Origin of the sequence: Vibrio sp. B7 (genome assembly GCF_963888765.1) — a bacterium.
In the GTDB taxonomy this organism is placed as follows: domain Bacteria; phylum Pseudomonadota; class Gammaproteobacteria; order Enterobacterales; family Vibrionaceae; genus Vibrio; species Vibrio anguillarum.
This window is the reverse complement of sequence record NZ_CAWPKR010000035.1, coordinates 1-115,343: the sequence shown is the minus strand read 5'-3', so window position 1 is coordinate 115,343 and position 115,343 is coordinate 1. Positions and strand designations below refer to the sequence as shown.

Below are 115,343 nucleotides of genomic sequence, written 5' to 3'. Positions count from 1 at the left end.
GAAGCCTTATCAAGGTTCGTCCGCTTTTTATTCAAACCGAGGCGATGATCTGAAAAATAGCATGTCTCGTAAGCTTTCTATCCCTACAGGTGAACAAGCTACGCTGAATTTTAAAGCATGGTATCAGATTGAAAAAGACTACGACTTTGCACGCGTACTGATCAATGGTAAAGCGATTGCTGGTAACATCACCACCATGGATGACCCGTACAATACAGGGCTTGTACCTGCTATTGCTGGTCAGTCGGATGGCTGGGTTGATGCGATATTTGACGTCTCCCAGTGGGCAGGCCAAGAAGTGACACTCAGCTTTGACTATGTCACTGATGGCGGCTTAGCCATGGAAGGTCTTTACCTTGATAACCTACAGTTAGAGGTCGACGGGCAGCAAACCCTTATTGATGATGCCGAAGGAACATCCACCTTCGCCTTTAAAGGTTACACCACCAACAATGGCTTCCATGAAGCGCCACATTATTATTTACTGCAATGGCGCAGCCACAATGACGTCGACCAAGGCTTAGCCAATATCAAACGCATGGGCCAGTTGATGACTTTCGAACCCGGCCTACTAGTTTGGTATGTGGATGAATCTTACACGGATAACTGGGTAGGTAACCACCCAGGTGAAGGTTGGTTAGGTGTCGTCGATGCGGATCAAAACGCATTGGTTTGGTCAAAAACTGGTGAGGCCGCACAAACGCGCTTCCAAGTTCGAGATGCAACCTTCTCATTGCAAGATCAAACACCTCTACGTTTAGTCGCTGCCGATGGTGATGTGCTCGAAGACACAAGCTTAATCGGTAATGGTAATTTCTCTGATGGCGCGGATTACAGCTCACCATTAGTACCAGATGCTGGGCGTAAGTTAACGGAATTTGGCTTGATGATCGACATCCTCAACCAAGGCCAAGACAATGAGTACGGCGTAATTCGCTTATCAAAAGTCAGCGAACAAAACCAAGCTCCTGTCGCCAACTTTGAGCTTAAAACCGACGGTTTATCTGTCAGTGCTCTCAACTACAGCCATGATGAAGATGGCGAGCTAGTCAGTTACGCATGGGATTTTGGTAACGGCCAAATGAGCAGCGAAATGGCGCCAAGCTGGAGCTACACCAAAGCAGGGCAATATACCGTAAGCCTAACCGTAACGGATGATAAAGGCGCAACCAACACCACTACGCGCACAATACAGGTTGAAGTGCCTAACGCATTACCGCAAGCCAGTGCTAAGTACATCCACCTTGGACGCTGGGTAACAATGTGGTCAACCAGCAGCGATAGCGATGGGCGAATTGTCGATACGGAATGGACCCTGCCGAATGGAAAAATAAAACGTGGCAAACTCTTCACCGCCATTTTCCCAAGCTCTGGAAAACATGAAGTGAAAATTAAAGTGATGGATGACAAAGGTGCAACAGTGACTAACACCATTGTGGTGAATTTGTAACCACCTATTCTATTTTCTCTTAGAGAACTTGAGCGCGGCTTCGGTCGCGCTCTTCTTTATTGGATAAACAGAATTAAAGCGATTGATCACTTAACCTTTCCAACGCCTCGACGCGTTTGAGTTGTTTGACCTCAAACGTTTGGGTACGCAGTTGCGTAATTTGCTGATTTTTTTCATCTTGGCTCAAGCGCGTATTTTCAAGCACCGCCGAACGCTGTTGTAGATAGTTTTCGAGATGCTGAGAAAACTGCTCTCGTTGTTCACTAAGCTGCGTTAACCGCTGTGCTCCTTGTTCGCCAACCAACTCGTTCCAAGCTAAGTATTGCTCTTGCGTGGACAAATGGCGACTCGCGTTGAGTGCTGGCAGTAGTTGTACATTGCGTTCACTGCGCTGAATGTATTCTGGCTGCTGCGCTAATAACGTTTGCCACTGCAACTGCTCATCATATGAATCGACTGCTTGAGCTTTAATGCGCAGCTTTTCTAATGCTAAATTTCGCAACGCATTCTCTTCACCAAACAGCATACTTTGCTGATCAACGTTAAAAAATTGACTTTGTATTTTCAGTAACTGCTGATTGATCTCAGCTAAGGTAGCAAGATCGAGATTGGCGATGGAAGCATTAGCCTCTAACTCAGCTAATGCTTGTTTGTATTGGATAAACTGTTCAAAAAGCATTGGATCGATCACCACGCCCTCATCCTGCTCAGCATGCTGGGCAATGCGCAGCTCAACCTCAGGTAATGAACTCTCTCCTAATGTAGAGATAAAATAGTGAATTAAATCAAGACTCGATGCGCTGTCTATTTCCGTATCTTGTTGAGATGACGTTTGTAACGCGCTCTGTGGTGATACTGGCTTTTGCAGAAAAAGCACCGCACCGATGCTCCCCAAGATGATCACGATAAAACCAAATAGTGCGGGCTTTTTCATAGCCAATCCTTATAAAGTTTGATGTTACAAAACTTGAAGTTATAAACCTCGAAACTATAGACCTCGAAGTTATAAACCTTGAAGCTTCAATCGATTAGCGTGCTGGCGATACAAGGTAACGGGGTCAGTTTCAAAAAGGTGGTGTATCCCAAGCAAGCCGTTGATTTCATCTAAGTGGTTCATTTGGTAATCATCGCGGATCACCTTACCCAAGTGAGTACTGCATACGCCGACTAAACCATCATTAGGGCCATTAAAGACAAGCCCAGTCAACATCATCGCAGCATCAGTTGGGTCAAGGAGGTTGGTAAAGGTCGAAGATCCTGTCCACGAATAGTAATAAACACCATTGTCAGCCAGTAATTCACCATCACCACATTCACTGCTTGGAACGCCTTCTGGGTAGTGTTGATTAAACGCTAGCGAACCTTGGGTAGTTAAAGCTTCTAAGGAGGCTAAAGGATCTTGCTCTAGGTTACTTCCCCCAGAAAGAAGGCCAACCAAACCCGCCAATCCTTGCGCCATTTTGACGGCAATCGCTTCAGAAATGGAGCCCTCTTTGATGTGCCCACGCACTAAATCTGCCACGATTGAGCCTTTATTCACGCCACCAATGCTAGTCACAGACGCCACAAGATCGGGCCGAACTGATGCAACATAGCGAGCCGTTGGTCCGCCATGACTATGGCCAATCAAGTTAACTTTTTGAGCGCCCGTGGCAGCTAAAAGCGACTCCACTTGTTGCAATAGTTGTTCACCTCTTAGCTCAGAGCTGTTGGTTGCAGAGACTTGAGCCACGTAGACCTCTGCACCATCTTTCGTCAGTGATTGCGGAATGCCGTAGAAATAATCGACTCCGGCCAGCGTATCAAAACCAAATAAGCCATGAACTAACACAATAGGGTACTGGGTTTGGGTATAGCCTGTCTTACTTAACGCCACCGTGCTGGTTGCCGCCAGCGCCGTGGTACTCAGCAGACAAAAAACAGCAATAATAATCGTTCTTTTCAAAGTAAATTCCTTTTTATTGTAGTGTCTGGTTTAGGCACGGCATACATCTAGCCTACCGTTACCACACCAGAGATTAGACCTCTGAGGAGCACCCTAACTTTAGAAGAAAAGCACTTTATTTCATGTCGGCTTACCAGCTTCGTGAATGAACTAAAAAAAACAACAGATAAAATTAACATCGCATTAACAAAAAGAGCACTCACGTTTTAGCTAATTAAGCCAAAAGCATGAGCGCTCTTTACTACTCAATCATGAACTGATTGCGCTATTTTATAATAAATTGAATACCATCGGCTAACCAACCTTCAGACCAAACCTTGACTTGCCGAATTGCCGATCCGGCTGGCAGCTCAAACACTTCATCGTGGGTACTGATTGCGTAGTCTTTTGACCCCACTACTTTGGTTGAACCATCATCAAGCTTAAAAGTCATACGGAGTAAATGGCTGCCACCGTACTTGAACTCACCGGAAGTAACGGTTATTTGCGTAACGCGTTTCAGATCAATTTCAGTCAAACTACCACTTTCACCGCCTTGCATCGCATTGGCTTGCGTACCAATTGCATCAATCGCAGCACCATGGCGAATATACAGTGTCCCCGATTGACCAACATCTTGTAAGGCCAATGAACCCGATGTAAACCCAAATACGGCCGATTCACTATCTGAATGAAATACGTTGGTGTAAGCGGTAATGGTGCGCACACTTACCTGATCATTGCCATCAGCATACAAACCTAACTCACCGCTGGTTTTATCATGACCAAGTAACTCATGAGAGAAAACATTACTCAGCTTATCGCTGTTTTCTATCCATTCCCAACGCTGACTTAAACTCGAACTACAGGTTTGTAATTGACCCAGTGATTGTCCATCCAAACATTGATGGATGTCGTTTGCACTCACATAGCGACCTAACTGATCATAAATAAAAGATTGTGAGTTTTTGGTTTCATCACAGCTTGAGGCAGAGAGCGCGCCATTATCAGCCACATCAACGCAACGATTATTAAAGCTGCCCAATTGCAAATTCACTGGACGACCGCCCGTGAATACTGGGTGCTCCCAATCGACAGTAAAGCTAGCACTTTTGCTCACTCTGCGGCGCGTCGTATTTTCAAAACCATGGTAGGACTGATGCGCACCTACAACATAATAATGCTTATAAGCACCGTTATAAATGGGACGAATATTGACCGAAGAATCAATGGTAAATTCCGTTGTCCCTGTTGCATTAGGAGCGGCTTTATAGATCACATCCATTTTGGGTACGAAGCTCGCGTAACCAATCGGGTTAATACGGTTGGTATCCACAGGATAAGTATTGACCCACAGCGCATCCGTAGAGCGATTCATCATCGATTCGGCAGTCGCGTATTGGCTACGATTCCATTTAAAGCTGACGTTTTGTGCATTATTGGTGCTACGTTCAACACGATAATCGTGCGTTTTAAAGGTTAACCAACGGCTTTGGTTGTAGCTGGCATTGGCTTCTAGCTTGCCTTTAGGTCCATCAGCACTAACCTCTACACCACCACTCACTCCTAGCTGGAAGCCGGATACCTCTTTGACTTCATACTCCGCATTGAGGTTTTCTCTCGGGAACGTTTTTAAGATCTGCGCTTTGTTGTTCGAAGAGTTAAATACAAATTGGTAGTCTTGAGCGATGGCATCAGTCGACCAGTCTCGGAAATAAGCATCTAATGTCACGTAATCAGCACCTGATTGACGATAATCAAGACGGTCATTGAGATGGATCCCCGCACCCGTTGTATCATCATCTAAGCTGATGCGAACAATTTTCGCGTCCGGTGTCGCAGAGCCAATGGTGCCATATTGTAATGAACGCTCTAAATTAACTCTATAGATCAAAGAGATATTCGGGTTATCGCAAAACACTCGCGTACCTCGATCCCAAAGATGTGAGTTATTAAACGTACATTCATTATCAGTAATAGGCCGATTGACATTCAAATAAAACGCGACGTGTGGCAAAGAGTTCGTTTCCGAACCACTATTTGACACCATACTGGCCGTACTACGGCGCTGACGAGAATAGGCAATTGGGGCGGCTTCCAGTAGACGAATGTTGGCATCATTCTCGTCATCTAACGGTGTGAACAACAATTCTCCTTTGTGTTCACTGATGATCAAAAAGTCACTGGCAAACGCTAAGCCCAGTTTTTTCCTGAGCAATGCTTTCGCCTCTGTCTTTTGCGACTCACCTTCAATCGTACTGAAATCGACAAAATAGCGCATATGTTGGTTCAGTACATCGTCACGCATCTGCATTAGTGTCGGGGGCTCAACCTCTCCTTGTAACCAATAGCTCGCATTGAAGTAATTGATTTGGCTGTCATCCTGAAGCTCACTGAACATTTCAATGGCCAAACCTTGCGGCTGATTCACGTCAGCTTGAGCGGTGTTCCATACCAAACCTGACATAATGGCAATAGCGCTAAGTGCTTTTCTTCTGTTTATTAACATATAAACCTCGTAAGCATTTTATTGTTATCACGGTATTTAAAAGAAAATAAATACCCATTTTTATTTTTTCAGGCCACAAAATAAAAGGGTATTGGTTTTTTGGAACCTTTGTGGCGAATTATTAATAGATCTTAAAATAACAAACACAAAGAGAAATGATTTTTAATGTGGCTTAAAATCACAATAAAACTGTTTGATTTTTACACACATTGACTGGCTCTAATTTTATTGATATTTTTATTAAGTCACTAAGATTTAACATTAGGATAAATTAATAAAGCAAAACCTTATTGTTATTTATCTAAATTAGGATTTATAAAAACCCCTTCGTATTTTCTTCACTGACAGTTCATTGTTTGATCTTAATACCAAATAATGTTCAACATAGTCGTTTATTGATTGACGCTTAACACCATAAATCCAAAATAGGTCTGACCAGTTTGTTAATTTCACTTTTGCACTTATTCTTTATTAGATACGTGCCTAAACCAATAAGAAAAAAATATGAAACTAATGACGTTATTGATGACCGCAATATTGCCACTCTCCATGGCGATTGCAGAAAATACGGATACCACCTCAGAACCAGTTACCGCTTATGGCGTAATGAATACGCAAAATAAGCAAACCTACACTTATGTACGCTGTTGGTATCGGCCCGCTGGCAATCATGATGACCCAGCAACAGATTGGGAGTGGGCATTGGATGAACAAGGAAATGACTACACCATTAGTGGTTACTGGTGGTCGTCTGTGCGCTTTAAAAATATGTTTTATACCGACACCTCACAATATGAAATAAAACAGCGTTGTGAAGAGACGCTCGGCGTCAGTCACGATTCTGCAGATATTACTTATTTCGCAGCAGACAATAGGTTCTCATACAATCATTCGATCTGGACTAACGATAAAAAAAATGCCAAACCCGTCATTAATAAAATGGTGACCATAGGTGACAGCCTTTCGGATACAGGAAATATATTCAATGCGTCACAATGGAAATTTCCCAATCCTAACTCTTGGTTTTTAGGACACTTTTCCAATGGTTTGGTGTGGACAGAGTATTTAGCAAAAATGCACAATTTGCCTGTATATAACTGGGCGATTGGCGGTGCCGCAGGGCGTAATCAATATATCGCGCTGACGGGTGTGAATGATCAAGTCCGCTCTTATCTAAATTACATGACAATGGCCAAAAACTACCAGCCAGAAAATACGCTCTTTACCCTTGAATTTGGCTTGAATGACTTTATGAATTACAACCGTGAAGTATATGAAGTCAAAGCAGATTTTAGCAGCGCGATGATTCGTCTTGTGGATTCAGGGGCCAAAAATATTATTCTACTCACCCTACCCGATGCAACCAAAGCCCCGCAATTTAAATATTCAACAGCAGAAGAGATAGCGAAAGTCAGCGCTAAGATCACCACCTTCAATGCGTTTATTCAGCAACAAGCACTGTATTATCAGATGCAAGGGGTAAATATCATCCTGTTTGATGCCCATAGCTTGTTTGAAAACCTCACAGCCAATCCACAGCAATACGGCTTTGAAAATGCGACCGATGCATGCCTCAACATCAATCGCAATTCAGCTTTAGATTACTTATACCGTCATAGCTTAACCAATGATTGCGCTTACCATAGCTCTGACAAATACGTATTTTGGGGCGTCACGCACCCTACCACGGCCATCCATCAATTGATTGCCAACGAAATCAGTAAAAACTCTCTCGCGTCATTTCAATTTGAATAAGCACGTCTGACCCTGAAGACAGCACGCAAGTGCTGTCTCTAAACCCAAATAGGCATCGCGGTAGCGGCTTTCACTTGACGCATGGCGAGGTGGGTATGCATATCTTTTACATTGTTGAGCCGCTGTAACTGACGCGTAAATGCTTCGTACCCTGATAAATTGGCACTAACGACTTCCAGCAAGTAATCATACGCACCTGAAACCACATGGCAGCTGATCACCTCCTCCATCTCTTTGATTGCCTCTTCAAAACTATCAATGGAAGCGGCTTGATGATTATTCAGGCTAACTTCAACAAAAACCGTCATACCAACTCCGACAGCTTGCCGGCTTAAGCGAGCTTGATAGCCATCAATGATCCCGCTCTCCTCTAATCGTTTCAAGCGTCTTGCGCAGGGAGAAGGTGATAATCCAACCTTTTCTGCAAGCTCTGCGGTGCTTAAGCGTCCCTCTGTTTGTAATAAGGTCAACATGCGGCGGTCTATTCTATCCATTACTCGATCCTTGATGAAATCCACTAACATTTTGCTAATTTATAGCGGATAAGTGCTAAACCATCTAGCAATAAGGGTGAACTTGCCGGATAAAAGTAAGCCGAACCATAGATAATGGTGAGAAACCATCCATTGATGTGAATGAAATTATGATTTATGGCTACCTCGCGATAGGCACCACACTGTTATTATGGTCCGGCTTTTTCCTCTCTTTAAAGGCAGGGGCGAGCGGCCTATTAACCCCTGCGGATATTGCATTAACGCGCTTTTTACTGCCCGCTTTGTTGCTCTCTCCATTGGTTTGGAGAACTCGACATCAATTGCAAAATGTACCTATACGTTACTTAATTGGTCTATTTATTGGCTGTGGATTGCCCTATTTACTAATGACAAGCCATGCGATGCACTACGTTCCGGTTTCTGATGGTAGCGCGCTTGTTCCGGGCGTGCTGCCGCTGTTTGTCTCGGGTATCGCGGTGTTGCTGTTTAAACAGCCGTTAAGTCGCCATCGAATAGCTGGGCTGACTTTAGTGGTGGCAGGGGTTGGTATTTTCCTCTATTCAAGTGCCACTGATTTTGAGTCAAACCGTTTGACCGGGCATTTGATGTTTTTAACCGGCAGCCTGATGTGGGCGATGTTTACAATTTGTGCGCGGGTAGCAAATTTGCATGCGCTCGTCAGCGCGGGATGGGTTGCTTTACTTTCTACTATTTTATTGGCCGTTCTAATCGCTTTAGGCATCGTCGATAGCTACTTAGCCACACACTCTTTTGCACACTGGCCGTGGAAAGAACTGGCGGGACACACACTGCTGCAAGGTGTCGGGGCGGGGCTCATTGCAGCATTTACCTATTTATATGCAGTTTCAACACTCGGCGCAGAACGCTCCGCGGCCTTTGGCTCTGCAACACCAGTCGTGGCAACCTTGTTGGCGATTCCCGTTTTTGGTGAGATGCCAACGCCTTTGACTTGGATCGGATTAGGGTTGATAAGCTTAGGTAGCTTGGTTGCCAGTAATGTTTTAATGAAACACGATCATTCGCAATATTACCGGCCCCCTACGCATCAAAAACGAAGCGCTAAGCGCTCATATCAGCGATAGCAAATCTCTGCCCAACGAGCCAAACCAGCAGTCACTGAACCAAAGTAGTTACCGCTGACAACGGGTACGTGGGGAAGTTGCTGCTCTACCGCTTGGCGTAATATTGGAGAACGAGCAGATCCGCCCGTCATAAAGATAACATCCGGCTTTACGCCACCTTGTTCAACCGCTTCTTTGACCAATTCCACCATTTTCGCTTTAGGGGATTCAATGGCGTCGATCATTTGCTCACGCTCAATTTGCACTTCGATCTGCTCAGAAAGAAGATCGAGCACCACCTGACATTGCGTAAGATCAGATAGAGCAATTTTTGCCTCTTCTGCACGGCGTACAATTTGATAGCCGAGCGTTTCAAAATAGACTTTCAGCAAACGCGCCAACTTTTCTGGTTGCTGCGCCTCTTTGTGTAGCAATTTCAATGCTGCCAAGTTTTGCTGAGCATAGAAGTCACGTTGCGCTTCCACGTTGTTAATTGCAATCGGGTTCCAAAACTGCGTGATCGGCATATCAATGCCAGAAATGGCTTTACTTCCTAATCCAAAAGAAGACATCAACTGTTTGAAAGCAATATAGATATCAAGATCATTGCCTCCGACCCGTTGGCCACTATGCGCAAGCAAACTCGCGGTGCGGTCGTCACGCCCTCGCCAACTCGGCCCCATTTTTAGCAATGAACAGTCGGTGGTTCCACCACCGATATCAACCACCAGTACGGTTTGATCTTGCACCAGAGTCGCTTCATATTCTAAACCCGCCGCAACGGGTTCAAACTGAAAACTGATGTGCTGAAAACCGGCGCGTTTCGCCGCACGTTGTAAAATAGATTCCGCTTGTCGATTGGCCTCTTCACCACCTCGGCCATGAAAGTTAATAGGACGACCAATCACAGTATCTTGGATGGTGCGCTGAAGGTGCTGCTCTGCATTATGCTTAATATTGACCATCATGGCGCACACCAAGTCTTCGAAAAAACTGACCTGCACATCACGTAAACCTGCCGCGCCTAGAAATGATTTAGGGGATTTAACGTAATAAATATCGCGCGGATCCTGCAGATAGAGATCGAGCGCCGCTTGGCCAAAGGCAATGTCTTGCGCGGCAAGTTCAATACTCTCTTCTCTATTCACATTGATCGCGCGGCGAAGTACTTGCTCACCAATTTTATCGCTTGGCGTAATATTGTGATGACGGAACAGATGCTCAGAAATGGACTCTCGCGTCGGGGCGCATATTGTCGAAGGAATGTAGTGGCTTTTACCTTCTATGGGTAACAATGTTGGCTGCCCATCTTGCATCATCGCGACAGAACAGTTCGCCGTTCCATAGTCAAAACCAATAAACATCGCTACCTCCTAGCATCAGAAAAAGGCCGCCGATCCTACCTTATGATTTTCACAAATACTATCCCCAAACTACTTGGAATGTCTGGCGAGAAAAGACATGGATTGGTTTACACAAGCCAAGAGACGAAAAAAGACAGCAGCAGGCAGCCCACATAAGCCATTTTAATCACCTTGATATGTCGATAGTGGATAAGACAAGGTGACAAGATAAACAACGGGATCAGGACAAAAATGGGGTTCATACTGAATAGCCAGCTTAACAATACAACAGAAAGTGCATAGTAGAAGAGCCACGAATTTGGAACCGACAACTTTTTGCCAAGTCCCACTATAAATAATAATGCAGCAAGTAAAGGTAACATCATTAATTACACCTTTTATGATATTAATTCTCATTTGCATTAAATATTAGTCACTGTTCAGCACAAAAGCAATAGAAAAACTAGGTACATTATCAGACACCAAGAGCCATACTCAACACAGGCATTGGAACCGTCTTTCATTTCTCTTTAACCACCCGAATAATGATTAGTTTTTCTAATTCAAATCATAGATTTTTATCTTGCTCAACTTCACACTTTTAGATTGATAAAAGCGCCTAGCCTCACTAATATCTCGCGCCGAAAGAGCGATACTTTTAACGCTGGCCATTAGTTTCATTATTCATATTAATTATATTTCGTAGTTGCACTATTGTGCAGGAGATAGACCATGTCCGCATCGTTTCCGTTAGTGAAACTCACATTTTTAATTGCGATTTTGACCGCTGTCGGCCAAATGACACAAACGATGTACGTCCCGTCCATTGGCCATATGGCGGGAGAATTTTTAGTTTCTCCTGCATCACTGCAGGCGGTCATGGCATGTTATTTAATCCCTTATGGACTATCACAATTTGTCTATGGTCCATTGTCAGACCGTCTAGGACGCAAACCGATTATTATCGCTGGGTTGCTGATTTATATTGCAGGATCACTACTCGCATTATTTGCTCACCAATACGATTGGTTTTTGGTTGGTAGTTTTATTCAAGGGCTTGGCATTGGGTGTGGTGGCGCAATGTCTCGAACCCTTACCCGAGACTGTTTTTCAGGAGCAGAATTGCATAAGGCCAATAGCCTTATCAGCATGTGCGTTATTTTTTCGCCACTCATTGCTCCTGTTCTTGGTGGGTACTTAACAGAAAGTTTTGGCTGGCGCTCTAGTTACTTATTTTTATCCCTATTCGCGATTGCCGTGGTGATCACTATGATGACGAGTATGGTAGAAACATTGCCTAAAGCGGCTCGCAGACACGAATCGGTTGCAAACAGCTATCGCTATGTGCTGAGTGACAAACGTTTCCAAGGGTATTTAATTTGTCTCGTGGCGACTTTCTCTGGCATCGCGGTGTTTGAAGCCGCTGCAGGTGTATTACTTGGTGGCGTTTTGCAACTGCCTGCCACCACCGTCAGCTTATTGTTTGTCTTACCGATCCCTGGTTATTTAGTTGGTGCGGCGCTATCGAGTGTTATTGCGTTGAACTTCAACGAAAAAAGCGCCTTGTATGTGGGCTTGGTAGCGATAGCATTAGGTTCATTGGTGGTGTTTGTTCCTGGAGTGTTGGGGCAAACCAGCGCATTGACCCTAATTGGTGGTGCCACTGTCTATTTTCTCGGTGCAGGCATTCTCTTTCCCGCAGCGACCACTGGAGCGTTAACACCACTGCCTTACCATGCAGGAACAGGAGGTGCTGTGTTAGGCGGTATGCAAAACCTTGGGGCTGGTTTAGCCACCCTTTTAGCGTCGGCTATTCCAGCTCATGACCAGATGCCACTTGGCGCATTGATGCTGTTGATGTCTGTGTTCGCTGTGGTTGGTTTGATTCGTGTTTACAGTAAACATGATCCATCAAATGAAATGCCATTGGCTGTTTAATAAACTGTAATGAAGAAAAAGCAGACAGGTCACCGCCTCTCTGCTTTTTTTATTTTAGACGTAATGCTGAATTCGACAATTCAATACAGTCCCATCAAAGTCAGTCAATCTTCATCCATCCTTCCGGTGCGCTTAACCCCCAACGGGACATTTCTCCCTGATGGTAAATAGCACGCCCTTGTTGGCCGATTTGGATAGGAATGCGGCTTGCGTCTTCATTATTATTTAAAATGCGTAACACCGTTTTGCCCGCCATTTCGCCTTGATCACGACCCGCTAACACAACACCCCCAGCCGCTTTGCCCGCACCGATCGAAAAATCCCAAAAACCAAATAAGGGAACCTCTGTATGTTGGTTTGTCCACGTTAATACAGTATCCGCTGGCACATTATTTTCGCTCTCATCGACCAAGGTTTGGTAAAGCCCCACGACTATGGCGCCAAATCCTTGCTCTTTAGCTGTGCTTATTCTTGTCTGCCATTCTTTCTCTGTCGCCACTGAAGCTATCTCTGTCGCAATGCCTAAATTCTTTTCAATCATACTCGCTTGGGTTTGCATAAATTCCAACGCAATACTCGCCGTACTACCCGAGTCAAATAACACCAGTACTTTACGCTTATCTTTATCGAGCATCCGGCCAATTTCTCCCATGGTTTTCACATAGAGAGGGCGCTCTAAAATACCGGTCACTTTGGCTTGCCCTTGGTATTGAGCCATGAATTTTCGTGGGTTTGAATTAATCCCCAGAAACACGATTGAGATTGGCTCGTTGTAGAGTTTCGGCAGCATATAAACCAACGCATTGTCGTCACCTAAAACCACCACCTGTGGTTTCAGTTGCTGATATTGGCTAAAGGCTTGTTCGGCGATTTGTGAATAACGGCTCGCTGGTACACGTTTGGTGTCCATCTCAAAGGTATGCAGTTCATGCGCAGGCATTAACGACTGCTTAAGGGCGGATACATAGCTAGCGTCCCATTCATAACCTTGCTCGTAGCTCTCTATTAAAAGTACGTTTCCCGCCATCACGGGCGCACTTATCACACACAATATCCATATCCAACGCATGAACTGCCTCCAATGTTTTGGCTATTTTTTTATAGTGTAGTCAATAAGATGTTATCCACACTTCCCATGTGACATCTATACTCAAATTATCACTCAAAAAAATGAGAAGCAGGATGAACAAAAGCCGAACATTTAATGAAAGCATTGATAACCCACTATCGAGTCGTATTGGTCGCAGGATCATTTTTTTCCTTGTCATTTTAAGTGGTGCTGTCACCCTGATGACAACGTTAGCACAAACATATTTCGACTATGACAGAGAGTTCGATGATGTGGCTCAGCGTCATCACGAAATAGAATTCGTTCATGCCGAACTGCTTGCCGCTTCTTTATGGAATTATGATCTCGTGACGCTTCAACAGCGCTTAGATGGCTTAGTGAACTTGCCTAAAATTGATTATTTGGAAATCACGTCTGGCGGTTATCAATTCAGTGCCGGAGAAAAAGTGATGGAGCAATTAGTCGCACACCGTTATCCCATGCTTTATATCAACCCAAAAACAGAAGCCAAAGAGCAGATTGGTGAGATCTACGTTGAGTCTAATGCTCAAGAAATCTACAACTACTTAATCAAGCAGTTTCTACTGATATTGGTCGTGAACGCGATTAAGACTGCCTTTATTTGTTACGCTATTTTGATGATTTTCCATGAGAGTGTAAACCGACGTGTCTTCGCTATTGCTCAATACTTACGCAAATACAACCCTCGCCATCCCCCAAAACCACTAAGACTTCCTCATAAGAAATGGATTATGGGGCATAACGATGAACTCACTTGGCTGGCCGATGAGACCAATAAAATTACCGGAAATGTAACTACGTTGTACAGTAATATAAAACTTGAACAAGAACGATTAGCCGATTTTACGGACGTCTCATCCGACTGGTTATGGGAGACGGATAGTACTGACAGGTTGATTTACACTTCCGAACCCATGCGTCAAGCTTTAGAGATCAGTGAAAATAGCAAGCCACTACTTTCAGAGATTGACTCACTGCGAGATATGAAAAAATTACTCCAATCCATTACTAAACACTGCTCGTTTTCAATGTGTGAAGAGACAATTATCATCAATGATTGTAAGCACTATTTGATGTTTCAAGCAGTAGCACGATATGAGAAGGATATGTTTCTCGGGTTACGGGGCACAGCCATTAATATTACCGAGCTAAAACTGGCGCAGCTTGAACTACAAAAACTCAACCAAAACTTAGAGCGTCAAGTCGCCAAGCGAACCTGCGATCTGGAAAACAGTATTGAGCAACTAAAAGCCACGCAAACACAGTTGATTGAATCTGAGAAATTAGCGGCTTTAGGTGGTTTAGTTGCAGGGGTGGCGCATGAAGTCAACACGCCATTAGGTATCGCGGTGACCGCAAGTTCGGTAATCATTGAGGTAACACAAGAGCTAAATAGCGCCTTCGCCAACCAAACGCTCACAAGTCAGCAGTTTTCTGAATTGATGCAGAGAATGAATGAAACCAATACGATGCTTGAAAGCAACTTAAATCGTGCTGCCAAACTGATCCGAGACTTTAAACAAACAGCGGTCGATCAGGTATCTGAGAGTCGTAGTCAATTCTCAATCCACCAAGTATTAAGCGCGCTTATCGCTAGTCTTCATCCCGAGACCAGGAAAATCCCTGTTATACCCGTACTAGAGGGCGATGAAGGACTAACCATGAACAGCTTACCTGGAGTATTGACTCAAATAGTCTCTAATCTAGTGATGAATAGCGTCAACCACGCTTTTAGTGATGAGCAAAACCCCATCATAACCATTGCGTTCAAACAGGAAGGAGAAAATATCCTCTTAGAATATAAAGATAATGGCTGTGGCGTCGAACCAAAACTGCACCATAAAATCTTTGAACCCTTTTTTACCAGCAAAAGAGGCCGTGGCGGATCAGGGCTTGGCTTGAATCTTGTCTTTAATCTAGCGACTCAAAAATTACAAGGAAAACTAGATTTTAGTTCTAATGTTGGCCAAGGTGTTCATTACGTTTTTACTCTCCCTAAGGCCCTTGAACTTGTTAATGATGATGCTGCAATAAATGATGCAGTAATAATAAACAGAAAGTAATAATAGATAGAAAGTAAGAGGGTCAAGGTTGCCAATCATCGTAAGGACGGTGAATAGCATCATAGAGTATTTTCAACTCTCCACTTTCCTCTAGTTGAGAGAGTATTCGCGTTAAGTATTGATCAACCTCATCGCCTTTAGAGCCGTGAGCAATGACAAATACATCCTTGAAATCGGCAAAGTGTTGGCGTGAAACATTCTCTAAACCTAAACTTTTCAGCGCAATATCCGCTTCTTCTTGTGCCCAGACAAATCCATCAATACGTCCAGCGGCTACTTTAAGTAGTGAAGCATTGATGCTATTTGAGCGCGCAACTTCAAAAGGTATATAGCTAGGAACGGCCTCAACGTAGTATTTATCAGGCTGGCTCCAAAGCTGTTCTGACGTGATTCGATTGGCTTTATTTGTATAAAGAACATGTGCCACTAAACCGAACGACTTCGTACTAAAACGAAATGGTAACTTTCCTTCAGGATCATCAACATAAATCGCGGGTAAGGCAAAGTCAGCTTGCTTATTAACGACCCCATGTACAGCTCGATGCAAAGGGAAAACTTCAATATGGATCTCTGTATCAGGGTCGACCTTATCCATGTACCTCACTAATTCGACAAATGGCCCCGAACCATCCGCATTAATCAGTCCAGGGAGTTCACCAAGGTGTGCGACCATTTGTTTAGGTTCATTAAGTTTGGGATTTGAAGGATCAATTTGTGCTTGTACAAAAGGAATCTGAACGATGGCTAAGCTAGACGTACACAAGCCAACAATCGTCTTTAATTGGTTGCTTTTCACTCTATCCTACTCCCTGAAAACGGATTTATTTTTCGGTTCCAAAAAAGATTCTAGTCTGGAAACTGTTCACGAATAGTGATGAAATCATCCCAATGCGCCAGCATCAGATCGACCAACATCGGATCAAAATGTTTTCCTTTTTGCGCGACAATTTCTTGTTTGATTGTCTCTTCCGGCCAAGCATCTTTATAACTGCGTTTAGAACCAAGAGCATCAAACACATCAGCTAATGCTGTGATTCTGCCACTGATAGGAATGCCTTCACCGGCTAATTGGTTTGGGTAACCGCTTCCATCCCATTTTTCATGGTGAGAACCGGCAATCTCTTTCGCTTTGATAATTAAACTGCGTTTTGAACGACTTAAGATATCAACACCGTATTCAACGTGTTTTTGCATGATCGCCCATTCTTGAGCGTCCAATTTCCCTGGTTTATGAAGAATACTGTCAGGGATCGCCACTTTACCTACATCGTGCAGGGGTGACGCATTTTTAATCATATAAATATCCTGCTCAGGTAGGGTCATTAATGTGGCTAATTTTTCACAGATCAGAGAAACACGCTGTACGTGAGCCCCTGTTTCTTTGCTTCTGGCTTCGACGGCATTGGCTAAGTTATAAACAAGCTCCCTCGATGTTTCGCGTAAATCAAGCTGTAAATTTAAGTTTTCAAAAGTTAACCCTATGTTATACATATAGATTTCAAGCAAACGTTCGTCATTTTCAGATAAGCGCTCAAGCAAATTAATATAGAGTAAATTTTCTACACCACGACTGTCTGTCATATAAAGTACAGAGGCATCATCGTAGCTATGAGACATTTTGCTTTGCAGTGCAAGCTGGCAGCGCTTAGCCACTTCCGAAGGTAAGCGCGAGAAATCACAGTCAGAATAAAAATCGACAAATCCTCCAATAGCCGCCAACGTTAAAGCACACGAACCTTCGCCTTCAGATTTAGGCTGAACGATACAATAAAATGCCGATGCATGGAGTTTAAGTAAAGAAGTGAGCTGGCTCAGTACCGATTCAGCATAGGTTTGTAAGGTTGTGGTATTTTGTACCTTCGCTGAGGCTTCAATCACGCGTTTAAGCCCCTCTTTTTGCTCTTCTATCAAACAAAGATCCCGATAAGATCGCAACATCGAATAGAGCAGGGTTCTGAGTTTTTGTGTGGTAAGTTCTGTTTTCTCTTTATAGTCATCAATTTCATACTCTTGGATGACCGTATCTTCGGGGGCTTGCCCTGCTTGCCCGGTACGTAATACCAAACGAATGATTCTATTCTTACACTCTTCACGGATATGCCTAACTAAATCTAACCCCGCGTGTTCCGTCTCCATAACTACATCAACGAGCGCTAAAGCTATATCGGGCTGAGTATTCAGCACTTCTCTGGCTTCAAGACCAGACATAGCAGACAGTAGCTCTAGTGGCCGTCCTTGAAATGAAAACCCTCTTAGCGCTAAACGAGTGATCTGGTGCATCTGCTCATCATCATCGACTAGCAGTACTCGCCATGGTTTATTTTCAACACTAAGTTCATGACTCTCCTGGCTCTTTGGTTGAGCCTCTTGTCGAAAATCCGCAAACAGATCCATCGCTTATCTCTCTATATTGACAATATTCCTACTCTTATAGGTTTAGCACATAACCGTTTTGTTGGTGGTTAGAATCTAATTAATGTGATGAATAAATTGATTTTTACAAGCCATATACTCAATGATATTGATATTTCAATCACCTTCATAAGCCGTGCTCGAGGTGCAATAATTTCATCGCGTTTAGTAGATAAAAAAGTTTATGAATGAAGAGTGCCATTTACCAATGCCGTGGAATTAATCATTTCGTTTTTTACGAAATTCTCGTGGTGTGCAATGGCTCCATACCTTAAAACGAGTACTAAAGTTTGCTGGGTTAGGATAGCCGACAATGTCACCGACATGTTGGATTGACCAGTCGGTAGAAACAAGCAAACGAGCGGCTGGCATTTTGATTTACAACGTTATTGTCGGTCAGTTGGGCGTTTCTGAACTTGCGATTATCTCACTGCTTTCCCCCATTGAAAGTGTACTCATTTCCGCCTTTCTTGGATTTGCCGTGGCCGCCTCTATCTTGCTTGGACATGAAATTGGTGCACAGCGTTACGCCTTATATTTGAACTGAGCAATCTCACTATTTAGTGTCTCTGCTTGCCCAGAAAGGTCGGTAAGCACTCCATCAACATCATTCACTTGTCCAGAAACCGACAGTGAAGCATCGGCAATCGAAGTAATGCTACTGCTGATTTCATCCGTTACTGATTTTTGTTCTTCTGTCGCGGCAGCAATTTGCACATTCATGTCATTCAATTCGGTTAACATCGACATGATTTGAGCAAGCATATCCGTATTCAAATGGCAGGTTTCAACCCCTTTCACCACGGTTTTATTGGCCTTTTCAATTCCTTGCGACACACTGTTTATTTCATGTTGTAGCGAATCGATTTTTTTACGGATCTCTTCAGTAGAAGTCTGCGTGCGCCCTGCTAATGATCGCACTTCATCGGCAACGACCGCAAAACCACGCCCCTGCTCGCCAGCACGCGCTGCTTCAATCGCCGCATTAAGGGCCAGTAAGTTGGTCTGCTCGGCGATAGCTTGGATAACATCAAGCACTTCAGCAATAGAATTACTTTCACTATGGAGCCGCTCAATAGCTTCCACCGCCATCCTCATCTCATCGCTCAACAAACTGATTTCATTTCCCAACGCTTCCCCGACGTCGACACTTTGTGACCCTGTATCATTAGCTGATTTCACATAATCGGCAGCTCGGCTAGCAAACTGCGCTACCTCGCCAATTGAAGCACTCATTTGATTTACCGCCGCCGCGACCGATTCTGTTCTCATACTCTGCTCGGCAACGGCGCCTCGCGTACTCTCCATATTGGAAGACATACGATGAGTGCTGCCGTTGAGTGACTCCGTCGCCCGCGCAAACTGCTCAATGGTTTTCTGTAAGCTGCTAAATAGCTGGTTAAAGGCGACCGCAACTTCCGCCATTTCATCCTTACCCTTTTCACTTAAACGCGAGGTTAAATCATTCTCCTGATTAATCCGATGTAGCTCTAACGACGCACTGCGGATAGGTTTGGATATACCACTTCCTACGATGTAAGAAATAAAGAGTGAAAGCACCACAAGAACAGCAATACTAATAAACACCGTCTGCAATACTGAACGCTCTAAAGTCGAGACATCTCGTAACGCCTCAGATTGATCGATTTCAGTTAATATGGCCCATTTTTGTCCCAAAACATCCAGAGGTGCGTAGGCCGAAAGTACTTCAACATTGCGATAGTCTTTGATGGTTTCTAGGCCTTGTCCACCCGCCAATGCCTGTCGTACCGCGTCGGTCTTGATGCGTTGACGTCCAATGGCCGAACCCTTGGTTTTGATTTGATCAATGGTGGCTGGCTCAACACCAATATCAGTTAAGGTTTGAAAGTATTGCTCAGGATCTTCTAATAAAAACCGTGATTGACTGCGCAATAAACCATCTTGCCCCACGAGGTAAGTTGCTCCACTTTTACCGAGCCCCGCATCAGCCCAGCTACCGCCAAATGTCATGATGTTGTTGATCACATCGATCGGCATCTGAAAGATCAGCGTGCCTACCCGCTGCTGTTCTTTGAAAATTGGGGCCGAAATAAACGAAGCCGCTGCCTCATAGGAAGGATAATAAGGTGCAAAGTCTTCGAGGTAGGATTGCCCCTCTTGCAAGTTTTTTGCCTTAGCAAATGCATGGCCTAGCCCCGAATTTTGATATGCGCCAGTTGATAAATTGGTCGCAAAATCCAGTTCTTTAAATACGGTATAAACCACGTTGCCTGACAAATCGACAAGGAAAATATCGTAATAGCCAAACGCTTCTAAAAATCGCCTAAATGAGGCGTGATAACGCCGGTGAGCTTCATCATAGCTGCTGCCCAATGAATCAAAATCCAAGTGATGTTTGGATCCAAGCTCGTTAGAGTTTACGCCGATGTAGCGAGCCTGCAGTGCTTTTCCCTGCTCTGAAAGCTGTGCAAATGCACCAAGTTCATTTGGCTGACTGCCATTGTTTTCCTGACGGTAAGTACGACCAAACTGATCACGATAATACCGTTCTAGCGCATCCGTATCTTGGGGCGTTATACGGTGGGCAGGATAACGAGAGAACGAACGAGTAAAAGAATCCATTGCTTCTTGAGTCGATACCTCGGAAGACAAGGTCTCAATTTGCAGACGGATCTGTTTGAAATAGTTAGTTATTTCACTCTTTTTGATTTCGCGTACGGAGGTAAGTTGATTTGCGGCTCGGTCATAAAGTGCTTGGCTTGAGAGCTCTGATGCTCGCCACCCAACAAAACCACCGCTGATTACCACGCCAACTGAACACAAGATAGTACATGCCGCAATGATTTTCGTTGATATTTTCATAGTCAAACCCTACGCATAGAAATGAACAACTTTTTGTAAAGCCATCGTCGCCCCCAGCCACTGGGTTTATATGAAATTTGTATTATGAGCTTTTCAAAGTGTAGGTCACGGTTTGGCTTTTGCGTAGAAAAACGACCGGATACATCCAAACAGCTTGAAGTTGCGGGTAGGCGGTAAGTGAGCTCATCCCCATGAGCACAAATAAACTCTATGCTTGGGGTGAGCAAACGTAGCCAGCACTGCTACAGCTTCAAGTGCACAACGAAGGGAAAATAACCATTAGGTCGAGATCTAAACCTAAAACATTGATAGTATTAATTTTAATCGATTAATCCATCACATTTTGCGGCGCAGATAAAATCGTTTTTGTGCAGTCCTTTGATGGAATGGCTCCACCAAGTCACGGTCACTTTGCCCCACTCTAATAACAAACTGGGGTGGTGGAATTCCGCTTCAGCTAATTGAGCAACTTGGTTAGAAAATGCCCACGCCAACTTGAAGTTTTTGAACACATACACTTTTTCCAACTGGGGAATGCCATCACGTACAACAATAGACCACCCCTCAAGTTCAGTGAGTAGCTGCTGCTGCTCGGTGATCGATAATGCTAACGCATCAAGGCTACAAGCTTCACAACGTAATTCTTCAAGCATGGGTCTCTTCCTTGGGTTGAAATAAGGGGGCCAACAAGCCTGCCTGCATGGCACTTTCTACCTGCTGTACAAGATTTTCTTGGCTCAAATGGTACAGATCTCGTAGATCATCCAACACATAATAAATGGGTTGCATGATATCAATACGATATGGCGTTCTCAGCACTTGTTGGATGTCAAATTTTTCACGTATGGCCGTTTGATTATCAAGGCTATACACGGTTTCAGCAGGGGAGGATAAAATACCTCCGCCATAGATTTTTACACCGTCACTTTCTTGCACTAAACCAAATTCGACCGTAAACCAATAGAGCCGCGCCAAATAAGCTCTCTGTTTTGGGCTCGCGTTAGCCCCAAGCTTGCCGTAAACCTGAGTAAATGATGCAAAATCAGGATGAGTAAGCATCGCGCAATGACCAAAAATCTCATGAAAAAAATCCGGTTCTTGCAAATAGTCAAACTCTTCACGGCTACGCAAAAACGTGGCAACTGGAAATTTCTTCTCTGCCAACAAGGCGAAAAATCGATCAAAATTGATTAAAGCGGGCACTGGCTCGACTTGCCATCCGGTTTCACGTTGCAAAATACGGTTGATATCGGGCAACTGAGGAACCTGATCTTTAGAGAGTTGCAGCATCGCTAACCCATCCAAATAGGCTTGGCATGCTCGCTGCTCAACGACGGTCTCTTGACGTGCGATCAGATCATACCAAATCCGATCCTCTTCGTTACTCCAGTCAATGAAACCTTTGCTATTTAATGGCTTAGAATGATACTGCGTCATACCACAACCTTTTAACAAACCGATTGCATTAAGCCTATCGCCTCGTGAAAAGTCTGCCAATCTTAGGCTCGACATCTGACGATGCTCACGCGTAACAAATATTTTACATTTATGGTTTTTTTACTTAGATATCATGGATATGATTATGGCCAACCCGTTTGACTTTACGGCGTTCGCCGACAACACTAAACAGTGCCAACAGATCAGAAAATAAACGGATATATACCCACTTGTTAGAGTTGTAGGGAACGCGATTATGTTTGAAGAAAATTTGACGCCGCACACACCGCTTTGGGTCCCTAGCCAAGACCGCATCAAAGCGTCCAATTTAAACCAGTTTATTGAGCACATTAATATGCAAGGTGAGGCGATAGAAAGCTACTCACAACTGCATCTCTGGTCCGTTGCCGAGAGAAAACAATTTTGGTTAGAAGTGTGGCAATTTTGCGATGTGATCGGCTTTCGTGGTAACTGCATTTACGGTGAGGGGATTGCGAGATGGGACGACTTCACCGCCGCCAGAGACACGATTTGGTTTCCCCAAGCACAATTGAACTACGCGGAAAATCTGCTCTCTTATGCGTTTCAACAACCGGAAGGCATTGCCGTTTGGTTTAAAAATGAAAATGGGCAAAACAAGAAGCTAACATGGCAGCAACTCAGTGATCAGGTTTCTATTATCCAGCAGTGGTTAAAACAAAATGGAGTTGAAAAAGGTGATGTTGTCGCCGGTTACTTACCCTATATGACCGAAACTTTAGTGGCTATGTTAGCGACTACTAGCTTAGGAGCCGTTTGGACATCAACCTCTCCTGATTTCGGTGTCGACAGCGTAGTAGAACGTTTCGGCCAAGTACAACCCAAAATTTTATTCTGCTGCAATGGGTATACGTTTAATGGCAAAACCCATCTCATGGAAGAAAAAAATGGTCAGATTGCCGATGCTATTTCGAGCCTACACAACATTTGTCAGATCGAATATTTACAGCAACGCTCACTCACGGCTGATTTTAACGACGCTTTTTCTGATTGGAATGCGATTCTCGCAAGTTACCTTCCACGTGGGCTACGCTATGAACGCATTGGCTTCAATGACCCACTGTTTATCTTGTACTCATCAGGTACGACAGGTAAACCCAAATGCATCGCCCATTCGGTTGGCGGTACGATTTTAAATCATCTCAAAGAGCATCAATTACACTGTGATATTCAACCGGGCGATCGTGTGTTTTATTACACCACTTGTGGGTGGATGATGTGGAACTGGCATGTTTCGGCGCTTGCTAGCGGTGCTACGTTGGTTATTTATGATGGTAGCCCAATGTATCCGCAACCGGGTGTATTGTGGGATTTGGCAGAAGAAGCCAACATCACTTTGTTCGGTACATCGGCCAAATATTTAGAGGCACTGCAAAAAACCGCGTATTCACCGAGCGATTACTACCCTCTCTCCTCACTGAAAACATTATGTTCAACAGGTTCGGTTTTGTACCCAAAACAGTTTGATTATGTATACGCCAACATAAAAGCGGACTTACACCTCGCCTCTATCTCGGGTGGAACCGATATTTGTGGCTGCTTCGTGCTTGGCAACCCCATATCGCCGGTGTATCGAGGAGAATGCCAAGGCGCAGGCTTAGGACTTGATGTCGCCGTATTTAACGACCTTGGTCAACCCGTGATACAACAACGGGGAGAGTTAGTCTGCTGCAACAGTTTCCCTAATCAACCCATCGGGTTTTGGCATGACGATGGCCAACGTTATCACGATGCGTATTGGAGCAAGTTCTCTGGTGTATGGCATCACGGTGATGAAGTTGAGTGGACCGACAATGGTGGAATACGTTTTTACGGGCGCAGTGACACCACCTTAAACCCTGGAGGCGTGCGTATCGGCACGGCGGAAATTTATCAGCAAGTGAATAGCTTTCCTGAAATACAAGATTCGGTCGCAGTGGGTCAGAAAATCGATAATGATGAGCAGATCATCCTTTTTGTACAACTGGCTCCACAGTGCGAACTCAACACCCTACTGGTGAACACCATCAAACAGCGCCTAAGAGAAAACTGCTCCCCTCGTCATGTACCTGCGCAGATCCATTCCATCAGTGATGTGCCTCGTACCAAATCCGGAAAACTGGTAGAACTCGCGGTGAAGCAAGTACTGCATGGCGAGACAGTCAAAAACTTAGGTGCCATTGCCAATCCTCATGTATTAGAAGAAATCCACGCGCTGTTTACATAAACACGATTCTCGAAATAAAAGGCGATGGAAGTTGATGTAGGTACATAGCGGTAAATATTTCGGCAGCTTGTCAAATAACCCGCATCTTTTCGTGTAATTTGTCAGTATGTCAGTGATATGCTTTTGAAAAAGTTTGGAGGAACCGCCTTTATTTATGGATTATATTCACCTTTCAAGAATCAGTTTAAAACACTTAACAGCGCTACACGTCATGCTCAGTACCCGCAGCGTCACGCAGACAGCAGCCCAGCTCTGCATTAGCCCTTCAAGCATCAGTAAAAACTTGTCGCAATTGCGCATTCTCTTGGAAGATGAACTATTTTATCGTGACGGTACACATTTGATACCTACCCCTTTCGCGCTACAAATGGGCCCCACTGTCCATTCAATCCTCTCTAGCATGAATGGATTGCTGCATCACTCAAATTTCGAACCTCAACATTATCAGGGGAAATACCGCCTTGCGATGCGAGAAAGTGCCTTTGAGTTGTTTGCTCCTATTTTGACAAACGTAATAAAAAATCATGCACCGCAAGCTTCCTTTACTATCTACTCGAAAGATCACTATGGCTTCGACGCCCTGCAAAGCGGGCTGATTGATTTCGTCATTTTACCACACGATATCAGCCAGCCCCCAACGCGAGATAAAGAACTCGTGTGGGAAGTGATTGCTCACGATGAAATGGTCTGCTTAATGCGTAGTGATCATGCTTTAGCCAATGAAGTACTCACTATCGATCACTACCTTGCTCAATCGCATATCGGCATTATGGATAAAGAGCTGGCTGAACCTTTTTTTGAACAGAGTTTGGCTCAATCTCATCGAGCTCGTCATGTTCCGGTTGTTGTTGCTGACTTTGGTGCGGCCGCCATCTTATGCAAGCATACTGACTCACTCTTTACTTGCTCCAAACGCTGGGCGGAACAAGCGATGCAAGCTAGGGAGTTGCTCATCAAACCGTTACCTTTCAATTATGGGAAAGTGGCTTACAGCTTAGTGTGGAACAAGCCCAGTATGAACGACCAAGCTTTGAAATGGTTGTGTGATCAACTCAAAAAACCACACAGATGTTTGTGAATCAACATTGAAAATTTAGCTCAATGCTTAAAATAAAGAAGGCCAGCACTATTTTGCGCTGGCCTTCTTTATTTATCTTCTGATGTGCTTTTATTTTTGCTTAACCCTAGCCATGAGTTATCAGTCAACAAACAGAATTATTCGTGATCAATGCCTTATAGTCTTCTAGGGAGTGACTATCATGACACTTATCAACAAGCTAGAGCTTACGCAAGTTGGTCATTATGGAACAGTGAAATAATGTAAATAAGCCATTCTCAATCTGGAAAACCATCGACTTTATGATGTTATTTCCTACCAATGCCCATCACTACTGGCGCTAGACCTTTTGAATTTTTAATCTCAAACGCAACTGCGGTTTCCACTTGGCTAAAACCTGCGCTTTTCAGTTGTGTCTCAATTTGGTTTTGGCTAAGACCATAGTCAGGATCATCTTCTTCAACCAACCAGTCCCAATGAATAAAAACGCCATGCTCATCTAATAGAGAATGAATGATGGTAAATACTTCATTAAGATTCGGCACAAACGCGCACACAGATGACGCCACAACAAGATCGAATTGTTTGCGAAAGGCCGGATGTTGCGCGACTAGACCACGGGTCAGAAAATCCACCACGGGTTCAACGTTGGCCAACTCTTTTTTATCCAACTCTTCAATCATGGCTTCAGAGCCATCGAGCGCGACAATATCTCTGGCATGGCGAGACATCATTTGGCTCAGCAAACCCGTACCACACCCGAAATCAAGAACATGTTTACCTTCGAGAGTGACCCGTTTCTGCAATTGCTGAAACACATTTTGAGCAAAAAGCGTTGTGGATTCGTCCTGCTCCCACTGAGCCGCACACTCATCCCATTCGTTCGCCATCATGGCCTCCGTGTTACTTCTTGTATTGGGGAAATTTTCCCAAGAATAAACCAAAACTGTGTTACGTTCATAGAGTTACAGCTCAATCTTGACTAAGAAATGATGAACTGGCTTTGATTGGCGAGAAAACCGTCAGTTGGTAGAAGAACATCAGATAGGCAGTGGTACTAAAATTGTTTATGATCAACCCATTATTGTGCCTTAGAGAACGTTATGAACCTTTCTCAAATTGAAGCATTTTTCTCTGTCGCGGACACTGGCTCAGTCTCCGAAGCGGCGCGACAATTAGAATGTAACCGAACCAAACTCAGCATGGCGATTAAAGCGTTGGAGAAAGAGCTCGATACCGCTCTTTTTGTGCGCACCGGCAACAACCTGACTTTATCTGAAGCGGGGAAAGCAATTTATAAAGATTGTGAAAGTGTTTTGGTGACCATTGCGCGAATAAAACACACCTGTACGCAAATATCACGGGGCTTCAACGCCGAGATGTGGATTGCCCGTGATGATTCTCTTCCTGATGCCTTGTGGCAAGATTTTGCACACCAGCTGAATAACCGTTTTCCCGCGACCTCGTTCAACCTTGTATTGGCTTCAAGCGGCGACTTAGCCAACTTGATTGCCACCCATCAAGTCGATTTTGCTTTTGGCGTCGATTACGAAAGAATCAACGACCCGCGGATCACTTATCAACCTTTGGGTAAAATCCGGATGATGTCGGTGTGCAAAAGTGACCACCCGCTAACTAAAATTTCGCGAGTCACCGACGAAGAACTGCGCAGAGCAATGCAAGCCGTGATGGTCTATTTAAACGAAAAAGATAACCCCGAATTACAACCTTTCTCTCGTCGCTACATTGGCTTCTCCAGTTTCGATTACATGCTCAATACCATCTTGACTGAGAATGCATGGGGCGTATTGCCAGAACCTTTAATTCGCCACTTCCTACGTGAACAAAAACTAACGGTGATTAAACACACCTACGGTCTCACTCAAGAAGATTACTGCATGTTTACGGCCACGGGCATGGCCGAACACCCTGGCATGAACTGGTTAGCCGATAAGTTGCGTGACTATTTGTTTGATTTTTAATTTTCGTTGTTTAGTTTCCAAGATGCCCACATTTCAAACAATCTAAAGCGAAGACAGTCAGCGTCAATTATCCTGACAGGCAAATAAACTCATAACTAATTGTTTTAATTAAAAATAAACTTACTTCCCAATATTCAAGCCAACGACCAATGCACTTAGAGATTGTCAAAACCGTGCTTTAAGCCAAAATAACAGCATGTTTTCAACAGGTAGTCTTTTATGTGTGCTCGAACAAGAAATAATGAAAATCGCATTTTGACGATTTCGGCCCTTTTAGCTTCTGGCTTTGCTGGTGGCGGACTTGTGGTTGGTATGCTTGTCGGTTCACTGGTTATCGTGTTTGACGGTGTGTATTCACTGGTTAGTTTGCTGTTAACATTATTGTCGCTGGTGGCGTCACGCTACATTCGTAAACCTTCTGACTCAACTTTTCCCTTTGGACGCGCGGTGCTAGAACCTGCGGTTATTGCTATCAAAGCCAGCGTTATTTTGTTAGTCGTGAGTTATTCGTTGTACTCGGCTGTCATGGCATTGTTTAGCGGTGGTCGAGAAGTGGATGCTTCTATCGCAACTGTTTTTGGCACAGTGAACGTGATTGGTTGTGCGATTGCGTGGTGGTTCATGGTCAACAAGAGTAAACGTTACTCTTCTGGTTTGATTGACGCTGAAGTAAAACAGTGGCAAATGGACACGCTATTAAGCGTCGCGGTAACGGTCGGTTTCATTGCCGCTTGGTTGATGACCTTGTCTCCTTGGGCAAAATATGCCGTCTATGCAGACCCAATCATGATGCTATTAATGTCGTTTTACTTTATCAAAGTGCCTTATGACATGCTTAAATCGGCAACGCGTGAATTGTTGATGATGTCACCAAGCAAAGAGATTTGTAAAACCGTGGATCAAGGTGTCATTGCCGTAGGTGAAGAATCAGAGCAAGATATCGAGTTGACTGCGGTGACTAAAGTCGGTCATGAGCTGTGGGTCAATGTCGATATTCGCCCTGATGAGAATGAAATGATTGCACTCGAAGATATCGAAAGTACTCGTCGCTCGCTACATAAGCGTTTATCAAAGCTGCCATTCGTACTGCAATTAACCATGAACGTGGCTCGCTAATCAGTCTCAATTAAACGGAAAAAGCCCTCTCGTTCCCGAGAGGGCTTTTTTTATACATAGCAAAGCTGTTGCGATGTCAGGCTATTGGCATTTTCTCTTGCACCGTCGATTGACGTTCTCTGGTCGCCCACCAACAAATTAAAGAACCCATCGTCACCATAATCACACCTTGCCAAAAGCTTAGCCCAAGCGCTACACCTAAGATTAGCGATGAAAGCAAGGTTGAAATCACTGGCGTGAAATAAGAAAGAGTCGCCAGTAGAACCATGTTGCCGCGCAAGATTGCCACATTCCAAAGTGCATAACCGCTGCCCATCACCACACCCGTTAACGCTAAATTCAAGGTTGCTGGAACGGTAAACACTAAAGTGCTTTCGCTGCTAAGAAAATACTTAATCCAGAGGGCGATAGCAGTAGCCATAAAGAACAGGATAATGGCATTTTGTCCATTGGCTAATTGTTTGGTGATATTGCAATAAACAGCCCAAATAATCGCACCGCCAAACGCCATGCTATAGGTTAAGGGATTAGTAGCAATATTGGCTGATATTTGTATCACCGAAAACCCACTATCACCAGTAATAGTCCAAGCAACCCCAACAAATGCAAGCGCAACGCTTGGATACACCAGAATATGGACGGGTTTACGGCTGAGAAATACCGCAAACAACACCGTCAAGGCTGGCCACAAATAGTTAATCACCGCCATCTCGAGCGCTTGATGGCGATCATTGGCCATACCTAACGCTAATGCTAAGCAGATTTCGTAGCTCACAAAAAGCGCGCCACCGATCAGAACATAACGCAGAGAAAAGTGTTTGAATTTAGGCACACCCATGACAAGCATCAGAAATACTGAGCTCACAGTGTAAATCAGCGCCGCCCCACCAATTGGGCTAAATTGCTCGGTGACTGTTCTGATTAGCCCCATGAGACAGCTCCACAGCAAGATAGCCGCAACACCAAATAGTGTATGTTTATGCTGCTTCAATGATGCCCTTCCTTAACTGAACTATGCAGGTCAGATGTTCCATTCATTTCTTTTAATGAACGGAGCACTCTCGCTGGTGTGCCTCCGACTAGGCTATCAGCTGGCACATCCTGATTGACCACTGAATTTGCCGCGACAACCGAACGCGCACCAATCGTGACTCCTTGATTAATCACAACGTTGCCACCAATCCATACGTCATCTTCAACCGTAATCGGCTTACAAAATGTTTCCCACAAGCGGCGGCTGCGATAATCCAAAGCATGCGCTGGTGTATAAAACTGGGTGTTAGGGCCAATCAAAACATGATTACCAATCGTGATTTTAGCGCCATCAAGCATAGTGACATTCATGTTGATAAAGGTTTCATCACCAATGGAAATTGTTTCACCGAACTCACAATAGAAAGGAGGCTGCACCACACTTTGTTGGCCAATTTGACGATATAGCTGAGTTTGCAATTGATGGCGGGCTGTAGCATCGGCGCATTGGTTGATCTGCAACAGTAAATGTCCTGCTTTGCTACGAATGGCTTCCATTTCTGGGTCTGCACCGTCAAACACCATACCATTCATCATTTTTTCCATTTCGGTCATGAGCCGTTCCTCCTTATGCATCTAGTTTATTTAGACTACTTGGATAAACAAAAGAAAAAAGAGAAAAGCTCACTGTTTCACTTTCCTCTTTAATTTCAACCAACCTGTAACGCACAGGAAAAGGCAAGATCAGAGTATATTGCTTTTTCCTAGTTTTATTGATTGACTGGCTTAAACAATCGCCCAACTGTGAGTCATTGTGACACCTTTGCCTAACATTAAGCAGACAGAACAGTACTTTTCTAATGAATCGGCCGTCACTTTTTCAACGACATTAGGGTCAAGATCAACGCCTGATACGTCGAAATGGATATTGACTAGCGTAAAAATCCGCGGTGCGGTTTCACGGCGCTCAGCCGTCAATTTGGCGTTACATGCAGTGACCTGTTGATTGGCCGATTTTAAGCCATCAACCACATCCACAGAGCTACAACCTCCCGCGGCCATCAGAACCATCTCCATCGGGCTAGGCGCGGTTGCACCACCACTGCCATCCATCACTACCGAATGACCAGATTGGGATTGGCCCAAGAACTTGAAATTTTCGACCCACTTTACTTCAGCTTGCATTATTTTTGCTCTCTTCTCTGTGCGATTAAACTACAGGTTATCGGTTGGAAAAATCACGCCCGTTTGGCGGCGTATTTCTGTCAATAATTTGGAAACGGTGAGTGAGCGTAATTTGCATTGCTCATCTATTGTCTTGTTCTGTATCTGATCTGCAAATTTTTGTGCTTCATAAAACATGCGATTGGCGTGTTGCTCAATACTCAGATCTTGGGTTTGACCACCACGGTTAATTTTCGTGATGCGGTTGCAGGTAGAGATCATCTCAACGTGCAGTGCGGCCTCTTCACCTTGAATTTCGCTCGGCAAATAGGAGTCACTGGTTTTTGAATGCATTAATAGCACATCAAAACCGTCATATCCTAAGATCACACTGCCGTTACCATCAACCCCCGTCTCCAGTAAATGCGCTTGGGCTTGTACCGATTTAGGCTCACCAAACAGTTCAATGGCTGAGCCCAAACAGTAATAACCAATATCCATGATCGAACCATTGGAGAACTCGGGCAAAAAGGTATTGGGCATCTCACCCTTGAGATATTTAGGGTAACGAGAGGAATACTGGCAGTAGCTGAGCACCGCTTTACGGATAGCGCCAATCTGCGATAGCTCTTGTTTTAGAACGGAAAAATTGGGCAAATGTGGGGTTATAAAAGCCTCAAATAATACTACGCCATGCTGTTTGGCAACTTGATACATCTGCTGTGCTAATGAGAAATCAGAAGCCAGCGGCTTCTCACAGATAACATGTTTGCCCGCTTGCATCATTTGAATCGACTGTGGACCATGCAGTACATTCGGGCTGGCGATGTACACGGCATCCACATTGTCACTCTCACCTAGGCTCTTAAGGTCAGTAAACAAAGCAGGAGTATCGTATTTTTCGGCAAATTGTTTCGCCCTGTCCAGCGAACGGGAATAAACCGCTACTAGCTGAAATTCCCCCGTTTTTAATGCCCCTTCGATAAATTGGTCAGTAATCCAGTTGGTTCCAATAACGGCTAAGCGAATCATCATCATATCCTTTCATTATTTTCACCTATTATCTGGAGTTACTCCGCAGGAAGCAATGTTAACCTCACCACTTATTATTTTCAGGTGGCCATTATTTTCAGGTAACCAAAATAAAGAAAACCCCACTAAGCTCTCGCTTAGTGGGGTTCCAGTTCTTACTCGCAGCAATCCAGCTACTGATAAGTGCTCCCTGCATCAATTCCTTGATAGTCTGCTGATTCTCTCAGCGCATTCCCTTTCATCGCCTTCCTAGCGGTGTCCTTAACTCCGTCGTCCCGACAGATTTGTGCACTTTTCCTTTGCACCGTCCATTAACTTTCCTTGATAACCATCCTAGTTATTCAGCATCCAGCTAATGTCCTTCGCTATCCTTGCCGATCATTCTTCCTGAATTATCGAATCTTCGTCCTGAAGATGACCTATCCTTGGGTCTTTCCTGTTCCGTGTCCGCTTCCTGCTGACAACTTCAGATTACGGATTTCACTTTTTTCAGCAATCCCCCACCTGTTGTTTTTTCTCTACCAGAAAGACAAAAAATTAAAATTATCATTTAAATTCAAATTATTAAAAAAATTTAATCTCTTTTTATTGCATAGCAAAACGTTAAAGTCTCACGATACGTGTAAGAGATCTCTCACAAACTTAATCCTATAATTGCCTATCACCGCAGCTAAGATGCCCGCACGAAATGAGATAGAGCTCTCACTCTAATACTGATTGGCACGGCTGAATTCTGTTTAGAAATGAGAATTGCTCTAGACTAAGTGTGAGAAAACTAGGATATTAATGTCGATCTTAATCACACATCTCCCTCGCTACTGAGGAAATGCAAGAAAATCGTCAGAGGAACAACACATGATTTCGAAATGGGCACAGCGCTTTTACCAAATGGCAGAACTTGTTGGCTCTTGGAGTAAAGATCCCTCCACGCAAGTCGGCGCAGTGATCACGAAGCAAAATCGCATCGTTTCGGTTGGATTTAACGGTTACCCGCATGGTATTTCAGACAGTGCAGGCACCGATGATCGTGATATGAAATACCTCAAAACATTGCATGCTGAGGAAAATGCCATCCTGTTTGCCAAGCGTGATTTGGATGGTTGCGAAATTTATGTGACACATTTTCCTTGCCCGAACTGTGCAGCAAAAATCATTCAAACTGGGATTTCCGCAGTACACTGCCCAGAGCAAACAGAAGACTTCTTATCCCGTTGGGGTGATAAGATCAAAGTCAGCCAAGATATGTTTTTACAAGCGGGTGTTAAAGTAAACTGGCTACCGCTCAGTGATTTGAAATAATTAATCAATGGTCAAAAAAACCGCCCTGCGAAATTGGCAGGGCGGTTTTTGTTTGGGAGTGTTAACGAACAATCAGGCCGAGTAAAATACCAACTGCGCCAAAATCAGCATCACTAAACGTTGTGTTAGCAAAACCTAGGTTTCCAAGCACTGGCATTAAAAATACAGGTAAGAACGTGATCAATAAACCTTGCGCAAATGCGCCCAAAATAGCACCACGACGCCCACCTGTGGCATTACCAAATACCCCTGCGGCAGCACCAACAAAGAAGTGTGGAACAACCCCAGGAATAATCACTGTCAAACCCATAATGTAGAGTAAGAACATACCTAATAAGCCAGCAAGAAAACTAGATAGAAAGCCGACCAAGACAGCATTTGGGGCATAGGGGAATACCACAGGACAATCTAATGCTGGTTTAGCATTAGGAACTAGTTTGTCTGAAATACCTTTAAACGCAGGAACAATTTCAGCAATAACCATACGTACACCTTGTAAGATGACATACACACCCCCCGCAAACGTAATAGATTGCATCAGCGCAAACATAAACCAATGTTTTCCACCGCTCACTTCACGCACAAATTCCCCACCAGCAAATAGACAGGTCACCATAAAGATGATGCCCATAGTAAATGAGATCGCAACGGGTGTATCACGTAAAAATAGTAAACTTTTAGGAACATTCATATCTTCCGTAGAATGTTCTTTATTACCAAATTTACTACCAATAAAACCAGCTAATACATAAGAAAGTGTAGAGAAGTGACCAATAGCAACATCGTCAGAACCTGTAACTTGACGCATATATCGATGTGCAATTGCTGGGAAAAAAACCATAACACTACCAACGACAATGGAACCTAGGGCAATCAATGGAATACCGGACATACCGCTTGATGACAAAATTGCAGCCACCATCATCGACATAAATAAAGTGTGGTGCCCTGTTAAGAATATAAATTTCCATGGTGTAAGGCGTGCAATCAATATATTTACCAGCATCGCGAAAAACATGATCATCGCCATTTCTTTACCAAATGACTTTTGAGCAATAGACACGATGGCTTCATTATTTGGAACGACACCAGTAATGCCAAAAGCATGCTGAAATATGGTCGCAAAATCTCCTAGCGAACCAACAACTAGCCCCGCACCAGCTCCAAGAATAATGAAGCCCAAAATAGTTTTCACGGTACCTTTAATGCATTCCGTCAATGGTTTTTTCTGTGCGATCAAACCTATTAATGCGATCAAGCCAACTAACACTGCTGGCTCAGAAAGCACGTCATTCATTAAAAAATTAAAGAATTCCATAGTGCCTCCTACAACACACCAAGTTCTTGAAGAGCCGCTGACAAACGTTCTTTCATTGCTTTTTTATCGACCATATTATCCAAACTCACAATCTTAGGCTCAACACCCAATGATTTTAGTTGGTCTGTTATATCATTTGTACCAATAAAGATGTCGCAAACGGTCCCCTTTGCGGAACCTAAATCTATGTGGTCGATTTCAGCGTCAACATTTAGATCTTTCACTATATTTTTTATGCTTATTTCCATCATCAAACTTGTACCTAGGCCGTGGCCGCAAACTACCATAATTTTCATTATATTCACCCTCTGCTTTATTGTATTTTTACTATTATTTATCGTGTTTTTACTATTAATAGTCTTGGATAACACGCAAAATATCTTCAACAGATTTGGCTGAGCAGATATATTCTACGTCTTCTTCATTCATAAATAATTCGGCTAATTTAGATATTGAATCTACGTGACTATTGCTATCTGTCGCGGCCAAAGTAACCAGCATTTTTACAGGATCATTGCCATCCGAATTAAAGTTAACTCCATCTTGAATTACCGTTAGGCCAAATGCTAAACGATTAACCCCATCTTCAGGTCGAGCATGAGGCATCGCCATTCCAGGTCCAACAACATAATAAGGACCGAGCTCCCTATGTGACCGAAATATAGCCTCAACATAACTTGGATTAATGGCCTTATTTTCAATCAATGGTTGACATGCTTTGCGAATTGCATCTTGCCAGTCGTCAGCCGATTTATGCACTCGAATAACGTCTTCGGTTAATAGTTCACGTAACATTTTTTAGGTTCTTGATATGAATAGGTAGCATCAATTTATCTGTCTATCCAAATAGAAAACCAGATCGAAATCACAAATGGTAGCGCTATCTTTATGTGTTGGCTTGATTTGTGATAGCGCTATCATTTATTGAAATCATAGTATTTCATGTATCGGTGCAACAATAGTTATACGGTAATATCAACACGCCCGAGTGTGTGTGTTAAAATCACATCGCTAACTTATTAATAACATGAAGATAAATATGAGCGAATCGCGAAAACGTAGAAGCACGGGAAAGGTTACCATTGCCGATGTCGCAGCTAAGGCGGGTGTTGGCACAATGACGGTATCAAGAGCATTAAGAACACCTGAGCTTGTTTCTAGCAAACTAAGAGAAAAAATAGAATTTGTTGTTGAAGAACTAGGTTATATCCCAAATAAAGCAGCTGGCGCTTTAGCATCTGGCGAAAACTATTCAATAGCATTAATCATCCCATCGCTAATTGAAAAATCTTGCGCTGTGTTTTTACCCAATTTCCAACATTCGCTTAACCGTCAGGGATACCAGTTACTGCTCGGTTATAGTGATTATTCCATTGATAATGAAGAGAAACTATTAGCCACTTTCTTGGAAAGTCAACCAGCAGCTGTTGTGCTATTCGGGAGTGAGCACAGTTCAAAAAGTCATCAACTTCTTCAACGCGCTAACATTCCCGTCATTGAAATTGCTGAGTTGAATGAGTCATCAACGTATCTAAATGTCGGCGTTGATTACTACAAAGTTGGCAAACAATGTACTCAACATCTCATTGAAAATAGATATCAAAATATAGGGTTTATTGGAGCACGTAGCCACCACTCCGTTCTAAGAAATGAACTGCGGGGTTGGCAAAGCGCATTAATTGATAACTACCAAGCACCTGATCACTTTCTAACAACTCATGAAGCTCCCTCTGCACACTTAGGTAAGGAAGGAATTTCTAAATTGTTATTAAGGGACTCAACGCTTGATGCTGTGGTATGTAGCCACGAAGAAATAGCTCTGGGAGTATTATTCGAGTGTCAGCGTAGGCTGATTAAAGTTCCTACGGAAATGGCCATCATCTGTTTGGATGGATCATCTCTTTGTCAGTATGCTTTTCCAGCCATTAGTGCCGCTCATGTCAATTATGAACAGCTTGGTCTTTTGGCCGCTGAGCGCTTATTAAAACAAATCAAAGAACAAACTCTTGAACTGGAATCAACAAACGTTGGCTTCCAGTTACAAAAACGAGCTAGTACCGTTCGTCCGTGATCACCTTGTCGCAATCAACAAGGTGGCTTACAGCTGAATTTTCTTAATCATCCCAGCTTCAGCATGGCCGGGTATATTGCAGGAAAACTCAACATTATTATCACCATGGAAGTGCCATAACAGTTGTTTCGCTTTACCCGGTGCCACGGTGACGGCACTGCCGCCATCGTGTTTATGATTGCCCATTTGGCGCATCATTTCTCGGTGTTTTAGCTGCTCGGCGGCTGAACCAATCGAAAATTCGTGGTCAATTTTGCCCGTGTTCATGACAACAAATTGCACCACGTCATTCGGTTCGATGTTGACCTCTTTTTTGAAGGTGATTTTCATGTCATCCGAGAGTAAAACATGCACCACTTTATCGGCTTTTGCTCCTTTAGCAGGCATGCCGACTTCTGACATGTCATCCATCGCCATGTTCATCGTGTCTGTTTGCTTCATCACCATGCTGCCATGATCCATTTTGCTATGGTCCATTTCAGCCATGACAGAAGAGGTGAATAACGCTAGTGAAAGTGTGATTAGTGTTTTTTTCATTTTGATTTTCCTTAAATTCATCCAGTTACTATTTATTTTCCGATTGGTGCTTAGCTTTTACTTTGCCAGCTGCACGCTATTTGAGTGTTGCGATTTCACGGTTTTTCCATAACTTGAATACCGCAGGTAGAACCAATAATGTGAGCAATAGTGCTGAAGCCATGCCTCCAATCATGGGGGCGGCAATGCGCTGCATTACCTCCGAACCAGTTCCCGTGCCATACATAATCGGGATCAGGCCAATAATAACTGTCAGTACCGTCATCATGACTGGGCGCACGCGCTGTCCTGCTCCTTCGCCAATAGCATTGATGAGATCTTGGCTGTCAATGACCGCACCATTTTCTTGCGCATCAATTTTTTGTAGTGCCAAGCTTGGTTTAAATAAACGAGCATGATCACGCCAATTTCTACCGCAACACCTGAAAGTGCAATAAAGCCCACCCCCACGGCGATTGAAAAGTTGTAGCCAAGGTAGTGCATCAACCACACGCCACCCACCATCGCCAGCGGCAATGTCGCCATAATGATCAACACTTCTCCGATTCGACGGAAACTGAAATAGAGTAGCAACATGATGATTGCGATCGTGATCGGTGCGACAACACTTAAGCGCGCTTTGGCTCGCTCTATGTATTCATATTGACCAGACCACACGAGAGAATATCCCGCTGGCAGCTGTAATTGCTCCGCTACCGCTTGTTGCGCCTCTGCCACATATGAACCGAGATCGCGTCCATCAATATCGACAAAGACCCAGCCGTTTGGCCGTGCGTTTTCGGTTTTGATCATTGGCGGGCCGTCTTCGTAGCGAATATCAGCCACATCGGCCAAGGCCAAACGTGCACCGTTTTGAGTCACCAAAGGTAAGTTTTGCAGCTTCACTACCGAATCACGGTAATCTTGCGGGTAACGTACATTGATCGGGTAACGCTCTAACCCCTCAATGGTTTCCCCTACATTCATGCCCCCCACTGCGGTTGAAACCACTTGTTGCACATCTTTAATGCTTAGCCCATAGCGCGCCGCTTGTAACCGATTGATGTCTATCGTTACATAACGTCCACCAGCCACACGTTCAGCATAAACCGATGCCGTGCCTTGAACGCGGTTAAGGATAGGTTCAAGTTGTGCACCGATGGTTTCAATCTGTTTGAGATCGGGACCTGCTATCTTGATACCAATCGGCGTTTTGATCCCTGTAGCTAACATATCGATGCGTGTTTTGATTGGCATCACCCACGCGTTGGTTAACCCCGGAAATTGCACTAAGCTGTCAAATTCCTTACGTAGCGATTCTGTGGTTACGCCTTCACGCCATTGATCGCGAGGTTTAAGTTGGATCACCGTTTCAATCATGGTTAAGGGCGCGGGATCGGTTGCGGTTTCTGCACGCCCCATTTTGCCCCACACGGTTTTGACCTCTGGTATGGTTTTGATGAGTTTATTGGTTTGCTGCAATAGCTCACGCGCCTTACCAATCGAGATCCCCGGATAGGTTGTCGGCATGTACATGAGATCGCCTTCATCTAATGGCGGAATAAACTCACTGCCTAATTTGCTCATTGGGTAATAAGCGGAAGCCATTAATGCCAAAGCCAATACAATCATGCTTTTGGGATAACGCAAACTCAGGTTGAATAGTGGACGATAAAGTGCCACAAGCCCTTTATTGATAGGATTTTTGTGCTCGGAAATAATATTGCCACGCACAAAATAGCCCATAAGAACAGGGACGAGCGTGATCGCTAAACCTGCGGCGGCGGCCATGGCATAGGTTTTAGTAAACGCCAATGGCGAGAACATCTTGCCTTCTTGGCCTTCGAGTGCAAAAACGGGCACAAAACTTAACGTAATGATAAGTAGTGAGAAAAATAGTGGCGCACCGACTTCTTCAGCGGCTTTGCCAATCACCTGCCAGCGATTTTTGTCGGTCAGTGGGGTGCGTTCAATATGTTTATGCACATTTTCGATCATCACAATCGCCCCGTCGACCATAGCACCGATAGCAATGGCGATCCCCCCAAGTGACATGATGTTGGCATTGATACCTTGCCAGTGCATCACAATAAACGCCGATAGAATGCCCACGGGCAAACTCAAAGCAATCACTAATGATGAGCGGATATGGAATAAAAACAGCGCACACACGACCGCAACGACAATGAACTCTTCTGCTAGCTTATGCCAAAGGTTTTCAACGGCTTGATTGATCAAGGTTGAACGATCATAAGTGGCAACAATTTCGACACCTTCCGGTAAGCTGCGTTGGAGATCAGTCAATTTCGCTTTGACGTCATCAATCACTTGGCTAGCATTTTCACCAAGACGCATCACGATCACACCTCCAACCGCTTCTCCTTCACCGTTAAACTCAGAAATACCACGACGCATTTGTGGGCCAAGGTTAATATCCGCCACATCACCTAACAATAATGGCGTTCCTTTGTCGGTCACTTTCAGTGGTAGCGCTTTAATGTCATCAATACTGGTCAGATAGCCACTGGTGCGTACCATGTGTTCGGCTTCCGCAACCTCAATCACTGACGCTCCCGACTCTTGGTTACCATTTTGGATCGCCGCATTGATTTGTTGCAAAGTCAGGTTATAAGCGCGTAGCTTTGCCGGATCAATTTGCACTTGATACTGCTTAACCATGCCTCCAACGGTAGCCACTTCGGAGACACCATTCACCGTTTGTAGCTCGTACTTCAAAAACCAATCTTGCAAACTGCGTAGCTGCGCAAGATCGTGTTGGCCGGTTTTATCTTGCAGTACATAACTGTAGATCCAGCCAACCCCTGTCGCATCCGGCCCCAAGGTTGGTTTGGCATTGGGTGGCAGTTTTGGCGTCACTTGACTTAGATATTCCAATACCCGCGAGCGAGCCCAATACATATCGGTTTTATCATCAAAGATGATGTAGACGTAGGAATCACCGAAGAATGAATAGCCACGGACCGTTTCTGCCCCCGGAACGGCAAGCATCGCCGTTGTGAGCGGGTAAGTGACCTGATCTTCCACTACCTGCGGCGCTTGGCCGGGATAGCTGGTTTTGATGATCACTTGCACATCTGAGAGATCCGGTAAAGCATCAACAGGTGTGTTCTTTACACTGTAAAGTCCGCCCAAAGTGAGAAACAGAGCCGCCACCAACACCAAAAAACGGTTATTGATCGACCAACGAATAATCGCACCAATCATTGTTGACCTCCTAACGTTTCTGCGGCGGTAATGTTCGTCTCACTACTTGCCTGCTCACTCGCTTCCAGTGCTTTTAGTACATATTCGTCACCCTGCTTTGCCACTAGAAATCGAACCCTTTGCCCTTCAGCAAATAAGCTGAGATCAAACTCCTCCTCAACCGTGAAGTTCATCTGCCCCGCTTGCCAGCCCCATTTGCTTACCGGTTTATAGTTAAGTGTGAGCATCCCAAAATCAGCCATAAGCGTACTGATGTCTCCCGTTAACCAAGCTTCATTGGCAGCTTCCACCCCATTAATACGTGATAAATCAGCGCTTTGGCTCGACTCTGAATCCAACAGAAAATGTGCCGACGTGACGACCGTGTCTTGCTCCGTTAACCCTTGTAAAACTTCAAGGCGCTCGCCTGCTTCGCGGCCAACTTCAACCCTTGCTGAACGGTATTTGCCATTTCCTTCAGCAAGTACGACGCGCGTCATGCCGCCCGAATGAATAACTGCTGATTTAGGAATGGTGAGCACCGCTTGTTGCGATACGGGCTGCAAAGCGATATTGGCGAACATGTTAGGCTTCAACTCGCCCTTCGGATTGAGAAATTTCAAACGCATACGCAGCGTTCGGGTTTTCGGATCCAAAATGGGATAGACGTAATCTATCTTCCCTTGCCACTCCTTGCCGGGAATAGCATCCAGTGTCATTAACGCTAAACTACCCGACGTAATCCAATGTGCTTGGCGCTCGAATACCTCAGCATCGACCCACACTTCGTTTAAAGGACCTGCGCTTATCACCGCTTGCGCTGGCGATAAGTATCCCCCTTCGCGAATATTCAAACTCGCAATCACCCCATCAGCAATGGCTTTGACCTCTATCGATTGAGTGGCTTTGCCTCGAGCGATAATCTGTCTGATCTGTGCACGATCAACCCCTAGTGAAACCAAACGCTCGGTTGCGCCTTTCAGTAAACTTTCACGGCTGGCTCGATGAGCATTTAACAGCTCCTCCTGCGCTTTAACCAGCTCCGGTGAGTAGAGCGTAAACAAGACATCGCCTTTACGAACCTGCTCTCCAACCGCATTAATGTTCAGTTTTTCAACCCAACCGGCAACGCGAACGTTCGTTTGCCACAATAAACTGTCATCAAATGCAATGTAGCCCACTGTCTCAATGCGTGGAGATAACTGCGCAAACACCACGGGTTCCGTTTTCACACCCAAGTTATTTTCGACCGCAGCACTGATGGTCACCGTGCCACTCTTCTCTTGTGCTTGCGTCGGCGATTCGGTGTACACAGGGATGAGATCCATCCCCATCGGGGACTTACCCGGTTTATCACGTTTATAGTTTGGGTCCATCGGTGCAACCCAGTACAGCGGTTCAGACATCGCATTGGTTGAGTTCATTGCCTCCATACCATGACCAGACAGGTATTGATTGATGCTAAACCCCAGTAATCCACCTATCGCTAAGGAAAGTACGGCTATGTTTAATAATTTCATTGAATTCTCCTACTTTTCTACAGGCGTAAGTGTTTCTAAAGAGGTAAGTGTTTCTACAGACGTAAGTGAAGGGGCAATAACTTGAAAATCGAACCCATTTAATAGATAAGCGAGGTTACTTTTAGTTAGGTTTAAATCGGTCATTAGGCGTACTTGCTCTAATTGCAGCGCTAGTTCATCGCTGGCAGCACTGACGACATCATTAAACTGGGAGGTATTGTTTTCATAGCCTCTCTCAACCGCTTGAGTGCGGGCTTTCGCTTGCGTTAATAAGGTGGTTTGATAGCGCGATAAACGCTGTTCGAGGTTCATTTTATCAACCAATAAGGCATTCACTTTGGCGTTCATCTGCGCCAATAGAACATCGCGCTGTGATTTAGCCGCGCCCACTTGATATTGCGCCGCAGCGTGGTTTCTATCTTGGCGGCTCCCCGTAAACAGCGGGATATCCATGGTGAGATAAGCACTGACCATATCGGCTGCGGGTCCGCCTTGCATACTGCTTGCTTGGCGATAGGCGTACATCACTTCCACACCAAACTGAGGTTGATAGGCCGTTTGTGCTATTTCGACTTGCGTTTGGTTGGTGTGAATTGCCGCTTCTGCCATGCCGACCATCGGGTGAGTGACCAACAAAGCGTAGTGAGTGGTGCTGTCGTTAACCGTAGCCAATTGCGCATCTAAACGGGACCAGTTCACTGACTCTTCAGCGGTTAACATAGGCTGTTCAACCAACCAAGCGCTACCTAACCATTCGGATAATTGCGACACAATGCGTTGCTGCATTTGTTGATTGGCTTGTAATTTTTCGTCCAACTTGGAAACTTGTAACTGCGCTTGCAGCAGATCTTGCGCTTCGCTTTTACCTAATGAATAGTTCGTTTCAATAAAACTAGCCAGCTCACGCATTAAGGTTTGGTTTGCCCGCACAATACGTTCAGCGCGTTGTTGGTAGCCTAACTCTAACCATAATTGAGTCATGCTGTTTGCCACTTCCAACTCACGTAAATCAACCTGAAGCGCAACGCCACTGGCTTGTTGCTTTGCTTTTTTCGCTTGTAATGCCAAGCTTGAACCTCGTTCAAACTGCTGCATTAAGCCCACAGAAATGTTAGTCATAGGATCTTCATCAAACTTAAAACTATCAATGGGCAAACCACCAAAGCCAACTTTGATCTTAGGATCCATTAGGGTTGAACTGGCCATTCCAGTTTCTTGTATTGCTTGAGATTGAGCAAAATATTGCTTGCGGACGGCATCATTCGATAATGCAGCGTCAATCAGCTGAGTTAATTGTTTTGCATGCGAATCTGGCTGAGCCATCGCGGCTTGTGGGGCTGCATTCACCATCAAGGGGAATGACAAAACGCCCACTATACTGATCGACCAAGCGATCACAGAGAGTTTAAGGTTCACAATAAAATTCCATCTTTCATGCATCGCAAAAGGTTGAGATGCAACAGAGAGTCACGAACCTAGTTAAAGGCCGCACAAACACGCCATAGGCGTAATGAAAGGGAAATTAAACGATAGGGGGACGGTAAAGTGAGCGGGCGACCATCACAATGCCACGCGTTGCTTCTGCATTGATCAACAATAAAACCGCGTGAGGTGTGAAGGGTTGGTGTTCAATGATAAAGAAAGCTAACGTGGTCATGCACATGACGCTACAACAGGAATCAACACCTTGGTAGCTGTGATCGATACAATCGTTACTCATCGCTGATGAAGTCATGTCACTTGCATCGGAATCATGGTGAGCGGCGCTCATATTTGAGCAGTGTTGCGGCGGGTTTGCATCGTCAGTCACTGAATGGGATACAACCGAAGTCGGTGACATTGTGATCGCCATTAAAGGTGCACTAGACACTAAGCTTGAAGCAAGCAGCGTCATCATCACCAACATGGAAACCCAAATTGTATGCAGCGAAAGTTGCATATCCAATATCACTATCTGACTGAAAACTCTCACAGACTAAAGCTTGCCCTAGGGGTAAGGTCAATTAATTTAAATTTCGAAAATCGATAAAAATAGCGATTAGGCTATCTTCTCAAGAGTTCGCCACTTGCAGATCGCTAAAAATATCAAAAAGTTGCTTGGATTTATAAGGTTTGGGCAAATACGCATCCATGCCCGCGTCAAAGCAGCTTTTAATATCCTCCTCCAAAACGCTGGCGGTTAAGGCGATAATAGGCAATTTTTCAACGCCTTGCTCTTTTTCCCATTCGCGGATTTTCTTCGTCGCGGTTAAGCCATCCATCACTGGCATCATGCAGTCCATTAACACCGCAGCAAAATGTCCCCCTTGGGTGATGGCATCTACCGCTTCTTGCCCGTTGTTGGCCACCACATAACCAATCCCTGCTTTTTCAAGGAAGAAGCTGGCGATTTTTTGGTTCATCAAATTGTCTTCAACGATCAAAATACGCTTATGATTGCACTCTAAGTAGTCTAACTGACTCTCCTCGACTGGCGTTAAATCCGTCTCTGTATCGGCCACTAATGCTTTGAGGGCACGTTCAAAACGCGTCCCTAAAAAAGGCAACGTGATACTTGCCTGCGCAAGATGAATTGCGTCTTTGTTGACGAACAAGTGATGCTGCAGAACCACTATTTTTGCACTTGAAAAATGCTCACGCAGCGCAATGAGATCCGATTGCACGCTGTGGCTTAAGCTTTGGCAATATAAAATACATACGGCGCTAAGCCCACTCTTGACTGCTTGTTCAACATCACGCGCTTCATTGAGTTGAATTCCCCATTGAACGCATTCACGCCGAATAGCGGATGAGTAGTTAGACATATTGGTAATTAACAACGCCTGCATGGCAAGAGGCTCAACTTGCGGCTGATCTTCGGCAACCTCAATGGGAACGACAAATTCAAAGCAGCTACCTAAGCCTTTAGTGGACTGTACATGAATGTCACCCTGCATCAGATCGACTAATTGACGGCAGATAGCCAACCCTAACCCAGTCCCACCAAAACGACGGGTAATACTGCTATCTTCTTGAATAAATGGATCAAAAATCGTGTTCAACATCTCTTTATCGATACCACTTCCCGTATCGGATACAGCAAAACGTATCGAGGTTATATCGCCCGTTTCTAAGGTTAAACCCGTGTTGACATAACCATCTTTGGTAAATTTCACCGCATTGGACAACAAATTCATCAAGACCTGCTTCAGACGATATTCATCCGCGATGATAAAACGAGGTAATGTAGGGTCGAGATAAATATTAAGCTCGATATGCTGGCTCAATGCTTTCGCGTTCACCAAGTTCACCGTGTCGTATACCAATTCAGCGAGTTCAAAGCGATGCGGAGCAAGCTCCAAGTTGCCTGATTCAATTTTAGATAAATCGAGAATATCGTTAATCAAGATCAGCAACGCTTGCGAAGAGGTATCAATATCGGCCAGGATTTCACGCTCATTCCCCGTAAACTCGCTGCGTGACAATATTTCAGTCATACCGATAATGCCATTAAGAGGCGTTCGGATCTCATGCGACATATTGGCTAAGAACGCGCTTTTGGCTCGATTAGCGGCAATTGCCGCTTCCTTTGTTTCCACCAAAGCACTCTCGTACTGTTGCTGTTTCTCAATAATATGGTTGAGATTGATTGTAAAACGGGAAAACTCATCTTTGCCATCAATCGGGATCTGTTCAATGCCGTTCTGCTTTTCACGCAATCGACTCATGGTATTGATGATCCGCTTGAGCTTTGACGAGATGCGAGATGAGGTACTTGCTCCTAGCACAAACAGCAGCGCCAACACGGCTAACAGCGATGCCGATATACTTAACATACCCATTTTTTCTTGCTGGAGACGCACATTCAGTTGAGCCGATAAGTGTTGGTTGACACTTTGCACCAGTTTATCTATCGCCAAGTAACGCTCTTCCACATTTTTGACATAAGAAGCTAGTGCTTGAGGATCGGCTTCATTACTAACGATTTTTTCGCGAATCAAAGCGGCTTGGATAAATTCAGGTTGCGTAAACGACAGCATCAGTTGTTCAAGTTGAGCACCGTTATCAATGATACGTTCGAAGTATTGTTGCTGGCGCTCAACAGCTTGAAAGTATTCTGTTTGTCGAGATTGAAACACCTCTTGATCCATGGTTAATTCTTTGATTAACCACGCCTCTTTTTGCACCCAAAATGCAAACCAATGCAGGTCGCTATACACCAGATCCAAGGTATGGATATCAACAGGCGCAAGAAAACTGTTGGTTTTTTGCAGATCGGCCATCACTTCATACAAAAGATTAAATACTTGGCGGCCTAATTCTAGGGTCTCGCTTTGTGAGGCCGACGGCAACTCATCCAACAAATGGTGAAGGTCAAGCACACGGTTTTCTATCAATGTACGGTTACTTTTACTCCCAAAATGACTATTTGTAGAACCTGTATCCAGCACAATTTTATCCAGCGATTCAGCTAGATCCTGCTTGAGCTGCGGCCGAGAGTCCTCGCTATTTTCGCTGCGCAGCTGCGCACTGAGCAAGGTATAAAAAAGGGCTGAACTGGTGGTGGCCTGATTGATTGCTCCAATCTTTTGGTTCAACACATGGTATGTGTCTAAACGGCTTTCAAATGGGAGGAATAGACGCCATGCCACAGCCAGAATAACCAGTGTTGGTATGAGGCAGAGTAAGAACAAGCGTGCCTTAATTGAGAAGTGGGTAAGTATTACCATTGTTATCATCCTTGGAAGTAATACATCCTAGCCAATGGTTAAATAGTAGACGTTATTTTATGCGTCTGCGCTCTTATTAAGATAAAACCAGCGCAGTAACGAAAGCATTGCGTGTCACGATTCATCCAATAAGCGTGATGGTGAATTAACCGAAAACTCACCACATTTTAAGATAACAATTTGAATCTAATCTCATTTTTATGAAAAAGAAAAACCATTCCACATCAAATATTTGAAGCAGACCATTATCATCACAAAATAAGTCGCGACTTTAGAATTTGTCAATATCTCTAACCACCGCCAAAAACCACTCAATACGCTGATTTTTACCTAGTTTTCAGTAAAAAATGTCGTCATTATTTTTGCTAGCAGAATAACCATTCCACATTTACAATCCGGCCACATAAAAACAACAATAAACATCGACTTGTATCTCAGCACAGATGACCGTGCAAGATACGCGTTCACCAGCCCTACACTGTGAACATTACTGCTTAACATAACGTGAAAGGTCCCAAGTCAATATGAGCCCAGAGAAACATCTCTCAGACTGGCAAGCCAGCCAAACGATTGCTGAATCTATGTCTCCCCTCATCGGTCAGCTTTATCGCCAACAAGGTGTTGAAGTGGTTTTATTTGGAAAAACACTCATCAACGCCACCACCATTGATATCATCAAAGCACATCGCGTTGTCCGTCGCTACACGGGCGAGGCGCTTTCAACCCAGCAAACGATGTCGATTTTACAAAAGTTGACCACGCTTGCTCTGTCGCCATGTCGTGTCGACATTGGCCAACTTGCTCATCAATTTTGGCAACAACATGATGATGAACATGGCCTTGAGGATTACCTGCTAACGGCGCTTAATGGTGCGTTGAATGGTGAAACACTCAGTGAACCTAAGGATGTGGTGCTGTACGGTTTTGGTCGTATTGGTCGCTTGCTGACTCGTCTTTTGATAGAAAAAAGTGGCCCGGGCTATCCACTGCGCTTGCGAGCGATTGTCGTTCGTGGGGGTAAAGCAGGAGATTTAGAAAAACGGGCAAGCTTGCTACGCCGTGACTCAGTTCATGGCCAGTTTAACGGCAGCATCATCATCGATGAGGCTCGCAAGGCCATTATTGCCAACGGCAATTATATCCAAATCATCTACGCCAATAAGCCACAAGAGGTTGATTATTCACACTATGGTATTCATAACGCGTTAGTGGTCGACAATACCGGTGTCTGGCGTGATAGCGAAGGGCTTAGTCAACACTTGAACTGTCAAGGGGCAAGCAAGGTGCTGCTGACAGCACCCGGCAAAGGTGAGATTAAAAATATCGTGTTCGGCGTAAACCACGCTGATATTCAGCCCGAAGACACCATTATCTCAGCCGCCAGTTGCACCACCAACGCTATCACACCGGTATTGAAAGCAATTCATGATCAATATGGTGTACTTTCTGGCCATATCGAAACGGTGCACTCTTTTACTAATGATCAAAACCTTATCGACAATTTCCATTCAGGTGAACGACGTGGCCGCAGCGCATCGCTCAACATGGTGTTAACCTCAACGGGTGCCGCCAAAGCGGTTGCAAAAGCGTTACCTGAACTCGCGGGTAAGTTAACCGGTAATGCAATTCGTGTCCCTACGCCAAACGTGTCGATGGCCGTAGCTAACCTCAACTTAGCCAAGGCAGTGGATAAGCAAGATCTCAACGCATATCTACGTGAAATGGCGCTTAGCTCGCCGCTTTCAGCACAAATTGATTACACCGACTCAACAGAAATTGTCTCAAGTGATTTGGTTGGCTCTCGCCATGCTGGCGTGGTTGATGGTGCAGCGACGATCGCTCAAGACAACCGCTGCGTGCTCTACATTTGGTATGACAATGAATTTGGCTACAGCGGCCAAGTTGTACATTGTATGGAGCAGATGATGGGCGTTCGTTACCGAACTTTCCCAACTACCGCCCAGTAAACGGATTAATATTGTTTTTATCTCCACAACATAATAATAGTGAGTGTTTATCTCACCCCCCCTGCTTGCCGCCTTTTGATATAAGGCGGCTTTTTTATGAAGTGATCAGTTCAATGAGATTTCAACGTCCGAAACTAATGTGCTTGAACACGCTAAGGCATAGCCTTGTTCAATCTCTTGTGCGCTTAATGTTTCGGTGCTCAAACGCTCGACTATACCCACCTTCACTTTGCATTTGCACGATCCGCATATCCCACTTCGGCAAGCCGCAATCACTGGTACATTACCTTTCTCTAACGCATCGAGCAGTAAACTGCCCTTTTTCACGGTCACGGATGATGCAAACGCTGGCGTGCTGACTGTCACCTCCTGAGGCTCAATCTCGTCTTGATCTGAGCTCTCTTGTTTGTGGTGGCTCACTTCGCTTTCATACACTGATGGCGTAAAACTCTCTTCAAAGAAGTGTGCCATATCAAAATTCAGCCGTTGTAGGTAGCTTTTAACATCTTGCATAAAACCAACGGGACCGCACAGATACACACTGCGCTCGGCAATATCAGGGCACAATCGGACTAACCAAGCCTGAGTCAACCGCCCTTGTTGATGCGAGCTGCCCGTCGCCTCTTTGAGCAGAAGTTTTAAATGAAACTGCGGATAACATTGTGCCAGTTGTTGCAGCTCTGCGTAATAAATGGTGTCGGAAACACTTTTGGCGACATGAATAAAATCGATCTCAATGTCGCCTTGTCGCAGCCATTGTTGCGCCATAGCCATCACAGGGGTAACACCACAACCCGCACTGATCAGTGTCACTTTTCGTTTCGGCGCGCAATCTACACTGTTAAATGCACCCTGCGGTTGTAGCACCGAGACTGTATCGCCAACACTCAATGCATCGACAATATGGTTTGAAACCTTTCCGCCGACTACTCGTTTAACCGTAAAGCGCAGAAAGTTTTGCTGTGGCATTGAACTGATGGAGTAAGCACGAAACGCCACGCCTTCTGGTAATTCAAAGCCTAAAGTTGCAAATTGACCCGGTTTAAAATGAAAGGCGCTCTCTTCTTTCGAGGCCAGTTCAAAACTGACGCTTTCCTCGGTTTCTGTCCATTTTTGGCGGCAAGTTAATTCAAGCACATCTTGGTAAGCCCAAGCTGCCATACTCATCCCTCATACAATACTTTTTTCAAATCATGCTTTATTCAAACATCTTAAGCGGCATTAGGCTCTGAACACGCAGAGACTAATGCTGACGATTACGCAGCCAAAATTGTTTTTAAATCATTCTCAGCAGTAGTAATTCCTCGTAGATCGAACTCTTGTTGCAAAATCTTCATCAAGTTTTCGGTGAGGAATGCTGGTGCGGTTGGGCCGGTATAAATTCCTTTCACACCTAACGCGAGTAGCGTCAGTAGAATAACAATCGCCTTTTGTTCAAACCAAGAAAGAACCAATGTCAGTGAGAGATCATTCACACCACAATCAAACTCACTGGCCAGTGCGAGTGCCAGTTGAATCGCTGAATACGCATCGTTACATTGGCCAACATCTAATAGACGCGGTATGCCATTGATGTCACCAAACTGATTTTTATTGAAGCGGAATTTGCCACACGCCAACGTTAAAATGAGGCTATCTTCCGGCGCTTGCGTCGTGAAATCAGTGTAGTAACTGCGTTCAGATTTATCACCATCACAACCTCCTACAAGGAAGAAGTGTTTGATGTGGCCCTGTTTGACTTGTTCAATCACGGCTGGCGCGGCCGCCATCAATGCATTACGACCAAAACCAACCGTAATATGTTGCTCTATTTCATCGTGTTTAAAACCGGGCTGGGCTAACGCGCACTCGATCACTTCACTGAAATCGTCACCTTCAACGTGTGCCACACCCGGCCAGCCGACAATACTGCGGGTAAATAGGCGGTCGGCATACTGCCCTACATTCGGGTTGAGCAAGCAGTTTGATGTCATCACGATTGCACCGGGGAAGTTAGCAAACTCTTTTTGCTGATTTTGCCAAGCACTACCATAGTTGCTCACAAGATGCGGATATTTCTTTAGCTGCGGGTAAGCGTGAGCAGGCAACATCTCACCATTGGTATAGACATTAATGCCTTTACCCTGAGTCTGTTGCAGAATTTTTTCCAGATCATGCAAGTCATGGCCTGAAACCAAGATGCACTTACCCGCCACCGTTTTCACATTGACGCTCGTAGGTTCAGGGTGGCCAAAGGTTTCGGTTTCACCCGTATCTAACATCTCCATAATGCGGTAATTGACCATACCAATTTGCATTGCCGTATCGAGTAACGCTTGCAGGTCAGTTGGATCAGTGCCAAGCCAAGCCATAATTTGGTGGTATTCAGCGTACACGGCTTGATCACTTTGGCCTAAAACGCGAGCATGTTCTAAGTAAGCCGCCGCACCCTTTAACCCATATAAACAAAGCAAACGCAAGCCAATCACATCTTCATGTAGGCTTTCACGCCCACGGTTAACGGCTGCTATCGGTGCGAATGCTAACAACGCTTCTTTGGTTTGTGGTAACTCAAATTTCGCAGCGGCCGACAACTCTGGCAATTCAAATCCGATAAGTACCGCAGCCGCTCTCACGTTTTCTTCCAAACGTTGACGGTACTGCGTGGAGTCTTGAACGAGTTCAAGGATACGTTCAGGATCGAAATTGACATTGGTTAACGTGGCAAAGAAGGCTCTGGGAGCCCATTGATCAATTTCTTGATCGATCACATCACACGCTCGACCTAAATTGGCCCAAAAAGAGACGCCCTGTAATGAATACACTAATACATCTTGTAAGTCTGAAACTTCAGCCGTTTTACCGCACATGCCTTGAGAGTAGGCACAACCTTTTGCCACAGGGGTTTGAATGGTTTGTTCACATTGAATACAGAACATTATTTTAGCTCCAGTTATTTGAGGCGTGTCGATCACGCTTATTATCCGAAGCCTTTAGGGCATAATACATGCCAACATATAACCATTTGTTTTTAAAAAAATAAATAAAAAACCATACAACAACAATGTCAATTTGACTGCCAAAAAATAACGAATAAAGACACTAAGGTGTCAAAATGACTCGAAATTTGAACTATCTGTCAGAGTCCCAATATTATTGGGGGAATGAACGTCGTCCATACAACTCCAAAAATTAGAGACACAACATTCATGTTGGATTCATCTTGGCTGCGTTAACCTAGCTTCAATTCAGAAAGAGGTACAGGTTATGAATAGATTTATTGTGACTACATTTGCGCTGGTTGTAGGGTTTTTCGCGTTGATGCTGAGTTTGCTGCTCGCCATTCCTCTCGCTATTGCGGCGATCATCACTGGCAAACGTATAGAAAAGCAGCTCAAGCGCCACACCTTTACGTCAAAAAGCGGCTACATTATTGAAGGTGAATATGAAGAAAAAACTCAAGCACACTATCGATGAAAACCCTATTCGCACTCTTTCATTGGCACGGCGAAACTCATTAGAAGTGGGAGGCATTTCCTCCCGCTTTTTTGGTATTAGCTAAAGAGTCATGACGACACGGATGGCAAGCGCAATCAGTACTACGCCCGACAAACGGTCAATCAATACGGCACGCGCGCGCAGTTTATCGAGTAATATTGGGCTAGAAAGAATTAAGGTGATGAACGTATACCAAAGCCCATCCACTAAAAATGGTGTTAACACAATAATAGCTTTGCTACTCAGTTCGTTGCCGATGGCGACAAATTGACTGAATAACGCGATGAAAAATAGCGCGATTTTAGGACTAAGCAGAGAAATCAATAATCCCTCTTTAGCCGACTGCCACACACTGACCGTCTCACCCGATTCTAATTTAGCCGCCACGCCCCCTTTGGAACGTAATGCATTGATACCCAAATAGGCCAAATACAACGCGCCTGCATAGCCTACTGTCTTAAACAGTAAGGGGGATTGATGCAGTACAACCGCTAAGCCAATTAAGGTAATGAAGGCATAGACACCAATACCAAATGCGTGCGCCCACGCCGTTGCAAACCCATTTTTACGCCCACCAGCGAGGCTGTGTTTGGCCACCATAGCTAGGCTTGGCCCTGGCGACATCGCGCCTAAAATACAAATGGTAAATAGTGATAACCAAACGGTGAATGTCATGGATTTCTCGCTGTTGTTTCGGTGATTTAAGGTAATGACGATAACGAAATGACTCGCATAACGCTACCTGAATGTGGCGCTGCCCAAACGGCCTGATCTTGCAGGTTAGCCGTTGCACCCAATGGGCATAGGCAAACTGAGATAGATGCATATTATTTCGCTTCAGCGTATGCTAACCGCCAGAACGATATTTGGGAACGGAAGCCGTGAATAAGTTAAAACAAGAGATCACCTTGCTGTCTGGTATTGGACAACTTTCCACCACTTTAATGGGAACAGGGTTATTTATGATCCCAGCGATTGCCGCTGGTATTGCAGGTGAGCTCTCACTGTGGGCATGGCTACTGCTGTTTGTGGCGATTTGCCCGATTGCACTGACGTTTGCCGCTCTGGGTAAGCGTTACCCTAACGCCGGCGGAACCGCCTACTTTGTCCGCCAAGCTTTTAACGCTAAGTTGGAACACTCGGTTGCTTGGCTTTTTGTCAGCGTGATCCCTGTCGGCGTTCCGGCCGCTGTCGCATTGGCGGCAGGCTTTGCTCAACAACTCCTCCCTGCGCCACTGAACTCGGCGATGATGGCGCAAGTATTAACCGTACTGTTGCTGATTGCGGTCAATTTGGCGGGCACCAAATCTTCCGGGCAGTTACAAACCGTTATTGCGCTGAGCATTTTCGTATTAGTTGGTGCTTTTTTCTGGATAGGCAATGTTGGTGCTGCAGATTTAACCATGCCCGCACTCAGCACGGACAGTATTTGGCCGATTGGCGCCGCACTCGGAGTGATGTTCTGGTGTTTCGTCGGGATTGAAGCGTTCGCTCATATGGGAGAAGAGTTTAAAAACCCACAGCGCGATTTTCCAATCGCGATCATTGTCGGCTGCTTTGTGGCTGGAATCACCTATTGGGCATGCTCGGTGGTCATCCTTAAATTTGGTGCGTATGGCAGCGCAGAATTTGATAGCACCTCCATTCCTTGGCTTAGCGAACAAATTTTTGGTAGCAGTTTGGCAACGGTGATAAGCCTTATCGGCTTTTTTGCATGCTTTGCCAGCATCAATTTATACACGCAAAGCTTATCTCGCATGGTGTGGGCACAAGCAAGGCAATATCGACCAGAAAGCGCAATCGCCAGAATTTCAATCCGCGGCGTCCCAGCCAACGCAACCATTGCTGTTGGAGTTGTATTAATGGCTTCTTGCCTGCTTGGTGAATGGTCTGGTCTTAATCTGGAATTTTTCCTAAAACTTGCGAATGGAATCTTTGTCTTAGTTTATCTGTTAGCGATGTTCGCCGCTTATAAATTGCTCAGTGGCATCAACAAACTGTTGGCGGCAATTTCGTTGATCCTCTGCACTGCGGTATTTATCTGCTTAGGCTGGTCAATGCTGTATGCTCTGACTATCTTCATTTTGCTCTCTTTACCTTGGCAACGTTTGGCAAGAAAAAGTCAGCCGAAGCAAGAGCTTTAACGTATCGCTTACCTTGCGGTATTACCGTGGCCACTTAAGTGGGCATCATTCTGCAAATAAAAAATTTTGCCGAAATAAAAGGCTCTCAATATAGAGAGCCTAAAAAATAGCAAGGAGAGGATATTAAATTTAAGTGCGGATGTGCTTAATCGCGCTGTTTAACTCATCGACATTACGTTGCAAATCAACAACGACAGGCCCGAGTTGATTGATGGCAACGTTCATATCACCCGAAAGGGCTTTAATGTTACTAAGATTGCTGGAAATTTCGTCGCTCACAGCCAATTGCTCTTCTGTCGCAGCCGATATCGACGTATTCAATTTATGGATCTCAATCGCCGATCCTTGGATGGTACCAAGCGCTTCGTTCGCCACCGACATATTAGAGCGCGTTGACTGCATTTTATCAGCACTCACCCGGATCGTTTTGGTCGATTGTTCTGCTTTCTCTTGCAGCATCGAAATCATGCTTTCGATCTCACCCGTCGATTGTTGAGTTCGTTGGGCAAGTGAGCGTACTTCATCCGCTACCACCGCAAAACCGCGACCTTGCTCACCCGCACGAGCAGCCTCTATCGCCGCGTTCAATGCCAGTAGGTTGGTTTGTTCAGCAATCGCTTTAATCACATCAAGCACATTACCAACGTTATTAGACTCATTCGCAAGTTGCTGGATGATCTCGGATGTTTTGGTAAATTCACCCTCTAATTCACCGAATTCATGGGTCGTTTTATCAAAGACCTGTTTACTGGTACTGGCTTCTTTTTCCGCGCTACCCGCATACTCTTCTGCCATGGTGGTGCTTTCCGCCACACTAGAGAGCGCCGATGTCATCTCTTCCATCGCCGTCGCCGCCATTTCAAGCTGTTGATTTTGCTGATTCGCCACTTTGACGTTTTGTTTGGTGACATCGCTTATCGTTTCAGAGATGGCCGAAATGGTATGGTTTACTTGGTTTATTTTGCTAATGGTGGTGGCATAACTACCAAGCACCTTATTAATGGTGCCGCCGATTATACCCAGTTCGTTGTGACTGTTATCGTCAACTCGCAAAGTCAAATCAGAATTTTTGTCCACTTGTTGTAGCAATTTAGCCATGGTATCAATCGGCTTCACTACTTTTCGGTTAACAATGGCATACCCAATAATGGCAATAATAAAAACACTAATTAAGGAGATATTACCAACCAATACCGTACTTTTTACTTTCTGCGCCGCATCCATGAATTGTTTATTGGTTCGATTTTCTAATTCAATAAAGAACTTATCGATCGGAGCCATGATTTTGGCTTTCTCTTGATGGTATTCATTACTGTGTAAGAGAGAAATCGCCATATTACGGTCTGGCTCTTTTCTAACGGTGTAGTTGCCATTGCTATCAGGGTAAAGCCCCTTAACAGCATTCATCGCTTTGACTTCCATGTTCACTAAGCCATCGGAATTAGCTTGAGCTTCTTTGAGCAAACTAAACTCTTGCGGAGTAAAACCAAGATCCGTCATCATTTGGTTGAGAGAGATATTCTTACCGTCTGCTTTAGGCTTTTGTCCATATTGCAGCACAAGGTCCCAATATATCGTGTGGTAGTTCTGCGGGCGAGGTTTCTTACCATTACGAATATCAAGAATATCCATGTACATTTTTTCGTATTTTTCATCGCCACTGACCACATAAGTCCGGCCTAACCGAGTTAAGTCATCAGAGCTTTGACGAAGCTCATCGGCCGCTTGGTAAGATTGATAACGAACTTGAGCCATATTATCAACTTGTTGCATCAGCCCATTGAGCTGCAATACCGTCACAACACTAATGACAATACCAATACCGATGACAGCAAACACGAGCTTCATGGTGTTGTTGATATTCATAAAAGTATCCTTCTTCATTTATCAACGAAATTATTTCTGTTTATTCATTATTATTATTGCTTTTAGCATAGGATGAGAATGGCCAAAATGTCGAATTTTACGCCACAATTATTGCATCAATTTTAAGCACCATCATACTTCAACTTATTTTTTCAGTCGGTACTGGCAACTGAGCCAATACCTCTTTAGCCGCTTCAAAATCAAAATCTTCAATCGCATGCATCAAACTTTTCTTTTGCTCGTCAGACCATAAATTGCATTGTTTAATTTGGTGGATCATATGAATCGCATCAGCATCGTAGTTTTCAACACATTGCACTAATTGTTGGTAGAGCAACGCAATATCACGGTGCTCTTGCTGCGGATGTAATTGTGTCTGCTCCCAATCTCTTAGCTCATCCAACAAAGTAGACATCAACTTTGATACCGTGTTGAGATCTTGAATGGCGGGTTTCGTATGTCGCTGCACAACCCCTTCCATCTCGTTGGCTAGCTGCGCAATAGGCTCAATCCCTAGATTAGCCGCTGAACCTTTTAGGGTGTGCATCACTCGCTCTGCCTCTTCCCACAGCCCCTTATCAATCAATTTAGGGAATGCGGCTATTTCTTGCTGCTGGCTGGCAAGGAAGTGATCCAATATTTCAAAGTATCGCTGCGCATTGCCACCAATTCGGAAAATCGCTTGCTCCACATCAATACCGGTCAATTCTGGATAGCCAGTGCTCGGTTTCACTTGATTCGGTAATACCGTAGAGGGTACTGGAGTGGTTTCATCCGCCTTTAAATATTTGCGTAGTACGTGGTACAAGCGCTGTACATCAATTGGTTTCGCCACATGATCATTCATACCTGCATTTAAGCAGTGCTCGACATCTGAAGACATCGCATTGGCGGTCATTGCAACAATCGGTAGCGTTTTCCACTCCTCATGCTGGCGGATCTCTTTCGTCGCACTGATACCATCCATAATGGGCATCTGCATATCCATCAGCACTAAATCAAAAGCTTCTTGCTGCAATTTCGTCAAAGCTTCTTGTCCATTATTAGCAAGAACAATGCTCAATTGAGTACTTTCTAACAGGCCGAAAGCCACCTCTTGGTTCACTTCGTTATCTTCTACCAAAAGCACTTTTTGCCCAATAAATGTTGGCCTTGTATCATGATCAAGATACTCATGGCTCTGCCTTAATTGCTCGATGCCGTAGCTGTCCATAATGGCATCAAGGAGATTTGATGGGTTCACAGGTTTCACAATCAAGGCATCGACTAATTTACTGTTTTCTCCCACCAAGGAAATTTCTCGGCCGTAAGCCGTAACGAGGAATCGTTTAGTATTATCAAAAACACCCAATGGTTTCATTCTCTGCAGCAACTCTATGCCATTCATACCCGGCATATTCCAATCAATAAACAGCATATCAAAATGCGTATTGCGGATTTCATCGAGCGCCTCAAAACCGTTACTGACTGACTTCGCTTCAAAATGCATCGCATTGAGCAACGTCATTAAAATATTGCGTGCCGAGTCATTATCATCGACTACCAACGCACGTTTGCCTGCTAGAGCGCTGAGTGGCTTAGCGATATCGCGCATTTTGGCTTCTTGCAGGCCACACTCAACCGTGAATTCAAAGGTGGATCCTGACCCTTCTTCACTGCGAACTTGAATGTCGCCACCCATCAATCCGACTAGCTGTTTACTGATGCTAAGCCCCAAGCCCGTGCCTCCATATTGGCGAGTAATGCTATTATCAGCTTGAGAAAATGCAGAGAATAGAGTGGTTACGTTAGATTCAGCAATGCCAATACCTGTATCAGAAACGGTAAACTTCAAGGTCACGTTGGCGTCGTTTTGCCCCACGACTCGCGCCGAAACGATGATCTCCCCTTGTTCAGTAAATTTCACCGCATTGCCACATAAGTTAACGAGAACTTGCCCCAAACGCAGCGGGTCGCCCACCAAGCCCACAGGAATATGTGGGTCGATGTCTAATAAAAACTCGATGTTTTTCTCTTGGGCTTTTAGCGAAATCAAGGTGGTGAGGTTATCCAATACCTCATCAAGGCTAAAATCAATGTGCTCAACATTCAGCTTGCCCGCCTCTATTTTGGAAAAATCCAAAATGTCGTTAATGATGCCAAGTAAGTTTTTCGCCGATTCATTAATCCGTGAAATGTATTTTTGTTGCGTAGGATTGAGCTCGGTATTGAGCGCTAGATGGGCCATGCCCAAAATGGCATTCATTGGTGTACGGATCTCGTGGCTCATGTTCGCGAGGAAATCGCCTTTGGCTTGGCTCATGGCATCCGCGGTCTCTTTAGCTTCTCTTAATTGCTCTTCCATCTGCTTGCGATCGGTTAAATCAAGCAAAATTCCGACAATTCCAGAAACTTCACCACGATTATTTTGGAAAGAAGCTTCGTATACCAACATCTCTCTTTTGTGGTGCGAAGCGTCATAGAGAGACAATTCGTAATCTTGCGAAGACTGCTCCTCTCCAAGCCTTTTATGTACTTGGGCAAAAATGGTCGCCGTTTCATTTTGAAAGATATCTTGCGGCGATTTACCGATAATTTGCTCGGCCGACAGGCCAACTAAATCCATAAACTTAGCGTTAATGGTGAGATACGTACCCGAGGCCGACAAGCAATACATGGGGTTCGGCGTCGCATCGAGGATCTCTTGATTCAGTTGAGATTGTTCGAGTACTTTCTGCTCGGCTCGTCGCTGAATTTCAATGTTTTGGCTCAATTGAATACTGACCGATAAGTCATCCAACATTTGCGATAACCACTGAAATTGCAAACTCGACAACGACCCGATAGTACCCAGCTCTAGTAAAGCGACAGGATGCTGATTGACGTGCAGCGGCAAATAATACACTTCGTTAATGACTAACTTGCCACCGTTAAATTCAATGTGACAGTTGCCATCGAGTGCTTTCATCGCATAGGGCTGACCGCTGAGCAACACACTGAGCTGCGTCGATGATGGATCGGTGTATTCTCTGGCCGAATGCTCACCATAACCCACCCCAGCCACTCGTTTTAATACGCCCTCTTGATAGATGTACATGCCAACCATTTCCAAAGGAAATTGATGCAGTAAGAATTGCGTAACTTCATTACACAAACGGTCCGTAGAATCGTTTTTGCGCAGGATGATATTGAAATCTTTAAGTAAAGTATTTTGGCTAAGCTGCTCAGCGATATGATGAAACACCACATTCAAACTGTCGATAAAATGTTGCAGCTCTGCATAGGCGGTTTGAGTGATGGTAAACGCGTAATCTTCCCGTTTGACTTGAGTCACAACCGTTTTGAGTAGCTGACTTAACGGATTGATGTAAAGACGCCACAGCAGAACAAAGGAGGCGATGATCACGCTGAGTAAGGTTAATACTAACGCCAAGTTTATCCATTCATAACGCAGCGCTTCGCTATCGGCACGTTGAATGTTTTGCTCCATGCGTTGCATGATCGATTGATGCGCAGAACCAATCGCCTGCATAATTTTCGCCTTTTCCGCGAAGTATTGGTCACCATAGAGAATAGCCCGAGCCAATTCCAGATCCGGCTCACCTGTGTCGACAAATTCGCCTTGGCTACTTTTTTTCCACCCTTTGATGGCCATGAAGGCTTCTCTTTCGAGTGACACCAGTGAATCAGACAACGTAAGCGCATTTTTGAGCTCTAAAAACTCCACCGATTCAATGCCCGAAAGACGCATTCTATCGAGTAACGAAGGGTTGTCTGGTGTGCCACCCAGTGAGCGGGCAAGTAGTTTGTTTTGTGCAACGACATCCCAAAATTCGTACTCATTCCCTTTCGGTAAAGGCACAGAACCATTTCTGACGCTCAGCACATAATTAAAAAGGTTGAGCCACTTTTCATCGCCAGTCGAAGCGTAGGCTCGGGCAAATTTGGTTAAGTGATCTGAGCTCTGCTTCAACTCTTGTGACAGACGATAGAAACGGTAAAGTTCGTCGTTCAGTTGTCGGCTCTCAGTTCTCAGAGCGGCTACTTTGTCTGTGATACTAAACATCGCAATGGAACATAATCCCATAGCAATAAATAAGACGGTGAATAAAGTTCGAATGGATCGCATGTGAAGCGCCTTCTTAATAATTTTCTCACTCTACTAACGCTGAGATTAGCTATAGTTATTGATAAGTTTAGACTTAAACCCAACCTTCGCCGCTCAATTGCTATTTTTTATTAGGAAAGACTCATGCCCATCGAAAACTTGGACAATTGTACCGTGTTAATCGTCGATGATTCGCCAGATAACCTTGCATTTATGTCACAGGGGTTGGCTAACCGATATCATGTCAAGGCCGCTAAATCAGGCCCGATGGCGCTCAGTATCTTAGACAAGTTTTCTATTGACCTAGTGTTGCTCGATATTGTTATGCCGGAAATGTCAGGTTTTGAAGTCATACAAAAGATCATGGCAAACCCTAACACCCAAGACATCCCTGTGATTTTTCTGACCGCAAAAGATAACCCTGAAGATCAAAAACTGGGGTTTGAGTTAGGTGCGGTTGACTATGTATACAAACCCGTAAGCGTACCGTTGCTAAGAGCCAGAGTAGATACTCACCTGCAAAACAAAATTTCAAAAGACATACTGAAGAACCAAAATGGCTACTTGGAAAAAGAGGTGATCAAACGTTCAAATGAATTGGATAAAATGCAAGACGCGGTCGTGTATGCTCTCGCCAGCCTCGCTGAAACCAGAGACCCGGATACGGGTAACCATATCCTGCGAACACAACATTACGTCAAAGCGTTAGCCGAACAACTAGCTAAGTTGCCAAAATATCAACAAAAGCTAACGCCGAATGTTATTAATACCTACTTTAAAGCCGCCCCTTTACACGATATTGGTAAAGTGGGCATCGCCGACAACATACTATTAAAACCAGGAAAACTGGACAGTGATGAGTTTGAGATCATGAAAGGCCATGCCAGCTTAGGGCTACGTGCGCTAGAAAAAGCGGAAAAGATGTCAGGCGCGAAAAATGACCTTATCGATATGGCGAAAGAGATCGCTTATGGGCACCATGAAAAATGGGATGGTTCTGGCTACCCTCAGGGCTTACGAGGTGACGCGATACCGCTCAGCGCACGCTTAATGGCTGTCGCTGATGTATATGATGCACTGATTTGCCGTCGTATCTATAAAGAAGCAATGCCTCATGACAATGCAAAAACCATTCTTTTAGAAGGAAAAGGACGCCACTTTGACCCAGAAGTCATTGATGCCTTTCTGGCGATAGAAGAGCGCTTTATTTCGATTGCCCATGAATACGCCGACGATTAATATCTTGGTAAGCAACGTATTATTAAACAAAAAGATAAACGTATGAAGGTAACCTTTCGCCCCGCAAGTGACAGCGATTATCAATTTGCTTTTGATCTAAAAAAAGTCGCAGAAATGGATGGTATTACGGCGATATTTGGTTGGGATGAAGAGTTGCAGCAAGTGCTGCATCGCCAAGAATGGCATTCTGGTCTACCAACGATCATCTGCGCTGATGGCCAACCGATTGGCACTTATTTACTGCAGAGCAAGCATGAAACGCTCTACTTCTCGCGCTTTTTTATTCTGCCAGATTTTCAAAATAGAGGGGTGGGTAGCCAAGTGTTACAACTGGTCGTCAACCAAGCCAATCTGACGCAATACCCATGTAAGCTCTGTTATTTGCGAGGTAGCCCCGTCGGTGCTTTGTATCAGCGATTTGGGTTTACGCACTACCAAATGGACGATGAGTTTTCTCATATGCATTTCATTCCAACGCCCAAAGGCCAATAGCTCAGTACCCTTTGTGCTATCTTAAATTAAGGTTGGCGATAGGCAAACAGCCTACGCGGCGAGAAAATAAGCTTCATCATTAACGCCAACCCACCTGTAGCACAACAAAATGGTTACATTTGTTTATTCATATTCATTACTTATTGAATAAAATGCGTGAGCAATCTCTGATTAATGTCGTTTCATTTATAGGGTAAATGGTTGTGTGAACAAGGTTTCATCTTTTTTTAACGTTACGTTAGACAATATTTTCATTAACACCTTTGGATAGGAAACAGATATGTTGTATTTGGAATTTTTATTCCTGCTATTAATGCTCTATATAGGCTCACGCTACGGTGGTATTGGCCTTGGTGTGGTTTCTGGTATTGGCTTGGTCATTGAAGTTTTTGTCTTCAAAATGCCACCCACATCACCACCGATCACCGTCATGTTGATCATTCTTGCCGTTGTCACCTGTGCTTCAATACTCGAAGCGGCTGGCGGATTGAAATACATGCTGCAAGTGGCAGAACGTTTACTGCGTAAGAACCCGAAAAATGTCACTTTGATTGCACCGTTCGTCACTTACGCAATGACGTTTATGCTGGGTACTGGCCATGCGGTGTATTCCATCATGCCGATCATTGGTGATGTGGCATTGAAAAATGGGATCCGTCCTGAACGTCCAATGGCTGCGTCTTCTGTTGCTTCGCAAATCGCGATTACCGCTTCCCCAATCTCAGCGGCCGTTGTCTACTACCTTGCTCAATTGTCGAATATTCAACACGAGATCACCTTGCTCTCTATTTTGCTGGTCACTGTACCTGCGACCTTATTCGGTACGCTGTTGATGTCTTTGTACAGCTTGCGCCGCGGGAAAGAACTAGATGATGATCCTGAGTATCAAGAACGTCTGCAAGATCCAGTGTGGAAAGAGAAAATCCTAAACACAACCGCGACAACGCTGAATGAAACGTTACCCGCGGCAGCGCGTAATTCTGTGTTGATTTTCATTGGTGCGATATTAACCATAGTCGTGCTAGCGATGGTGCCAGAAACACGCACTATTGTTGAAGGCAGTAAACCGATCAGTATGGCGGTGGTTATCCAGATGATGATGCTCTGCTTTGGCGGTATCATTTTACTGGCAACCAAAACCGACCCACGAGATGTACCAAACGGTGTGGTATTCAAATCAGGTATGGTAGCGGCAATTGCCATCTTCGGTATCGCTTGGATGTCGGATACCTATTTCCAATACGCGATGCCGCAGTTTAAATCAGGCATTGTTGAGATGGTTACCGACCATCACTGGACCTTCGCGCTTGCACTATTCATTGTTTCTGTTGTGGTGAACTCACAAGCCGCAGTAGCGGTAATGATGTTACCTGTAGGCCTCGGGCTAGGTTTAGAACCTGCGCTACTGGTGGGATTAATGCCCGCACTGTACGGATACTTCTTCATTCCAAACTATCCGTCAGATATTGCAACGGTCAACTTTGATACCACAGGAACCACCAAAATCGGTAAGTACTACTTCAACCACTCGTTCATGTCCGTCGGTTTAATTGGCGTCGTGAGTGCGTGCTGTTTAGGTTATGTGCTGAGCCAAATCATCATTGGTTAACCCACTGTAAATGCCCCAGACTGATACAGCGCTGGGGTGTGTTTACTGCTAAATAAAAAAGTGCACCCAACTGAGCCTGAAGCCGTTGGGTGCACTTTTTCTTTATTTAACTGCTCTTTTCTTTATTTAAACGTCATGCTTGATAATGTTGTTGTCCAATAAGAAGCCAACAATGTCAATCGACGCCATGCCATCAAAATTGAATTGGCTGGCAAGATCTTGCACCACAATGGTTTGATGTACGTTATTGTCCGTCAGAATTTCCAATTCCACATCCGTCGTGTTGGTCATCACTTTCGCTTCTATCTGATGAGAAGTGTGTAGCGAAACGAGCAGTTGATCCATGGGCAAATGTAAATCGGCCACAACATCAGTGAGATCTATCACATCACCTTCACCAGCGTTGAAATCAGTGATAGTGTCGATTTGCTCATCAACAGTATCGAGCGTCCATTTAAATATGTCAGCGCCACTTCCCCCGGTTAAGATGTCGGCACCAAGCCCGCCAATCAAGGTATCATTTCCGCCACCACCCACTAAGGAGTCATCACCATCGCCACCTTCAAGGTGATCATGACCACTGCCACCTAGCAACTGCGCTCCAACATTACCGGCGAGCAATTGCGCATCATCCCCGTTCGTTGATTGATCAATCGTGCTACCGTCAGGCAATACTTCAATCGCAATATCAATTGATGCAGAAGCTGCACGGCTACCATCCGTTTCTGTTGAGATAGCCGCTACCGACAGAGTGTGTTGCCCTAAATCGAGCCCGCTAACCTGTAATCCGTCGATAGCATCAGCGGAAACACTCCACACTCCGTTTTGCTCAGTCACACTGCCCGAGCTACTAGAAAGGGTAGCGCCACTTGGCAGACTGTCGATCTCCAATGACAACACTTCATGGCTATCCGTTAATGCCGCGATTAACCCCAGCAATGCAATACCTTGAGCGCTGATACTTTGGCTAACATACGTCTGCTTCATATAATTAAAGCTCGGATCAAGGGTTAATATCGGCGTATTGGCTTTGGGCGTCACCGCAATACTGACGGTTTCTGTCTCTTCTAACGCCATACCAGAAACATTGTCGGCATAAACACCACCATCATTGGCCTTAATTGTCAGATCAATATGGTCACTACCAATCGCGGTGGCATCAACAAAAACACCACTGGCGGGATCGCTGCTATTGAGTAGCGCATTAATATCCGATAACGTGCCTTGTAGGACGAGTTCTCCAGCCAAATTGGTGCTCTGCGTGACAGAACTTAACGCGGGGATCACGGCACTGAGCAAACCTTCGCTCACGCTCAAAATCACTGTCATGATGTCGTTGGCATGTGAGCCTGCATAATCGATATCACTCACACTCAAGCCGGTAACTTTTTGCCCCGCCTCTTCATCAATCGTTGTGGTGACCGTAGCACTATCAATGGTGGGCGCATCATTGACCGCCTGAACATCAACTGAAACAGTAAACTCACGCGCAGGCCCCAAATGTTCAGTACCGTCCAGCCCTGTATCGACCGACTGTACTTTAATCGTCAGATCTCCCGCCCAAGTGTCCTTATGCCAATCACCAGAATTAAAAATCAGTTTATCTAAGCTTTGCGCATCGGCATTCAACAGCCATACTCCACCACCGATGTAAGTCCCCAGCGTGCCATCAGGCAATGCAATACTTGCTCCATCTGGCACCCCGAAAACTTCAATTCTCAACGTTTCTGGTGAGTTTTCACTATGGTTCGTACCAGCTGCAATGGAATCGGCTTTATCGATAATTTGCGCGTTGATATCAATTTCAATGTCAACGCCTTCATCGCCAGCGCCGTTAGTCACTGGTTCAACATCCACCACATCCCCAACGGGCGTAATATCCAATCTAAAGCTGCCGTTATGCTCTACAGGCACACCAAGCAAGGATTCTTGGGTAAAGACCTTGATGCCGATTTCCACTTCGCCACTAAAGTTCTTCGCAGGTTTCATCGCAATATCGGATAAATTGATCGAGGTTTGTGCTGGGTTGTTAATCTGAATGCTCCACTCACCACCACCATTATTTTTCACGGTATAGTCAGAAGAGAGAGAACTCACGACAAAATCCGTCGGCACCCCAGTAAGCTTGATCGACACAAATACCTCAGAGCCATCTGTATCGGTCAGATCAACGGTAAATTCAGAACCCGGTTTAGAAAGGACAATCCACTCATCTTCCAATCCATGCACTTCAATATCACTGCTACCACCACTGGAAATAATGACGTCGTCTACCACTGGCGTCACATCAAAACTTACTTGTGTGGTAAATGGTTTATCAGCATCGGTATTGACTACTCCCAACGCATTGGCATTGGTATCATCAAATTGCGTGATATCAGTCACTTTCCCCGCCACGGTAATGTTGACGGTATTATCATCATCGCCAGTCGGATAATTGGGTGCGGGTTTGAAATAAACATTGTCTAATGCCGCAGGTAGCTGAGGCTGACTAAAAGTGATACTGGTACCGAGATCATTGCCTTGCGCATCAACAAAGGTTCCGATATTGGTTCCTTGTAGGGTTAAGGTGACTTCGCTCAGCACCTCTCGTCCTTCCGTAGCGCTATTGCGAATATCAGCAAGATCAATATCGAGCGAAAGATGAATAATACCATCTTCATAACCTATGCCGTCATTGGTCGGAACGTCGGACGAGCTTGAAGTCGGCTGATGATTTGCATCTAACCCAAGCGTGCCTTCTATGGTCAATGTCGCTTTGGGTGTAGTGTCATCATCTTGCGGTTGATGCGTTCCGGGAACATCGGCCACCGGAGAAACTGCCACTGGGATTTGCGTACTGAAGGTTTTTTCATCACCAGAAGCCGTGTCTGTCGTCACAAAAGTAATCGGCAAATTAAAGTCGCCCGCGTAATCTTCAGGTAGATGCAGATGCAGATTTTCTAACCCTGAAATCGAGCCATCGGTATTCACGGTACCTTTGTATACATACAAGCCATCAACGAAATCAAAATGACCACCAGATAAACTTGCGCCAACTGGCAGCACACTTTGCGCGATGACAATACTGAGCTCATCTTCTACACCATCAAAACCTGAAGCGCTCACCATCAATTTATCTTGAATTTGCTGACCTAAGTTAATGGCGTTATCTTCGACGCCTAATACAATATCATCCGCATTGCCAACTAAAGTAATGTCAGCCGCTACCGTGTTGTTGCCCGTAGCAGTGAGCGGAAATTGTAAGGTGAGCTCTGATTGCACTTGTTGAACCACTTTGGCTTCAGAGCTATCTTCCCCTTGGTCATACACTTGGGCAAAAATGGTCACAGTGATGTCGTTATAACCATCACCATCAGGATCGTTACCACTACTCAATGTCAGGCCATTCGGCGCTTTTACACTGAAATTCTGCTCATCAACAATGGTCCATGAACCATCCCCATTATTAATTGCACCAGTAATCAGTAGTTGATCAAGTACCTGTGGCGTAATATTGCTAAAACGCACCACCAGTTGGTCGACCACTTCTAATGATTGGTAACCTTCTGTCGATTGAGTGTCTGCATTATCAAAGCGTATAACGTTTGCATTAGGCTCGCCGCCGGCCGCATCATTAATAGTAAAGTAGATAGCACCAGAGGCATCTGCGACAGCTTTGTTTGTGACTACGCCGTTGTCTTCAACACGCAGTTGTCCATCAGCTTCAACTATCGGCCTTACCGTGACATCAACAGAACCATGAATGACTTTCGAAGCAATACCTTCGCCAGAATTGATTGCATCGACGTATTCGTTGTCTTGCTCTTTAACCACAATCTCAGTGCTCAAGGTAAAATCAGTACTGGAGTGCTCTGGTAGCCGAACTTGAACGTAACCCGTTGTCAGCACTTGCGCTGAGAAATCTTGATCGCTCTGTCCCAGTGCGGGGGTCAAAATGAGCTTGCCGTCACTGTCTAAGGTCGTGACAACACCATCGACGTAAATAGTACTACCTGCTGGGAAGCCAGAAAGTGTAACAGAGGCAAAATATTCATCAGCATCAAGATGTTGTTCCTCTTCTGGCTGCCAATGGATATTAATGCGGCTGTCCTCGTTACCAAGCGAGTGTGATTGATAGTTGTCAACAACATCAATCACTGGTGCCACTTTAATGCGAATTTCCGACTCAATTTGACGCGTATGTCCATCATTTTCAGTAACGATGGTGGTCATTTTGATGTTGATGTTTTCGGTCGATGAATGAGATGGCTCAACTCGAATACCTGAATCAACCTGCGCTGAAGTTAGATTCGCCTGATAAATAGGTTGTTGCGCAGTATCGTAACCAACAAATACCAAGTTAATCACGCTACCAACACTGTCATACAATTTGACACCATCTGGAATGTTCGACAGCAAAACGGTGATCGACTCAGAGCTGTCAGTTGGATTATCCGCAAGCTCACCGGATAACACACTAAAGCCAAAGCCAACGGATTGATTTTCATCAATCGTCGTTTCAATCACTTGCAGACCATTTTCACTAAATTCATTCCAAGTGTTAGTACTGTTTGAGTGAAAATCAATGGTTGGAATATCTGCTACGCCCTTAACTGAAACGTTAACCGTCTTAGCACCTAACGATATTTCATCTGCCACCGCACCCGTAGAAAGATTGACCATATCTTTAATAATCCCTTCAACAGAGAAGGTAAAATCAGCGTTGCTATGCAATGGGGGTAGCACTTCAACTTGGTCAAGATATTGTTCAGGAACTTCATAATAAGTATGACCATTGGCATCGGTTATTTGGGATATTTCGCTGGCTCCGGCTCCCAACCAAATCAGTGTGACACCTGTTTCTGAAAAATCAGAGAGACGCACATATAGTGTTTCTGAACCATCAGAATCAACGGATCCGGCCATCGTAATGACTTCACTTAATAACAAGGGATCGTGATCTGTGGTGGGGTCAACGGTATTTTGCGTAGCGGCATTATCTTCAAAAACATTGATTCGATTGACAGAGAAGCTACCCATATCGGCAACAGGGCTAACATCTATCACGATTTCTTTCGTTTCTGATCGGGCGCTCTCTTTACCAACGTGAGCGTTATTTTGCTCGGTCGTGATCGCTGTAATATCAAGTTTGATCTGACCACTGAAATTATCATTGGGGTCAACTTGTATTTGGTTAATGTTACTCGCACTAACAAGATAATAGTGACCTGAAGCATCCGAGCTCATTCCAACCGGCGTACCATCTGCGTAGACTAGTTGCGCCTCACCTTCACCTTGAGTAAAGCGGATCTCATACAGGATTATTTCGGGGGTACTGTTATCTTGTGTCTGCGCTAAAACATCGAGAGTAATATTGTCACTATCTTCTACTGCATCATAATGAAATTGGCTGCTTGAGGTCCAAGTCGCAATATCGGCCACACTTTCCACCTCAATGCGCAATTTCCCGTTCACATTATGATCATGCTGGCCATTATTCAAAACCTGCACAGTAATATTGAGTTGGAAGCCACCGTTAGCGCTGGCATAGTGACGGTCAGGCACAAAATACAAGTTTTCAATCTTAGCAACACTGCCTGTTAAGCTTTGCTCCACCGCGTCTGCGGGCAAAACAAATCGTCCACTGACTAGCTCTAATTTGACATAAACATCCGAACTATTGAGATAGTAAAAATCGCCATGCGCGTTGCTGGCCGTGATTTTTACATCACCAATCGATTCATTGCGATCCAAATCATAAAGATTGATCTGCAAATCCACTTTAAGCGGTGAAGTATTTAAGCCGGATTGGTTATCTTGGCTATTAGTGATTTGATTGGGGTCGTTAAACAAAATAGTGACACCATCGCGTCCAGCGTCTTCAGCGCCAATAACATTAGCAACTGTGATAGTGGCATTTCTATCAAGAATATTGATGTTCAACTGTTCGGTTGAGGCATCGCCATCAAAGTCTTGCGCAGTGACATCGACAGTAAATGAAATGGTCGGATCATCACCATGTTCAAGGCTAGCAACTGGTTTAAATGTCGCGTTACCGTTAGGCGTAATCGTCAGTGTGCCTAAATCACGCTCAACACCATTTTTTATTTCGACAACCGTGACCGTTTTTGTGATGCCGTTAAGTTCAATTTCATTAGCTAAGCTTGCGCCATTGCCATCCCTAAATTGAATATCACGACCCGCTTCATCAATGGCCACAAATTTAGTGATCGCACCATGATCTGCACCTTGAGTATCCGGTGAGGTATTGTTGTCTTGGCTAAATAAATTGACTGTTTTTATCGCCGTATTTTCAACACTAGTGATGCTTTTATCATGCAAAGTTGGAATATCATCAACAATCGATATTGGCAAACTCGCTGACGCTGAAACATCGCCATCTCTATCAGTTGCGGTAATCGGAAGATCTAAAATATAACTATTTTCACCATTACCCGTCGGGTGGTCGATGGCTTTAAGCAGTTCAAATTGGTAACTATCGGCCGAGCCATTTAACGTGAGACGAAAAACCACGTCCGTCGTATTCTTAATCACCGCCTCATAAACAGTGACACCATTACTGCTTGAAATTTGGATGATCTCTATCTCTTGACCACCAGACGTTAAATTCTCGACAGGCGTGGTGAGATCAGACACTTGATAACTGACAATACCATCGGCCCCGTCAATCACATCAAAGTGCCCAGCAATAACGGTGCTGTCTGAACGATCAGAACCGATCGTGGCTAAGTCATCTTCATCCACGCTCTGTTCGCTACCGGCGCGAATGCCGACAATCGTTGGCTTGTCATCCACAATAGTGACAGGCAGTAGAATGTCAGAGGCGTCGCCATCATGGTCCGTCGCCACCACTTTGAAATTCACCAGTCGCTCATCGCTGCCTGCGGCGTGATCAATCGGACCTTGCAAAGTAAAACGGTAACTGCCGTCCGCATTGAGCACTAAGCTAAACACCGCATTGCCACTAGGTGTGGTGCTGGCTTGGTAGTGGTAGTTACCATTGGCATCGATTGTCGCCGCGCCCAAGATCACCGCTTCGCCTTGCGAGGTTAAGCCTGCAAGCGGGTTACTGCTGGTATCCAACTGATAGCTCACCACCTTATCGGCGCTTTGAGTGGTAAACACTCCCTCAGCGAACAGCGGCTCTTTGCTGCTGTCTGAGCCTGACGTTAAATCGTCTTCGCCAACGCTGAGCGCTTGCACGCCGGTGATGATTGGCTGATCATCATGGATGGTAACGGGCAGCAGAATGTTGGCGCTGTCGCCATCATAATCAGTTGTCACTACCTTGAAATTTACCAGCAGCTCATCGCTCCCCTGCGAATGGTCAATCGGACCTTGCAGGGTAAAACGATAGCTACCATCCGCATTGAGCACCAAACTAAACACTGCATTGCCGCTCGGTGCAGCGCTAGCTTGATAGTGGTAGTTGCCGTCGGCATCGATTGTCGCCGCGCCCAAACTCACCGCTTCACCTTGCGAAGTTAGACCTGCAAGCGGGTTACTGCTGGTATCCAACTGATAGCTCACCACCTTATCCGCGCTTTGAGTAGTAAAAACTCCCTCGGCAAACAACGGCTCTTTGCTGCTGTCTGAGCCTGACGCTAAATCGTCTTCGTCAACGCTGAGCGCTTGCACGCTCGCGATGATTGGCTGATCATCATGAATGGTGACAGGCAGCAGAATGTTGGCGCTGTCGCCATCATAGTCAGTTGCAACCACCTTGAAATTCACCAGTAGCTCATCGCTCCCCTGCGCATGGTCAATTGGCCCTTGTAAGGTAAAACGATAACTGCCATCTGCGTTAAGCACTAAGCTAAATACCGTCTGACCGCTTGGGGTAGTACTTGCTTGATAGAGGTAGTTACCGTTGGCATCAACTGTCGCTGCGCCCAATACCACACTTTCACCTTGCGAGGTTAACCCAGCGATGGGGTTGATGCTGGTATCAAGCTGATAACTCGCTACCGTATCGGCCCCTTGGGTAGTGGTGAAATAGCCTTCGGCGAACAACGGCTCTTTGCTGCTGTCTGAGCCTGACGCTAAATCGTCTTCGTCAACGCTGAGCGCATCCACACCAATGATTTCAGGTTTATCGTCAATAATGTTGATTGGTAAACGCACACTTTCAGAGCTATCACCATCATAATCGGTTGCCAATACCGAAAGGTTGAGTAATAACTCATCACTATTGACTGGATGATCCAGCGCGCCTTGTAACGTAAACTGGTAACGACCGTCTGGATTTAATATCAACTCAAAAATAGGCTGACCATTGGCGCTCGCCTGATAGGTATAAACCCCGTTCAATGACGAGGAAGAGGCCAATTGCACCGCGACACCAGCCGAGGTTAACCCCGCCAACGGATTAGCACTTAAATCCAACTGATAACTTTCAATTTGATCAGAACCCAATTGAGTATCAAACTGTCCTGAAACGGTAATCGTCTGTGAAGCACTGGCATCCGAACCGATATTTGCCAAATTATCCTCATAAACGGACGTCGACGGTTCATCGGATATAACAGGGTTATTACCATCACCAATACTGATTGCGATAGAAATCGGCGAGCGAATAGGATTTCCACCCGCATCAGAACCGGTTACATCGAATTGAATCGCAATTTGATCATTAGCAAAAGAAACTAAGCCACCTCCCACGGAGGGAACATGGTCAATCGGTTGACTAATGGTCGTCACTATCTCTAAGTTGATGTCTTTACCGACAGACGTCGCCACTAAATCAATCCGTAGCACTTCACTGCCGTCAAGTTCACCGACAATATGGTTAGCCGTAGCATCGTAACGAAAGCTTACTGATCGCCCAGCCGAAGTAATATCGCTCTTCAGCTCTGACAATAGCGCAGCTAATGAAAGGGATTCAGGGACAAAAGAGGCGGCATCCAGTGGCAGATCTCCCGCCGCGATTAAAACATTTGCCGTCACTGATTGTGGGTACGAATTTAGTGAGAGCGAACCTTCAGCTAATGCCGCTGATAATGATTCACCCCCAGCGGTAAAACGCAACGGACTCAAATTCGTTTCGGTCAATGATTGCTGAGCATCACGCCCTGTAGTTTCGAAAAACGTACTCGCCAATACTTCTGCAAAGTTGTAATCAATGGTGATGAAGCCAGCATTTGCAGAGCCTTCACCACCGGCTCCGGCGGCGGTTGCTTCAAGTATTTGGGTCGGGTCTTGGCCATCTAAAATGGCTTGTTGGATGGCAGCAATATTATCTGCGTCAAAACTCACCTCGTCTAATAAGCTCAGATCAGCGTTGATCTCGCCTTCAATCGGAAATTGAACTAAGTCAACTGAGCTCTCAGAATCTGGTGACGCATTGCTAAAACAAGTAATACAATTCTGATCGACTACGGTAGCTTGGCCATTAAACAGTATCGTCACCGACGAATGATTCACTGTGATTAAGATTTCATCTTTATTTAATTGATCACCCGCGCTTACTTTACGCGCATTACCTTTGGCATCTGCTGCGATAACATCACCAACCACTTCTTGTACTAACGCAGGTTGAACAACCACATGTAAATCCATAGAGCCCCCAGATACTTCTTTAGCAAATCGATTCAGAAAACGAGCAATAGACAACTGTTATTTTAGTCGCAATTGATTATGCAAATTTATATTTATGTAAATTACATCACTGAGCATAATTGTGCGTTAAAGCATCACTAGCGTCAAAACAGAGTCTGGCTAGCGAAACGCCACATAAGAAAACCTATCGGCTTGTATATTAAGAAAAATATGAAATTAGAGACGTTTAGCAAAGAGATTGACAAGCAGATTACTGCACATCATCTCATTTTTGAGACAGTTACTTAGGTTACGTTTAGGGATTAATTACTTATAGTAATCAACATCAAAGCAATACTGATTTTTACTGGTAATAACCTATGAGCACTGTCTGTAATGCACAATAATGACAGTTCACCGAGCACATTTAGCATAGCAAAAGGAATACTGTCGACAAAGGTAAGCACATTCGCACCTATTTTGGGTATTTTCTTTTTTGTGTTCGCTTTGGCGATAATTAAAAACTTTTACGACACTAATCGGCTGGCAACCCGTTTCGGTGAACAAGCCATTACACAACTGGAACATCACATCAATCAAACGTCGGATGAACTGAACCAGTTAAGTAAAAACATTTCAAAGCACTGCCAAAGAGAAGACATCATTGCTCTGAGGAGCTATGTATTTCGCTCGAAAATGGTCAAAGAAGTGGGCATGTACAACGCTCACGGGACTATTTTTTGCACCAGTAATGAAGGCCATACCACCATTCATTTGTACAAACATATTCTTGACAGGCTTAAACAATCTCCAACGAATACGACCATTTCATTAACCAAATCTCGCAGTAAAGAGCAAACATTTTTTGTCTATTCTTCACAGCCAGATATGAGCGGCCTCAATGCACTGATGCCTCCAGAACAGTTTATGAACCTAGTCGCTCCTAAACTTGCCAAATGGCACTACGGCTATCAGGTCAATGTGTTAAGCCAAAGTATTCGCAGTGATCAGGAAGAGATCGATTCTGCTCATACTAGCTTTCTCTTTAAATCCGAGCATTACCCACTCTCAATTCAGATCTACTTAAATAACGGATCTTATGCTTACCATTTTCTCGATAACTTATGGCTTGCCTTGCTTACAGCAAGTATTATCTCTTTGATTTATCTTGCTTATTACAACTATCACCTCAGCCGAAATACCTTAGAAGTCTCTTTGAGAGAGGCAATATCAAACCATCAGTTGGAACTCTATTTACAACCGATCGTCGACATTACCGAGAATAGAATTGTTGGTAGCGAAGCGCTACTGCGCTGGAATGAACCCTCTCAAGGCTATATTTCACCCACCATTTTTATCCCGTTGTCAGAGCGTATTGGCGTGATTCACCAAATCACCTACCGTGTGTTGAAATTGGTGACAGAATGTGTGGAGCAGCACAAACATGCGTTGCACGATCAATACATCAGCATCAACGTCAGCCGGTTATTGATCATTGATAATTACTTTATGGATTACATGAAACGCTACGCGGCAAAACACCCAGCCATTGTTCCACGACTTCTGTTGGAGATCACCGAGGACAACCATTTCAACGTGGACGAGTTGAAGTTAGCCATGGAAAACTTACAGCGACTGAAACAGCTAGGCTTTAAAATCGCCATTGACGATTTTGGTACCGGCTACTCAGGCTTAAATTTTATCCACCAACATGACTTCCATACTCTCAAAATTGATCAAGTGTTTATTAAAAGCTTGCATCAAAATTCAGCCATTACTTCGGTGTTAGTGTCGATGATTAAACTAGCAAAGCAATTGAACATGCGGCTGATTGCTGAGGGCGTTGAGAACCAAGATCAGGTGAGAGAATTAGAGCTGTTGGGTGTACGTTACATCCAAGGTTTTTATTATTCTGAACCTATGTCTGTGGATGCTTTCTTCCGATTCACCCTGTCCGCCAAGCAGATCGCACACCGCTAATCACGCGATCAATCGAACGGCGGTTTAAATTCAGTTACGACTTAAATTGAGCTTGCAGCGCACGGCTGACGGGTAACTTATCATGACCAATCAAGACGTACATTTTACCCGTGAACTCTTTTTTCACTTTATCTATCTTAGCAACATTCACTGCCGTTGAACGGTGGATTTGCCAAAACTGATTCGGGTCAAGCTGTTGCAGCAACTCTTTCAATGAACTGCGCAGTAAGAACTCCTGCACTCCAGAATCACTCTTTACGTATATGGATAAATATTTGTCTTCGGCTTTAGCGTACAACATATCCGCCACCGAAATCAGGTGAATATCTTCACCTTTTTGAACTTTTAACCAGCTTAAAAACGACGGCGATGCCTGTTGGCTTATATGCTGTATCTGCTGTAAAAGGGTTTGCAAATCAGGTAATTGTCGCTCAGAAGAATGCTCGGCTAATCTTAGCTGCAACTTAGTACAGCACTGCACTAAACGCGCTTCAGAAAGCGGTTTCAATAAATAATCCACCGCATTGGCTTCAAAAGCTTGAATGGCATACTCATCATAGGCGGTGATAAATACAATCAGTGGTGGCTTTGCCAAACCAGCCAATTGCCTAGCGAGCGACATACCATCCATTTCTGGCATTCGAATATCAATAAAGGCCACCTCAGGCTGATGCTGCTCAATCATGGACAATGCCACACGTCCATTTTCGGCTTGCGCGACAATATCGAGCTCTGGCCACACTTCTCCTAATGCACGGTTTAAATGATGCCGCAATAACGGTTCATCATCAGCAATAATAGCGGTCGCAGAGACAGTACTCATGTGGCACTTCCTTGTAGTTGGTCCAACAATAGCCGCTTTATTCTAATCGTTGCCGTCACGCCAGCATCATGATTTTGGGCGATAGTGAGACACGCATCATCAGCGAATAGGCCGCTTAAGCGCTGGCGAATATTATCCAACGCAATACCATGTCCTGCTGAAAGAGCACTCGGCTGTAATCCAATGCCACTGTCACAGACACTGACTTCAAACCACTCGTCATAAATTTCACTTTTGATGGTCACTTTTCCCCCCGCGGCTTTAGGCTCAATACCATGGCTAACAGCATTCTCAACCAAAGGTTGTAACAGCATCGGCGGCAAAGGAATGTCATCCGCTGCGCCAGGCATTGCAATCTCATAATCCAGCCGATCACCTAAACGAATTTTTTGAATACCCAAATACGCATCGACTAAATGTAACTCTTCACGTAGCGTTGTGGTGCGATTGCGGTTACTACGCAGCGACCCACGCAATAAGTCGGTTAGTTTTTCGAGCATCATTTGCGCTTTATAAGGCTCAGAGCCAATCAACACGCTGATATTGGCAAGCGTATTAAATAAGAAATGGGGTTCAATTTGACTTTGTAACTGCTGCAACTGGCTCAAAATCAAGGCTTTCTCTTGTTCAGATTGACGCCGTTTGGAGGCTTCTAGCGCTTTTTCAGCAATCAGCTTTTGTTCATGCGCGTAGAAGTAGAAAAAGCAAACGCCAGTAAAAACGAAACCGAGAAAAATCACCGGTTTCATTGCTGAAAAATGACTAAAGTGCGCGTATTTACTAAGCCATAAATAAGCGTGTAACGTACCGAAAATCATCGACCCCGTGAGCGAAAAAACGTTCACTAAGCGAGCGGACAACTGCGGTGCGAAGCGACTCAATAAGTGAGTAATAGCCACAGCGCTGTAACCGTAGCCAAAGCTTATTGCTAAGTGCAACGTGATGTCACTGGGCCAAATGGCCTGAGTGGTAAAGGCGATCACCACACAAAACAGCGAAGTAAATAACAAGCTTTTGGCAAGATTTCGAATCTCAACTTTCTCGCACATTAGAATTTCCCTTTCATATTTAATAGAATCATATGCTTATCTGGTAAGTTTGCATATGTAGAGTCAGCAGGCCCAGTCATAAAACGTGCGGCCAGTTCGATTTCGATAGAGGCTGTACCCGAATCGTACACTGAGTAATTGAGCCATTGGGTAGCGATCACGCCGCCATCTTGCGGTGCAATCAGCACATCAAGTGTCGGCACTAAGCCTTGCAACCATTCAATACTCTGGCTCCACGGCCAATGACGCCAAGCTTGGCTATCTAACGAAGCATGCAACATCACATTATGCTGCACGAGATTCACTTGGTTATAGCCTTGTGCGTAAGACCAACCTAACGCTTGATTATGCTGATAACGAACCGAATCCGCGTTGGTCTGCGCTTGTTGCCACTGCTCTTTTCCCCAACTGCGACTGTCGAACCAATATTCTGCAATGACGCTTTGCCCATCACTTCCCGACCAGTTGAACCCTACCAGTGCCTGATAGCCTTGCGTTCGTGATTCAAGAGCCATGAGCGATTCAATCTCTTGTTGTTGAGAGTAAACTGCTTGAGCCAACGCGCTGGGCTGTTGGTACGCCAAATAGTGACGCTGATAGAGCGCTGATGCATGCACTTCCCATGCGTCAGTGAGCACAGTAACAAACGAGCTACCTAGCACGCCGCGTCGAACGTCATCATAATAAGCAATCGCCTGCCATTCGGCATTACCTATCAACTGATAACGCCTTACGCCCGCCCCTTGTTGTTCGGTCATTTGTTGTAATTCGCTACCCTGCTGCTCTGTCCAAGAAGAATCCGTATAAAAAAGCGTCCATTCACCTTGCTGATCATAATAAGAAGCAGAGAGCGTTCCGGCCCCCTCTTCTACCTGAATACCAACCGGATTGCGGCGATAAGGCTGAAAGAGATCAAGCGGACGATAACCGTAGCCCACTCCCCAATCCAAGCGCACTTTTCCTAGTGTCAGCTCAAACGGCACATCAGCCAGCACTAGGCTGCCTTGCCAAAACAGTTCTTGTAGAATGAACTCGCTGTCGGCGTGCTGCTGTGCATCGCTACTCCACAAGGCGTTTTGTTTGATAGCCACTAGACCCAACCAGCCATGCCACCTCATTTCTACATCCAATAACGCCTCAATCTGCTGCGTATCGCGCGCTTGATTCCTAGGAAAAAAAAGGCTGTCGCGATGCGCCGTGGTAGATGCGCTCATTACCCAATCCCAATCAAAACTGGGGGCTTCTGCCCGCGCAGCTAAGCTCAACACGCTAGTTAAAAAAGCGAACGCAACACGCTTCATCTCATAACTCCGATAAACTGTTACGAGTCAGATAAGCGGGGTTGTAATATTTTTCATCTAGCTCCATGGGCTCGATGTGTTGATACTCAACCACCGTTTTTTTGGTCGGTTGAATTTGATCAAGCAGCGTCATACTGGTTACGCGCATTCGTCCCTCTTTTTCACCAGCGCGAAACCAAGCCTGCTTGGCCAGTTTCCCAGAACGTAAATACAAAGAAGCTTTGATTGGGAAATCGTTCTCTTTATCCAACCATAAGATAATTTGCTGGTAGTTCGCCCCTTCTGTGACAGCCAGTAATGACAACTTATGCGTCAAGTAAGGTTGACCATTGGGTGTTTCTATCTGCTCTTCACCCATCAATTGACTTTGGTAATCCTCGCTCCACGTCAGTGTTGAAATATCGCCCACCGAAGCCTCACCAAGCAGTTTTTGCATTGGCGTAATACGAATAGGGCGGCGGCTTTTTGGCATCAACAACCAGTAGTTTTCATCGAGCATCAGCATTTTTTGCCCCGCTTCAACGGAGGATTTGAACACCACTAACGAGTCGCGATTGGCTTTGGTATACACGTGATATTGACGCGTTTTATCGAGCTCACCACGTTCATAAAGCGACACCAAAGAGACGACTTTAGCCGCGCTGTAACCAAGGCGATATTGGTCGGCGTTTTTGGTCATTTGCCCAGCATCCAGCGCCGCCCAGCCAGCGGCCGAGTAGCCACCGCTAAGCATGATCAGTAATAACATTATCCATTTATACATAAGCCAGTGCCTCCGTGATTGGCTTGTTGACCCCTTTGCGTGCCGACAACCAAGCCGCTGCAATACAAATGCTCAGTACGCCAAACGCACTCAGCAGAACCAATTCCCATGAAAAATAAATATGCAAAGGATACCCTTCCGTGCGTCCCGGTGGCGGTGGCATTTGCACATCGACTACCATCAATAACACGCTTGTTAGGGCATTGAACGCCGCACCCACCAGCGTACCTAAAATGGCTAGCAATACGGCTTCGCGTATGAAGCTGGCGACGATTTCATTTGGGTAAGTTCCAAGCGCCGACAGCGTTCCGATTTCCCGGGTTCTCTCCGTGACCGACATGGTTAAGGTGTTAAATAGCGCGACGAAAACCACCAACCCCATCACCAAGCCCATGATGCCGAAGATGCGATCGTAAAGATCTTTTACTTTTTGATAAAAAAACGCGCGCTGCTGCCAAGGCGTCACTTGAATCGCTTGGCGAAGGCTCATTAATGACAGTTTGTTTTCAACCCAATGCCGCATGCTTTCTGTCTGTTCGGTGCGAAACAAAAACAGCGATAAGGTGCTCACTTTATTCGAAGCTAACAGCTCAGAGGCCGATTGAATGTGCAGATACAATTGGCGTTTATCCAATTCAGGCACTCCCGTGGAATAGATGCCGTGCACTTTGAAATCAACCGCGTTGAGCGCGCCATCAGCGGTACTGGTCAGTAAAGTAACCCAGTCACCAATCGACACGTTTAAGTTTTTGGCGAGATCCACCGCCAGCATCACTTCCGGCTCACTCGCATCAAATCGAGGGGAGTCAATATTGGACAAGGTTTTGCCTTGGCGAACGTCCAAAAATGGCCCTTTCATATCAAACTCTTTATGGTTAACGCCGGAACCGACAAAAATGGTCGATTTGCTACCGTTAGAGACCAACCCGCTAAACTCAATGCGTGGCTGAATGCCTCGTATCCGCTTATCGTCGATTAATCGCTCAACAATCAACGCACTGTCGGCAATCCCATTAGCCAGTGGCGACTCTTCATCTTGCTCAAAAAAGCCCGGTTGGCTGAGCGTTAAATGCCCGGTGTCGCGCGCAGTGGATTCGCGCAGTGCTTGGTAAGTATAAAGGCCAAATCCTCCGGCGCTAGTCAATGCGAAAACCGCAATGGTAATGATCAATACCGAAAGCAGGCTGCGGCGGCGATTACGCAGTAAATTCAGCGCCGCCATACGCCATTCCATAGAAATCAGCTTGCCCATTTCATCGCCTCCTGAATCACTTTGCCATCCACAAGCTGCAAGGTTCGGTCACAGCGGTTGGCCATGCGCGCGTCGTGCGTAGCCACAATAAAAGTGGTGCCCATTTCGTGTCCAAGGCTTTTCATGATGTCGATCACCACATTGGCGGTATGGCTGTCTAAACTGGCGGTCGGTTCGTCGGCAATCACCATTTCAGGGTTATGGATCAGCGCGCGCGCAATGGCTACGCGCTGTTGCTGACCGCCTGAAAGGTGATCCGGCCGGTGGTGAGCCAGCGTTTCTAACCCCACTTTGGCCAGCATAGTGCGCGTTAAAGTACGCTGATCGCGCAGGCTGTAGCCATTTAGCATCAATGGGTAAGCAATATTTTCCGCCGCTGTCATCACCGGAACTAAGTTGAATTTTTGGAAAACGAAGCCTAATTTTTTGCGCCGCAGCGCCGCCGCCTCTCTTGGCTCGGTTGGGTAAGGGTAACCCGCCAGTTCAATGTCACCCTGGTAATCTTGATCAAGCAGACCCAAGATATTGAGCAAAGTGCTTTTTCCCGAACCTGACGGGCCGCACAGCGCTAGCATTTCACCTTGTTTGACTTCGCCATTCACCGCGCTCAACGCCAGCAGCGGCTGCATGCCTAATTGATAGGTTTTACTGATCTGTTCAAATCGTAGCATTTTGTTGCCCTCCCTCATTCGCTTTTCAATTCATGCGTTTTTTCAGTCAATCCGTTTTCAATCAACGCATTTGTAATCAAAGCCTTGGCTTGGATTATTTGCGGATGCTCCGCTGGCTGGTTGTCAACTTGATTACCTTGCTTCTGATGAGTTTGCATCTGAGCAAGCCATTGCTCTGCTTGAGGAATGTCGTTGGCACGAAGGGCGGCTTGAATGGCGTATCGATAAACCCATGCGGTGGCGGCAAAAGGTTGTGCAGTTAATTCGGGTTCAACAAGAAGGTCGAGATACAAATCATAACCACGCTCAAAATGGTTGAACATATCGGGCAGTGAGGTGTAAGTCGCGGCCGAAACCGCGCGCGTTAAATAGCTATCCGGCAGCCCCATGACGCGCTCTTGTTCAGCAAGCGGCTGCGGGTGATTGCTGAGTAAAGTCAGGCCTTTGTCTATGGTGGCCAAGCCCTCTTCGACGTATCTCATCTTATTCCAAGGCATGAATGCATCACGCCCTTGCAGGGTTTGTGCACTGCCCAGATAAGCTAAGCTGAGCGGTTTGGCCCCTTGCTGTTTAATCAACTGCTCTAGTTGGTGAAGCACAAGTTCCACTTTGTCACTGTCGCCTTCGGCCGCTTGGTTGTACTGCATAATTAAAGCGTCGCTTGGATTAGCTTGAACAGCCGTGATACCCAGCAGCAACCCGACACTGAGTAGCAGGTTGCGAAGTGAGCGTGAATAAGAAAATGTCGTCATCATGATGGTCCCTTTCATTCGTTGGTGATGAAACTTGCTTGATGACGACAGATTACGCAGCAAATAGGCCAGATGCGCCACTTTGCGATAAAGGGGGATTATGCAGCGTTAATGGCTGGCTGGATGACGTGAATGGGAAGTAGACAAAAAAACCAGCCACTGAGGGCTGGTTGGGAGAGTGAGATTAAAACCTAATCGTAATACTGAAATAATAGCAATACGAAAAGCGTATCGCGGGGCAAAAACATCTGTTCCAAAAAGCACCTGTTCCAAAAAACATCCGCTCTATGGCACGCCATGCCCTTTGGCGGCGACCCAAACCCGATACCACTGCTCGCGGGTCAGTTCTAAATCAAGCGCAGCAATTGCCGCTTTGACGCGGTTAATCTTACCAGAGCCAATAATCGGCAGCGGCTTAGAAGGCAGACGCAGTACCCAAGCGTAAATAACCTGATCAATACTGTCTGCGCCGATCTCTTGGGCGATCGCTTCTAGCTCACTGCGCACACGTTGGGCTTGTTCAGTCTGACCGTTAAAAATCTCGCCGCCAGCTAAACAAGACCAAGCCATTGGGCGAATGCGCTGCGTTTGCAAATGATCCAAAGTGCCATCGTGCACCACATCGAAGTTGAGCGGGTTCATCTCCACTTGGTTGGTCACTAACGGTTTACCTAGGCGAGATTGCAGCAGTTCAAACTGGCGCGGGCTGAAGTTCGACACACCAAAGTGCTTCACTTTGCCCACTTTGCGCAGTTCAGAAAACGCTTCGGCGACTTCATCGGCATCCATCAAGGCATCTGGGCGGTGGATCAACAGCAGATCGATTTCGCTCACACCAAGTCGTTCCAGCGAATTATTGACCGACTGATAGATATGCGCAGAACTGGTATCGTAGTGGTTTATCTTACGCTGCGGCGTTTTTTCGCCACACAAATTGATGTCGCACTTAGTGACGATTTGGATCTGCTCGCGCAGCGCGGGCTCCAGCGCTAAGGCTTCACCAAACAGTTTCTCGCACTGGTAGTTACCGTAAATATCCGCATGGTCAACCGTGCTAATGCCCAATTCAATGTGCTGTTTTAAAAACGTTAAACGCTGTTGTGGCGTCATGCCCCAATCTGCCAAACGCCAGTAACCTTGTACTAGCTCTGAAAAATCTGGCCCTTGCGGCGCGATTGTTACTTTAGCAACCATTGGTTGTCTCCTTTGACTTAATTGCCGTCATCCTAAGCAGGTTTCGATGACGGCTCAATGAATCTACCGAATAAGTTCAGATTACGCGCCGAAGTTGTGAGATTCACTACACGTTGACAATTTATATCGCTGGAAAATTCATCGCTTCTACGCCCCCAAGCCATGCTTTGTGATCAACGCCAAATTCTTAAGGCTTAGGCACAAGAATGATGTCAACTTCTCTCTCTGCTTTTATTGTTAGCGATGAAGCACCTCGCCCTACAGCGACTGACGATAACGCAAAAACGAATCACCCTAACCCATGAAGGCCAAGGATAGAGCATGAAATTCTCCACGTTAACACTCGCACTTTGCGCTGCCGCGCCTGTTGTGTTTGCCGCGCCCAATCTGACCATTTCGACCACCACGACTAGCCGCGACTTTCCGCTGGATGCGAAAACGCCTTTAGTCATTCCCTTGACCAAAGAAAGCTACACAATAAAAGTGTCAGGGATTGAGGGCCAGTGCAGCGCGCCAGCTCAGCAGAGCATCAAATTCAACGCGCCCATTGCTCTCAATTGTGGGCAAGAAACCGAACTGCCGCTGACGATACGTTTCACTGGCGATTACGCCTTCGCTTATGATGACGAGCAGCAGACCTTAACCTTTGTCCGCCAAGCCAAAAAATCCACTACTAGCAAATTTAAACGGCCGATACCGAGTGTTTCGTGCGAGCAGTACCAAGGCGGCGAAGTGACCTTACAACTGGGCAATACGTTCCCCGATGGCACACGACTAAAAGAGACATTTACCGGCCAAATCCTCAGCGTGAAAAATAGCCAAGTCACCTTAATGCCGTCACCAACCAGTGGTGGATTGGTGCTGCTTGCCCCAGTAACGGATGCCGCCAGCGAACCCTTTACCTACCGCAATGCCACTATTTACTTTGTGATGGTGGACAGATTCAACAATGGTGACCCAAGTAACGACAATAGCTATGGCCGTAAAAAAGATGGCAAAGAAGAAGTGGGTACCTTCCACGGTGGCGACCTAAAAGGTGTGATTGCCAAACTCGATTACATCAAAAGCTTAGGCACCGACGCGATTTGGCTTTCGCCGATTGTGGAACAGGTGCACGGTTTTGTCGGCGGTGGTGACAGTGGCTCGTTCCCTTTTTATGCCTATCACGGTTACTGGACGCGTGATTTTACCAAGATCGATCAAAATTTTGGTGATGAGGAGGATCTCAAAACGCTGGTCACTGAAGCGCATAAACGAGGCATAAAAATCTTGCTCGATGCGGTGCTCAACCATTCCGGCTACGCCACCTTGGCTGACCTGCAATTTGATCAGATTGAGGTGGTTAATCCCCAAAATTTACCGCAAAAATGGGTTGATTGGATGCCGAAAGCTGAAGAAAACTGGCACAGCTACAATCAATCCATTGATTATCAAAGCGCCAACTGGTCGCAGTGGTGGGGCAAGGATTGGGTTCGCGCTGGGTTGCCCGGCTACCAGAAACCCGGATCTAGCGATATCACGATGACGCTGGCCGGCTTACCGGATTTTCGCACTGAATCAACACAAGCGGTGACGCCGCCGCAGTGGCTACTTAATAACCCCGGCACTCGCGTGGTAGCGCGCGAACAGTATAGCGTTGCCGATTACTTAATTGAGTGGCAAACCGATTGGGTAAAACGCTTTGGTATTGATGGTTACCGCGTCGACACCGTAAAACATGTGGAAGGCGAGGTATGGCGACGCTTAAAAAGCGAGGCATCACGCAGTTTAGAAGCTTGGCGCGAGCAAAACGGGCAGCAAGGGCAACCCTTTTGGATGATGGGCGAAGTATGGGGCCATTCAGCTTACCGCAGCCCCTATTTTGATGATGGCTTTGATGCACTGATCAACTTTGATATGCAAAAAAGAGTCGATAAAGGCGCAGCCTGCTTAAGCCAAATGGCGATGGTGTACCGCGACTACGCGCAAACGCTAGCGAAATACCCAGATTTTACCCCCGTGAGCTACCTCTCTTCTCACGATACCGAGCTGTTTTTTAGCCGTTTTAACTCCTTTGAAATGCAGCGTAATGCCGCCAATGCATTGCTTCTCGCACCGGGTGCGGTGCAAATTTACTACGGTGATGAAGTCGCACGTCAAGTTGGCCCTTACGCCGATGATTTTCACCAAGGCACGCGTTCTGACATGGTGTGGTCACTGGATGAAGAGCGACAAGCGCTACTGAAGCATTGGCAAACGCTAGGCCAATTTCGTCAATCGCACCCTGCCATTGGCGCAGGTATTCATCATGAGATTGAACAGCAAAATGCCTATCTGTTCTCTAGAACGTTAAATAATGACCGTGTCGTTATTGCTTTTGTTGGCCGTTAAACCCACCACAGAGGTAGTTGCACACACCATAGTGACTGCCTCTGTTTCTTCACCATTTTTTTGGTCAAATAATTTAAACTCACCCACCAAAACATCAATATTATGAACGTGTTGAAGCATAAAAATTAACTTTAGCACAAGCTAAACCAATTACTCTGCCAAATAAGCACAACTCTACTGGTCATACCAAAACTGTCAACTTTTCATTTGATTTACAAATACTTACACACTATCATTCGCCGCCAATTGAAATGAAGACATCATTTTCTTTGACATATAAGAAACACAAAATTAACATCTCGCATTGCAATGCCATTACCATAACAAGGCCTTAGGAGGTCGAGAATGATCATCAAACCCCGCACGCTACTCGCGCTATCAATATTGACAGCGTTTAATGTTCACTCTGCAGGCTTCCAAGTGGCAGAGCATTCAGCCTCAGGGCTAGGACGTGCTTTCTCTGGTGAAGGAGCGGTGGCCGATAACGCGAGTGTGATTGCACACAACCCCGCAGCCATGACACGGTTTGATACAACACAGTTTTCTGGTGCACTGTCCATCGTTGACCCAGAAGTTGATGTATATGATGTGAAAAACCAACAGAAAATGAACGATGTTGCACCACTGCAAGTAGTTCCCGCGGCTTACTACGTCAGTCCAATCAATGAACAATGGGCTTGGGGGATGGGAATATTCACTACTTACGGCGTCGCTACAGACTACCCTAATGATATTTATGCAGGCGATCTTGCAGGCGATACTTCTCTTCTTTCTGTCAATTTAAACCCGAATATTGCCTACCGTGTTAACGAACAGCTTAGTCTCGCTGCGGGTATTAACCTCGTCTATGCCGAAGCAAAACTGACACGACATAAAGGTGCTTTAGCCGTATTTACTGGCGGCTCTGCCTCTGACAACCTAGTCGGAATGACTGGCGAAACCATGGCTTTGGGCTGGAACATAGGTAGCTTATATGAGTTCAACCAAAACCACCGTGTCGGTTTTGCTTACCGCTCTGCTGTTGATCTGGATTTTGATGATGGTGAGTTTTCAAGCTATAGCTCAGGTGTTGCAACAAACGCTGTTGTTGAAGGACGTTTAAAAATCACGCTACCTGCGATGTGGGAAGTTTCCGCATTTCACCAACTCACTGATAGCGTGGCGTTGCATTACGGGTACCAACGTACCGACTGGAGTTCATTCAAAGAGTTAAAGGCAACGTCATCACAATGTACCAACGGAGAGTGTTTTTATAAGTCTGAAAAGTATGAAGACAGTGGCCGTTGGTCATTGGGTTCAACTTATCAATTAAACTCGACTTGGACACTACGCGCCGGTTTTGCTTTTGATGAACAAGCTGGCGAAGCCACATTGAGTATTCCAGATAGCGACCGTTATTGGTATTCAGCGGGCGTGAGCTACGTGATCAGCGACTCGCTATCCATTGATGCGGGTTTTGCACTGGTGAAAAGTAAGAGCGGCACGTTTACCGAAACCAACAAACTCAATGAAACATTGACGTTTGAATCGCAAGGGACTGCTTACCTTAGCGCTATTCAACTTAACTACACATTCAACTAAACTCAGGGATAAGTCATGCTTAAAACAACATTCAAAATATCGCTGCTCTGCTCTGCGTTATGGTTAGTCGGTTGTGGTGATGAAACGAGCAGTTCGGGAGCAAGCACAACACCCACTTACGAATCCTACATTCAAGACGCGTTAACACGCGACACCAGCATAAAATTCACGCTCAGTGGCGCAAACGCAAACGTACCACTACCCTCTTTTGCACTCATGAATGCCAAAGACGGCACGTTAGAAATTCCAACCAAGGGTGATGACGCCTTAACCAATCCAGTCGCCGCTATGGGTACCATGGATGGTTGGTCAACATCAATGCCACTGTTTTTAGACTTTGAAGGCGTAGGATTGGCTGACGGTCTTATCTCTAACGGTATTTATTTAATTGAACTGACCGACAGTATGATTGGCAGCCCAACGGTTAAAAATGTGCTGACATTGAACACCAACTTTACTGCCATCGCCAGTGCCAGCAGCGATAAAATTGCAATCGTACCAAACAAAGCGCTCAACCCTGCCAGTGAATATATTTTAGCCGTGACAGATGAGATTACCGATGTGAATGGCAATATTGCAGGCACATCCAGCAGCTACGCCGCGTTGAAGTCCAAAGTGAAAATCTATACCGATGATAAACTAGGGGCACTACAAAAAGTGACCCAAGGCGTGGAAAGCATTTTCGCTTTGGCAGGGGTGGATCAAACCAAGATTATTTATTCAACTTGGTTTAGTACTCAATCTGTTGGTCAAACACTTTACAGTGTGAAAGGCGCCACCGCCGCAGGCCTTGCAACGACAGATATTGGCAACATTTGGAAGCAAGGTGCGAACCCAAACAACCTTAATTTGAGCGCCGCTTACACCATGAGCTTTGGTGCTACAACCGATTTTGTAACCGCACTTAATAACGATGCAAATTTTCAAACTTACATTGGCGCAGCAAAAACAACCGCTAAAGCGTTTATTGAAAATGAATACACAACCAGCAGTTATAACGTTAATGTCACGACTGGAACGGTTAAGCTCCCTTATTATTTAGAGAAAGGAAGCAACTGGAACTCACAGCCGTTTGAATCAGCAATGCCAAGTTTGGCCTTGATTAAAAATGCTTTGGCAGATGACAATGAAAAAGCCACCATCGCCAATCAGCTCATTGCTAACAATATCGACGTGACTCAACTAGCAACCAGCCCAAGTGAACAGCTTAAGCTGGTGGGTTTGACCCTCACAAAGTCTGATGGCAGCCCACTCGATCCTCAGCGCATCATTACACGCTATAGCCCTGTACCTAAGGTGAAATCGTTAGAAGACGTTGATTTCTTACTGTTTACTCCTAACGCGGGAACAAACTGGCCGATCGTGATTTACCAACACGGTATAACTTCTGTTAAAGAAGATGCGTACTTCACAGCAGCACATTTAGCCAATGCTGGTATCGCCGTGATTGCCATTGATCAACCACTGCATGGTGCTCGCAGTTTAGATGCACAGCGCTCAGCTAATGCCGATATTCTAGCGTACCTCAATTTGAACAACTTGGCCGTCGCTCGTGACAACACGCGTCAGAGTATCTTAGATATCATGGGGCTGCGTGCGGCCATTACTTACTCACAAAGTGCAGGGTTGTTTGTTGGTTCCCAATTAGCAAACGCAGACAATACCGCGACGACACCACCAAAATTCCTTGGCCACTCATTGGGAGGAATCGTCGGCTTAAGCGCTGTCGCGAATGCGAACCGCACTATCGGTGATGCTAATGGTGATGCGCTGTATAAATTCTCTGGAATGGCCATTGCAAACTCAGGTGGTCAAATCGGTAACTTGTTAATGGGTTCAGCAAACTATGGCCCACTCATTAAACATAATCTCGCCTTAAGTGCGAGCCCCAAATACAAAGCATTCGCCGAGCAATACTGTCCAGGGTTAACAGAGAAAGTTTGCTACACCACGTTTGAAAACACAGCCTCTGCCTCAGACAAAGCGGCACTGCAAAGTCAGTTGGATCAATTTACCTACGCGACTCAAACCTTGCTCGATACTATGGATCCATACACAAACGCAAGTTACCTAATCAGTGGTGGAACCGCGACAATCCCTACTTATTTATTGCAAGTGGCGGGAGACGAGAGTGTGCCTAACAATGTCACAAATACACGTGCAGGCACCGAACCCCTAGCAATACTATTGGGATTAGCCAACGCAGTACCCTCTGATGTAATCACTAATACGTCTAAAGTCTTCGTAAAAATGGACAGTGGTACACACACAACCTTTCTCGCACCACAAGATACGGCCGATGGTGTGCTTCGCGCTGGAGCGCTATCACAACTGGCTATTTTCTTGAACTAACCGAGTAAACAGCCTGTTTACTTATTCAAACAGCTTCCTTATTTGGAAGCTGTTTGAATTCTCCATCTGCCCTATCTCAACAACTATGGATCAAATCTTAGGTGCTGCTGAAGTGAAACAAAACACCGATCATTCATGTCAACATGACATGAATGATCGTTTCCCTGACAGCGTAAGTGGCGTCATTTCATAACACTTATTCTTCAGCCACCAGCAAAACACCAAATTCAAAATTCGGTGCGTTGTGGTAAATTTCGCCATTGACGGAATCAAAATACCACACCTGACCACTCGCTAAATGGGGTGATTGGCTCCATAAATACGACAAGATATTGCCTGTCTCATACTTAAAGCCTTGGGCAAATGCTCTGCTATTCATCGCTGGGCCAAAACACGCCATTTCAGTCAATGACACTAACTCTTTAATATTCGGCAATCGCCATTCGGCTTGGCTGGCAAATTGGTGCAATGCATGTCGGCTTTGAGGATGGTTGATAGCCGCCACTTCTTGCAAAGCACTTTGCCAACGAAACCCGATCGCTTCGCCATCACACTGCTCCGTAGCGGCGTTCCATGTTTTACCAACTTGGCAACGCATCCACGTTAAGCCAGTGAGCTTATCTTTGATCGTCCCCTGCTCGCTGTAGACATAGCGCGTGTTGGGTGCGCTTTTCGTCATATCAGGAGAACACTCTTGGGCGACGCCGACAGCAGAAAAGATCAAGCAAGAAGCCGCGATTAAATGAGATTTCATTGGTTGTTCTCCTTGGTTGCAACAACTCGAATCGGAAGGACATAAGACGGGTCATTGTCCGCCGCCGTGCTGCTGGAGTAGAGTTCAATCGGGCTACGTTCCCCTTTGGTTGCGCCAGACAGCGCCGTGTAAAGATATTGCATCGAACCATCGCTTTGAAATTGAGAGGTATTGAGATAAGCAATGCCAGAAGTCCACGTATGCCCATCAAAAAATTCGGTGTTCTGCGGCTGATGTGGGAAATAGTGCTGGTTGAAACCAACCGCATCGTCACCCACTTCGCCTAAATCGAGCATCATGTATTGCTCGCTGTTGGTCGGTAAACGCCACGTTTGTAACCCACACAATTTATCTTGATTGATACGATTGATGTAATCTTGCGTAGTGCAAATAGCATCACCTGCCGCCTGACAGGAAGCAGCCGTCACATCTTTTGCAAAAGGGATAAACTTGTCGGCAATTTCTAATGCAAACAACCGTTCTTTATAGTTCAAAGACGCCGCATCTTCTGACTTCACTTCCCAAATAAGTCCACTGTAAACATCTTTAACGCATGACCAATCGCTCGCTTCTGCCTCAAGTTCATTGCCAGCCGCATCTAATTTGATGAACGCAAAGCTCTTACCCGTCACGTCATTTTTGGCGGTAATATCTAGGCCATATTCAGCATCTTGACCGGGATAATCAGCATCAGCCTGCGCTTGTGCGCCTTGATCGGAATAGAACTGAATAATGCCCGTGTCTTGCAGAGGTCGCTCTTCCGATACTTGCGCCATCAATGTATTAGCATATTCGGTCATCTTTTCGCCAGAAACGATCTCAGAGGCAATCAGTGGTGTATTTTTTGCCATGGTTTGCCCAAGCGTTGCCAGCAAATCAATTCGTTCACTTGCTTTCGCTTTTTGGAGCAACACGACAGCATTGGCATCCAATATTGACAATGCTGTGTGGTTAAAGTTTTGTGAAATATCACCATTCACTTCAACGCCTAATTGCAAAAGCTGCTCGGCAAGCAAGCGATTCGCTTCTTTCTCCGTATTTCCATCCAGCATAATGCCGGCAAAAATAGAACTCACACCGTTGAGGATGTTGCCACTGCTTTTGCCCAGCGCCGGCGCAATCAGGATCGATGATTGGCTGGTTTGGCGACTTCTCGTCATGACACTAATGCCAGTAGAAACGTCAGCCACAATAGGAAAACGGTAGATTTGAGTGCTGTCACTCGTGAGGGTGTAGCGCCCTTGGCTATCGGCTTGCGTGCTGATTTCGCCCACATCACAGGCAAAGTTTTGGTTAGAATCAATGCAGACAGTGGCATCAAGTGCGACGTTTTGCGCTTGAATTTGCCCGCTAATTTTATGGCTGGGTAAAGATGTATTGGCTACATCTCCACTTCCACCGCCACCACAACCAGCCAGTAAAAGTGCCAGCGAAAGTGTTGAAAGTCTTAAGTGCATAGTTATGTGTTCTTCAGTTTAAGTGAAAAAATAGCCAACAAATTACGTCGTCTTATAGCGAATGCTGCGAGAGGAAGTAATAAGAGCAGTGAAGTCGAACCGCCACCTGTTTCAGGTGAAAGTGCGTTGGTCACAGGTTGAGGGCATTGATAGCCCGCTAGGCGACCTACCCCCCATTCGATCAAGGTGCCAGAATTTCCCGGGTTGTAGTCAACCACTTCCAAACGCCAGTAGCCGCTTAGGGCTTCGCCTTGTAAAGAGCCCAATATGGCATCATGTGCCAACACCCAATAGTCATCAAAACCATTGATGGCCGATGGTGCTTGGTTGAGTAATTCGACGCGTGTCCCTGCGGGTGAAATTAAGGTAACGCGCAGCTCTTGTAGTTCTGGGTGGGATAACTGCAGGCGAACCACAAAATCTTCATCAATCAATACATTGCCAACATCGAGCGTCAATCCATAGCTCTTAAATCCGGACGTAACCGTGTCTGTACTGTCAATACTGGCGTCTTTCAATACTGAATGTATCGCTACTGGCGGCGTTGCAAGCTGTGGCTTACCCACGATAAACGATAAAGTTTGCTTGTCAGATTGCATCGCAAGGTACGGTTGATATTGATAACTCGATTCAAATAGTAGAGTCTGTTTGACTCCGCAGGTGTAGGTGGTTGGCAGCGCGATGCTCCATTGCTGCTGCTGGAATTTTTCGCTAGCGAAAGTAACGGTTTCACCTTGCAAAGTGGCTACCGTTTGTAAACTTGCTTGGCGATTCGTGGCCTGAATGTGCACGTTCAGCGGATCCGTTGGCATCACAAATCGACGTTCCAACAGGAATTTGAAGGGTTCTTGGACTAAGTTATGTTGCTTAAATTGCTGTAATAGCATCGCATCATAAGCGCGATGCGGGTACAGCTGTTTGGCGGTATACAGCATGCTTTCACTCAAATCATGCATTTTTAGACCACGACCTAAGCCGTACATTGATTCAAGAACAATACGGTCAAATTCAGCAAACGCTTCTTGACCGTACTCATTCACGGCCTGTTTCAGCGCTTGAAATAAAGGGGTAGACCACAATTCGTCACCCAACTCACCTGCAACACTTTCATGCGCTCGATACTCTGCGGATGCAAAATATTTTGCCCGCTGATTCCACAAACTGCGTGTCGAAATACGAGAACCAAAATAGCCATCCCAATTAAACACGGTGTCAATTTCGAACGCTTTTCCTTGTGTATACTGGCGGCGAAAACTGTGCGAACCCGCCCAATAGTCACCAAAGCCTTCACCAATCGCGCCCGAATGTCCATAAGCCCAATCGGGAACGATTTGATAATGAATTCCATGCCCAAGCTCATGGGTAACCACGTCGGCATCTAATGCATCGGGCGAGCCCCCAACACCAAACAACACCGCTTTCGGGCCAACATAATAAGAAGAGTTGTTGCTAGATAAACCTCTCGCATCAAACCTCACGGGCTCACTAAACAGGGAAAAACCGAGCTGTTTGGTATAATCAATCGATTGATCAAGATGGTAAAAAGCCATCAGCTGTACAAAGCGATCATCAAGCATCTCCATGGAGAGAATTTCAGCATCTGAGTTCCATTGCGCCACGTCTTCAGCGCTAAGTAAGCCAACACCGCTATCAACCCACTGCTTGGCATCATCTTGTTGCTGTATGGCGGTAGCATCAACTTGTCGTACTCGTTCATTGGCTAAGTAATATTTACCTGCACTTTGCAACATCTCGACATTCGCACTTTGGTAGTGCGGCTGGTTTGGGTAATCAGCAAGGTCATTCCACGCCGAATCTGGCGCAGGCAGTTGATCCATGGTTCTTAAATCGGGATCAAAAAGTTGCACATTGATGCTCTGCACATCTCCCGATGAGAGCGCAGGCGGTTCATTCGCCACCAATCGGCGGGGCGATTCGAGCTCTGCCGCTACCAATGCAACGCCATCTCGCTCGACTGTGTTGTGCAAACTTTTGAACACGCGCGTCACTACGTCGGACTGATCGGTCGAGAGCACTAACGCTTTTTGCGGTTGGTATTGGCCGTTCTGCCATACATCAAAGTTGTAATGATTTCCCAGTAAACTCTCGGTTTGATAACGAAACTTCAGTGTCCCAACATCAGGATAAAGCGAGCTCAAATACAGCTCAGCCGACTCTTTCGTTGCAATGGTCGTTTTCGCCAGTGGATAGTCCCACTCCCCCGCAAAGGCGGAATGGCTCAAGCATAGCAAGGTGCTCAGAACGATAATTTTTTTCATCTCTAGCTCCTAAAACACGTATTTAGCCGTAGCGGTAAAGTAACGCCCGGGCTCAGTGGAATAGAGAGTTTGACTTTGACTTACACCCGCGACGTCTTGATAACGAACGTATTCACGGTCGAATAGGTTCATGATGTTGAGACTCACATCAAGGTCACGCATCACTTGATAACTCACGCCAAGATCGACCGTAGACCATGCCGACGTTTGCGCGCATTGCGCTTTACGGCCTATATCATCAGAGCATGCTGGTGCTCGGTCCATCGAACTCGCCCAGTTCCAACGTGCGTAGGCATCCCAATCTTGCTGCTGGTAATTTAGTTGTCCATTTCCTTCCCACGGCGTGATGGTACGAACGTATTCATCTTGATCATCTTTGCCATCCACATAACCCGCTTTGAACGTGGTTGACCAATGTTGATTCAGTTGATGGGCGAAGGTGAACTCCACACCATACGTTTCGACGCCATTAATATTTTGGTACTGCTTGATCCAAGCGCCTCTATCGCTATCAAATCCCACGTCTTTAGTGTCCATGAAATTGTCAAAGAGAGAGTAAAAAACCGCGACATAAGCTTGAGATTGGCCATTATCGTATTTTGAACCCAACTCAAAACTATCACTGGTTTCAGCCTGTAAATTCATGTTCGGCGCGATAAAAAACGGCGTCAGTGGAACAAAGCTGTGGTCTGCCGCACCGTAGGCTTTGTCATAGGTCGGAGCGCGGTAGCCGTGGTTGTAACTGAGGTAACTGTTGAATGATGGCGTCCACTGGTAAGCTACGGATGCGCTCGGTGACCATTCACTGGTTTGAATTTCACTAACAGCAAAACCAGCAATAGGTTGCTCTGACTGAGGAGTAAGGTTATTCAAATCAAAACGTAAACCAGTGCTAAATGTCCACTGGTTGAGGCTGAATCTATCTTGCAAATAGACGCCAAAACCATAGGCCTTCGCCGGTGCAAACGGAATAATATTTTCGTAGGTTTCCCCATTGGAATCCTTGGTATCCACGTGACGAGGGCGTTCATAACGATTGGTATTAAGCACTGCACCGTAAATAAATTGGTGCTCGATGTTGTGGACTCGTGCTGCTTTTTCTAAATCAACCGATAGCCCTATCAACTGATCAGAAAAACTTTCATCGCGTCGCTCACGACGAAATTCAAGGGTGTCGAAAAAGGCATGTTCTTTGGTCAATAAGCGATTGGTTTGAGTATCACTTTGACTATCACGCCAGTAAAGCTTGGCGTCCACATGGTCTGCCCAGAAAGAAAGGGTATCTAATTGCACCCCCAATGATGCCGATAAGGTTTGGTGCTGTTCCTGTTCAAAAAATTCTTTGCTTTCCCATTTGTCATCGCGCTGAATGGAAGCAATGCCTTCTTTGCGGATGTTTTCATCTTTATAGGCGTTAAATTTTGCACTGAGTAACAGCGAATCATTGACCATGTGATCGTGGGCTAACGATGCACTGAATCCTTCAATATCTCGGTTATAGAGATCTTGGTTAAAGTTGCGAGTCTCTTCGCCTTGCCAATATGAAATGGTCACCAAGCTTTCACCATTTCCATTGCGCACCGCTAGCGTGCTACTGCTCTTATATTGATTGCTGATCCCTGTGTAGGAGCCAGAGGCATCAATATAGAAATCACGTCCTTGCAAATAATCCGCCGGTGATTTTGTGGTGACAACCACAACGCCGCCGATCGCGCCCGAACCATGAATGGTAGACCCTGCCCCTTTCACAACCTCAATGCTTTTTATGTTGTCTAAGGCGAAAGTATTGCGGCCTACCTTATCGTTAATGTCATTGGCACCATAGCCGTCCGATGCGGCGACGCCATCTTGAATGATCGCAATGCGGTTGCCCGTCATCCCTCGAATCGTGATGTTTTGTGGCCGACCAGCGCCACCCGTAACACTGATTCCGGGTTCATGACTCAATACATCATACAGTTCTGTCGCGCCTTGTTTTTCAATGGTTTCACCGTCAATCGCTGATATTGAGCCGGCGACTTTTGACAGCGGCTGTTCTACTTTATTGGCACTCACCACCACTTCTTCAAGCTTGGTTAGGCTGAATTCGGCATGCACTGACCCTACCGCAAGCACGCTAAGCACCGCTGCGGTGATTGGAGAAAGCTTCATTTACTGCTCCGCTTTTTTGTTTTTATCTATGGTAAGAAGAAAGGCGTATTCCACGGCCTGTTGCTGTAGTGCCTTACGTGAATCGCTACTGTGCCCGCTATTGAAGTCCGTCCATAACAAGTAAGGCCCGCTACCCGTGCTCATCAGCGACATTTTTTCTATGTATTTCGCGCCTTCCCAATAAGGGACACGGTTATCAAACCACCCGACACGGACGAGGGTTGGCGGATAAGGTTTGGCTTGAATATTGAGTAGTGGGTCATAAGCTTCAATTGCTGAGCGTTGCAATGGCTGGCTAGGATCTCCCCACTCTTCTCGCTGCTGAACCGAGAGTGAAGAGGAGTCTTCTGTGGACATGCTTCTAAGCACATCCACAAAAGGCACTTGCAGCACCACTCCAGCAAAAAGTGCTGGGTTTTGATTAACCGCGGCCGCAACTAAGGTTCCACCAGCGCTGCCGCCAATCGCATAAATAGCGCGTTGGCCGTTATTAAAATGCTGCAATGAAGAGGCGACGTTCAGGAAATCTGAGATGCCTATTTTTTTCAGAATGCCAGACCCAGCGCGGTGCCATGATTCACCGTGATAACCACCACCGCGCACATGAGCAATCGCATAAATTACGCCTTGATCCAATAAACTGATCACTTGTGGCATAAAGTACGGACGCATAGTGACGCCATACGCGCCGTAGCCATAAAGAAAGACGCTGGACTGTGCGCTCAAGGTGTCTTTTCGGTACGCCAAAGTGACAGGAATAGCCACGCCATCAACATCCACCACAATCTGTTGTGACTCATACTGTTCCGGTAAATAAGCAGGATAGTGGTCTTGACCCAGTCGCTTCCATTGTAAGCTTGCCACATCAAACTCACGCCAAACTCCTGCAGAAACCATCGACATTGAACGCACGCGCAGTTTATTGCTTTGCCAATCACCGTTACGAGAGACCCAAGCGACCTCACTTTCTGTTGCCAAAGGCTGTGATGCTCTCAACTTTCCATGCTGATCCATAATGGCCAGTTGAGAATGCTGTGCTTGGTTGGTTTTAACCACAACGCCAGCTTGATATAAATAAAAATTATCCAGCGTGGAATGATCATCTGGCGCATAAAAAAGCTGCCAAGGGTTTTCATTCATGCTCAGTAATCGACGGTAGAGTGCAAACTTGCCGTTGAGGTTACTATTGATGTAGAGCCAACCATTAGCAACGTCTGCGTAGTATTCAATACCCGGCTGTGCGGCACGAAGCGGAAGGCTTAAGTGAGAGCTGTTGGTCTCTAAAATACGTTGTTCACTGCTGTTTTCGTTGTTGACTTGCACGAGGGCAAAATGCGGATCCGCTGCCACATAGAGAGACACGATCCACTGCGGATCAGCCCACTCCCATAGGTTTTTTGTCTGCTTGCTCAGCACATCATAGCGCTGTAATAAGCGAGAAGAACGGCTTTCTTCTGCCGCCAAAAAATAGAGGTATTGGCCATTTTCAGACCAAATAGCTTGAGTCGTTGCAGATTGGCTAAGCACGATTTCCTGCTTCGATACACGATCCACCAGCGTCAGCGTGTAGTGCTCTTCCCCAGTCAAATCTTCGCTTAATGCAATAAAGCGGTCCCCTTTTGCCACTGCCCAATTGGCTAACTGGTAATAATCTGATTGCTGCTGTCTTACACTGATATTGACCAATCGCTCAATTGGGCTGTCTTCTGCGGTCTTTTTAACAACAAAACGTTCACCCTTAATCACTTGATCATGATAGTAATTTTGGTACTGGATGAGCCAAGGTGTCGGTGCTTTTACGCTCTTACTCTCTGACCATGTTTTGACTAGTGCATTAGAAAGTGGTGTGGCTTGATTGAGCCACTGTTGTGTTTTTTTATTGTGATCTTCAAGGTGTGCTCGAACCTTAGGCTGTCTACGCGAGCCATCTTCCAGCCACTGCAGTGACTCACCATAAGATGAATGAAAACAAGACAAACCAACAACAAAAGCAATGATATTGAGTAATTTCATTATGATCAGTGAAAACATAGCCAATTATTATAATGAGGCGCAGCTTGCCACTAAACGATAATGAGATCAATTATCATTTTTATATAAAATAAAGAAATTATGGGATTTATAAGGGTTAACGTTTGCGTGTATATAAAAACACCGCCTATTTGGCGGTGTTTTTATAATTAGGGTGAGGTTGTCTCAGCAAATACTGGCATTGAGTCCGTCAGCAGATTCGATTGACCGAAAGGTCACGCTGACAAGACGCTCGCTGTTACTCATCGTCCACTTTAGGTGCAACTCTCTTTTTCGGCACAAATACCGCATCACCCACTGCCACATTCTGATAAAAGGTTTTATCGCGTTTAACGGGCTTCTTATTGGCGGTGTTCGCCTTAGGCTTAGTACTTTTAGTCTTAGCGGCTGCGTTTTTCTTAAAGGCCGGAACGCGTGGTTTTAGTCCGGTAAATTTACCTTTCAGATCATCAAATTGAGAGAACTCGATATCTTGCTGCAAAAAGGCTTCCACGCGCTTGAAGCTGTCCCAATCTTTTGGGCCAACCAGCGAGATTGCATCACCTTTATTACCCGCACGGCCTGTACGACCAACACGGTGCACATACTCTTCCGTATGTTTGGGCATATCAAAGTTAATCACGTGCGTCACGTTTGCAATATCAAGGCCACGTGAAGCCACATCCGTCGTGACCAAAATTTTAAATACGGCGCGCTCAAACTGGCTCATGATGGTGTTGCGCTGGTTTTGATTTAAGTTACCACTCAACGCAACAGCTTTCAGTTTCTGCTCGTTGAGTTTAAGCGTTAAACGCTCAGTATCAGAACGGGTTGCGGTAAAAATGATCACTTGTCGATATTCGGCTTCTTGCAGCACGCGTTCGAGTAAGGCTTCTTTGTGATCGAGATGATCACAGAGGTAGAATTTTTGGGTGATGTCTTTATGCTCTTCGTTGACAACACCAATCGAAATGCGTTTTGGATCTTTAAGCAACTCGGTACCAAAGTCATTCACTTGGCCGTGATCAAGCGTTGCGGAAAACATCAGTGTTTGGCGACGACGGTGGTTCGCTGCATGATGAATACGACGTAGTTCCGGAGCAAAACCTAGGTCCAGCATGCGGTCAGCTTCATCAAGGATCAGCGTATCTAAACCATCAAGACGCAACGAGCGGTGCTCTAAGTGATCCGCTAAACGACCGGGAGTCGCCACAATAAAACGGGGGAAACGGCGCAGTGCTTTTACTTGGTCGTTAAAGTTTTCACCGCCCACAATCAGCGTTGCTTCGTAGCTCAACCCACTGAGCATAGTACGCAGCTCACCGTACACTTGTTTGGCCAACTCACGTGTCGGAGCAAGAATCAGAGCTCTAGGGTCTTTTGCTGATAACGCTTTAGTTTTGAGAGACTTATGCAGCATTGGCAAAACAAAGGCTAATGTTTTACCCGAACCAGTCTTAGAGGATGCCAACAAATCTTTACCTGCAATCGCCACGGGAACCGCTTGTTGTTGGATCTCTGTCGCTTGTTTGAAGTCATAGTGTTTGAGGGTCTTCAATAAGCGATTGTCTAAGCCTAAATCTTTAAACTGCAAAGGATTCTCCAAAAATTTGTAAAGTTGCCACAATAAATAGGGCAAGAGGTCAAAATGAAAACGCAATATGATAGCCCGAAAGGCGCTTAGATAGATAGAGATCACATAAAAATAATCAACACGCACACTTTTTCAAGGCATAAGAAGATAGAAAATACGTCTCTTAACGATGAGACATAGCGGAGTAAATGAGCATAAATTGAAATTCTTGGATTATTTTGACGTTCGGCTACTGGGTGAACGCTAGAATAGTGTCTACAATTGAGTTCGTCGCTATATGATGATTTCCAAACAAGTGTATACCCAAACAACTTGACGTTGCAGGTAAACAGCACCGCTGTAGCTTCAAGTAGGAAAAGTATAATAGGGCGTCATTGATAATAATCTTACAAACAAGGAGTTCAATAATGAATAAGATGTTAATTGCAGCTGCAGCCTCTTCTGTACTTCTACTTGCTGGTTGCGCATCAGGCCCTGATGACGCAGCAATGACGAAAATGGATCAGCTAAGCAACCAAGTTAGCCAACTCAGTGATCAAATTTCTGCACTTAAGAGCGAGCAATCGACACTTTCGTCTAAAGTAAGCCAAGCGGCTGATGCCGCTGCCGCTGCGCAAGAAGAAGCGGCTCGTGCAAACGAGCGTATCGATAATATTGCTCAGTCATACACGAAATAATTTCGTTATATTCCATAGCTGAAAAGGCTTGTTAATTCAAGCCTTTTTTATTGCTGCTATTACACTGTTCACCATTAATGAACTCATCAACTTCTTTAATTACTCCAATGAGGTTGAAAAATCTGCAGCCACAACTTCGACAGGCACACCATTTTGCGCCAAGATCACCGCTCTCGCTTTCGCATCTGATTTGTTAAATTCATCCAACCACCAGCGAAGTTCTTGCGGTACCTGCAACTCTTTTTTACTGCCGTTACTGCGCGTTAAAGGTTCATGAGCTTCAAGAAATACGCTTCGATCTGGCTCTAAGGCTAATTTTATCGGCTCATCAATTACTTTCACTTTCTCGCCACGCTGGACCTGCTTAAACAGCCATTCAATATCCTTGGGATCCATACGAATACAACCTGAGCTGACTCTCATACCAATACCAAAATCTTTGTTGGTACCGTGGATCAAATAATCACCCGCACCATAAGCGAGACGAAGCGCGTATTCGCCAAGCGGGTTATCTGGCCCAGCAGGCACCACCGCAGGCAGTTCAATACCTTTCGCTTTATATTCAGTGCGGATAGATTGAGGAGGTGTCCAAGTTGGGTTCGGTCGTTTTTGGCTGATAGTGGTTTCCATTTCGGGCGTGTCACGACCAATACGGCCAATACCGACGGGGAAAATATGCACTTTGCGTTTTTCAGGCTCAAAGTAATAGAGCCGCAGTTCCGCTAAGTTGATGACGATGCCTTCGTAAGCCACGCGCGGTAAAATAATTTGTGACGGAATGGTTAGCACAAACTCTTGCTGCGGCAAAAATGGGTCAATTCCTTTGTTAGCCGCCATCAAAGATAAAAACCCAACATCGTACTGTTTTGCAATTTGCGCTAAGGTTTCGCCCTGCTCAATCACGTGATATTGAGTTCGGCCAACCATGCTACTGCCTTCGGCAGGAAAATCATAAGTCGCGGCAAACGCGTTCACACTGAGCGCACCCCAGCAACAACACAAAGAGAGTAGCTTGCGTAGCATGGTGATCAAGTATCCTTGGCGTCTTTATAGAGCTGTAAGGTTATCTCTCTTTCTACTTTATGATCAACCATTGGCGCGGGATATGACAAGGAATTGACGGCAGGGAATTTCCAAGGCATGTGGATGTACTTATCTGGCAACGAAGCCAATTCAGGTACCCACTGACGAATAAAATCACCTTTCGGATCAAAACGTTCCCCTTGGCTGGTAGGGTTAAAAATTCGAAAATAAGGTTGCCCATCACACCCTGTTGAGGCGCACCACTGCCAACCGCCATTGTTCGATGCATAATCGCCATCCACTAATGTTTGCATAAAATATTGTTCACCAAGTCGCCAATCGATATGCAGATCTTTGGTTAGAAAACTGGCCACAACCATCCTTAATCGGTTATGCATCCACCCCGTTTTATTGAGTTGGCGCATCGCCGCATCGACAATAGGGAACCCAGTTTGCCCCTGCTGCCAACGTTCAAAGGCCGCTGAGTTCTCCCACCAAGATACATGTTTCCCCCAAGGTGCAAAATCTTTTCCTTTACAGAGATCAGGACGGAACCCGATCAGATGCTGATAGAATTCACGCCAAATGATTTCGCTCAGCCAAGTTTGCGCCCCTTCAGACAACCCAATATGTTGCGATTCAGCGTATAGACGCGCCATACATTGACGCGCAGAAAGCGCCCCTATTGCGAGATAAGGTGACAGTGCGCTGGTCGAATCCAACGCGGGAAAATCACGCTGCTGGTGGTAATTCTGTACCTTATCACGGCAAAACTGGCGTAATTTAGCGCGAATTGCATCGAACTCGACCACCCAATGATCACTGCTGATGCGTGGATAGCTGAACGAGCGGTGTTCGCTCCACAGCAACGGCTCAAGATCCTTTATGGGTTTATAATGTGCAGAAATAGGCGTTGGTAAAATTTGAGGTAGAGCCGCTTGTGATAACCACGCTCGTTTAAAAGGCGTAAAGACTTTGAAATAATCACCTTGCTTGTTTTTGACCAAACCGGGGGCAATAATGCACTTATCGTCGTATGCTCGCCACTCGATCTGGCGCTCTAGGCAAAACTGACTCGCCATCTCATCACGCTGCAACTCATTGATTTCATACTCGCGATTAACCAACACTGCGCTGGCATTAAGCTGCTTAGCCATGGTGGCGATCTGCTGCGCAGCATCAGCGTAATCATCGACTTCCTCATACAATAGAGCAATATTGAGTGCTTGCAGTTCACGTTGCAGCTCAAATAAACGCCGATAAATAAGATCCGCCTGCATCGGAGCAAGATGGTGTTTTTGCCACTGTGCTGGCGTTGCAATGAATACGGCAACAACAGGTTCTTCACCATCAATGGCGGCATGTAATGCCGTATTATCAACGGATCGTAAATCTCGGCGCAGCCAGAGTAATTTCACTGTACATCCTTACTGATTAATCTAACGAATGGTGCAGACGAGCAACCACATCTGACAACGAAAGCTTATCTCCCAGTGAGATACGCAATTTCCGTAACGCTTGAACTTGCTGCTCGGTTAGTGCTCGGTTGGCAAACAGCGCAACCTGTTGGTAGTTTGCTAAAGCATCATGATCAACAAGAGCGGTAAGATCTTCGACACCATCTAAGATAGTGAGGTTATAACCAGCTTCCACCTTTCCCACGAACCATAGCCAAGCCAGTATGCTCGATGTTGGATCAAGATTAACGCAAAGACATTTTCCTTTAGTTGCCGCTTTGTTTTCCGCTTCAATGATCGAGCTCAACTTGCTTATCATCAGTGCCTGAAAAAGCCCTTTTTGCAAACTGCGCAACGGTCCTTTAACCCGCTCTAACGTGTCGATGACAGGAAAGACAAACTGCTGCTCAACAATCTCTAACGGATACTCTTTCAATACTGTAGCAATGGTTGATTCCGCTTTGCCTTTATTGAGATCCACTAAAGCTTGCAGCAATTGTTCTTGCTCTAAAAGCTCTGAGCCATGATTTGCCAAAGTATCAATGATACTTTCACTGCCACTGAGCAATGCACTCACTTTGCCAATCGAAACCCCTTTCGCCAGCCAGCCTTGAATAGTGCGAATCGTCGCAATATCCTCTTGTGAATAAAGGCGATGCCCTTTTTCCGTGCGCTGTGGCTGAACGAGGTGATAGCGGCGCTGCCATGCACGCAAGGTAACGGGCTTTACTCCAGTAATCTCGGCAACGTCTCGAATAGCATATAATTTTTCAGTCATCATGTTTTCAGTCAGTGGGTTCTCATAGTCCATAACGTAACCTTAGCGTTTGTGGATAAGGCGATAAATAGTGCTGTTGCTGCAGATAAGCATCGGGATACATTTTTATGTAATGTTTGAGCAACGTAATAGGCGCAAGTAAAGGAAGCTCGCCAGTTCGATAGTCATCAATCAATTGCGCTAACTCTACTTTCTGCTCTTTGTTTAAGGCTCGTTTGAAATAACCCTGAATGTGCATCAAAACATTGGTGTTATTTTTACGGCTCGCTCTGTGTTTAAGCGCATCCATTAGCCCTTGGCGATAGTGCTCAATAAAATACTGTGGCGGATGCTGCTTGACTTCAGCCACCAAACGGCCGAGTTCTCGATACGCTTGCGGGTGATGCGCCATTAACGTCAATTTGTAACGTGAATGAAAGGCCACCACTTTGCCCGGTGTCGGGTTGTCACCTATCGATTGATAAAAGTCATGTAAACAGTAGACACGCGTAATGAAGTTTTCGCGAAGCACAGGATCATGCAAACGGCCATCTTCCTCTACAGGCAACCACGGCATTTTACGCATCAAAGTGGCGGTATAAAGCCCAACACCCTCTTTGTCTGCTCGTTGATGCTTATAGACTTTGACTCTTTCCATGCCACATGTTGGGGATTTCGCACAAACGATATAACCACACAATTTCATCAATTCGAGTTCATCAACTTTTCGTTCTGAGAAATCGAACATGGCTTGCGTGTAATCTTTGGTTTCATCTTTAGTTTCAACCAGCGCTAAACGCTCTTCGTGAGAGATCAAGCGAATGGTAGGCCTTGGCACGGTTAAGCCAATCGAAACCTCTGGGCAAACAGGTATGAAAGAGAAATAATTCGTTAACTCTTTGGTCACAAAGTCACTCGCTTTGTGGCCAGAATCAAAACGGACTTGCTCTCCCAGTACACATGCACTGATCCCGATACGAATTTCTGGATTACTCATCGCTGCCTCATATACAAAAATATTTGTTGTATAATGTATAGCACACTCCAATCACCTTATACAAAATATATTTATGTACACATAAAAGGTAAACGTTTACCCGAATCGATTGCCTTACCACTTTCAACACTTTTAGTTATCAATGAGCTCAAAAAAGGGTATTAACCTTCATTCTGTGACAAATCTCTCAAGGAACATTGTCAGGTCTATCTAGTATTGCCTCAACAAAACACATCAGATTCAACAGAATTAGTAATTTAATCCACTTATTGCGGATAAATCGCTGACTCGAAAACTTTGGAGTAACAACGATGGCAACCCCACACATTAATGCGCAAGTTGGTGATTTCGCTGAAACCGTTCTAATGCCAGGCGATCCATTACGTGCAAAATACATTGCTGAAACTTTTTTAGATGATGCTAAACAGGTTTGTGATGTTCGCAGTATGTTCGGTTATACCGGTACTTATAAAGGTAAAAAAGTATCCGTTATGGGCCACGGTATGGGCATTCCATCATGCTCGATTTATGTTCACGAGTTGATTTCAGAATACGGTGTAAAAAATATCATCCGTATTGGTAGCTGTGGCGCTGTTCGTGACGATGTCAATTTAATGGATATCGTTATTGGTATGGGTGCTTCAACCGATTCCAAAGTTAACCGCATCCGTTTTAATAACCACGATTTCGCCGCGATTGCGGATTACGGATTGCTTGAAACAGCCGTCAATCAAGCACGCGCACAAAACGTGCCCGTGAAGGTAGGCAACGTGTTTTCCGCTGATTTGTTCTACACACCTGAAGGTGATTTATTCGAAAAAATGAATAAGCTTGGCATCTTAGGTGTGGATATGGAAGCGGCTGGTATTTATGGTGTTGCAGCGGATCTAGGCGCAAAAGCATTGACGATTCTTACGGTGTCAGACCACATCATTCGCGGTGAGAAATTAAGCTCTGAAGATCGCCAAACCTCTTTTAACGACATGATGAAAGTCGCGCTTGAAACAGCGATTAGTATCTAATTTTTAAACCTCAGCTGCTCACCCAAATTGGCAGCCTTAAATTACCCCGAGGGGGCGATTGTGTCCAACGACCAACTACCCAAGGACGCAGATGGTTTACAACTCAACTTTTGTAAAACATTGGCGTGTGACAACTTTGGACTGAGTGAAGCCGAACGGTACGTTCTGCAGCGCGTAAACCCGAAGCGTCCAACGATGGTTTGTCGTGAATGTGGTGCTTTCCCCCCCTTACTTAACAACCGAGAAGTGTTAAACGAATTACACCGTTTAAGACAGCTTCACAGCGACGGGTTGCCCGCTTGCCGCAGTGATGATTGCCAAAATTTCGGTTTATCTGTTCATACACACAAACACCTCTATCACGCTTTTGGCTACAGCGGCGATCGCCAGCGATACCGTTGCAAAGCTTGTCAGAGTACCTTTGTCGATAAGTGGTCAGGAGCCAACAAAAAACTCGTTTTTCAAGAAACCTTACTCGGCCTGCTCTTCATGAGTTATTCGGTGCGAGAGATTTGCCGTAAATTATCCATCAACCCAAAAACGTTTTATGATCATGTCGAGCACATTGCCAGTCGCTGTCGGCGAAAACTGGCCATGATTGATGCACGTTGGGTGAATCATGCAAACCAATATGAGCTGGCTTGCAATTACATCCCGCTCCAGCCCCATAGCGACAACGGCGTGTTGTGGTTTACAACAGGTGAAGCCAAAACAGGTTATATACTCTGTCAGCACGTAAACTATTCCGCCAATGAAGAGCCTGCAGGTGAGCTTGATCACAACCCCTATCACTCGCCCGCGCGTTTTGTTTCTCGTGAACATTCATCCGAAGCGAATCTACCCACTCCTGACGCATCTCCGCTATTACGTGAGCGTATTGATCAGAAATACCAAACAATTTTAGCCCGCGGTAATGTTGAAGACCCCATGGGTAACCTCACCACTTTTCATTACCCTTCTAAAGGCGCCTTGATTCGCCCTCCTTACACCTCTTATGCTCACTTCCTCCACGTGCTGGATTTGTGCCTTGAAGATAAGCGAGTTTCTATCTATCTGCCTCAAGATCCGGTTTTACGTTCTGCCGCATTGAGCGTCTGTTTGCCGCGAATCAAGCGTAAGAATGTTGACTTGATGTACGTTGAGGAAGATCCGCAATGGCAAAATGGACATTCCGTGAATAAAACGGACATTGTTCACATGGGATGGTGGCGAGATCGCTGGGCTATTGCCAATCAGGCACAGGCTGCCAAAGGTGTTTGCTATTTGGCAGGAGACAATCCAACACCCGAAGCTTGGCTCGATAAAGCATCGATTAAGCAAACAGAGTTCTATCAAAAACGCTTCCAACTGTTGTTCGAAAGCTTTATCAACGAACCGAGGCGCAAACTTCGCCCTGGCGGCCTACAACCAATGCTGGATATTTTTCGTGCTTGGCACAATCTGTGCTACCAAGATAAACATGGATTCACCGCCGCCCAAAATTTGGACTTAACCAAACATCCACTGACATTGAAAGAACTACTCTCTTAGATTTTTAGGTTATATTTAGACTGTGGATTGTGAAGTAGCGCAGATTATTGTGGTAATGAATAACCAATGCACCCACTTTTGGGAAAGTAAATAGTGCGCTTTAACGTTGGCTTCATATAATGAATCGGTGACTTAGGCTTCTTACTTTTGAGGAACAGCCCGTTTGGATAAAAGCCAATACCTTCTTGAAATTGAAATAGAACAGCTTAGAGCCCGTATTGAAACTGAGCCGGAGAAGGTGTCGATCGTCGCGGAGCAGTGTTTATTGAGAGCACAGCAGATCTTTTTCCCAGAAGGGGCGATTCAATGTTTGATCATTTTATCTCGCTGCGCTTGGTGTCTAATGGACTACCGCGTGGGTTTAAAATACATTAAAGAAGCCTTATCCACTCAAAATACCCTCGATACTGATGACTGCCTTCCCGAAATTCTGCATATTCACGCGCTGCAACTTTGGGGCCAGGCAAAATATTATACCGCCCAACAATATTGGATAAATGCCTTAGAACAATCAGCTCTGGTTGATGAAGTTGATATCCAGATAGAGTGCCTCATTGGTCTGGGTAATGTTTGGCGTATTACTAACGAATATCAACTTTCATGTTCAACACACGAGCTAGCCGTTAAAGTCGCTAATAATGCCCGTATCCATTGGTTAGAAGGCAAAGCCCGTATTCTGTGGGCATGGGATCTCTATCTACTTAACCAATACATCGATATGCTCACGGTGCTCGATGGTGCAGAAGAAGCGCTACAGGATCATCCCGATAAAACTTGGCAAGCCGAGGTTTGGGATTTTCGCGGCTTGGCACTGCTCGGGCTTGAACGAATCGAAGATGCGGAAGCGGCAACCACCAAAGCACTCGAACTTGCTGTTGAGCATAACCTTGTGTGGATGAAGGCTCACTCATTCATTAGTCGAGCTCGTTTGGAACTGCTGAGAAAAGACTCCAAGAAAGCAACTGAGCTGTTGCTTCTTGCTGAAGCCTCTGCTGCTTCATTTGATAAAGGTGAGCTACTTTCACAAATTTGCTACCAACAATCCCTAGTCGCAGAGCAGCGTGGTGATTTTAAAGCTTCTTTAGCCTCATTTAAGAAATATCGCCAATTTACGGTTGAGATGCTTCGAGAACAAACGGCGCGCATTGGCCTTGATAAAGCAAGAGCCTCTAAGCGACAACTTGAGCAACGAGCACGTAAACTCATTAACCGTATTCGTGGTCAACACGAATACGACCCAGAGAAACATCTCTCCAATGTAGTTTCAGAGACTTATTGGTGGGAACAACTCATGCTATTCAAGACCGAGTTGAAGCATTCTAATCACGCCGTCATTGTCATCCAACATAACGACTCAAAGTACCTCGATGTATGTACCGAGATTGCCCACTCGCTCTGTAACCAAAAAGATCTCGTTTCTCGTTTAAGTAGCGAACGCTTAGCGCTGCTTCTTGCCGATAAAGGCGATGCAGCGCTGCACGTCTTCCATGTATTGGCTAAGATGATTGAAATATACCCCTGGGAAAGAAAAGGATTAACGGGGTCGCTACCTCAAGTGATGTTCCAAGACATTTTGAGTTTCCCATTCACATTAGAACAACTGGAAGACAGTCAACCTCAGGAATGGTCGCATGGAAGTACTGCTCAGTAAGATTAAAGATACGGGTTTGGATGCCACCTCCGTTTCCGGAGAGGAGGCCATCATTTTCTGGAATCACGTCCGACAACATATAGCCTCAACATCAAAAGAAAAAGCACTTAGCTACATCATCAGTGCAGAGTATCGTTCAGAACTGCATCAGTCGTCCGCCAGTATAGAGGAGCTTCGTCACGCCTTAGCATTACTTGAATTGCCTAAGGACGCCGAAATTATTTTGTCTGTGAAAAACAGTTTAAGCGATCGCCTAATGGAAAGCGGTGAATTTGCCGCGGCGCTCAACGAATATGTGTCCGCTTCTAATATTGCCGTCGACACAGGTTACATTGACGAATATGTACTAGCCGTCATTGGCATGGGTAACCTGTGTGATGCTTATGGCGAGCACAGCCGAGCCCTTCGTTACTATCAAAAAATTGATAGTATTGATCACGCAATCACCAGCCGCTCATTACGCCTGCGTTATAAACTTTACATGCTATCGTGTTACATTCAACTGCACCGAATCTCCGCCGCCACCGACCTAATTAAAGAGTGTGAAGAGCTGAGTATTTTGGTCAGCGATAAAATTCTTACCGGGCAAATTTCACTCTATCAAGCTCAACTTTATCTTCATCAGGAGCAAGTCGATAAAGCGCTCATTACGCTCTCTAGTGTTCAGTACAGTGCAGGGAATATGAATTCCACCTGGCTATCGAATATGATTCGAATTGAAACGGCCAACTGCCTGGCTAAAATAGGCAAAAGTCATATTGCCAATATGATGCTGGCCAGTACAGACAAACGCCTGCAACGATACACGTCACCCACGATGGCCAAGCAGCTGTATCGAGCATTCAGTGCCGTGTGCGAGCGCCAAGGCCTTTATCAAGCCGCCCTGATTTATGAAAAAAAGGGCTTTCGAATTGAAACTGATCTGATGAAAAACATCCCGATTAGTGAGCTGGGGGCCAATCAACTGCGTCGCTTATCGCGCTTTGAATTGCAATTGAAACTGATCTTATCTGAGATTGAAAATCGTGAGCTCAAAGAAACTACCGAACATCAAAAGAATGCCGTAGCCCAACTTCAACAGGATGTCTTCACTGATCCACTCACCACCTTACACAACCGCCGCTGGTTAGATGTCAAGCTGAAAGACCTACTGCTTTATGAGAAGCTATTTGCATTTCTAGTCATTGATATTGACCATTTTAAATCGATTAATGATGAACTTAGTCACTTGGTTGGTGACAAAGCGATAGTCAATGTTTCACGTGAGTTGAAAAACTACTTTAAATTCCGAGGCTCCTCCTGTGTCCGTTTTGGTGGAGAAGAGTTTCTGGTGATTTTAGAAGATTGCTCGCTCGACCAAGCTGAAATGCATGCCGAAAACTATCGTGAACGCATATTCCAATTTGGTTGGCACGATATTCTAGGTGAGCGCGGCTTAACCGTCAGTATCGGTATAACCTTGCATCGAGATGGTGAAAATACACAACGCACATTCTACCGCGCCGACAAAGCCTTATATCGCGCGAAAGCGAATGGCCGCAACCAAGTGTGCACTGAGTAACTTTCCATCACGTTAAGCTATTGGCTGCCGTTTACACTCGTTATTGAAATACAGGAGCAACTATGTTTTTAGATTACTTTGCCCTTGGTCTACTGATTTTCGTAGCCTTGGTCATTTTTTATGGAATCATCGTCATTCATGATATCCCTTATGAAATCGCCAAAGAGCGCGACCATCCACATCAAGATGCCATTCATGTTTCTGGCTGGGTCAGTCTATTTACCTTACATGCCATCTGGCCATTTTTGTGGATTTGGGCAACCTTGTGGCGAAAAGATCGCGGGTGGGGGTTCACTAAACTTCAAGAAGAGCAGAACGATATTCATCATCGTGTCGATGAACTTATCGATCAAGTCGCAACACTCACTCGAGAATTACATGAGTTAAAAGCGCAGCCACCCGTTGCTCAAGCGAACATCGACCATGCCAGTAATCAGGAGACAAAATAATGGATTTACTTCTGATCATGACTTATGCCGCTTTATGTATTGCGATATTCAAAGTCTTTAAAATTCCATTAAATAAGTGGACCGTCCCTACCGCTGTATTAGGTGGCGTTATTTTGATCGGCACCCTGATCTTACTGATGAACTATAATCATCCTTTTACTCAATTGGGTAGCCAAGTTTTTTCCACAACACCTGTCGTCTCAGGAGTACGAGGAAGAGTGATTGAGGTTCCGGTACAAGCAAACCAGCCCTTAAAACAAGGTGATGTGCTTTTTAGAATTGACCCTGTGCCTTTTGAAGCGGAATTGGCAAAAATTGAAGCTCAGATCAAAGAGGCGAGCCAAGGTGCACTCGGCCTAGAATCGAATGTTTCTGAAGCTGCGGCAGCGAAAGTACAGGCTATCGCTGACCGGGATAAAGCACAACGTGAGTATGCTCGTTATCAACGTGGGTATGATAAAGGTGCATTCACCGAACAAGATCTTGATACCCGTCGCCAAGCTTATAAAGCAGCAGAGGCAGCAGTAGAAGTCGCCCAAGCACGTCTAAATCAAGCCAATATCTCCTTAAACTCAGAAATCAATGGTGAGAATACTACCGTTGCTCGCCTGCTTGCCGATTTTAGACAAGCCCAATTCAACCTTGAACAAACCATTGTCAGAGCGCCTACTGATGGCTATGTGACGCAATTAGCTCTCAGACCAGGTGCGATGTCCGTACCATTACCCTTAGCGCCAATGATGACGTTTGTACACACAGAAGATAAAATCTACACAGCTGCATTTAGGCAAAATTCTCTTCAACGCCTAAAACCGGGCTTTGAAGCCGAGTTTTTGTTCAGAGCACTACCCGGAAAAGTCTTCAAAGGAGAGGTGGTTGAAATATTACCTGTTATTGGTGAAAGCCAGATCCAAGCACGAGGTACCTTGCTAGGAACTGAGGCATTACGTACCAATGGACGCGTACTCGTCACCCTTAAAATCACCGATGATTTAAGCGATTATCACCTGCCACTCGGTACTGCTTTTGAAGCCGCTATCTATTCAGACAGTTTCTCTCATGTCTCGATTATGCGTAAGGTACTCATCCGGATGAAAAGTTGGCAAAACTATCTCTACATAGATCATTAGATACCATCCGTCACGACATACGTTGAAAAACAGCCAACCCAGATGTCGCTTGTCTAGTGGCTATTGGTATCATGTTAAAAGGGTCGTAAACGACCCTTTTGTTATCTGTCGCTCCAACGCAGAATTCTCACTTCATTACCCGCTTCGGGTTTTACTGGAATATTGAGTGATAAAAGCAGCGAAACAAGTGCCATTACCGCTCCAATATAAAAAACGCTCGCCGGAGAGATAAGCCAAATTAAACCAAACGTGGCGGGGATGAACACGGCCGCAATATGGTTAATGGTAAAAGAAACTCCCGCTGTAGACGCCATGTCCGCAGGATCTGCAATTTTCTGAAAATAAGTTTTAATCGCCAAGGCCAAGGCAAAAAAGAGGTGGTCAACCACATAAAGTGCCGCCGCCCAATGTGCGTTTTGTACAAGACCGTACCCAACAAAAACAACAATCAACCCCGTGTATTCAAACAGTAGCGCTTTACGCTCGCCGACTACACCAATGAACTTACCAATACGTTTAGCAAACAAAAAGTTGAACAAATAGTTGATCAAAAACAGTAAGGTAATATCGGCCGCTGAATAGCCAAATTTCTCCACCATAAGGAAACCAGCGAAAACAGTGAAAATTTGCCTACGCGCACCACTCATGAAGGTCAAGGCGTAATACAGCCAATAACGTTTGCGTAGCACGAGCTTTTTATTTTGTGGCACTTCCGCTTTAAATTCAGGAAAGGCAAAGGCAATGATCAACACCAGCACAAAACCAGCACCGCCAGAAATGGCATAGACCCATTTAAAATCGAGCTGAAACACTTCTAACATTACCCACAAAGCACCGTAAGTGATCAGTGATGCAAGTGCTCCAACCGAAATGAGTTTGCCAAGCATTTCTGGCGCTTCATCTTTATTTAACCACTGCAAAGACAAGGATTGTTTAAGCGTTTCAAAGTAGTGGAACCCAGTCGACATCAATAATGTCGTGAGCAGTAACCCGGTTAAAGAAGGGAAAAAACCCGTCATCGCGGTTCCTAACGTCAACATACCTAATGAGATCAGGATAAATCGCTGCTCTCGAATGAACAGTAAAACGAATACGGCGGTGAAGGCTAAAAATCCGGGGATTTCTCGTACACTTTGTAATAAGCCAATGTCTGAACCATCGAAATTCGCTTTTTCAATCACGAAATTATTCAACAGTGCCATCCAACTAGAAAATGCAATCGGCACAATAATGGAGATAATCAATAGGAAATTTTGTGGCGTGCGCCAACCTTGAGAGGCTTTAGGGTACATGAGAGATCCTTATCTATGTTTCAGCGCATCATATACTCAAGTCGCCTTAAAAGGCGAGAGCTCATCACAACAGGAAACAAGGTTAGGGATTAGCACTGCTAAATTACACCGTTCGGGTATAAGATCGACCGAGACACAAATATTGGGATTTAACATGACGATTACGTTCGCAACGATTAATTTATTCAATTATTTAGCTCCGCCGAACGCATATTATCAGTTCGACAATATTTACACGCAAGCAGAGTGGCAGAAAAAAAAGCAATGGTTTAGCCAGAAGATCAAACAGCTGGATGCCGATATCATTGGCTTTCAAGAAGTTTTCAGTTTTGATGAACTGCGCAACCAGATGATGGATTTAGGCTACCCGTATGTGGCCTGTGTAGATGAACCTATCGTCAAAGATGGATACATCTATAGCCATCCGGTTGTAGTAATTGCCTCTCGCTATTCTCTGCGCCAAGTGAGCGCCGTACATGGCACGCTACCAAACCAAGCTGCCCCTTTTTGCTTTAATCGTACACCGTTACACGCTACGGTTTGCCTGCCAATGCTCGGGGATATCGATGTCTATATTGTGCATTTTAAATCTCAACGTCCGGCAGAATCGCCTGCGGCACCTCATCATCTGATCGATGAATGGCAACAAGAAACGCTAGGACGCTGGCTCTCTACTGTTCAGCGAGGCTTTGAAGCAAACCTGACTCACCAATATATCGTCAATACTCAAAAACAAACTGGGCGGCCTTGTGTGCTAATGGGCGATTTTAATAAACCGTTACATCACGAGGAGTTTCAAGGACTACTATCGCAGGCCTTATACCGCAGACCAGAAACACAACAACCGCTGGCTGACTATGCGCTTTACGATGCTTGGGATCTGCATACCGAGAGTGTTGAGCAGCCTCGCAAAGCCACTCATTACGCCGGCTCCACGGGATCTGTACTCGACTATATTCTCCTTTCCGCAGACTTCGCGCCTTTTACCCAGCCAATGAAAAGCTATATCAGCCACTATACTGTGCTTGATCAACATCTGATCAACCCGAGCTATGAGCTCGATAACTTTAGTACTGACCATGCACTGGTCGCGGTCACATTAAAAGTAAACACAGCACCGAGCTAATGGGTTTGTATGCTACGACTCTCGATGCAATAAATGCTGCCATTCACTGTGTCGATTTAAATAATGCACAACATAACTACAGACAGGTTTAATGGTGTAACCTTGCGCTTCAATTTGCGGTAATACACTCTCCATCATTATTTTTCCGTATCCTTTACCCTGAAGTTCATCCGGTACGCGAGTCGAAGTAATAAACAACACTTCATCCTGTTGTTGGTATGTCACAGTTGCGAATAGATTTCCCTCAAGATGTACTTTATATTGACAATTTTGTATATCATGTTGCACTTCATGAATCATGGTAACGTCCTAATTGATATATAAATCAAATAAATTGATATTCTCAGAATTGAATCTTCCAACATCTACCCCTAGAATTTAAACTATTACAAAAATTAGAATAAAATGCAGCTACTGCATCACGGAGAAAATTAAGATGGAATCGCAGTCGGCAGTGCTGAAAGATGAACAGAACCCAAACCGTTCAACCGAACGTAATAAAACCCTATCGACACTTAATAGTACTGATGCGTTATCTATGGTTGAACACAGTAGCGAACTAACCTTAAGTATAACCACTCCCGTTGGTACGAAATTCCAGTGTAAAACGTCATTTATCGGTACCTACTCTCATTCCCATCTCCTTGTAGAAATTCCTAAAATTTCCGCAGATGATCTCTCTTTTTTCTTCCAAGAAGGTTTTTGGATGAATATCAGAGCTATTTCACCACGTGGCGAAGGAGCTTTAATCCATTTTCGTAGCCAGTTGTTACATGTATTGCAAGAGCCTATACCGCTCGCCATGTTATCTATTCCCAACAGCATGCAAGTGACCCAACTGCGCAAAGAAGCTCGTTACGATGTGAATCTAGCAGGAAAAGCAACGGTAGGAACGCATAAGTCGGATTGTGAGGTAAGAGATCTCTCCAAAAGTGGCTGTCGTTTTGTCACACCTCCTCTTGGGCGTACTTTCCAAGTGGGTGATAAGATTAGTCTCGAATTATTTACTGATCCTCGCAGCAGCCAATTCTTTGCGCCTTTGATGGGTAAAGTTTGTAACTTGCAACGCTCACTGCACTATGCTCGTTACGGAGTGCAGTTTGATGAAGAAGGTGTCAAAAATGCAAAGAGTTTATTAAGCCAATTGAAGTTTGATGGCACAAAACTAACGCTGAAGTAAGCAATACACCCTAACCAATAAGTTAGGGTGTATTGCTATAATGCCGTTCACTTAAGGTGAGCGGCATTGTATTTTCTAGGGTATCGGCTTGGCTTTTTCTTCACGACTCTAGGGAAGGCTCTTTCTCGCCTTGGCTCAAGTATTAAGCTCCCACTCATTGCATAGAAGTTTTGGAGTTGCCTCGGTATGGC

The 115,343-nt window shown here is 45.2% G+C and carries 82 protein-coding genes and 4 pseudogenes (1 of these 86 running past the window's edge); 31 read left to right on the top strand and 55 right to left on the bottom strand.

Features of this window, described 5'->3' with window-relative positions:
• Positions 1–1,450: the 3' portion of an immune inhibitor A domain-containing protein gene (locus AACV32_RS11530; protein ID WP_170895143.1), read on the top strand. The gene continues 1,307 nt to the left of window position 1, outside the view; 1,450 of the gene's 2,757 nt are visible here — the last part of the coding sequence; its start codon lies beyond the left edge, outside the window; it ends in the stop codon at positions 1,448–1,450.
• A gap of 73 nt (positions 1,451–1,523) precedes the next feature.
• Here the strand turns inward: AACV32_RS11530 and AACV32_RS11525 are convergent, their stop codons facing one another.
• From AACV32_RS11525 to AACV32_RS11515, 3 genes are all read right to left on the bottom strand, one after another.
• Entirely contained in the window at positions 1,524–2,384 is an 861-nt protein-coding gene (locus tag AACV32_RS11525; RefSeq protein ID WP_170895144.1) for a lipase secretion chaperone, read from the bottom strand.
• Positions 2,385–2,453: 69 nt separating this feature from the next.
• A complete protein-coding gene (locus AACV32_RS11520; protein ID WP_170895145.1) occupies positions 2,454–3,395 on the bottom strand; it encodes a lipase family alpha/beta hydrolase in 942 nt (313 codons plus the stop codon).
• Positions 3,396–3,660: 265 nt separating this feature from the next.
• Complete coding sequence (locus AACV32_RS11515; RefSeq protein ID WP_170895146.1) at positions 3,661–5,883, bottom strand: leukocidin family pore-forming toxin; 2,223 nt, start codon at positions 5,881–5,883, stop codon at positions 3,661–3,663.
• Positions 5,884–6,387: 504 nt separating this feature from the next.
• Between AACV32_RS11515 and AACV32_RS11510 the strand changes: the two genes are divergently transcribed.
• Positions 6,388–7,638, top strand: coding sequence for an SGNH/GDSL hydrolase family protein (locus AACV32_RS11510; protein ID WP_170895147.1), 1,251 nt, complete (start codon positions 6,388–6,390; stop codon positions 7,636–7,638).
• 38 nt (positions 7,639–7,676) lie between these two features.
• On the opposite strand, the gene AACV32_RS11505 is transcribed toward AACV32_RS11510, so the two are convergent.
• Complete coding sequence (locus AACV32_RS11505; RefSeq protein WP_026027548.1) at positions 7,677–8,132, bottom strand: Lrp/AsnC family transcriptional regulator; 456 nt, start codon at positions 8,130–8,132, stop codon at positions 7,677–7,679.
• Positions 8,133–8,281: 149 nt separating this feature from the next.
• Here AACV32_RS11505 and AACV32_RS11500 point away from each other — a divergent pair, with 149 nt between their 5' ends.
• Positions 8,282–9,235 carry a DMT family transporter gene (locus tag AACV32_RS11500; protein ID WP_026028600.1) on the top strand — a complete coding sequence of 318 codons (954 nt, stop codon included), beginning with the start codon at positions 8,282–8,284 and terminating at the stop codon, positions 9,233–9,235.
• On the opposite strand, the gene yegD is transcribed toward AACV32_RS11500, so the two are convergent.
• Both yegD and AACV32_RS11490 read right to left on the bottom strand, forming a co-directional pair.
• On the bottom strand, positions 9,226–10,578 hold the full coding sequence (gene yegD, locus AACV32_RS11495; RefSeq protein ID WP_017045097.1) for a molecular chaperone: 1,353 nt from the start codon (positions 10,576–10,578) through the stop codon (positions 9,226–9,228). The two genes, AACV32_RS11500 and yegD, sit on opposite strands and share 10 nt — an antisense overlap.
• Positions 10,579–10,685: 107 nt before the next feature.
• The gene (locus tag AACV32_RS11490) at positions 10,686–10,943 is read right to left on the bottom strand and encodes a hypothetical protein (protein ID WP_017045096.1); all 258 of its coding nucleotides are present in this window, start codon (positions 10,941–10,943) and stop codon (positions 10,686–10,688) included.
• 346 nt (positions 10,944–11,289) lie between these two features.
• On the opposite strand from AACV32_RS11490, the gene emrD reads away from it, so the two are divergent.
• Positions 11,290–12,495 (top strand): multidrug efflux MFS transporter EmrD, encoded by a 1,206-nt coding sequence (gene emrD, locus AACV32_RS11485; protein ID WP_170895148.1) that lies wholly within the window; start codon positions 11,290–11,292, stop codon positions 12,493–12,495.
• 100 nt (positions 12,496–12,595) lie between these two features.
• Here emrD and AACV32_RS11480 read toward each other — a convergent pair whose 3' ends face one another.
• Entirely contained in the window at positions 12,596–13,564 is a 969-nt protein-coding gene (locus AACV32_RS11480) for an ABC transporter substrate-binding protein (protein WP_017049990.1), read from the bottom strand.
• Between the two features lie 113 nt (positions 13,565–13,677).
• Between AACV32_RS11480 and AACV32_RS11475 the strand changes: the two genes are divergently transcribed.
• Positions 13,678–15,648 carry a sensor histidine kinase gene (locus tag AACV32_RS11475; RefSeq protein ID WP_212752700.1) on the top strand — a complete coding sequence of 657 codons (1,971 nt, stop codon included), beginning with the start codon at positions 13,678–13,680 and terminating at the stop codon, positions 15,646–15,648.
• A 22-nt stretch (positions 15,649–15,670) separates the two neighbouring features.
• On the opposite strand, the gene AACV32_RS11470 is transcribed toward AACV32_RS11475, so the two are convergent.
• The 3 genes and pseudogenes from AACV32_RS11470 to AACV32_RS11460 form a co-directional block, all read right to left on the bottom strand.
• A complete protein-coding gene (locus AACV32_RS11470) occupies positions 15,671–16,444 on the bottom strand; it encodes a transporter substrate-binding domain-containing protein (RefSeq protein ID WP_017045093.1) in 774 nt (257 codons plus the stop codon).
• Positions 16,445–16,494: 50 nt separating this feature from the next.
• Positions 16,495–18,042 (bottom strand): DUF3369 domain-containing protein, encoded by a 1,548-nt coding sequence (locus tag AACV32_RS11465; RefSeq protein WP_017048193.1) that lies wholly within the window; start codon positions 18,040–18,042, stop codon positions 16,495–16,497.
• A gap of 237 nt (positions 18,043–18,279) precedes the next feature.
• Positions 18,280–18,426: pseudogene (locus AACV32_RS11460) on the bottom strand (helix-turn-helix domain-containing protein); the annotation flags it as partial.
• Here AACV32_RS11460 and AACV32_RS11455 point away from each other — a divergent pair.
• Positions 18,413–18,589: pseudogene (locus AACV32_RS11455) on the top strand (MATE family efflux transporter); the annotation flags it as partial. The pseudogenes AACV32_RS11460 and AACV32_RS11455 overlap by 14 nt on opposite strands.
• Here AACV32_RS11455 and AACV32_RS11450 read toward each other — a convergent pair.
• The 3 genes from AACV32_RS11450 to phhA form a co-directional block, all read right to left on the bottom strand.
• Positions 18,586–20,910 carry a methyl-accepting chemotaxis protein gene (locus AACV32_RS11450; RefSeq protein WP_170895149.1) on the bottom strand — a complete coding sequence of 775 codons (2,325 nt, stop codon included), beginning with the start codon at positions 20,908–20,910 and terminating at the stop codon, positions 18,586–18,588. The pseudogene AACV32_RS11455 and the gene AACV32_RS11450 overlap by 4 nt on opposite strands.
• 314 nt (positions 20,911–21,224) lie before the next feature.
• Positions 21,225–21,557: a 4a-hydroxytetrahydrobiopterin dehydratase gene (locus tag AACV32_RS11445; protein WP_064626633.1), complete on the bottom strand. Its 333-nt coding sequence runs from the start codon at positions 21,555–21,557 to the stop codon at positions 21,225–21,227.
• Complete coding sequence (gene phhA, locus AACV32_RS11440; protein WP_017045087.1) at positions 21,550–22,341, bottom strand: phenylalanine 4-monooxygenase; 792 nt, start codon at positions 22,339–22,341, stop codon at positions 21,550–21,552. Before phhA ends, AACV32_RS11445 begins: the two co-directional genes overlap by 8 nt.
• Before the next feature lie 271 nt (positions 22,342–22,612).
• Here phhA and AACV32_RS11435 point away from each other — a divergent pair, with 271 nt between their 5' ends.
• Together AACV32_RS11435 and AACV32_RS11430 are read left to right on the top strand one after the other, a co-directional pair.
• A complete protein-coding gene (locus AACV32_RS11435; protein WP_170895185.1) occupies positions 22,613–24,586 on the top strand; it encodes an acetoacetate--CoA ligase in 1,974 nt (657 codons plus the stop codon).
• Between the two features lie 154 nt (positions 24,587–24,740).
• Entirely contained in the window at positions 24,741–25,664 is a 924-nt protein-coding gene (locus AACV32_RS11430) for a LysR family transcriptional regulator (protein WP_052190330.1), read from the top strand.
• A gap of 287 nt (positions 25,665–25,951) precedes the next feature.
• Here the strand turns inward: AACV32_RS11430 and AACV32_RS11425 are convergent, their stop codons facing one another.
• Positions 25,952–26,533: a class I SAM-dependent DNA methyltransferase gene (locus AACV32_RS11425; RefSeq protein ID WP_047688686.1), complete on the bottom strand. Its 582-nt coding sequence runs from the start codon at positions 26,531–26,533 to the stop codon at positions 25,952–25,954.
• Between the two features lie 213 nt (positions 26,534–26,746).
• Here AACV32_RS11425 and AACV32_RS11420 point away from each other — a divergent pair, with 213 nt between their 5' ends.
• Positions 26,747–27,625: a LysR family transcriptional regulator gene (locus AACV32_RS11420; protein ID WP_010319645.1), complete on the top strand. Its 879-nt coding sequence runs from the start codon at positions 26,747–26,749 to the stop codon at positions 27,623–27,625.
• Between the two features lie 219 nt (positions 27,626–27,844).
• Positions 27,845–28,741 carry a cation diffusion facilitator family transporter gene (locus AACV32_RS11415; protein WP_017043151.1) on the top strand — a complete coding sequence of 299 codons (897 nt, stop codon included), beginning with the start codon at positions 27,845–27,847 and terminating at the stop codon, positions 28,739–28,741.
• 76 nt (positions 28,742–28,817) lie between these two features.
• Here AACV32_RS11415 and yddG read toward each other — a convergent pair whose 3' ends face one another.
• The 4 genes from yddG to AACV32_RS11395 all read right to left on the bottom strand — a co-directional run bounded on the left by yddG (position 28,818) and on the right by AACV32_RS11395 (position 31,915).
• Positions 28,818–29,732, bottom strand: a complete 915-nt coding sequence (yddG, locus tag AACV32_RS11410; RefSeq protein WP_170895150.1) for an aromatic amino acid DMT transporter YddG — start codon at positions 29,730–29,732, stop codon at positions 28,818–28,820.
• Positions 29,729–30,328, bottom strand: coding sequence for a sugar O-acetyltransferase (locus AACV32_RS11405; RefSeq protein ID WP_026028176.1), 600 nt, complete (start codon positions 30,326–30,328; stop codon positions 29,729–29,731). The genes yddG and AACV32_RS11405 overlap by 4 nt, the downstream gene beginning before the upstream one ends.
• Before the next feature lie 171 nt (positions 30,329–30,499).
• Positions 30,500–30,898, bottom strand: coding sequence for an OsmC family protein (locus AACV32_RS11400; RefSeq protein ID WP_026028900.1), 399 nt, complete (start codon positions 30,896–30,898; stop codon positions 30,500–30,502).
• Positions 30,899–30,928: 30 nt separating this feature from the next.
• Positions 30,929–31,915 (bottom strand): Gfo/Idh/MocA family protein, encoded by a 987-nt coding sequence (locus AACV32_RS11395; RefSeq protein WP_170895151.1) that lies wholly within the window; start codon positions 31,913–31,915, stop codon positions 30,929–30,931.
• Positions 31,916–32,764: 849 nt separating this feature from the next.
• Here AACV32_RS11395 and AACV32_RS11390 point away from each other — a divergent pair.
• On the top strand, positions 32,765–33,208 hold the full coding sequence (locus tag AACV32_RS11390) for a dCMP deaminase family protein (RefSeq protein WP_010319355.1): 444 nt from the start codon (positions 32,765–32,767) through the stop codon (positions 33,206–33,208).
• 61 nt (positions 33,209–33,269) lie between these two features.
• Here AACV32_RS11390 and AACV32_RS11385 read toward each other — a convergent pair whose 3' ends face one another.
• From AACV32_RS11385 to AACV32_RS11375, 3 genes are read right to left on the bottom strand one after another with little or no spacing between them, the layout of a single operon-like run.
• Positions 33,270–34,526, bottom strand: a complete 1,257-nt coding sequence (locus AACV32_RS11385; protein ID WP_019282681.1) for a PTS ascorbate transporter subunit IIC — start codon at positions 34,524–34,526, stop codon at positions 33,270–33,272.
• Between the two features lie 8 nt (positions 34,527–34,534).
• Positions 34,535–34,822: a PTS sugar transporter subunit IIB gene (locus AACV32_RS11380; RefSeq protein ID WP_088733162.1), complete on the bottom strand. Its 288-nt coding sequence runs from the start codon at positions 34,820–34,822 to the stop codon at positions 34,535–34,537.
• Positions 34,823–34,877: 55 nt separating this feature from the next.
• Positions 34,878–35,321 carry a PTS sugar transporter subunit IIA gene (locus AACV32_RS11375; RefSeq protein ID WP_170895152.1) on the bottom strand — a complete coding sequence of 148 codons (444 nt, stop codon included), beginning with the start codon at positions 35,319–35,321 and terminating at the stop codon, positions 34,878–34,880.
• Positions 35,322–35,565: 244 nt separating this feature from the next.
• Here AACV32_RS11375 and AACV32_RS11370 point away from each other — a divergent pair, with 244 nt between their 5' ends.
• Complete coding sequence (locus AACV32_RS11370) at positions 35,566–36,597, top strand: LacI family DNA-binding transcriptional regulator (RefSeq protein ID WP_019282684.1); 1,032 nt, start codon at positions 35,566–35,568, stop codon at positions 36,595–36,597.
• Positions 36,598–36,624: 27 nt separating this feature from the next.
• On the opposite strand, the gene copI is transcribed toward AACV32_RS11370, so the two are convergent.
• The 6 genes and pseudogenes from copI to AACV32_RS11340 all read right to left on the bottom strand — a co-directional run bounded on the left by copI (position 36,625) and on the right by AACV32_RS11340 (position 46,555).
• Positions 36,625–37,134, bottom strand: coding sequence for a copper-resistant cuproprotein CopI (copI, locus tag AACV32_RS11365; RefSeq protein WP_306690610.1), 510 nt, complete (start codon positions 37,132–37,134; stop codon positions 36,625–36,627).
• A gap of 76 nt (positions 37,135–37,210) precedes the next feature.
• Positions 37,211–40,338 (bottom strand): annotated as a pseudogene (locus AACV32_RS11360) (efflux RND transporter permease subunit).
• Complete coding sequence (locus tag AACV32_RS11355) at positions 40,335–41,837, bottom strand: efflux RND transporter periplasmic adaptor subunit (protein WP_170895154.1); 1,503 nt, start codon at positions 41,835–41,837, stop codon at positions 40,335–40,337. Before AACV32_RS11355 ends, AACV32_RS11360 begins: the two are co-directional and overlap by 4 nt.
• Positions 41,838–41,846: 9 nt before the next feature.
• Complete coding sequence (locus AACV32_RS11350) at positions 41,847–43,277, bottom strand: TolC family protein (protein ID WP_170895155.1); 1,431 nt, start codon at positions 43,275–43,277, stop codon at positions 41,847–41,849.
• Between the two features lie 82 nt (positions 43,278–43,359).
• Positions 43,360–43,776: a hypothetical protein gene (locus tag AACV32_RS11345; RefSeq protein ID WP_017045077.1), complete on the bottom strand. Its 417-nt coding sequence runs from the start codon at positions 43,774–43,776 to the stop codon at positions 43,360–43,362.
• A 112-nt stretch (positions 43,777–43,888) separates the two neighbouring features.
• On the bottom strand, positions 43,889–46,555 hold the full coding sequence (locus AACV32_RS11340; RefSeq protein WP_170895156.1) for an ATP-binding protein: 2,667 nt from the start codon (positions 46,553–46,555) through the stop codon (positions 43,889–43,891).
• 515 nt (positions 46,556–47,070) lie between these two features.
• Here AACV32_RS11340 and AACV32_RS11335 point away from each other — a divergent pair.
• A complete protein-coding gene (locus AACV32_RS11335) occupies positions 47,071–48,513 on the top strand; it encodes a glyceraldehyde-3-phosphate dehydrogenase (protein WP_017049972.1) in 1,443 nt (480 codons plus the stop codon).
• A 105-nt stretch (positions 48,514–48,618) separates the two neighbouring features.
• On the opposite strand, the gene AACV32_RS11330 is transcribed toward AACV32_RS11335, so the two are convergent.
• Positions 48,619–49,674, bottom strand: a complete 1,056-nt coding sequence (locus AACV32_RS11330; protein ID WP_017049230.1) for a hybrid-cluster NAD(P)-dependent oxidoreductase — start codon at positions 49,672–49,674, stop codon at positions 48,619–48,621.
• Positions 49,675–49,769: 95 nt separating this feature from the next.
• Positions 49,770–51,431: a hydroxylamine reductase gene (gene hcp, locus AACV32_RS11325; protein ID WP_170895157.1), complete on the bottom strand. Its 1,662-nt coding sequence runs from the start codon at positions 51,429–51,431 to the stop codon at positions 49,770–49,772.
• Positions 51,432–51,759: 328 nt separating this feature from the next.
• Here hcp and AACV32_RS11320 point away from each other — a divergent pair, with 328 nt between their 5' ends.
• Positions 51,760–51,969, top strand: a complete 210-nt coding sequence (locus AACV32_RS11320) for a hypothetical protein (RefSeq protein WP_017048173.1) — start codon at positions 51,760–51,762, stop codon at positions 51,967–51,969.
• Between the two features lie 81 nt (positions 51,970–52,050).
• Here AACV32_RS11320 and AACV32_RS11315 read toward each other — a convergent pair whose 3' ends face one another.
• Complete coding sequence (locus AACV32_RS11315) at positions 52,051–52,665, bottom strand: LysE family translocator (RefSeq protein WP_013868407.1); 615 nt, start codon at positions 52,663–52,665, stop codon at positions 52,051–52,053.
• A gap of 191 nt (positions 52,666–52,856) precedes the next feature.
• Here AACV32_RS11315 and yjeH point away from each other — a divergent pair, with 191 nt between their 5' ends.
• Positions 52,857–54,134, top strand: coding sequence for an L-methionine/branched-chain amino acid transporter (gene yjeH / locus AACV32_RS11310; RefSeq protein ID WP_170895158.1), 1,278 nt, complete (start codon positions 52,857–52,859; stop codon positions 54,132–54,134).
• 129 nt (positions 54,135–54,263) lie between these two features.
• Here yjeH and AACV32_RS11305 read toward each other — a convergent pair whose 3' ends face one another.
• On the bottom strand, positions 54,264–56,000 hold the full coding sequence (locus AACV32_RS11305) for a methyl-accepting chemotaxis protein (protein ID WP_026028898.1): 1,737 nt from the start codon (positions 55,998–56,000) through the stop codon (positions 54,264–54,266).
• Between the two features lie 139 nt (positions 56,001–56,139).
• Positions 56,140–60,108 carry a response regulator gene (locus AACV32_RS11300; RefSeq protein ID WP_170895159.1) on the bottom strand — a complete coding sequence of 1,323 codons (3,969 nt, stop codon included), beginning with the start codon at positions 60,106–60,108 and terminating at the stop codon, positions 56,140–56,142.
• 123 nt (positions 60,109–60,231) lie between these two features.
• On the opposite strand from AACV32_RS11300, the gene AACV32_RS11295 reads away from it, so the two are divergent.
• The 3 genes from AACV32_RS11295 (at position 60,232) to AACV32_RS11285 (ending at position 63,427) form a co-directional block, all read left to right on the top strand.
• The gene (locus AACV32_RS11295; RefSeq protein WP_017045068.1) at positions 60,232–61,326 is read left to right on the top strand and encodes a response regulator; all 1,095 of its coding nucleotides are present in this window, start codon (positions 60,232–60,234) and stop codon (positions 61,324–61,326) included.
• 42 nt (positions 61,327–61,368) lie between these two features.
• Complete coding sequence (locus AACV32_RS11290; RefSeq protein ID WP_017042187.1) at positions 61,369–61,818, top strand: GNAT family N-acetyltransferase; 450 nt, start codon at positions 61,369–61,371, stop codon at positions 61,816–61,818.
• 280 nt (positions 61,819–62,098) lie between these two features.
• A complete protein-coding gene (locus tag AACV32_RS11285) occupies positions 62,099–63,427 on the top strand; it encodes an anaerobic C4-dicarboxylate transporter (RefSeq protein ID WP_013868401.1) in 1,329 nt (442 codons plus the stop codon).
• A 126-nt stretch (positions 63,428–63,553) separates the two neighbouring features.
• Here the strand turns inward: AACV32_RS11285 and AACV32_RS11280 are convergent, their stop codons facing one another.
• Positions 63,554–72,988 carry a retention module-containing protein gene (locus AACV32_RS11280; protein ID WP_170895160.1) on the bottom strand — a complete coding sequence of 3,145 codons (9,435 nt, stop codon included), beginning with the start codon at positions 72,986–72,988 and terminating at the stop codon, positions 63,554–63,556.
• A 477-nt stretch (positions 72,989–73,465) separates the two neighbouring features.
• Here AACV32_RS11280 and AACV32_RS11275 point away from each other — a divergent pair, with 477 nt between their 5' ends.
• Complete coding sequence (locus tag AACV32_RS11275; RefSeq protein ID WP_228209307.1) at positions 73,466–74,947, top strand: EAL domain-containing protein; 1,482 nt, start codon at positions 73,466–73,468, stop codon at positions 74,945–74,947.
• 34 nt (positions 74,948–74,981) lie between these two features.
• Here AACV32_RS11275 and AACV32_RS11270 read toward each other — a convergent pair whose 3' ends face one another.
• From AACV32_RS11270 to AACV32_RS11235, 8 genes are all read right to left on the bottom strand, one after another.
• Positions 74,982–75,770: a LytR/AlgR family response regulator transcription factor gene (locus AACV32_RS11270; protein WP_017049237.1), complete on the bottom strand. Its 789-nt coding sequence runs from the start codon at positions 75,768–75,770 to the stop codon at positions 74,982–74,984.
• Positions 75,767–76,819 (bottom strand): sensor histidine kinase, encoded by a 1,053-nt coding sequence (locus AACV32_RS11265; protein WP_170895162.1) that lies wholly within the window; start codon positions 76,817–76,819, stop codon positions 75,767–75,769. Before AACV32_RS11265 ends, AACV32_RS11270 begins: the two co-directional genes overlap by 4 nt.
• Positions 76,819–78,120, bottom strand: a complete 1,302-nt coding sequence (locus AACV32_RS11260; RefSeq protein WP_017049239.1) for a hypothetical protein — start codon at positions 78,118–78,120, stop codon at positions 76,819–76,821. The genes AACV32_RS11265 and AACV32_RS11260 overlap by 1 nt, the downstream gene beginning before the upstream one ends.
• Position 78,121: 1 nt before the next feature.
• Positions 78,122–78,883, bottom strand: coding sequence for an outer membrane lipoprotein-sorting protein (locus AACV32_RS11255; protein ID WP_017049240.1), 762 nt, complete (start codon positions 78,881–78,883; stop codon positions 78,122–78,124).
• Positions 78,876–80,135: an ABC transporter permease gene (locus AACV32_RS11250; protein WP_170895163.1), complete on the bottom strand. Its 1,260-nt coding sequence runs from the start codon at positions 80,133–80,135 to the stop codon at positions 78,876–78,878. The genes AACV32_RS11255 and AACV32_RS11250 overlap by 8 nt, the downstream gene beginning before the upstream one ends.
• Positions 80,123–80,806, bottom strand: coding sequence for an ABC transporter ATP-binding protein (locus AACV32_RS11245; RefSeq protein WP_020477132.1), 684 nt, complete (start codon positions 80,804–80,806; stop codon positions 80,123–80,125). The genes AACV32_RS11250 and AACV32_RS11245 overlap by 13 nt, the downstream gene beginning before the upstream one ends.
• A gap of 14 nt (positions 80,807–80,820) precedes the next feature.
• Positions 80,821–81,639 carry a hypothetical protein gene (locus AACV32_RS11240; RefSeq protein WP_170895164.1) on the bottom strand — a complete coding sequence of 273 codons (819 nt, stop codon included), beginning with the start codon at positions 81,637–81,639 and terminating at the stop codon, positions 80,821–80,823.
• Between the two features lie 204 nt (positions 81,640–81,843).
• Positions 81,844–82,752 carry an aldo/keto reductase gene (locus AACV32_RS11235; protein WP_094123399.1) on the bottom strand — a complete coding sequence of 303 codons (909 nt, stop codon included), beginning with the start codon at positions 82,750–82,752 and terminating at the stop codon, positions 81,844–81,846.
• Between the two features lie 321 nt (positions 82,753–83,073).
• Between AACV32_RS11235 and AACV32_RS11230 the strand changes: the two genes are divergently transcribed.
• Entirely contained in the window at positions 83,074–85,122 is a 2,049-nt protein-coding gene (locus AACV32_RS11230) for an alpha-amylase (RefSeq protein WP_170895165.1), read from the top strand.
• Here the strand turns inward: AACV32_RS11230 and AACV32_RS11225 are convergent.
• Positions 85,081–85,242: a hypothetical protein gene (locus tag AACV32_RS11225; RefSeq protein ID WP_170908165.1), complete on the bottom strand. Its 162-nt coding sequence runs from the start codon at positions 85,240–85,242 to the stop codon at positions 85,081–85,083. The genes AACV32_RS11230 and AACV32_RS11225 overlap by 42 nt on opposite strands.
• A gap of 225 nt (positions 85,243–85,467) precedes the next feature.
• On the opposite strand from AACV32_RS11225, the gene AACV32_RS11220 reads away from it, so the two are divergent.
• A complete protein-coding gene (locus tag AACV32_RS11220; RefSeq protein ID WP_170895166.1) occupies positions 85,468–86,703 on the top strand; it encodes an outer membrane protein transport protein in 1,236 nt (411 codons plus the stop codon).
• Positions 86,704–86,718: 15 nt separating this feature from the next.
• Positions 86,719–89,055 carry a VolA/Pla-1 family phospholipase gene (locus AACV32_RS11215; protein WP_170895167.1) on the top strand — a complete coding sequence of 779 codons (2,337 nt, stop codon included), beginning with the start codon at positions 86,719–86,721 and terminating at the stop codon, positions 89,053–89,055.
• A gap of 196 nt (positions 89,056–89,251) precedes the next feature.
• Here the strand turns inward: AACV32_RS11215 and AACV32_RS11210 are convergent, their stop codons facing one another.
• The 6 genes from AACV32_RS11210 to AACV32_RS11185 all read right to left on the bottom strand — a co-directional run bounded on the left by AACV32_RS11210 (position 89,252) and on the right by AACV32_RS11185 (position 99,312).
• A complete protein-coding gene (locus tag AACV32_RS11210; protein ID WP_170895168.1) occupies positions 89,252–89,809 on the bottom strand; it encodes an Lcl C-terminal domain-containing protein in 558 nt (185 codons plus the stop codon).
• Complete coding sequence (locus AACV32_RS11205) at positions 89,806–91,266, bottom strand: Lcl domain-containing protein (protein WP_170895169.1); 1,461 nt, start codon at positions 91,264–91,266, stop codon at positions 89,806–89,808. Before AACV32_RS11205 ends, AACV32_RS11210 begins: the two co-directional genes overlap by 4 nt.
• Positions 91,267–91,268: 2 nt before the next feature.
• Complete coding sequence (locus AACV32_RS11200) at positions 91,269–93,545, bottom strand: proprotein convertase P-domain-containing protein (protein ID WP_170895170.1); 2,277 nt, start codon at positions 93,543–93,545, stop codon at positions 91,269–91,271.
• Between the two features lie 9 nt (positions 93,546–93,554).
• Positions 93,555–95,696 (bottom strand): TonB-dependent hemoglobin/transferrin/lactoferrin family receptor, encoded by a 2,142-nt coding sequence (locus AACV32_RS11195; RefSeq protein ID WP_170895171.1) that lies wholly within the window; start codon positions 95,694–95,696, stop codon positions 93,555–93,557.
• The gene (locus AACV32_RS11190) at positions 95,697–97,709 is read right to left on the bottom strand and encodes a prolyl oligopeptidase family serine peptidase (protein WP_170895172.1); all 2,013 of its coding nucleotides are present in this window, start codon (positions 97,707–97,709) and stop codon (positions 95,697–95,699) included. It lies immediately after the preceding gene.
• Positions 97,710–97,965: 256 nt separating this feature from the next.
• The gene (locus tag AACV32_RS11185; protein ID WP_026028423.1) at positions 97,966–99,312 is read right to left on the bottom strand and encodes a DEAD/DEAH box helicase; all 1,347 of its coding nucleotides are present in this window, start codon (positions 99,310–99,312) and stop codon (positions 97,966–97,968) included.
• Positions 99,313–99,707: 395 nt separating this feature from the next.
• Here AACV32_RS11185 and AACV32_RS11180 point away from each other — a divergent pair, with 395 nt between their 5' ends.
• Positions 99,708–99,977 carry an Lpp/OprI family alanine-zipper lipoprotein gene (locus tag AACV32_RS11180; RefSeq protein ID WP_026027153.1) on the top strand — a complete coding sequence of 90 codons (270 nt, stop codon included), beginning with the start codon at positions 99,708–99,710 and terminating at the stop codon, positions 99,975–99,977.
• Between the two features lie 99 nt (positions 99,978–100,076).
• Here the strand turns inward: AACV32_RS11180 and AACV32_RS11175 are convergent, their stop codons facing one another.
• From AACV32_RS11175 to AACV32_RS11160, 4 genes are read right to left on the bottom strand one after another with little or no spacing between them, the layout of a single operon-like run.
• Positions 100,077–101,000: a L,D-transpeptidase family protein gene (locus AACV32_RS11175; protein WP_013868372.1), complete on the bottom strand. Its 924-nt coding sequence runs from the start codon at positions 100,998–101,000 to the stop codon at positions 100,077–100,079.
• 5 nt (positions 101,001–101,005) lie between these two features.
• Entirely contained in the window at positions 101,006–102,418 is a 1,413-nt protein-coding gene (gene phrB, locus AACV32_RS11170; RefSeq protein ID WP_170895173.1) for a deoxyribodipyrimidine photo-lyase, read from the bottom strand.
• Between the two features lie 16 nt (positions 102,419–102,434).
• Positions 102,435–103,268 carry a MerR family transcriptional regulator gene (locus AACV32_RS11165; RefSeq protein WP_170895174.1) on the bottom strand — a complete coding sequence of 278 codons (834 nt, stop codon included), beginning with the start codon at positions 103,266–103,268 and terminating at the stop codon, positions 102,435–102,437.
• Positions 103,258–104,211 carry a YbgA family protein gene (locus AACV32_RS11160; protein ID WP_141138389.1) on the bottom strand — a complete coding sequence of 318 codons (954 nt, stop codon included), beginning with the start codon at positions 104,209–104,211 and terminating at the stop codon, positions 103,258–103,260. Before AACV32_RS11160 ends, AACV32_RS11165 begins: the two co-directional genes overlap by 11 nt.
• 311 nt (positions 104,212–104,522) lie before the next feature.
• Here AACV32_RS11160 and deoD point away from each other — a divergent pair, with 311 nt between their 5' ends.
• From deoD to AACV32_RS11130, 6 genes are all read left to right on the top strand, one after another.
• A complete protein-coding gene (deoD, locus tag AACV32_RS11155) occupies positions 104,523–105,233 on the top strand; it encodes a purine-nucleoside phosphorylase (protein WP_013868368.1) in 711 nt (236 codons plus the stop codon).
• A gap of 60 nt (positions 105,234–105,293) precedes the next feature.
• Entirely contained in the window at positions 105,294–106,763 is a 1,470-nt protein-coding gene (locus AACV32_RS11150) for an IS1 family transposase (RefSeq protein ID WP_170895175.1), read from the top strand.
• Between the two features lie 163 nt (positions 106,764–106,926).
• A complete protein-coding gene (locus AACV32_RS11145) occupies positions 106,927–108,414 on the top strand; it encodes a hypothetical protein (RefSeq protein WP_013868366.1) in 1,488 nt (495 codons plus the stop codon).
• Positions 108,395–109,975, top strand: coding sequence for a GGDEF domain-containing protein (locus AACV32_RS11140; protein ID WP_170895176.1), 1,581 nt, complete (start codon positions 108,395–108,397; stop codon positions 109,973–109,975). Before AACV32_RS11145 ends, AACV32_RS11140 begins: the two co-directional genes overlap by 20 nt.
• A 62-nt stretch (positions 109,976–110,037) precedes the next feature.
• The gene (locus AACV32_RS11135) at positions 110,038–110,424 is read left to right on the top strand and encodes a DUF3302 domain-containing protein (RefSeq protein WP_170895177.1); all 387 of its coding nucleotides are present in this window, start codon (positions 110,038–110,040) and stop codon (positions 110,422–110,424) included.
• Positions 110,424–111,554, top strand: coding sequence for an HlyD family secretion protein (locus tag AACV32_RS11130; RefSeq protein ID WP_017045041.1), 1,131 nt, complete (start codon positions 110,424–110,426; stop codon positions 111,552–111,554). The genes AACV32_RS11135 and AACV32_RS11130 overlap by 1 nt, the downstream gene beginning before the upstream one ends.
• Positions 111,555–111,655: 101 nt before the next feature.
• On the opposite strand, the gene AACV32_RS11125 is transcribed toward AACV32_RS11130, so the two are convergent.
• Positions 111,656–112,846, bottom strand: a complete 1,191-nt coding sequence (locus tag AACV32_RS11125; RefSeq protein ID WP_019280775.1) for an MFS transporter — start codon at positions 112,844–112,846, stop codon at positions 111,656–111,658.
• Here AACV32_RS11125 and AACV32_RS11120 point away from each other — a divergent pair.
• Complete coding sequence (locus tag AACV32_RS11120; RefSeq protein ID WP_019280776.1) at positions 112,845–113,972, top strand: endonuclease/exonuclease/phosphatase family protein; 1,128 nt, start codon at positions 112,845–112,847, stop codon at positions 113,970–113,972. The genes AACV32_RS11125 and AACV32_RS11120 overlap by 2 nt on opposite strands.
• A 12-nt stretch (positions 113,973–113,984) precedes the next feature.
• On the opposite strand, the gene AACV32_RS11115 is transcribed toward AACV32_RS11120, so the two are convergent.
• Entirely contained in the window at positions 113,985–114,272 is a 288-nt protein-coding gene (locus AACV32_RS11115) for a GNAT family N-acetyltransferase (protein ID WP_013868360.1), read from the bottom strand.
• A gap of 136 nt (positions 114,273–114,408) precedes the next feature.
• Here AACV32_RS11115 and AACV32_RS11110 point away from each other — a divergent pair, with 136 nt between their 5' ends.
• Positions 114,409–115,152 carry a flagellar brake protein gene (locus AACV32_RS11110; RefSeq protein WP_017049260.1) on the top strand — a complete coding sequence of 248 codons (744 nt, stop codon included), beginning with the start codon at positions 114,409–114,411 and terminating at the stop codon, positions 115,150–115,152.
• A 47-nt stretch (positions 115,153–115,199) separates the two neighbouring features.
• Here AACV32_RS11110 and AACV32_RS11105 read toward each other — a convergent pair.
• Positions 115,200–115,343, bottom strand: a pseudogene (locus AACV32_RS11105) (IS4 family transposase); the annotation flags it as partial.

Bases quoted from the DNA above. Each gene is read 5' to 3' on its own strand.
- AACV32_RS11525 (WP_170895144.1), bottom strand. From the start codon at position 2,384: ATGAAAAAGCCCGCACTATTTGGTTTTATCGTGATCATCTTGGGGAGC.
- AACV32_RS11515 (WP_170895146.1), bottom strand. From the start codon at position 5,883: ATGTTAATAAACAGAAGAAAAGCACTTAGCGCTATTGCCATTATGTCA.
- AACV32_RS11510 (WP_170895147.1), top strand. From the start codon at position 6,388: ATGAAACTAATGACGTTATTGATGACCGCAATATTGCCACTCTCCATG.
- AACV32_RS11505 (WP_026027548.1), bottom strand. From the start codon at position 8,132: ATGGATAGAATAGACCGCCGCATGTTGACCTTATTACAAACAGAGGGA.
- AACV32_RS11500 (WP_026028600.1), top strand. From the start codon at position 8,282: ATGATTTATGGCTACCTCGCGATAGGCACCACACTGTTATTATGGTCC.
- yegD (WP_017045097.1), bottom strand. From the start codon at position 10,578: ATGTTTATTGGTTTTGACTATGGAACGGCGAACTGTTCTGTCGCGATG.
- AACV32_RS11490 (WP_017045096.1), bottom strand. From the start codon at position 10,943: ATGATGTTACCTTTACTTGCTGCATTATTATTTATAGTGGGACTTGGC.
- emrD (WP_170895148.1), top strand. From the start codon at position 11,290: ATGTCCGCATCGTTTCCGTTAGTGAAACTCACATTTTTAATTGCGATT.
- AACV32_RS11480 (WP_017049990.1), bottom strand. From the start codon at position 13,564: ATGCGTTGGATATGGATATTGTGTGTGATAAGTGCGCCCGTGATGGCG.
- AACV32_RS11475 (WP_212752700.1), top strand. From the start codon at position 13,678: ATGAACAAAAGCCGAACATTTAATGAAAGCATTGATAACCCACTATCG.
- AACV32_RS11465 (WP_017048193.1), bottom strand. From the start codon at position 18,042: ATGGATCTGTTTGCGGATTTTCGACAAGAGGCTCAACCAAAGAGCCAG.
- AACV32_RS11445 (WP_064626633.1), bottom strand. From the start codon at position 21,557: ATGCTTGAAGAATTACGTTGTGAAGCTTGTAGCCTTGATGCGTTAGCA.
- phhA (WP_017045087.1), bottom strand. From the start codon at position 22,341: ATGACGCAGTATCATTCTAAGCCATTAAATAGCAAAGGTTTCATTGAC.
- AACV32_RS11430 (WP_052190330.1), top strand. From the start codon at position 24,741: ATGGATTATATTCACCTTTCAAGAATCAGTTTAAAACACTTAACAGCG.
- AACV32_RS11425 (WP_047688686.1), bottom strand. From the start codon at position 26,533: ATGGCGAACGAATGGGATGAGTGTGCGGCTCAGTGGGAGCAGGACGAA.
- AACV32_RS11420 (WP_010319645.1), top strand. From the start codon at position 26,747: ATGAACCTTTCTCAAATTGAAGCATTTTTCTCTGTCGCGGACACTGGC.
- AACV32_RS11415 (WP_017043151.1), top strand. From the start codon at position 27,845: ATGTGTGCTCGAACAAGAAATAATGAAAATCGCATTTTGACGATTTCG.
- AACV32_RS11405 (WP_026028176.1), bottom strand. From the start codon at position 30,328: ATGACCGAAATGGAAAAAATGATGAATGGTATGGTGTTTGACGGTGCA.
- AACV32_RS11400 (WP_026028900.1), bottom strand. From the start codon at position 30,898: ATGCAAGCTGAAGTAAAGTGGGTCGAAAATTTCAAGTTCTTGGGCCAA.
- AACV32_RS11395 (WP_170895151.1), bottom strand. From the start codon at position 31,915: ATGATGATGATTCGCTTAGCCGTTATTGGAACCAACTGGATTACTGAC.
- AACV32_RS11390 (WP_010319355.1), top strand. From the start codon at position 32,765: ATGATTTCGAAATGGGCACAGCGCTTTTACCAAATGGCAGAACTTGTT.
- AACV32_RS11385 (WP_019282681.1), bottom strand. From the start codon at position 34,526: ATGGAATTCTTTAATTTTTTAATGAATGACGTGCTTTCTGAGCCAGCA.
- AACV32_RS11380 (WP_088733162.1), bottom strand. From the start codon at position 34,822: ATGAAAATTATGGTAGTTTGCGGCCACGGCCTAGGTACAAGTTTGATG.
- AACV32_RS11375 (WP_170895152.1), bottom strand. From the start codon at position 35,321: ATGTTACGTGAACTATTAACCGAAGACGTTATTCGAGTGCATAAATCG.
- AACV32_RS11370 (WP_019282684.1), top strand. From the start codon at position 35,566: ATGAGCGAATCGCGAAAACGTAGAAGCACGGGAAAGGTTACCATTGCC.
- copI (WP_306690610.1), bottom strand. From the start codon at position 37,134: ATGAAAAAAACACTAATCACACTTTCACTAGCGTTATTCACCTCTTCT.
- AACV32_RS11355 (WP_170895154.1), bottom strand. From the start codon at position 41,837: ATGAAATTATTAAACATAGCCGTACTTTCCTTAGCGATAGGTGGATTA.
- AACV32_RS11350 (WP_170895155.1), bottom strand. From the start codon at position 43,277: ATGCATGAAAGATGGAATTTTATTGTGAACCTTAAACTCTCTGTGATC.
- AACV32_RS11345 (WP_017045077.1), bottom strand. From the start codon at position 43,776: ATGCAACTTTCGCTGCATACAATTTGGGTTTCCATGTTGGTGATGATG.
- AACV32_RS11340 (WP_170895156.1), bottom strand. From the start codon at position 46,555: ATGATAACAATGGTAATACTTACCCACTTCTCAATTAAGGCACGCTTG.
- AACV32_RS11335 (WP_017049972.1), top strand. From the start codon at position 47,071: ATGAGCCCAGAGAAACATCTCTCAGACTGGCAAGCCAGCCAAACGATT.
- AACV32_RS11330 (WP_017049230.1), bottom strand. From the start codon at position 49,674: ATGGCAGCTTGGGCTTACCAAGATGTGCTTGAATTAACTTGCCGCCAA.
- hcp (WP_170895157.1), bottom strand. From the start codon at position 51,431: ATGTTCTGTATTCAATGTGAACAAACCATTCAAACCCCTGTGGCAAAA.
- AACV32_RS11320 (WP_017048173.1), top strand. From the start codon at position 51,760: ATGAATAGATTTATTGTGACTACATTTGCGCTGGTTGTAGGGTTTTTC.
- AACV32_RS11315 (WP_013868407.1), bottom strand. From the start codon at position 52,665: ATGACATTCACCGTTTGGTTATCACTATTTACCATTTGTATTTTAGGC.
- AACV32_RS11305 (WP_026028898.1), bottom strand. From the start codon at position 56,000: ATGAATATCAACAACACCATGAAGCTCGTGTTTGCTGTCATCGGTATT.
- AACV32_RS11300 (WP_170895159.1), bottom strand. From the start codon at position 60,108: ATGCGATCCATTCGAACTTTATTCACCGTCTTATTTATTGCTATGGGA.
- AACV32_RS11295 (WP_017045068.1), top strand. From the start codon at position 60,232: ATGCCCATCGAAAACTTGGACAATTGTACCGTGTTAATCGTCGATGAT.
- AACV32_RS11290 (WP_017042187.1), top strand. From the start codon at position 61,369: ATGAAGGTAACCTTTCGCCCCGCAAGTGACAGCGATTATCAATTTGCT.
- AACV32_RS11285 (WP_013868401.1), top strand. From the start codon at position 62,099: ATGTTGTATTTGGAATTTTTATTCCTGCTATTAATGCTCTATATAGGC.
- AACV32_RS11280 (WP_170895160.1), bottom strand. From the start codon at position 72,988: ATGGATTTACATGTGGTTGTTCAACCTGCGTTAGTACAAGAAGTGGTT.
- AACV32_RS11270 (WP_017049237.1), bottom strand. From the start codon at position 75,770: ATGAGTACTGTCTCTGCGACCGCTATTATTGCTGATGATGAACCGTTA.
- AACV32_RS11265 (WP_170895162.1), bottom strand. From the start codon at position 76,819: ATGTGCGAGAAAGTTGAGATTCGAAATCTTGCCAAAAGCTTGTTATTT.
- AACV32_RS11260 (WP_017049239.1), bottom strand. From the start codon at position 78,120: ATGAAGCGTGTTGCGTTCGCTTTTTTAACTAGCGTGTTGAGCTTAGCT.
- AACV32_RS11255 (WP_017049240.1), bottom strand. From the start codon at position 78,883: ATGTATAAATGGATAATGTTATTACTGATCATGCTTAGCGGTGGCTAC.
- AACV32_RS11250 (WP_170895163.1), bottom strand. From the start codon at position 80,135: ATGGGCAAGCTGATTTCTATGGAATGGCGTATGGCGGCGCTGAATTTA.
- AACV32_RS11245 (WP_020477132.1), bottom strand. From the start codon at position 80,806: ATGCTACGATTTGAACAGATCAGTAAAACCTATCAATTAGGCATGCAG.
- AACV32_RS11235 (WP_094123399.1), bottom strand. From the start codon at position 82,752: ATGGTTGCTAAAGTAACAATCGCGCCGCAAGGGCCAGATTTTTCAGAG.
- AACV32_RS11230 (WP_170895165.1), top strand. From the start codon at position 83,074: ATGAAATTCTCCACGTTAACACTCGCACTTTGCGCTGCCGCGCCTGTT.
- AACV32_RS11225 (WP_170908165.1), bottom strand. From the start codon at position 85,242: ATGCTTCAACACGTTCATAATATTGATGTTTTGGTGGGTGAGTTTAAA.
- AACV32_RS11220 (WP_170895166.1), top strand. From the start codon at position 85,468: ATGATCATCAAACCCCGCACGCTACTCGCGCTATCAATATTGACAGCG.
- AACV32_RS11215 (WP_170895167.1), top strand. From the start codon at position 86,719: ATGCTTAAAACAACATTCAAAATATCGCTGCTCTGCTCTGCGTTATGG.
- AACV32_RS11210 (WP_170895168.1), bottom strand. From the start codon at position 89,809: ATGAAATCTCATTTAATCGCGGCTTCTTGCTTGATCTTTTCTGCTGTC.
- AACV32_RS11205 (WP_170895169.1), bottom strand. From the start codon at position 91,266: ATGCACTTAAGACTTTCAACACTTTCGCTGGCACTTTTACTGGCTGGT.
- AACV32_RS11200 (WP_170895170.1), bottom strand. From the start codon at position 93,545: ATGAAAAAAATTATCGTTCTGAGCACCTTGCTATGCTTGAGCCATTCC.
- AACV32_RS11195 (WP_170895171.1), bottom strand. From the start codon at position 95,696: ATGAAGCTTTCTCCAATCACCGCAGCGGTGCTTAGCGTGCTTGCGGTA.
- AACV32_RS11190 (WP_170895172.1), bottom strand. From the start codon at position 97,709: ATGAAATTACTCAATATCATTGCTTTTGTTGTTGGTTTGTCTTGTTTT.
- AACV32_RS11180 (WP_026027153.1), top strand. From the start codon at position 99,708: ATGAATAAGATGTTAATTGCAGCTGCAGCCTCTTCTGTACTTCTACTT.
- AACV32_RS11175 (WP_013868372.1), bottom strand. From the start codon at position 101,000: ATGCTACGCAAGCTACTCTCTTTGTGTTGTTGCTGGGGTGCGCTCAGT.
- AACV32_RS11165 (WP_170895174.1), bottom strand. From the start codon at position 103,268: ATGGACTATGAGAACCCACTGACTGAAAACATGATGACTGAAAAATTA.
- AACV32_RS11160 (WP_141138389.1), bottom strand. From the start codon at position 104,211: ATGAGTAATCCAGAAATTCGTATCGGGATCAGTGCATGTGTACTGGGA.
- deoD (WP_013868368.1), top strand. From the start codon at position 104,523: ATGGCAACCCCACACATTAATGCGCAAGTTGGTGATTTCGCTGAAACC.
- AACV32_RS11140 (WP_170895176.1), top strand. From the start codon at position 108,395: ATGGAAGTACTGCTCAGTAAGATTAAAGATACGGGTTTGGATGCCACC.
- AACV32_RS11135 (WP_170895177.1), top strand. From the start codon at position 110,038: ATGTTTTTAGATTACTTTGCCCTTGGTCTACTGATTTTCGTAGCCTTG.
- AACV32_RS11130 (WP_017045041.1), top strand. From the start codon at position 110,424: ATGGATTTACTTCTGATCATGACTTATGCCGCTTTATGTATTGCGATA.
- AACV32_RS11120 (WP_019280776.1), top strand. From the start codon at position 112,845: ATGAGAGATCCTTATCTATGTTTCAGCGCATCATATACTCAAGTCGCC.
- AACV32_RS11125 (WP_019280775.1), bottom strand. From the start codon at position 112,846: ATGTACCCTAAAGCCTCTCAAGGTTGGCGCACGCCACAAAATTTCCTA.
- AACV32_RS11115 (WP_013868360.1), bottom strand. From the start codon at position 114,272: ATGATTCATGAAGTGCAACATGATATACAAAATTGTCAATATAAAGTA.
- AACV32_RS11110 (WP_017049260.1), top strand. From the start codon at position 114,409: ATGGAATCGCAGTCGGCAGTGCTGAAAGATGAACAGAACCCAAACCGT.